Source organism: Paraburkholderia sp. JPY419 (genome assembly GCF_050435705.1).
GTDB lineage: Bacteria > Pseudomonadota > Gammaproteobacteria > Burkholderiales > Burkholderiaceae > Paraburkholderia > Paraburkholderia youngii.
In genome coordinates this window covers 1,209,281-1,322,170 of the sequence record NZ_JBNDKV010000004.1, presented here as the reverse complement: position 1 = coordinate 1,322,170, position 112,890 = coordinate 1,209,281, and the positions used below count along the sequence as shown (strand labels likewise).

At 64.3% G+C, this 112,890-nt stretch carries 107 protein-coding genes and 3 pseudogenes (2 of these 110 only partly in view); 58 read left to right on the top strand and 52 right to left on the bottom strand.

Annotated features, from left to right (window positions below; all coding sequences use genetic code 11):
• On the bottom strand, positions 1-454 hold the beginning of the coding sequence (locus tag QFZ91_RS34560; protein ID WP_176120700.1) for an L-lactate MFS transporter. The gene continues 950 nt to the left of window position 1, outside the view; 454 of the gene's 1,404 nt are visible here — the first part of the coding sequence; it begins with the start codon at positions 452-454; its stop codon lies beyond the left edge, outside the window.
• A 263-nt stretch (positions 455-717) separates the two neighbouring features.
• Positions 718-1,022 (bottom strand): annotated as a pseudogene (locus QFZ91_RS34555) (shikimate transporter); the annotation flags it as partial.
• A 167-nt stretch (positions 1,023-1,189) separates the two neighbouring features.
• On the opposite strand from QFZ91_RS34555, the gene QFZ91_RS34550 reads away from it, so the two are divergent.
• The 6 genes from QFZ91_RS34550 (at position 1,190) to QFZ91_RS34525 (ending at position 7,278) form a co-directional block, all read left to right on the top strand.
• Entirely contained in the window at positions 1,190-1,408 is a 219-nt protein-coding gene (locus QFZ91_RS34550; RefSeq protein WP_429569969.1) for a hypothetical protein, read from the top strand.
• Entirely contained in the window at positions 1,386-2,105 is a 720-nt protein-coding gene (locus QFZ91_RS34545) for a GntR family transcriptional regulator (protein ID WP_013091210.1), read from the top strand. Before QFZ91_RS34550 ends, QFZ91_RS34545 begins: the two co-directional genes overlap by 23 nt.
• A gap of 412 nt (positions 2,106-2,517) precedes the next feature.
• Positions 2,518-4,281, top strand: a complete 1,764-nt coding sequence (locus QFZ91_RS34540) for a thiamine pyrophosphate-binding protein (RefSeq protein ID WP_429569968.1) — start codon at positions 2,518-2,520, stop codon at positions 4,279-4,281.
• Between the two features lie 24 nt (positions 4,282-4,305).
• Positions 4,306-5,553 (top strand): formyl-CoA transferase, encoded by a 1,248-nt coding sequence (frc, locus tag QFZ91_RS34535; RefSeq protein ID WP_429569967.1) that lies wholly within the window; start codon positions 4,306-4,308, stop codon positions 5,551-5,553.
• Between the two features lie 9 nt (positions 5,554-5,562).
• Positions 5,563-6,378: a fumarylacetoacetate hydrolase family protein gene (locus QFZ91_RS34530; protein WP_429569966.1), complete on the top strand. Its 816-nt coding sequence runs from the start codon at positions 5,563-5,565 to the stop codon at positions 6,376-6,378.
• A gap of 54 nt (positions 6,379-6,432) precedes the next feature.
• A complete protein-coding gene (locus QFZ91_RS34525; RefSeq protein WP_429569965.1) occupies positions 6,433-7,278 on the top strand; it encodes an NAD(P)(+) transhydrogenase (Re/Si-specific) subunit beta in 846 nt (281 codons plus the stop codon).
• Positions 7,279-7,368: 90 nt separating this feature from the next.
• Here QFZ91_RS34525 and QFZ91_RS34520 read toward each other — a convergent pair whose 3' ends face one another.
• Together QFZ91_RS34520 and QFZ91_RS34515 are read right to left on the bottom strand one after the other, a co-directional pair.
• Entirely contained in the window at positions 7,369-7,689 is a 321-nt protein-coding gene (locus QFZ91_RS34520; RefSeq protein WP_429569964.1) for a hypothetical protein, read from the bottom strand.
• Between the two features lie 96 nt (positions 7,690-7,785).
• Positions 7,786-8,733 (bottom strand): LysR family transcriptional regulator, encoded by a 948-nt coding sequence (locus QFZ91_RS34515; RefSeq protein ID WP_176384317.1) that lies wholly within the window; start codon positions 8,731-8,733, stop codon positions 7,786-7,788.
• Between the two features lie 375 nt (positions 8,734-9,108).
• Between QFZ91_RS34515 and oxlT the strand changes: the two genes are divergently transcribed.
• The 3 genes from oxlT (at position 9,109) to QFZ91_RS34500 (ending at position 13,023) form a co-directional block, all read left to right on the top strand.
• The gene (gene oxlT / locus QFZ91_RS34510; protein ID WP_176384315.1) at positions 9,109-10,458 is read left to right on the top strand and encodes an oxalate/formate MFS antiporter; all 1,350 of its coding nucleotides are present in this window, start codon (positions 9,109-9,111) and stop codon (positions 10,456-10,458) included.
• A gap of 31 nt (positions 10,459-10,489) precedes the next feature.
• A complete protein-coding gene (locus tag QFZ91_RS34505) occupies positions 10,490-11,479 on the top strand; it encodes a LysR family transcriptional regulator (protein WP_429569963.1) in 990 nt (329 codons plus the stop codon).
• 92 nt (positions 11,480-11,571) lie between these two features.
• Positions 11,572-13,023 (top strand): aldehyde dehydrogenase family protein, encoded by a 1,452-nt coding sequence (locus QFZ91_RS34500; RefSeq protein ID WP_429570947.1) that lies wholly within the window; start codon positions 11,572-11,574, stop codon positions 13,021-13,023.
• A 77-nt stretch (positions 13,024-13,100) separates the two neighbouring features.
• Here the strand turns inward: QFZ91_RS34500 and QFZ91_RS34495 are convergent, their stop codons facing one another.
• The 4 genes from QFZ91_RS34495 to QFZ91_RS34480 all read right to left on the bottom strand — a co-directional run bounded on the left by QFZ91_RS34495 (position 13,101) and on the right by QFZ91_RS34480 (position 16,364).
• Positions 13,101-14,078: a 2-dehydropantoate 2-reductase gene (locus QFZ91_RS34495; protein WP_176107661.1), complete on the bottom strand. Its 978-nt coding sequence runs from the start codon at positions 14,076-14,078 to the stop codon at positions 13,101-13,103.
• 156 nt (positions 14,079-14,234) lie between these two features.
• Positions 14,235-14,855, bottom strand: coding sequence for a LysE family translocator (locus tag QFZ91_RS34490; protein WP_429569962.1), 621 nt, complete (start codon positions 14,853-14,855; stop codon positions 14,235-14,237).
• 108 nt (positions 14,856-14,963) lie between these two features.
• The gene (locus QFZ91_RS34485) at positions 14,964-15,545 is read right to left on the bottom strand and encodes a hypothetical protein (protein ID WP_429569961.1); all 582 of its coding nucleotides are present in this window, start codon (positions 15,543-15,545) and stop codon (positions 14,964-14,966) included.
• A gap of 177 nt (positions 15,546-15,722) precedes the next feature.
• Positions 15,723-16,364, bottom strand: coding sequence for an IMPACT family protein (locus tag QFZ91_RS34480; RefSeq protein ID WP_429569960.1), 642 nt, complete (start codon positions 16,362-16,364; stop codon positions 15,723-15,725).
• A 114-nt stretch (positions 16,365-16,478) separates the two neighbouring features.
• Here QFZ91_RS34480 and QFZ91_RS34475 point away from each other — a divergent pair, with 114 nt between their 5' ends.
• Positions 16,479-17,105: a LysE family translocator gene (locus tag QFZ91_RS34475; protein ID WP_176384309.1), complete on the top strand. Its 627-nt coding sequence runs from the start codon at positions 16,479-16,481 to the stop codon at positions 17,103-17,105.
• 40 nt (positions 17,106-17,145) lie between these two features.
• A complete protein-coding gene (locus QFZ91_RS34470) occupies positions 17,146-17,775 on the top strand; it encodes a 2-hydroxychromene-2-carboxylate isomerase (RefSeq protein ID WP_429569959.1) in 630 nt (209 codons plus the stop codon).
• 16 nt (positions 17,776-17,791) lie between these two features.
• Here QFZ91_RS34470 and QFZ91_RS34465 read toward each other — a convergent pair whose 3' ends face one another.
• Positions 17,792-18,046 (bottom strand): DUF2866 domain-containing protein, encoded by a 255-nt coding sequence (locus QFZ91_RS34465; protein ID WP_013091226.1) that lies wholly within the window; start codon positions 18,044-18,046, stop codon positions 17,792-17,794.
• A 345-nt stretch (positions 18,047-18,391) separates the two neighbouring features.
• On the opposite strand from QFZ91_RS34465, the gene QFZ91_RS34460 reads away from it, so the two are divergent.
• A complete protein-coding gene (locus tag QFZ91_RS34460) occupies positions 18,392-19,507 on the top strand; it encodes a diguanylate cyclase (RefSeq protein WP_429569958.1) in 1,116 nt (371 codons plus the stop codon).
• Between the two features lie 40 nt (positions 19,508-19,547).
• Here the strand turns inward: QFZ91_RS34460 and QFZ91_RS34455 are convergent, their stop codons facing one another.
• Positions 19,548-21,287, bottom strand: a complete 1,740-nt coding sequence (locus QFZ91_RS34455) for a peptidoglycan D,D-transpeptidase FtsI family protein (protein ID WP_429569957.1) — start codon at positions 21,285-21,287, stop codon at positions 19,548-19,550.
• A 323-nt stretch (positions 21,288-21,610) separates the two neighbouring features.
• On the bottom strand, positions 21,611-23,152 hold the full coding sequence (locus QFZ91_RS34450) for a methyl-accepting chemotaxis protein (protein ID WP_429569956.1): 1,542 nt from the start codon (positions 23,150-23,152) through the stop codon (positions 21,611-21,613).
• Positions 23,153-23,703: 551 nt separating this feature from the next.
• On the opposite strand from QFZ91_RS34450, the gene aepX reads away from it, so the two are divergent.
• From aepX to QFZ91_RS34435, 3 genes are read left to right on the top strand one after another with little or no spacing between them, the layout of a single operon-like run.
• Positions 23,704-25,431: a phosphoenolpyruvate mutase gene (gene aepX, locus QFZ91_RS34445; RefSeq protein ID WP_429569955.1), complete on the top strand. Its 1,728-nt coding sequence runs from the start codon at positions 23,704-23,706 to the stop codon at positions 25,429-25,431.
• Entirely contained in the window at positions 25,428-26,615 is a 1,188-nt protein-coding gene (gene aepY, locus QFZ91_RS34440; RefSeq protein WP_429569954.1) for a phosphonopyruvate decarboxylase, read from the top strand. The genes aepX and aepY overlap by 4 nt, the downstream gene beginning before the upstream one ends.
• A gap of 23 nt (positions 26,616-26,638) precedes the next feature.
• On the top strand, positions 26,639-27,706 hold the full coding sequence (locus tag QFZ91_RS34435; RefSeq protein ID WP_429569953.1) for a 2-aminoethylphosphonate aminotransferase: 1,068 nt from the start codon (positions 26,639-26,641) through the stop codon (positions 27,704-27,706).
• Between the two features lie 23 nt (positions 27,707-27,729).
• On the opposite strand, the gene QFZ91_RS34430 is transcribed toward QFZ91_RS34435, so the two are convergent.
• The 12 genes from QFZ91_RS34430 to hyfB all read right to left on the bottom strand — a co-directional run bounded on the left by QFZ91_RS34430 (position 27,730) and on the right by hyfB (position 41,158).
• On the bottom strand, positions 27,730-27,882 hold the full coding sequence (locus tag QFZ91_RS34430; RefSeq protein ID WP_008921009.1) for a hypothetical protein: 153 nt from the start codon (positions 27,880-27,882) through the stop codon (positions 27,730-27,732).
• 128 nt (positions 27,883-28,010) lie between these two features.
• Positions 28,011-28,718 carry a PIG-L family deacetylase gene (locus QFZ91_RS34425; protein ID WP_176384288.1) on the bottom strand — a complete coding sequence of 236 codons (708 nt, stop codon included), beginning with the start codon at positions 28,716-28,718 and terminating at the stop codon, positions 28,011-28,013.
• A 367-nt stretch (positions 28,719-29,085) separates the two neighbouring features.
• Positions 29,086-29,673, bottom strand: a complete 588-nt coding sequence (locus tag QFZ91_RS34420; RefSeq protein WP_429569952.1) for a nucleotidyltransferase family protein — start codon at positions 29,671-29,673, stop codon at positions 29,086-29,088.
• 138 nt (positions 29,674-29,811) lie between these two features.
• A complete protein-coding gene (locus QFZ91_RS34415) occupies positions 29,812-32,025 on the bottom strand; it encodes a xanthine dehydrogenase family protein molybdopterin-binding subunit (protein ID WP_429569951.1) in 2,214 nt (737 codons plus the stop codon).
• Positions 32,022-33,023 (bottom strand): FAD binding domain-containing protein, encoded by a 1,002-nt coding sequence (locus QFZ91_RS34410; RefSeq protein ID WP_429569950.1) that lies wholly within the window; start codon positions 33,021-33,023, stop codon positions 32,022-32,024. Before QFZ91_RS34410 ends, QFZ91_RS34415 begins: the two co-directional genes overlap by 4 nt.
• Before the next feature lie 11 nt (positions 33,024-33,034).
• Positions 33,035-33,751: a (2Fe-2S)-binding protein gene (locus QFZ91_RS34405; RefSeq protein ID WP_429569949.1), complete on the bottom strand. Its 717-nt coding sequence runs from the start codon at positions 33,749-33,751 to the stop codon at positions 33,035-33,037.
• 265 nt (positions 33,752-34,016) lie between these two features.
• A complete protein-coding gene (locus QFZ91_RS34400) occupies positions 34,017-34,526 on the bottom strand; it encodes an NADH-quinone oxidoreductase subunit B family protein (protein ID WP_429569948.1) in 510 nt (169 codons plus the stop codon).
• Complete coding sequence (locus tag QFZ91_RS34395; RefSeq protein WP_429569947.1) at positions 34,526-36,088, bottom strand: NADH-quinone oxidoreductase subunit C; 1,563 nt, start codon at positions 36,086-36,088, stop codon at positions 34,526-34,528. The genes QFZ91_RS34400 and QFZ91_RS34395 overlap by 1 nt, the downstream gene beginning before the upstream one ends.
• Positions 36,089-36,091: 3 nt before the next feature.
• Positions 36,092-37,555: a hydrogenase 4 subunit F gene (locus tag QFZ91_RS34390; protein ID WP_429569946.1), complete on the bottom strand. Its 1,464-nt coding sequence runs from the start codon at positions 37,553-37,555 to the stop codon at positions 36,092-36,094.
• A complete protein-coding gene (locus tag QFZ91_RS34385) occupies positions 37,548-38,207 on the bottom strand; it encodes a formate hydrogenlyase (protein ID WP_176368387.1) in 660 nt (219 codons plus the stop codon). Before QFZ91_RS34385 ends, QFZ91_RS34390 begins: the two co-directional genes overlap by 8 nt.
• Positions 38,208-39,158 (bottom strand): respiratory chain complex I subunit 1 family protein, encoded by a 951-nt coding sequence (locus tag QFZ91_RS34380; RefSeq protein WP_429569945.1) that lies wholly within the window; start codon positions 39,156-39,158, stop codon positions 38,208-38,210.
• Positions 39,152-41,158 carry a hydrogenase 4 subunit B gene (gene hyfB / locus QFZ91_RS34375; RefSeq protein WP_429569944.1) on the bottom strand — a complete coding sequence of 669 codons (2,007 nt, stop codon included), beginning with the start codon at positions 41,156-41,158 and terminating at the stop codon, positions 39,152-39,154. The genes QFZ91_RS34380 and hyfB overlap by 7 nt, the downstream gene beginning before the upstream one ends.
• 197 nt (positions 41,159-41,355) lie before the next feature.
• Here hyfB and QFZ91_RS34370 point away from each other — a divergent pair.
• Positions 41,356-42,122 (top strand): annotated as a pseudogene (locus tag QFZ91_RS34370) (YoaK family protein).
• A gap of 108 nt (positions 42,123-42,230) precedes the next feature.
• On the top strand, positions 42,231-42,416 hold the full coding sequence (locus QFZ91_RS34365; protein ID WP_090809355.1) for a CopG family transcriptional regulator: 186 nt from the start codon (positions 42,231-42,233) through the stop codon (positions 42,414-42,416).
• Positions 42,417-42,441: 25 nt separating this feature from the next.
• Here the strand turns inward: QFZ91_RS34365 and QFZ91_RS34360 are convergent, their stop codons facing one another.
• Together QFZ91_RS34360 and QFZ91_RS34355 are read right to left on the bottom strand one after the other, a co-directional pair.
• Entirely contained in the window at positions 42,442-43,278 is an 837-nt protein-coding gene (locus tag QFZ91_RS34360; protein ID WP_429569943.1) for a spermidine synthase, read from the bottom strand.
• Between the two features lie 89 nt (positions 43,279-43,367).
• A complete protein-coding gene (locus QFZ91_RS34355) occupies positions 43,368-43,712 on the bottom strand; it encodes a zinc ribbon domain-containing protein YjdM (protein WP_368622018.1) in 345 nt (114 codons plus the stop codon).
• A 301-nt stretch (positions 43,713-44,013) separates the two neighbouring features.
• Between QFZ91_RS34355 and xth the strand changes: the two genes are divergently transcribed.
• Entirely contained in the window at positions 44,014-44,823 is an 810-nt protein-coding gene (gene xth, locus QFZ91_RS34350) for an exodeoxyribonuclease III (RefSeq protein WP_176120733.1), read from the top strand.
• A gap of 96 nt (positions 44,824-44,919) precedes the next feature.
• On the opposite strand, the pseudogene QFZ91_RS34345 reads toward xth, so the two are convergent.
• Together QFZ91_RS34345 and QFZ91_RS34340 are read right to left on the bottom strand one after the other, a co-directional pair.
• Positions 44,920-45,187 (bottom strand): annotated as a pseudogene (locus QFZ91_RS34345) (CsbD family protein).
• Between the two features lie 181 nt (positions 45,188-45,368).
• Positions 45,369-46,052: a Pr6Pr family membrane protein gene (locus QFZ91_RS34340; RefSeq protein WP_429569942.1), complete on the bottom strand. Its 684-nt coding sequence runs from the start codon at positions 46,050-46,052 to the stop codon at positions 45,369-45,371.
• 242 nt (positions 46,053-46,294) lie between these two features.
• Between QFZ91_RS34340 and QFZ91_RS34335 the strand changes: the two genes are divergently transcribed.
• The gene (locus QFZ91_RS34335; protein WP_429569941.1) at positions 46,295-47,707 is read left to right on the top strand and encodes a DUF2252 domain-containing protein; all 1,413 of its coding nucleotides are present in this window, start codon (positions 46,295-46,297) and stop codon (positions 47,705-47,707) included.
• Positions 47,708-47,742: 35 nt separating this feature from the next.
• Here QFZ91_RS34335 and QFZ91_RS34330 read toward each other — a convergent pair whose 3' ends face one another.
• Positions 47,743-48,576 carry a polysaccharide deacetylase family protein gene (locus tag QFZ91_RS34330; protein ID WP_429569940.1) on the bottom strand — a complete coding sequence of 278 codons (834 nt, stop codon included), beginning with the start codon at positions 48,574-48,576 and terminating at the stop codon, positions 47,743-47,745.
• A gap of 275 nt (positions 48,577-48,851) precedes the next feature.
• On the opposite strand from QFZ91_RS34330, the gene QFZ91_RS34325 reads away from it, so the two are divergent.
• The 7 genes from QFZ91_RS34325 (at position 48,852) to QFZ91_RS34295 (ending at position 54,491) form a co-directional block, all read left to right on the top strand.
• Positions 48,852-49,616, top strand: a complete 765-nt coding sequence (locus QFZ91_RS34325; protein ID WP_429569939.1) for an SDR family oxidoreductase — start codon at positions 48,852-48,854, stop codon at positions 49,614-49,616.
• A 93-nt stretch (positions 49,617-49,709) separates the two neighbouring features.
• Positions 49,710-49,985, top strand: a complete 276-nt coding sequence (locus QFZ91_RS34320) for an oxidoreductase-like domain-containing protein (RefSeq protein ID WP_429569938.1) — start codon at positions 49,710-49,712, stop codon at positions 49,983-49,985.
• A 28-nt stretch (positions 49,986-50,013) separates the two neighbouring features.
• The gene (locus QFZ91_RS34315) at positions 50,014-50,883 is read left to right on the top strand and encodes an NAD-dependent protein deacetylase (RefSeq protein ID WP_429569937.1); all 870 of its coding nucleotides are present in this window, start codon (positions 50,014-50,016) and stop codon (positions 50,881-50,883) included.
• 44 nt (positions 50,884-50,927) lie between these two features.
• A complete protein-coding gene (locus QFZ91_RS34310; protein ID WP_429569936.1) occupies positions 50,928-51,545 on the top strand; it encodes a pyridoxamine 5'-phosphate oxidase family protein in 618 nt (205 codons plus the stop codon).
• Positions 51,546-51,578: 33 nt separating this feature from the next.
• Positions 51,579-52,187 carry a DUF938 domain-containing protein gene (locus QFZ91_RS34305; protein WP_368596805.1) on the top strand — a complete coding sequence of 203 codons (609 nt, stop codon included), beginning with the start codon at positions 51,579-51,581 and terminating at the stop codon, positions 52,185-52,187.
• Positions 52,188-52,472: 285 nt separating this feature from the next.
• Entirely contained in the window at positions 52,473-53,882 is a 1,410-nt protein-coding gene (gene gndA / locus QFZ91_RS34300) for an NADP-dependent phosphogluconate dehydrogenase (protein WP_429569935.1), read from the top strand.
• A 273-nt stretch (positions 53,883-54,155) separates the two neighbouring features.
• On the top strand, positions 54,156-54,491 hold the full coding sequence (locus tag QFZ91_RS34295) for a DUF4148 domain-containing protein (RefSeq protein WP_429569934.1): 336 nt from the start codon (positions 54,156-54,158) through the stop codon (positions 54,489-54,491).
• A 155-nt stretch (positions 54,492-54,646) separates the two neighbouring features.
• Here the strand turns inward: QFZ91_RS34295 and QFZ91_RS34290 are convergent, their stop codons facing one another.
• Positions 54,647-54,967, bottom strand: a complete 321-nt coding sequence (locus QFZ91_RS34290) for a hypothetical protein (RefSeq protein WP_013091261.1) — start codon at positions 54,965-54,967, stop codon at positions 54,647-54,649.
• Between the two features lie 230 nt (positions 54,968-55,197).
• Here QFZ91_RS34290 and QFZ91_RS34285 point away from each other — a divergent pair, with 230 nt between their 5' ends.
• The 3 genes from QFZ91_RS34285 to ltaE all read left to right on the top strand — a co-directional run bounded on the left by QFZ91_RS34285 (position 55,198) and on the right by ltaE (position 57,688).
• Positions 55,198-55,509 (top strand): cupin domain-containing protein, encoded by a 312-nt coding sequence (locus QFZ91_RS34285; RefSeq protein WP_429569933.1) that lies wholly within the window; start codon positions 55,198-55,200, stop codon positions 55,507-55,509.
• A 164-nt stretch (positions 55,510-55,673) separates the two neighbouring features.
• Positions 55,674-56,477, top strand: a complete 804-nt coding sequence (locus QFZ91_RS34280; protein ID WP_429569932.1) for a peptidoglycan DD-metalloendopeptidase family protein — start codon at positions 55,674-55,676, stop codon at positions 56,475-56,477.
• A gap of 203 nt (positions 56,478-56,680) precedes the next feature.
• Positions 56,681-57,688, top strand: coding sequence for a low-specificity L-threonine aldolase (ltaE, locus tag QFZ91_RS34275; RefSeq protein WP_176120748.1), 1,008 nt, complete (start codon positions 56,681-56,683; stop codon positions 57,686-57,688).
• Between the two features lie 142 nt (positions 57,689-57,830).
• Here ltaE and QFZ91_RS34270 read toward each other — a convergent pair whose 3' ends face one another.
• Positions 57,831-59,201, bottom strand: coding sequence for an MFS transporter (locus tag QFZ91_RS34270; RefSeq protein WP_368589487.1), 1,371 nt, complete (start codon positions 59,199-59,201; stop codon positions 57,831-57,833).
• 669 nt (positions 59,202-59,870) lie between these two features.
• Between QFZ91_RS34270 and QFZ91_RS34265 the strand changes: the two genes are divergently transcribed.
• Complete coding sequence (locus tag QFZ91_RS34265) at positions 59,871-62,324, top strand: glycogen/starch/alpha-glucan phosphorylase (RefSeq protein ID WP_176107703.1); 2,454 nt, start codon at positions 59,871-59,873, stop codon at positions 62,322-62,324.
• A gap of 72 nt (positions 62,325-62,396) precedes the next feature.
• On the opposite strand, the gene QFZ91_RS34260 is transcribed toward QFZ91_RS34265, so the two are convergent.
• The 7 genes from QFZ91_RS34260 to QFZ91_RS34230 form a co-directional block, all read right to left on the bottom strand.
• Entirely contained in the window at positions 62,397-62,786 is a 390-nt protein-coding gene (locus tag QFZ91_RS34260) for a DUF6232 family protein (protein WP_368589323.1), read from the bottom strand.
• A gap of 609 nt (positions 62,787-63,395) precedes the next feature.
• Entirely contained in the window at positions 63,396-63,617 is a 222-nt protein-coding gene (locus QFZ91_RS34255) for a dodecin family protein (RefSeq protein ID WP_176120751.1), read from the bottom strand.
• Positions 63,618-63,753: 136 nt separating this feature from the next.
• Positions 63,754-64,521: an inositol monophosphatase family protein gene (locus QFZ91_RS34250; RefSeq protein ID WP_429569931.1), complete on the bottom strand. Its 768-nt coding sequence runs from the start codon at positions 64,519-64,521 to the stop codon at positions 63,754-63,756.
• A 172-nt stretch (positions 64,522-64,693) separates the two neighbouring features.
• The gene (locus QFZ91_RS34245; RefSeq protein WP_429569930.1) at positions 64,694-64,954 is read right to left on the bottom strand and encodes a hypothetical protein; all 261 of its coding nucleotides are present in this window, start codon (positions 64,952-64,954) and stop codon (positions 64,694-64,696) included.
• Positions 64,955-65,086: 132 nt separating this feature from the next.
• The gene (locus QFZ91_RS34240) at positions 65,087-65,959 is read right to left on the bottom strand and encodes a formate/nitrite transporter family protein (RefSeq protein WP_368715930.1); all 873 of its coding nucleotides are present in this window, start codon (positions 65,957-65,959) and stop codon (positions 65,087-65,089) included.
• Positions 65,960-66,102: 143 nt separating this feature from the next.
• Positions 66,103-66,612 carry a ferritin-like domain-containing protein gene (locus QFZ91_RS34235; RefSeq protein WP_429569929.1) on the bottom strand — a complete coding sequence of 170 codons (510 nt, stop codon included), beginning with the start codon at positions 66,610-66,612 and terminating at the stop codon, positions 66,103-66,105.
• 32 nt (positions 66,613-66,644) lie between these two features.
• Positions 66,645-67,529, bottom strand: coding sequence for a manganese catalase family protein (locus QFZ91_RS34230; RefSeq protein ID WP_152854153.1), 885 nt, complete (start codon positions 67,527-67,529; stop codon positions 66,645-66,647).
• A 556-nt stretch (positions 67,530-68,085) separates the two neighbouring features.
• Between QFZ91_RS34230 and gltS the strand changes: the two genes are divergently transcribed.
• The 9 genes from gltS to phaC all read left to right on the top strand — a co-directional run bounded on the left by gltS (position 68,086) and on the right by phaC (position 77,896).
• Complete coding sequence (gene gltS, locus QFZ91_RS34225) at positions 68,086-69,288, top strand: sodium/glutamate symporter (RefSeq protein WP_429569928.1); 1,203 nt, start codon at positions 68,086-68,088, stop codon at positions 69,286-69,288.
• Between the two features lie 15 nt (positions 69,289-69,303).
• Positions 69,304-70,164, top strand: coding sequence for a class I SAM-dependent methyltransferase (locus tag QFZ91_RS34220; RefSeq protein WP_429569927.1), 861 nt, complete (start codon positions 69,304-69,306; stop codon positions 70,162-70,164).
• Positions 70,165-70,247: 83 nt separating this feature from the next.
• Entirely contained in the window at positions 70,248-70,712 is a 465-nt protein-coding gene (locus QFZ91_RS34215; RefSeq protein ID WP_176384227.1) for a hypothetical protein, read from the top strand.
• A gap of 123 nt (positions 70,713-70,835) precedes the next feature.
• Entirely contained in the window at positions 70,836-71,840 is a 1,005-nt protein-coding gene (locus tag QFZ91_RS34210; RefSeq protein ID WP_176384226.1) for an AraC family transcriptional regulator, read from the top strand.
• A gap of 212 nt (positions 71,841-72,052) precedes the next feature.
• On the top strand, positions 72,053-73,855 hold the full coding sequence (locus QFZ91_RS34205) for an acyl-CoA dehydrogenase (protein ID WP_429569926.1): 1,803 nt from the start codon (positions 72,053-72,055) through the stop codon (positions 73,853-73,855).
• A gap of 69 nt (positions 73,856-73,924) precedes the next feature.
• A complete protein-coding gene (locus QFZ91_RS34200; protein WP_429569925.1) occupies positions 73,925-74,674 on the top strand; it encodes an electron transfer flavoprotein subunit beta/FixA family protein in 750 nt (249 codons plus the stop codon).
• Between the two features lie 22 nt (positions 74,675-74,696).
• On the top strand, positions 74,697-75,644 hold the full coding sequence (locus tag QFZ91_RS34195) for an electron transfer flavoprotein subunit alpha/FixB family protein (protein WP_429570946.1): 948 nt from the start codon (positions 74,697-74,699) through the stop codon (positions 75,642-75,644).
• A 24-nt stretch (positions 75,645-75,668) separates the two neighbouring features.
• Positions 75,669-76,139 carry a MaoC family dehydratase gene (locus QFZ91_RS34190; protein ID WP_176120759.1) on the top strand — a complete coding sequence of 157 codons (471 nt, stop codon included), beginning with the start codon at positions 75,669-75,671 and terminating at the stop codon, positions 76,137-76,139.
• A 14-nt stretch (positions 76,140-76,153) separates the two neighbouring features.
• Positions 76,154-77,896, top strand: a complete 1,743-nt coding sequence (gene phaC, locus QFZ91_RS34185) for a class I poly(R)-hydroxyalkanoic acid synthase (RefSeq protein ID WP_429569924.1) — start codon at positions 76,154-76,156, stop codon at positions 77,894-77,896.
• A gap of 73 nt (positions 77,897-77,969) precedes the next feature.
• Here phaC and QFZ91_RS34180 read toward each other — a convergent pair whose 3' ends face one another.
• Positions 77,970-78,971: an AraC family transcriptional regulator gene (locus tag QFZ91_RS34180; protein WP_176381080.1), complete on the bottom strand. Its 1,002-nt coding sequence runs from the start codon at positions 78,969-78,971 to the stop codon at positions 77,970-77,972.
• A 241-nt stretch (positions 78,972-79,212) separates the two neighbouring features.
• Between QFZ91_RS34180 and QFZ91_RS34175 the strand changes: the two genes are divergently transcribed.
• The 9 genes from QFZ91_RS34175 (at position 79,213) to QFZ91_RS34135 (ending at position 87,992) form a co-directional block, all read left to right on the top strand.
• Positions 79,213-80,268: a 3-keto-5-aminohexanoate cleavage protein gene (locus QFZ91_RS34175; RefSeq protein WP_429569923.1), complete on the top strand. Its 1,056-nt coding sequence runs from the start codon at positions 79,213-79,215 to the stop codon at positions 80,266-80,268.
• A 154-nt stretch (positions 80,269-80,422) separates the two neighbouring features.
• The gene (locus tag QFZ91_RS34170) at positions 80,423-81,745 is read left to right on the top strand and encodes an MFS transporter (protein WP_429494416.1); all 1,323 of its coding nucleotides are present in this window, start codon (positions 80,423-80,425) and stop codon (positions 81,743-81,745) included.
• A 106-nt stretch (positions 81,746-81,851) separates the two neighbouring features.
• Positions 81,852-82,832 carry a quinone oxidoreductase family protein gene (locus tag QFZ91_RS34165; protein ID WP_429569922.1) on the top strand — a complete coding sequence of 327 codons (981 nt, stop codon included), beginning with the start codon at positions 81,852-81,854 and terminating at the stop codon, positions 82,830-82,832.
• A gap of 10 nt (positions 82,833-82,842) precedes the next feature.
• Complete coding sequence (locus QFZ91_RS34160) at positions 82,843-83,691, top strand: TauD/TfdA dioxygenase family protein (RefSeq protein ID WP_429569921.1); 849 nt, start codon at positions 82,843-82,845, stop codon at positions 83,689-83,691.
• Between the two features lie 18 nt (positions 83,692-83,709).
• Positions 83,710-84,276, top strand: a complete 567-nt coding sequence (locus QFZ91_RS34155; protein WP_429569920.1) for an RBBP9/YdeN family alpha/beta hydrolase — start codon at positions 83,710-83,712, stop codon at positions 84,274-84,276.
• 32 nt (positions 84,277-84,308) lie between these two features.
• Positions 84,309-84,686, top strand: a complete 378-nt coding sequence (locus QFZ91_RS34150; protein ID WP_429570945.1) for a Rieske (2Fe-2S) protein — start codon at positions 84,309-84,311, stop codon at positions 84,684-84,686.
• Positions 84,674-86,299: a 3-(methylthio)propionyl-CoA ligase gene (locus QFZ91_RS34145; RefSeq protein WP_429569919.1), complete on the top strand. Its 1,626-nt coding sequence runs from the start codon at positions 84,674-84,676 to the stop codon at positions 86,297-86,299. Before QFZ91_RS34150 ends, QFZ91_RS34145 begins: the two co-directional genes overlap by 13 nt.
• Positions 86,300-86,438: 139 nt before the next feature.
• The gene (locus tag QFZ91_RS34140; protein WP_429569918.1) at positions 86,439-87,584 is read left to right on the top strand and encodes a porin; all 1,146 of its coding nucleotides are present in this window, start codon (positions 86,439-86,441) and stop codon (positions 87,582-87,584) included.
• A gap of 30 nt (positions 87,585-87,614) precedes the next feature.
• Entirely contained in the window at positions 87,615-87,992 is a 378-nt protein-coding gene (locus QFZ91_RS34135) for a BON domain-containing protein (RefSeq protein ID WP_429569917.1), read from the top strand.
• 52 nt (positions 87,993-88,044) lie between these two features.
• Here QFZ91_RS34135 and QFZ91_RS34130 read toward each other — a convergent pair whose 3' ends face one another.
• The gene (locus QFZ91_RS34130; protein WP_429569916.1) at positions 88,045-88,488 is read right to left on the bottom strand and encodes a VOC family protein; all 444 of its coding nucleotides are present in this window, start codon (positions 88,486-88,488) and stop codon (positions 88,045-88,047) included.
• 241 nt (positions 88,489-88,729) lie between these two features.
• Between QFZ91_RS34130 and QFZ91_RS34125 the strand changes: the two genes are divergently transcribed.
• The 4 genes from QFZ91_RS34125 to QFZ91_RS34110 all read left to right on the top strand — a co-directional run bounded on the left by QFZ91_RS34125 (position 88,730) and on the right by QFZ91_RS34110 (position 93,021).
• Positions 88,730-89,521, top strand: a complete 792-nt coding sequence (locus tag QFZ91_RS34125; RefSeq protein WP_429569915.1) for a DUF899 domain-containing protein — start codon at positions 88,730-88,732, stop codon at positions 89,519-89,521.
• Between the two features lie 142 nt (positions 89,522-89,663).
• Positions 89,664-90,518 (top strand): CPBP family intramembrane glutamic endopeptidase, encoded by an 855-nt coding sequence (locus QFZ91_RS34120; protein ID WP_429569914.1) that lies wholly within the window; start codon positions 89,664-89,666, stop codon positions 90,516-90,518.
• Positions 90,519-90,639: 121 nt separating this feature from the next.
• On the top strand, positions 90,640-91,065 hold the full coding sequence (locus QFZ91_RS34115; protein WP_429569913.1) for a DUF1801 domain-containing protein: 426 nt from the start codon (positions 90,640-90,642) through the stop codon (positions 91,063-91,065).
• 222 nt (positions 91,066-91,287) lie between these two features.
• Positions 91,288-93,021: an IlvD/Edd family dehydratase gene (locus tag QFZ91_RS34110; protein WP_429569912.1), complete on the top strand. Its 1,734-nt coding sequence runs from the start codon at positions 91,288-91,290 to the stop codon at positions 93,019-93,021.
• 88 nt (positions 93,022-93,109) lie between these two features.
• Here the strand turns inward: QFZ91_RS34110 and QFZ91_RS34105 are convergent, their stop codons facing one another.
• The 5 genes from QFZ91_RS34105 to QFZ91_RS34085 form a co-directional block, all read right to left on the bottom strand.
• Positions 93,110-94,162 carry a serine hydrolase domain-containing protein gene (locus tag QFZ91_RS34105; RefSeq protein WP_429569911.1) on the bottom strand — a complete coding sequence of 351 codons (1,053 nt, stop codon included), beginning with the start codon at positions 94,160-94,162 and terminating at the stop codon, positions 93,110-93,112.
• Positions 94,163-94,205: 43 nt separating this feature from the next.
• A complete protein-coding gene (locus tag QFZ91_RS34100) occupies positions 94,206-95,498 on the bottom strand; it encodes an MFS transporter (protein WP_429569910.1) in 1,293 nt (430 codons plus the stop codon).
• A gap of 271 nt (positions 95,499-95,769) precedes the next feature.
• A complete protein-coding gene (locus QFZ91_RS34095; protein ID WP_429570944.1) occupies positions 95,770-96,951 on the bottom strand; it encodes a porin in 1,182 nt (393 codons plus the stop codon).
• Positions 96,952-97,281: 330 nt separating this feature from the next.
• Positions 97,282-98,397, bottom strand: coding sequence for a succinylglutamate desuccinylase/aspartoacylase family protein (locus tag QFZ91_RS34090; RefSeq protein WP_429569909.1), 1,116 nt, complete (start codon positions 98,395-98,397; stop codon positions 97,282-97,284).
• Between the two features lie 266 nt (positions 98,398-98,663).
• Positions 98,664-99,446, bottom strand: a complete 783-nt coding sequence (locus QFZ91_RS34085) for an ABC transporter substrate-binding protein (RefSeq protein WP_176381064.1) — start codon at positions 99,444-99,446, stop codon at positions 98,664-98,666.
• Between the two features lie 652 nt (positions 99,447-100,098).
• Between QFZ91_RS34085 and QFZ91_RS34080 the strand changes: the two genes are divergently transcribed.
• Both QFZ91_RS34080 and QFZ91_RS34075 read left to right on the top strand, forming a co-directional pair.
• The gene (locus QFZ91_RS34080; RefSeq protein WP_429569908.1) at positions 100,099-101,328 is read left to right on the top strand and encodes an extracellular solute-binding protein; all 1,230 of its coding nucleotides are present in this window, start codon (positions 100,099-100,101) and stop codon (positions 101,326-101,328) included.
• Entirely contained in the window at positions 101,328-103,166 is a 1,839-nt protein-coding gene (locus QFZ91_RS34075; RefSeq protein WP_429569907.1) for a diguanylate cyclase domain-containing protein, read from the top strand. Before QFZ91_RS34080 ends, QFZ91_RS34075 begins: the two co-directional genes overlap by 1 nt.
• A 63-nt stretch (positions 103,167-103,229) precedes the next feature.
• Here the strand turns inward: QFZ91_RS34075 and QFZ91_RS34070 are convergent, their stop codons facing one another.
• The 7 genes from QFZ91_RS34070 to phnG are packed head-to-tail and all read right to left on the bottom strand — an operon-like array spanning position 103,230 to position 109,134.
• A complete protein-coding gene (locus QFZ91_RS34070) occupies positions 103,230-104,363 on the bottom strand; it encodes an alpha-D-ribose 1-methylphosphonate 5-triphosphate diphosphatase (protein ID WP_176124648.1) in 1,134 nt (377 codons plus the stop codon).
• A 36-nt stretch (positions 104,364-104,399) separates the two neighbouring features.
• On the bottom strand, positions 104,400-105,176 hold the full coding sequence (gene phnL / locus QFZ91_RS34065) for a phosphonate C-P lyase system protein PhnL (protein ID WP_429569906.1): 777 nt from the start codon (positions 105,174-105,176) through the stop codon (positions 104,400-104,402).
• Between the two features lie 8 nt (positions 105,177-105,184).
• Positions 105,185-105,955 carry a phosphonate C-P lyase system protein PhnK gene (gene phnK, locus QFZ91_RS34060; RefSeq protein ID WP_429569905.1) on the bottom strand — a complete coding sequence of 257 codons (771 nt, stop codon included), beginning with the start codon at positions 105,953-105,955 and terminating at the stop codon, positions 105,185-105,187.
• Positions 105,952-106,884, bottom strand: coding sequence for an alpha-D-ribose 1-methylphosphonate 5-phosphate C-P-lyase PhnJ (locus QFZ91_RS34055; RefSeq protein WP_429569904.1), 933 nt, complete (start codon positions 106,882-106,884; stop codon positions 105,952-105,954). Before QFZ91_RS34055 ends, phnK begins: the two co-directional genes overlap by 4 nt.
• Positions 106,881-108,017, bottom strand: coding sequence for a carbon-phosphorus lyase complex subunit PhnI (locus tag QFZ91_RS34050; protein WP_429569903.1), 1,137 nt, complete (start codon positions 108,015-108,017; stop codon positions 106,881-106,883). The genes QFZ91_RS34055 and QFZ91_RS34050 overlap by 4 nt, the downstream gene beginning before the upstream one ends.
• The gene (phnH, locus tag QFZ91_RS34045) at positions 108,017-108,628 is read right to left on the bottom strand and encodes a phosphonate C-P lyase system protein PhnH (protein ID WP_429569902.1); all 612 of its coding nucleotides are present in this window, start codon (positions 108,626-108,628) and stop codon (positions 108,017-108,019) included. Before phnH ends, QFZ91_RS34050 begins: the two co-directional genes overlap by 1 nt.
• Positions 108,628-109,134, bottom strand: a complete 507-nt coding sequence (phnG, locus tag QFZ91_RS34040) for a phosphonate C-P lyase system protein PhnG (RefSeq protein WP_429569901.1) — start codon at positions 109,132-109,134, stop codon at positions 108,628-108,630. Before phnG ends, phnH begins: the two co-directional genes overlap by 1 nt.
• Before the next feature lie 180 nt (positions 109,135-109,314).
• Here phnG and phnF point away from each other — a divergent pair, with 180 nt between their 5' ends.
• Genes phnF through phnN form a run of 3 tightly spaced genes read left to right on the top strand, consistent with a single transcriptional unit; the run spans position 109,315 to position 111,382 of the window.
• The gene (gene phnF, locus QFZ91_RS34035; RefSeq protein ID WP_176107743.1) at positions 109,315-110,073 is read left to right on the top strand and encodes a phosphonate metabolism transcriptional regulator PhnF; all 759 of its coding nucleotides are present in this window, start codon (positions 109,315-109,317) and stop codon (positions 110,071-110,073) included.
• Positions 110,070-110,834: a DUF1045 domain-containing protein gene (locus tag QFZ91_RS34030; RefSeq protein ID WP_429569900.1), complete on the top strand. Its 765-nt coding sequence runs from the start codon at positions 110,070-110,072 to the stop codon at positions 110,832-110,834. Before phnF ends, QFZ91_RS34030 begins: the two co-directional genes overlap by 4 nt.
• Complete coding sequence (gene phnN, locus QFZ91_RS34025) at positions 110,831-111,382, top strand: phosphonate metabolism protein/1,5-bisphosphokinase (PRPP-forming) PhnN (protein WP_429569899.1); 552 nt, start codon at positions 110,831-110,833, stop codon at positions 111,380-111,382. Before QFZ91_RS34030 ends, phnN begins: the two co-directional genes overlap by 4 nt.
• A 15-nt stretch (positions 111,383-111,397) precedes the next feature.
• Here the strand turns inward: phnN and QFZ91_RS34020 are convergent, their stop codons facing one another.
• A complete protein-coding gene (locus tag QFZ91_RS34020; protein WP_176381054.1) occupies positions 111,398-112,306 on the bottom strand; it encodes a LysR family transcriptional regulator in 909 nt (302 codons plus the stop codon).
• 111 nt (positions 112,307-112,417) lie between these two features.
• Between QFZ91_RS34020 and QFZ91_RS34015 the strand changes: the two genes are divergently transcribed.
• Positions 112,418-112,890: the 5' end (the start) of a M20 aminoacylase family protein gene (locus tag QFZ91_RS34015; protein ID WP_429569898.1), read on the top strand. The gene runs 718 nt beyond the window's last position; 473 of the gene's 1,191 nt are visible here — the first part of the coding sequence; it begins with the start codon at positions 112,418-112,420; its stop codon lies off the right edge, out of view.

Below are 112,890 nucleotides of genomic sequence, written 5' to 3'. Positions count from 1 at the left end.
GCGACACATAACCGAGCCCCAGCCCGATCCCGCCGATCACGCCGTAGCCGAGATACAGCAGCACGATCTGATGCAGGTACACGCCGAGCGCGGACACGAGGAAGCCGCCGCCGAAACAGCAAGCGGCCGTGAACATCGTGCGGCGCGGACCGACGTGTTCGAGCCACTTGCCGGCGAACGCCGCCGACAAACCGAGGAACACGATCGCAAGCGAAAAGATCCAGCCGAGCGCGGTCAGCGACCAGTCATCGGGCGCGGACTGCGTGATGCCGATCACCTTGGTCAGCGGTCCGTTGAAGACCGAGAACGCGTAGGCCTGACCGATGCACAGATGCACGGCAAGAGCGGCGGGAGGCACCATCCAGCGCGAGAAACCGGGCTGCGCGATGGTGGCCTGTTTCGAAAAGAATGGGGCTGAACCTTGTTGGCTGCCCGGCTCGCTGATGCTACTCATAAGTGGGTCTCCTTACAGTTGTTCTGTTTATCGGCGTTTCATGCAATTACCTGAGGCGGCGGAGTGTAACTTGCGCGGGCGGCCCCGTCATCGCTATATGTACTTTTATTTCATATGACCGGTCCAGCACACCCGAAAATCGTGCCTGGATCGACAATAGGACGTGGACGATGGCTTCGCAATATGAAGCGCGCGGACATAAGGTGTGATCCTGGTCAAATGCGACGACTCTTCACGCGATTCTGCAAATCGTGGGACGCGCCGAACGGGTCGCCCCGGCGCAGCAGCGCTTCGACGATCGGCAGGCGCACGCGGCGCTCGCCATGCTGGCCGACTTTCTCGACGAACTCCTGCGACTCCTCCATGCTCGAGCGGATCCACAACGCGATCAGCACCAGCACGACGCTGAACAGGAACGGCAGACGCCAGCCCAGCTGAGGAACGCGGCGTTGTCCATCGAGCGGCTGATCAGCGCGACGAGACCCGTCGACAGCACGAGCCCGACGCCGTAGCCGACCTGCACGCCGCTGCTGTAGAAGGCCTTCTTTTTCTCGGGGCAAGCGACAATGAGCCCATCGCGGGCAATGACGTGGGCGAGCCACGGAGCCCTATGGCGTGCTAACGTGAGGCATCTAAAAAACAACAGGTGTTGATATACTACATACCGAATATTGAAAAATGCGGCGTTGCAGCATATGATTGAGGAATCATCTTTCTCAATCTTCGGAGTTGCACGTGGAATTCGTACCTCTCGCGCTGTTCGCCGTCGCTGTCGTAGGGTTGGGCTGTGCCGCCACCGTTTTGCTGAGCGACTGGATTCCCGACTCGATCGGAGCGCGTGCATCGCAGCATGGCCGCTTCGTGGGGCTTGGCGAGCAGCGCGGCAAAGCGGCGGCGCCGAATCGCGCGCGTGTTCAAGCAGAGGCGATGAATGTCGTCAGAACTTCCAACTGAAACAGTGGCCACCCCGTTGACGCTGTCGTTGCAGCCCATCGGCGCGAGCGCGAGCTTGCGCGATCAGGCGTATGCGATGCTGCGTCAGGCGATCGCCGACGCGGATATCTACCAGAATCGCGAAGAAATCCGTCTCGACGAGCGCGTGCTCAGCGAATCGCTCGGCGTGAGCCGCACGCCGGTGCGCGAGGCGATGACACTGCTCGAGCAGGAGGGCTTTCTGCGCATGGTGCCGCGGCGCGGCATCTACATCGTGCGCAAGAGCAAGCGCGAAATCGTCGAGATGATCCAGATGTGGGCCGCGCTCGAAAGCATGGCCGCGCGCCTTGCCACGCTGCATGCGACCGACGAGGAAATCGGCCGCCTGCGTCATATGTTCGACAATTTCCGCGACACGACGCCGGCCGAGCATATCGCCGAGTATTCGGACGCGAACATCGCGTTTCACCAGGCGATCGTCGAGTTGTCGAAGTCGCAGATCATTCTCGACACGATCAAGAACATCTTCATCCACGTGCGCGCGATCCGGCGCATGACCATCTCGCAGAGCGACCGGGCCGCGCGCTCGATCGTCGATCATCTGCGCATCATCGAGGCGCTGGAGAAGCGCGATACGGAACTGGCCGAGCGGCTCACGCGTCAGCATTCGCTCGATCTCGCGGCGTTCGTCGAAGCAAATTGCGATTTTCTCGATTGATGGCGGCGTAAACGCCTGATTGCCTGCTGATGTCGAAAGCCCGCGGTGTGCAAGCACCGCGGGCTTTTTGCGTTCGCGCGCTTCGAGCGACAACCCCGCTGCGGGATAAACCGTGCTTGACGGTCTTAAAAATATGGTATGTGATATATCAACAACGACAGCCGCCATTCGCGACTCAGGGTTTTCCCTTGAAACAACCGCCGCAAAGCCTTGCAGATCCGCGCAAAGCTACGGCTGGCATGCTTGAGCAGCACGAACCTCGCGCCGTTTCTGTCTCGAAACTGGCTTGAACCAATGTGATATATCACATACGGTATCTTCGAAGCCGTGAGACGTCGGTGCAGCCGGACGTATATCGAGGCGGACGCGTCCGTCGATAACCGTTGCACATCCGATAGATGAGGAGATGACCATGTCTGCAGTTGTTTCATCCCTGAGTCCGGCCACGGCCACCACGACCGCCGACGACACGCTCAAGCAGAAGACCCGCGACGCGGGCATCGTGTCGGGCGGCCATCTGGTTGCGAAGGCGCTGAAAAACGAGGGGATCGACACGATCTTCACGCTGTGCGGCGGCCACATCATCGATATCTACGACGGCTGCGTCGACGAAGGCATCCGCATCATCGACGTGCGCCACGAGCAGGTCGCCGCGCACGCAGCCGACGGCTACGCGCGCCAGACCGGCAAGCTCGGCTGCGTGGTGACCACCGCCGGCCCCGGCTGCACGAACGCGGTGACCGGCATCGCCACCGCGTTCCGCTCGGAAAGCCCGATCCTGCACATCGGCGGGCAGGGCGCGCTGACCCAGCACAAGATGGGCTCGCTGCAGGACCTGCCGCACGTCGACATCATGGCGCCGATCACGAAGTTCGCCGCGAGCGTATCGAGCACCGAGCGCGTCGCCGACATGATCTCGATGGCCGCGCGCGAATGCTTCAACGGCGCGCCCGGTCCCGCCTACCTGGAAATTCCGCGCGACGTGCTCGACCGCGAAGTCGACGCGACGCGCGCGATCGTGCCGCGGCCGGGCCGCTATCGCGCGTCGACGAAATCGATCGGCGATCCGCGCGACATCGAAAAACTCGCCGATATCCTCGTCAACGCCGAACGCCCCGCGATCCTGTACGGTCAGCAGGTGTGGACCGCGCGCGGTCACGAGGAAGCGATCGCGCTGCTTCGCGGCGTCGAGATTCCCGGCTACTTCAACGGTGCGAGCCGCGGACTGCTGCCGCCCGGCGATCCGCATCACTTCGATCGCACGCGTTCGCAGGCGTTTGCGAATGCCGACGTGCTGATCGTGGTCGGCACGCCGTTCGATTTCCGCATGGGCTACGGCCGACGCATCAGCAAGGAATTGACGCTGGTGCAGATCGATATGGACTACCGAACCGTCGGCAAGAATCGCGATATCGATCTGGGCCTCGTCGGCGATCCGGGCGCGATTCTCGCTGCCGTGCTGCAAGCCGCGAGCGGTCGTATCAAGGACGACAGGCGTCAGGCGCGCCGCAAATGGATGGCGCAGTTGCGTGACGCCGAAGCGACCGCGACCGAAAAACTGCTGCCGCTGTTCCGCTCGAATCGCACGCCGATTCATCCATACCGCGTCGCGTACGAACTCAACGAATTCCTGTCCGACGACACCATCTATATCGGCGATGGCGGCGACGTGGTGACGATCTCCGCGCAAGCGGTGCGGCCGCGCCGACCGGGACAGTGGATGGACCCCGGCGCGCTCGGCTCGCTCGGCGTCGGCACCGGCTTCGCGCTCGCGGCCAAGCTCGCGCATCCGCACAAGGAAGTGCTCTGCTATTACGGCGACGGCTCGTTCGGCATGACCGCGTTCGACATGGAAACCGCGAATCGCTTCGGCGCGCCGTATCTCGCGGTGGTTGGCAACAACTCGGCGATGAACCAGATCCGCTACGGCCAGCTTGCCAAATATGGCGAGGAACGCGGCAACGTCGGCAATCTGCTCGGCGACGTGCCGTTCAGCAAATTCGCCGAAATGCTCGGCGGCTATGGCGAGGAAGTGCGCGATCCCGCGCAGATCGCGAGCGCGCTACAGCGTGCGCGCGAAGCGATTCATCGCACCGGCCGCTCGGCGGTGGTCAACATCTGGGTCGACCCGCGTGAATACGCACCGGGCACGAAGAACCAGACCATGTACAAATAACCTTCATCGTTCAGGAGATACGACATGGCCAAGGCACTCGACGGTGTGCGCGTCCTCGATTTCACGCATGTGCAATCGGGACCGACCTGCACGCAATTGCTCGCATGGTTCGGCGCGGACGTGATCAAGGTGGAACGGGCAGGCGCGGGCGACATCACGCGCGAGCAACTGCGTGATATTCCCGACGTGGATAGCCTGTACTTCACGATGCTCAATCACAACAAGCGCTCGGTCACGATCGACACCAAGCATCCGGAAGGCAAGCAGGTGCTCGAAGCGCTGATCCAGAAATGCGACGTACTGGTCGAAAACTTCGCACCGGGCGCACTCGACAGGATGGGCTTCACGTGGGAGCGGATTCAGGAATTGAATCCGCGCATGATCGTCGCATCGGTGAAGGGCTTCGGTCCCGGTCCTTACGAGGACTGCAAAGTCTATGAGAACGTCGCGCAATGCGCGGGCGGCGCGGCGTCGACCACCGGCTTCGACGACGGCCCGCCGGTCGTGACCGGCGCGCAGATCGGCGATAGCGGCACGGGGCTGCATCTCGCGCTCGGCATCGTCACCGCGCTCTATCAACGCACGCATACCGGACGCGGCCAGCGCGTGCTCGCCGCGATGCAGGACGGCGTGCTCAATCTGTGCCGCGTCAAACTGCGCGATCAGCAGCGGCTCGACCGCACCGGCGTGATGAAAGAGTATCCGCAATATCCGAACGGCACGTTCGGCGACGCGGTGCCGCGCGCGGGCAATGCGTCGGGCGGCGGCCAGCCGGGCTGGATTCTGAAGTGCAAGGGGTGGGAGACGGACCCCAACGCGTATATCTACTTCATCACGCAGGCGCCCGTGTGGGCGAAGATCTGCAACGTGATCGGCAAGGAAGAGTGGGCCACGGACCCCGACTACGCGACAGCGCCCGCGCGCCTGCCGCGACTGAAGGAGATCTTCGCCGAGATCGAACGCTGGACGATGACGAAGACCAAGTTCGAGGCGATGCAGATCCTGAACCAATACGACATTCCGTGCGGGCCGATCCTGTCGATGAAGGAAATTGCCGAGGAGCCGTCGCTGCGCAAAACCGGCACGATCGTCGAAGTCGATCATCCGCAGCGCGGCAAGTATCTGACCGTCGGCAATCCGATCAAGCTGTCCGACAGCCCGACCGACGTCAAACGCTCGCCGCTGCTTGGCGAACATACCGATGAAGTGATGGCCGAGCTTGGTTACTCGGCCGAGCAGATCATGGCGCTGCGCACGGCTGGCGCGATCTAGGAGCGAGGCATGCAGACGTGGATGCGGTTCATGTCGGGCGACGGCGGCATCGTATTCGGTCGTGTCGAAGGCGCCTACCTGCACGAGTACGAAAGTCTCGCGCAGCCGGTGCCGACCGGCGCGGTTCTGTCGCTGCGCGCACTGACGCCGCTGGCGCCGTGCGCGCCGGGCAAGATTGTCGCACTGTGGAATAACTATCACGCGCTCGCGGCGAAGCTCGACAAACCCGTGCCTACCCATCCGCTGTTTCTGATGAAGCCGGCGGCGTCGGTAATCGGCACGGGCGAGCCGATCCGCCGGCCGCGGCATTACGCGGGCAAGATCGTCTACGAGGGCGAGCTCGGTATCGTGATCGGCCAGCGTTGCCGCGATCTGGATGTGCAGCAGGCGGAGGCGGCGATTTTCGGCTTCACGCTCGTCAACGACGTCACCGCCGCCGATCTGCTCAACGAGAATCCGCATTTTCCGCAGTGGTGCCGCGCGAAAAGCTTCGATACGTTCTGTTGTCTGGGTCCGGCCATCGTCTCCGGTTTCGACTGGCGGGCCGCACGCCTGCTGACGACGCTCGACGGCGTCGAGCGTCAGAACTATCCGCTCGCCGATATGATCTTCTCGCCGGCCGAGCAGGTGAGTCTGATTTCACAGGATCTGACGCTCGAACCCGGCGACGTGATCGCGTGCGGCACTTCGGTGGGCGTGGGTTCGATCAAGGACGGTGCAACGGTGTCGATCACGATCGATGGGATCGGCACGCTGAGCAATACCTTGAGCGCGGCGCCGCGCGGCGAGCCACGGCGATTGGGCGATACCGCGAACGCCGGTTGACGAGGGCAGGGACCTCGGGCTCTTGCCTATTCATCGCATCACGGAGGATCACGCATGCCACAAGCCTGTGGGAGTGCCGTGTTGATGGACCTGTTGCTGCTGCTTGCGGTGGCCGTCGCGATGGCGTTGGTCGCCGGGCTGACGGTGGCAGTGATCGCGCTCACGCGACGACAGTTCGGCGGGCGTTCGGCGCATCGGCACACATGCGTGCGCGAACGAGATCCAACACACAGGGCCCGGATGCTTGCATTGCTCGGCAGCGGCATTGGTTCGGCGGTCGCGTCGATAGGCTTGATGGGTTACCTGCTGGACGCGGCGCGCGAGAACACCGAACGCATCGAACTATTTTCAGCCGTATTGATCGGCGCGCTGATCTTCGCGACCTGTGCGATCGCGTTCTGCAAAATGCGCGGTGTGTTGCAACGCGAGGCGGCCGCGCTGCCGGGCCATCACGTCGTCAATCTGTTTGCGCTGCTGTTATGCGGCTGGCTCGGTTACAGCTTCGTCACCGAACAGGCACAGCCATTCGGACTCGCGGCATTGCTCGCCACGGGCGCGCTGGCAATGGCGATGGGCGTGCATCTGATGCTGAGCCGCGAGTACTCGGCCGACCCCGCTCACGCGGCGCATCACGACGGTTGCGCACCGCGTATGCGTGCGGTCGCCGCGCGCAGCGAGGGCCTGGCGATCGGCAAGCCGGGCCTGCTCGCGAACATCGAGTGGCATGGTGGAGAAGAGCAGACGTGGGCGCTTCGCGATGTCGCGCCGGCGATGATGCGCTTGAGCGCCTGGGCAGATCGTCGGAATGCGCGTGACGGTAGACGAAGCAATGGGCGCCAGCGCGACGGTTCACGCAAATGTACGCACAAGCGGCCGGTTCATTTCACTACGCGCCGCTAATCGACGATGGATACGCCCCTGACAAACCTGATTGCCAATAGCGAAGACGGCGGGATGATGATCCCGCCGCCCGAGTATTGTTCAATGCTTCTAGTCACCAACCGCCGCGGCGAATTCGCTGTAGTACTGCGTCTTCCTGTGCAGAATGAGTTGCGCGAGAAAGTCGGCATCGTACGCGCGATGCAGATGGCTGTGATAGCGCTCGATATAAGCGGTGATTCGCGCCAACTCGCCATTGAACTCTTTCAGCATGTCGAGTGTCGCGCGGTCCCAGCGAAACCGCAGCCCGAGATCGCTGAACGCGGCATTGTAGGCGCTCAGATGCGCATCGTCGGGATGGTCCTGGTGATCCGCCGCCGCTGTGCGAGCGTTGCGCGTACTAATACGGGATTCAATCGGAGTGTGGTTCATGATCGGCCTCCTCGGCTCGCAAGTGAGAGAACTCGCTTGCAGCATAGAAGTCGCGATCGATTTGCAATAGTTAAAGTTTTATTGGCTTTCCATAGCTTAAGGCTTATGTACGCTCAGTTCCTTCACGCGCGTGATCTTTTCGATCAGATTGGCGCCTTCCTCCATCAGGAAGCGTTTGAAGGCGACGGCGACCGGCGGCAGACGTTTGTTCTTCCGATGCACGACGTACCAATTGAGCATGACCGGAAAGCTCTCGACGTCGAGCACGACCAGATGACCCAATTGCAATTCGAGGCTGATCGTATGGGCGGACAGAAACGCGATGCCCATTCCGGCAATGACCGCCTGCTTGATCGTCTCGGTGCTCTTGATCTCCATCGCAATCTTCAGATTGGACAGTCGGCCGGCAAAACCCTCTTCCATCGAATTCCATGTATCGGAGCCGCGTTCGCGCACGATGAACGCTTCGTTCGCGAGTTGACTGAAGCGGATATTGCGCTTGTGCGCAAGCGGATGAGTGGGCGCCGCCACGATCACATACGGATGCGGCGCGAACGGTTCATTGGTCGCTTCGGTTTCGTGCGGCGGACGCACCATCACCGCGAGGTCGGTCTGATTGGTCGCCAGTTGATGCAGCAGTTCTTCGCGGTTGTGCACCGCGAGATTCAGATCGACGCCCGAATAGCGACGCGTGAATTCGGCGAGAAGGCGCGGAAAGAAATAGTCGCCGGCGCTGATCACGGCGACATTCAGCTTGCCGCCGGAGACGCCCTTCAACTGGCTCATCGCTTCGTCGACTTCATGGAACTGCTGCATGATCGCGCGGCTGTAGTGGAGCATTTCGGTGCCGGCCGGCGTCAAATAGATCTTTTTGCCGAGTTGCTCGAACAGAGGCAGCCCCGCATGTTCTTCGAGTTGCCGGACCTGGGTGGAAACGGCAGGTTGGGTCAGATGCAATTCTTCCGCGGCGCGCGAAAAGCTCAGGTGGCGCGCCACCGTTTCAAAGACCTTCAGTTGCCGCAGCGTTGCATTGCGCATCGTCATGGTCGATGTATAAGGAAACGTGAATCGACATAATAACAAACTTTAATTATGAGTAATTCAGCAATGACCCTAGCATGAAACCTATAACAAGCCGAATAGCCACTGTTATACGCGGGTTAACGCATAGATATGTGGTGCGGCGGACTCAATAGCGGGGGATAAGCTGCAATGCTTACCGGCTGAAGCGTGGTTATGGTCGGAATAAAGCAAGAACTATCATCGAAAAGCGGGTTTCGGGGATTTGCGGAAAAGCATAAAAGCATCGACTTCGAGATTTCCCGAATAGAGAAGTTCTCGGGCCATAACGATAAGGCGGGACACATCCAGCGCGGCGCGTAAGCCGGCTGCACTAAATAAATAGTGGAGACAAGGCTCATGGACAATATCACCCAGCAATCGACGACCGGTATTTCATGGCGTAACCGATGGTCGCAATTGGTCATCGGCATGATATGCATGGCGCTGGTGGCGAATCTGCAATATGCGTGGACGTTATTCGTGGCTCCGATGCATGCGCGGCATAACTGGAGCGAGGCGTCGATCCAGCTCGCGTTCTCGATCTTCATTCTGACCGAGACGTGGCTCGTGCCGTTCGAGGGCTGGCTCGTCGATCGATTCGGGCCGCGCCCGGTGGTGGCAGGCGGCGCGCTATGCGCGGGTTTGTCGTGGATTCTCAATTCGTATGCAACGACGCTCGGCATGTTGTATTTCGCCGCGGTGATTGGCGGCATAGGCGCGGGCGGCGTGTACGGAACATGTGTCGGCAATGCGCTCAAATGGTTTCCCGACCGGCGCGGTCTCGCCGCGGGTTTGACGGCCGCGGGCTTTGGCGCGGGTGCGGCGCTGACGGTGATTCCGATCGCAAACATGATTACGCGCCGCGGCTATGAAGAGACGTTCCTGTTCTTCGGCATCGTGCAAGGCGTCAGCATTCTGCTGCTCGCGATGCTCCTGACACGGCCGATCTTGCGTCAGGCAGGGGTACGCAAGAGTCGCTTCGCGGTGTCGAAAGTCGATTTCACGTCGCGCCAGATGATCAAAACGCCAGTGTTCTGGGTGATCTACGCGTCCTTCGTCGCGGTCGCGGCGGGTGGTTTGATGGCGACCGCACAGATCGGCCCGATCGCGAAAGACTGGGGCATCGCGCGCATCCCGATGTCGGTCTTCGGCGCGACGTTGCCGCTGCTGACTCTCACGCTGTCGATCGACAATATCTTCAACGGCTTGACGCGTCCGCTGTGCGGCTTCATTTCCGACAAGATCGGCCGTGAAAACACGATGTTCGTGATCTTCATCGGCGAGGGGCTCGCGTTGCTCGGCATGATGCAGTTCGGCAGCAATCCGTATGCGTTCATGGTCTTTGCCGCGCTGATCTTCCTGTTCTGGGGCGAGATCTTCTCGATCTTCCCGGCGACGTGCGCGGATACGTTCGGCAGCAAGTATGCGGCCGCCAATGCAGGCACGTTGTACACCGCGAAGGGTACGGCCTCGTTGCTGGTGCCGATCGCGTCGGTACTCGCGGCGACGGGCGGCTGGAACCTCGTCTTCATCGTTTCGGCCGTCATCACGATCGCAGCGGGCATTTCCGCGAAGTTCATCCTCGAGCCGATGCGCACGCGCTGGATCGAATCGCACGATGAACCTCAGGGCGCGCTGGCCGTCGCGGGTCATGGCAATGGCAATGCGTCGAGAATGAGTCACTGGCCGGAACAGTCCGGCGAATAACCATGAGCGTCGCGCGCCCGGAACCGACGCCATGAATGTTTCGTTGCAGCAGCTCAAGGTATTCGTCGCGGTCGCGCGCGAGCGCAGTTTCACGCGCGCGGCGCGCGAGTTCGATCTGACGCAGTCGGCCATCAGCCGTTGTGTGCGTGAACTGGAAGACGCGGTTGAATTGAAGCTATTCGATCGCACGACACGCCATGTCGAACTGACGAATGCGGGTGCGAGTCTCGAGAGAAGAATCGGCCGGCTGCTCGACGAGATCGAATTGACGTTGCTCGAAGAGCGCGCTGCTTACGACGGACACACGGGCGTCGTGTTATTCGCGAGTAATCCGGTGTTGTCGTCGGGCTGGGTGCCGCGTGCTTTGGCGCAGTGCGCGTCGGTTTATCCCGAACTGGTCGTGTCGGTCAAGGATCTGCCTCAATGCAGCGTAGTGGCCAGTGTCGAGCAGGGTGAAGTGGATTTCGGCGCGGTCTGCGTGACCGCACCCGTCGATAGTCCTCTCTTACATGCTCAGGTACTTTTCACTACGCCACTGCATGCGGTGCTTCCATCCGTACATCCGCTAGCCCAGAACGACAGCATCGAATGGCACGCGTTGCGCGATTGTCCGCTGATCACGCTGAATGCGGATACCGGCGTGCGTGCCGCGCTCGAACCCGTACTCGCCGCGAACGAATTGAAGCGCCGGCCGATGCAGGAACTCGGACACGTCGCGGCGGTAGCGCGCATGGTCGAATTGGGACTGGGTGTCGGCGTATTGCCTGTGGATGCGCATTGGCCTTCGCCGGGTGCTTCGTTGGTGACTCGTCCGCTGGTTCCCGAAACGACATTGACGACGGTACTCGTGCACCGCAGAAACCGCTCGCTTCGTCCCAATGCGGCCGCTGCGTGGGCGCAGTTCGTCGCATCGACGACCGGTCATGCGCGGATCGCGGACGAAGGGCCTGCCGCAGCCGCTGCCGCAACGCAAAGCTTCAGCTGGCAGTCCGTGCGGCAAAGCCTGTTGCCGGAACCTTAGATAGGGGCCGACAGAAAAGCTCGCGCGATGCGCGGCATTCGATCGATGCGCCGCCAGTCAGCCACATAACGTCCTACTCAAGGAGCTTCATGATGGATATCCAGTCCGACCTCAGGCAACATGATCTGTTGATCGACGGCAAGCGCATGCCGCCAGGCACCGGCGAATATTCCGTCGATATCAACCCCGCGACCGAAGATCCGATCGCGCTGGTCGCGCAAGGCAGCGCCGCCGACGTCGATGCCGCGGTGCGCGCGGCGCGCGGCGCTTTGAAGGTATGGAACTCGATTCGCGCCGCCGAACGCGGTCGTATCCTGCAACGGCTCGCGGGCCTGATGCGCGAGAACATGGAAGAACTCACCGCGCTCGAAAGTCTCGACTGCGGCAAGCCGATTGCCGCGGTGATGCGTCAGGACGTGCCCGCCGCGATCGATACCGTCGAATACTACGCAGGCTGGTGCGACAAGATCAACGGCCAGGTGGTGCCGACGCGTCCCGATGCATTGACCTATACGCTGCGCGAACCGGTCGGCGTGGTCGCTGCAATCGTGCCATGGAATTTTCCGCTGATGATCGGCATGTGGAAGATCGCGCCCGCGCTCGCATGCGGTTGCACGCTGATCGTCAAGCCTGCCGAGATCACGCCGCTCACCGCGTTGCGCATCGGCGAGCTGGCGCTCGAAGCGGGCGTGCCGCCGGGCGTGCTCAATATCGTCACCGGCAAGGGTAGTGTGGTGGGCGACGCGCTGGTGTCGCATCCCGGTATCGACAAAGTCACGTTCACCGGTTCGCCTTCGGTCGGACGAGGCATCCTGCAGGGCGCGGCGGGCAACTTCAAACGCGTGACGCTGGAGCTCGGCGGCAAGTCGGCCAACGTGATCTTTGCCGACGCGAATCTGGACAATGCGGTGCGCGCCGCGGCGTCGGGCGTGTTTTTCAATACGGGGCAGGTGTGCTCCGCAGGGTCGCGGATACTCGCGCATCGTGACGTGTATGACGAAGTGGTCGAGCGTCTGGCTACGCGCGCGAAGTCGATCAAGGTAGGCGATCCGTCGCTGCGCGAAACGTCGATGGGACCGCTGATTTCAGCCGCGCAGATGAAAACCGTATTGAGCTATGTCGACACAGGTCGCTCGGAAGGCGCGTCGCTCGTGACGGGTGGCGCGCGCGTCGGCAATCGCGGCTTTTTCGTCGAGCCCACCGTGTTCGCGAATGTCGAGCACGAGATGCGCATTTCGCAGGAAGAAATCTTCGGGCCCGTGGCAAGCGTGATTCGGTTCGACGACGAAGCGGACGCGGTCCGCATCGCCAATGGCACATCGTATAGTCTCGCGGCCGGCGTATGGAGCGCTGACCTGAGCCGCGTGCATCGCGTGGCGCGCGACCTGAAGGCGGGCACGGTGTGGATCAATACTTACGGCTATACGGATGTGCGTTTGCCGTGGGGTGGTGCTGGCGATTCGGGCTTCGGTCGCGAGCACGGCGATGTCGCGATCGAGAATTTCACTGAACCGAAAGCGGTGTGGGTGGCGATCGATCAATAGCGGCGAATGTGAAAAAGGATCGGATGCATGGCATCCGATCCTTTCGGTCGTGGTGCAAGACGAAAAGGAGTATCTGGTCAATTACCCTGTAAAGCCATCTTCTCGCGCAATTTGATCAGTGCGAGTACGACGTCGATGGTGGGTGTCGGTTCGGCAACGAGTCGGCCCATTTCCTGCACGACGGTCAGCAAAGGATCGATTTCCATCGGCCTGCGGTTCTCGAGATCGACGAGCGTCGACGTCTTGTGCGCACCGACCGCGCCCGCGCCATCAATACGCCTTTCCACGTCCACACGAAAGTGCACGCCGAACTGTTCCGCGATTCGCTTCGCTTCGAGCATCATCGTGCGTGAAACCGCCCGCGTGCCCGGGTCGCTCGTGAGGACATCGAGCGTTGCATGCGTCAATGCGCTAATCGGGTTGAAGCACAGATTGCCCCACAGCTTGAGCCAGATCTCGTCGCGAATGTTGTCGCGAATCGGCGCTTCGAATCCGGCTGCCTGCATGATCTCGTGCAATTGCTGAATGCGCGGGGTGCGTTCGCCACTCGGTTCGCCGATCGGAAACTTCTTGCCGTACACGTGTTTGATTACCCCCGGTTCGACGATTTCCGCCGCCGGATAGAGTACGCAGCCAATCGCGCGCTCGGGGCCGAGCTTGGTCCACTGCGAACCGTCGGGGTCGACGCTTGCAAGCCGAGTACCGGCAAAGCGTCCGCCATGCTGATAGAAGTACCAATAGGGAATGCCGTTGACGCCGGTAACGATCGCCGTGTGCTTGCCGAGCAGTGGCTGCATCGAATCGACCACGCCGGGCAGCGAATGCGCCTTCAGCGTGACGATGACGACGTCCTGAACGCCGAGTTCGCTTGGGTCTGAAGTACAGCGCACCGGCGCGCTGAATGTTTCGCCATCCATGATGAGGCGCGCGCCGTGCTCACGCATGGCCGCCAGATGCGGGCCGCGCGCAATGAAGCTGACGTCCGCGCCGGCGCGCGCCAATTGCACGCCCATTAAACCGCCAATCGCTCCCGCTCCGAAGATGCAGATCTTCATGATGTCGCTCCGTGACGATGAAAAAGCCGTTCGCCCAATGCCGCATTGCATCACTTCGCGGCCGGTCACGGTTCGAGCATAAGGTGGAGCAACGAAAGCTGATAGTTAAAGTTTCTCCGCCGATGTATTAGCTATTCGTTATGAAAAGGCCTCACCTTAGGCACGCCGAACCAGCAGAAAACTCACGCCGATCGCCGCGAGAAAGCCGCCGCAGCACCGATTGAACCAGCGGCGGATCTTCGCGCGCATCAGCCACTTGCCGAGATACATACCGGCCCACGAATACAGGGCGATCGCGACCCATTCGAGTACCAGGAAGCTCGCGCCGAGCGCGGCGAATTGCGGCAGTATCGGTTGCGCGACGTCGACGAATTGCGGCAGAAACGCGGTAAAAACCAGAATTGCCTTCGGATTGCCGGCCGCGACGAAGAACTCGTGCCGCGCAATGCGCGTGAGCGCGGCTTCCTGGGGTTGCGATGTATCGATGGCGGGTGCGTCGCTGCGCCACAGCTGGACCGCGAGCCAGATCAGATAAGCGGCGCCCGCGAGTTTGATCGTCAGAAAGATCCACTCGGACGCATGCAGCACGACGGCGAGACCGGTCGCGGCGAGCGCCAGCATCATCGCGAAGGCGAGCAGCCGGCCGCTGCCGCCGACGAATGCCTTGATGAAGCCATGCCGTGCGGCGACGTTGATCGAAAGCAGGTTATTGGGCCCGGGTGCGAGGTTGATGACAAAGCAGGCGGGCAAGAAGAATAGCCAGGCGGTGAGGGACATGACGGCTGCATTCCGAACGGGAGATCACGATGCATCGCGCGGAGGATCGCGCGCGATGCGTTACCGCGATTGTAGCGAAACCGCGCCGCGCTTCCGCCGGCCGCGTGTTCAGTTCACCGCCTTGATAAAGCCAGGGTCGCCGATCAATGTATCGACGCTGAGCTTGACCGTGTCTTCGATCGCGATCGTGTTGCTGGTGAATTTCGGCGACTTCTGCTTCACGGTGCGCGTGGTCGTGTACATGACTCTCTTGGTCGCCGCATCGACGACCACGTAGTGCATCTTCAGCGTCCACAGCGCCGGCGAGCGCTTATCGTCCACCGTGAAGGCTTCGATGCTGCCGCTGAGCACGCGCTTGTTGTCGTCGATACGGAAACCGGCCACTCGCAGACTGTTCGCGACGCCATTGCGCACGACCAGGCTGACCTCGTCCTTCAAGACGAGCCCGGTCATCCCGGTGTTTTCGATGCGGTTCGGGGAGACATGACCGTCGCGCGCGGGCAGATACGCGAAGTCGCTTGCAGGGGCGACGCTGAGCGAGCCCGTGCCGTGGGTCTTCGGGTGCGTCGCGCTGGCGCTGCTGTTCAGGCCGAACCATGACCACGAGCACGCGGACAACAGCGTGGGCAGCAGGACGGCGCCGCAGCCCTTGAGCACGACGGATCTCAACGGCGAACGCGCAGCAGCCATGCGGGAGAAAGCGGCGGTCGAAGTCAGAGGAGTTGCCCTTTTAAGTGGAGTCAGCCCGGTGAAGAACAGCATGGTAGCAGCGAACCTTGCGTCTGGCTGGCCAGCCCGGCCATCATAACGGGCCGCAATAGCGATGGACATCGGGGCAACGCCCGGAGGGCGTTCGACCGCAGCCGCTCAGAAAAAGCCCGCCTTTCCCTGCGTGATATCGGTCAACGTTGCCTTGGCGCTGTCGAGCGCATTGGCGGGCACGCGCATCGTCATCTTCACCAGCATGCCGTAGGCGCTGTCCACCAGTGCATAGCCTTCGGCGTCCATCCAACGACGGACTTTGGCTTCGTCGGCATAACTGACTTCGACGCCCAGCGAAACCTGGGCAATCCTCTCGACGCGCGGCGCGTCGAGCAGCGCGGACGCGATCGCATCGGTGTACGCGCGCACCAGACCGCCCGCGCCGAGCTTCACACCGCCGTAATAGCGCACGACGGCCGCGAGCACGCCATCCAGATCGTGATGCCGCAGCACTTCGAGAATCGGCCGACCGGCGGTGCCGGACGGTTCGCCGTCGTCGGACATGCCGGATTGGCCGCCCGCGAGCAGCGCCCAGCACACATGCGTCGCGGCCGGATGTTCATCGCGCAGACGCTGCAATTCGGCCATCGCGGCATCGCGATCGGCGACCGGAAGCGCATACGCGATGAAGCGGCTCTTGCGAATCTCGAGTTCCGCGCTCAGCGGCGCGGGCAGGGTATAGGTGGGCAAGGCGCAAACGTCGGTGGATGAAAGAAAGCACGCGGTACGCGCCGCGATGTCCGACATGGTAACGGATCGTCCACGCGAGCGAGGCGCCGAGGGCAGGTTAGCGGGTTCGACTACAATGGTCCGCTGAACGCGCGCCCATCAGTTCGATGCTGCGCATCGCGAGGAGACGACATGCTTGACCTATCCACGTTGGGGACTTTCGTTGCCGTCGTGCTCGGGCTCTTTCTGATTCCTGGCCCGGCCGTGCTGCTGGTTTTGACGCGCACCATGCAAGGTGGACGCAAGGCCGGCATTCTGACCGGTCTCGGCATCGCAGCCGGCGATTTCGTGCACACGCTGGGCGCCGCGGTTGGCCTCTCCGCACTGCTGATGACGTCCGCGCTCGCGTTCAATGCGGTGAAATTCGTCGGTGCCGCGTATCTCGTCTATCTGGGCATTCGCGCGTTGCGCGAAAAGCAGGCGAGTGCGCATCTGCCGGTCGTCGCGCCGGTGTCGGGTTCGAAGGCGTTCTTGCAGGCGATTCCCGCCGAAGTGCTGAACCCGAAGACGGCGCTGTTTTTCCTCGCGTTTCTGCCGCAATTCGTACGGCCCGAGCATGGCTCGACGTTCCTGCAGTTCGCGACGCTCGGGCTGATTTTCGTTGCCATGAGCGCGCTTTACACGACGCTGATCGTCCTGACGATGCGGCCATTGGGCAAACTCGTGAAGCGTTTGACGTGGTTGACGCGCTGGCAGAACAAGCTCATCGGCGTACTGTTCATTTCGCTCGGCCTGCGCGTGGCGGTGCAAACACGCTGATGTCGATGCGCGACTGGCACGTGCGATTCAGGAGACCGCCATGAATGAAGGCTCAATCTCGACGGCGCGCGCGATCGAGTTCTGGTTCGACTTCGGCAGCAACTACAGCTATCTGAGCATGATGCGGGTCGAAGCGTTGGCGGCCGCGCGCAACGTGACGATCGTCTGGCGGCCGTTTCTGCTCGGCCCGGTATTTCGCCAGCTTGGGTTCGAGAACTCGCCCTTCGTATTGCAGAAAGAAAAAGGCGCATACGTGTGGAAAGACATGGAGCGTCAATGCAGCAAATACGGCCTTGCGCTCACGCGTCCCAGCACGTTTCCGCGCGCGGCGCTTCTTGCGATGCGCATCGCGCTGCTGGGTGCGAACGAGCCGTGGATCGGCGCCTGGTGCCGCCAGATCATGCAGTTGAATTTCGTCGGCGACCGCGACATCGGCTCGATCGACGTCGTCAGCGAAGCGCTCGACTCACTTGGCTTACCCGTGCAGAGCATGATCGACGCCGCGCAAAGCGACGCGAACAAGCTCCGTTTGCGCGAGCAGACCGAACGGGCCATCAGCAAGGGCATCTTCGGTGCGCCGACGTTTTTTGTCGGCGGCGAGATGTTCTGGGGAAATGACAGACTGGAGGACGCGTTGGACTACTGCGACACGATCGGGGCGCGCCAATGAACGTCGAACGGAGCGCTCAATCAGCCTGCTGACAGAAGCGCCGGCCCGGTACATGAGAGACCACGGCCTGGGCGATTTCGAGTGGAGTACTTTCGGCGGGAACGACGCGGCGGCTCGATTCGGGCTCGTGCTTCATCGTCCATTCGACGAGCCGGTATGAACGGCCCCAAGGCTGTTGCAGCGGATCGGAGACCTTGCAGGAATGAATCTGGCGAGTCCATTGATGGCCGGGCATCGCACGCAGGTGTTCGACTACCATCTCTTCAACCATGATTTACCTCCTTCTTCTTGTGCGCGGGACCATTCTCGGCCGCGTTTTCGGCACCCTTCAAGAAAAAACGCCGCCGATGTTCTGGCGGCTCAACAGGGGATGAAGTACATACTTGCAGCGAACAATTAAGCGAAACTTAAGAACCGCAATCATTACGCAAAACGGATCTCTCAGCGTGTAAGCGAGTGCAAGCGAATGCAAGCGAGCGTTGACAACGGTGGGCGCGCACGCCCGCATGCCGGCCGACGCGTCGCGAGCCTGCCCTCAAGACCCCGGCGGATCGGCCGTTATCAGTAGAGTTGGGGCGTCGACCCCGTTCGCCTTCAGGGCCGCCTTGCCGATATCGTGACGAAACCCGCCCAAACGCCGCTTTCCGAGCGCCTTCGCTCGCTCGTCGACACCGTGCAGCACAACGAGCGCACGTTGCGGCGCTTCCAGAACGTCGAGTTGCATTTGATCGGCGCGCAGGATTTCGCGTCGTTTCTCGATACCTTGTTCAGCCATCTGCCGCGCGAGTTCGCTCTCGCGAACGTGGTGCTGTGGCTCGACGACCGCGCGCCGATGCTGCTCGAACTGCTCGAGCCGGGCAACCTGCAAGCGCTCGGTCATGCGCAGCTGAAGACCTCGCGCGAGGGTGGTCTCATCGCGCGGTCTTTGTGCGAGGACGATCTGCCGTGGCTCGGCCGCCCTGGCGAGCTCGACGGCGACGCGCGCCGCGCGTTCTTCGGCGCCGTGCCGGCCCAGGTGCCGGCCAGCGCGATCGTGCTGCCGCTCGCCGCGGGCAGGAGCGTCAGCGGCTATCTATGCCTCGGCAGCGACGACCCCGCGCGCTTCGGCGCGGGCATGGCCACCGACATCCTGGAGCGCTTCGCGAGCATCGTCACCGCGAGTCTCGACAACGTCGCGCATCGCGAGCGGCTCAAGCAGCTCGGCATGACCGATGCGCTGACCGGCCTCGCAAATCGCCGCTATTTCGACGAGCGGCTGCGCGAGGAGTTGATGCGCGCGGTCCGTTATCGCGCGCCGGTCGCGTGTCTGTTCATCGATATCGACGGTTTCAAACGCATCAACGATAGCCACGGCCATCAGATCGGCGACCGCGCGCTCGCGGCGGTGGCGGCCTGCGTGCGACAGCAGGTGCGGCTTGGCGACACCGTCGCGCGCTATGGCGGCGAGGAGTTCGCCGCGCTGCTGCAAGGCGATCGCAGCGACGCGCTGACCGTCGCCGAGCGCGTGCGGCTGGCAGTCGAGAATCTCGACGTGCGCGACGAGCGCGGCGAGCGCATTGCGTTGTCGGTGTCGATCGGCGTGGCCGCGCGCGTGGTCGCGGGCAGCCCGGCCGACGCGATGTCGCTCGGTCAGGCGATGATGGACGAGGCCGATCGCGCGATGTATCAGGCCAAGCGCAACGGCCGCAATCGCATCGAGGCGCACGCCGATGCGCTCGATGAGCAGGGCTGATCGAGCGGCATTAAAACCGACAACAACGCTAACTGCGGGATCACACTCCGGCCGCATCCGGCGGCACCCCGAGCAGCTGCAATGCGCCGCCCATCACACCGCTGAACACCGGTCCGGCGACCGTACCGCCATAGAACGCCTTGCCGGCCGGGTCGTCGATCATCACGGCGACGATCAGGTGCGGATCGCTCATCGGCGCCATACCGACGAACAGCGCGCGATAGCGATTCGGCGCGTAGCCCGCGCCGATCTGCTTGCGCGCGGTGCCGGTCTTGCCGCCGACGCGATAACCCGCCACGCTCGCGGCGCGTCCGGTGCCGCCATCGCCCGTTGCCATTTCGAGCATGTTGCGGATCGCGCGCGCGGTGCCGGGCGTCGTGACCGGTTCGCCGCGAGCGGCGAACGGCGTCGGCTCGTCCGCATCGCGCGGCTCGCGCAGCAGGCTCACGCGCCGCAGCGTGCCGTCGCCGGCATAGGCGGTGTAGACCTGCGCGATCTGCAGCAGCGATACCGACAGCCCGTAGCCATACGCCATCGTCGCCTGCTCGATCGGGCGCCAGCGGCTATACGGCCGCAGCTTGCCGGCGGCCACGCCGGGGAAGGGCAGCTCGGGCTTCATGCCGAGCCCGTATTGCTGGTACTTGGTCCAGATCGTTTCGGCCGGCAGGTTCAGCGCGAGTTTCGCGAGCGCGATATTGCTCGACTTCTGCACCGCCTCGGCGACCGTCATCGCGCCGTGATTCGACGTGTCGTGAATCACGGCAGGGCCGATCCGATACCAGCTTGGCGCGGTATCGATGATGCTTTGCGGCCGCACCTTGCCTTCGTCGATCGATAGCGCGACGACGAGCGGCTTGATCGTCGAGCCCGGCTCGAACGTGTCGATCACCGCGCGGTTGCGCAGTTGCCGGCCGGACAGGTGCGTGCGGTCGTTCGGATCGAAGCTCGGGTAGTTGGCGAGCGCGAGGATCTCGCCGTTGCGCGCATCGAGCACGACCACGCTGCCCGCTTCGGCGCGGTGCTCCGCGATCGCGGCTTTGAGTTGCGTGTACGCGAGTTGCTGGATGCGCCGGTCGATCGTCAGCTGGATCGTCGCGCCGTTGCGCGCGGGCACGAGCGGCCGCGTCTCCGAGATCACGCGGCCGAGCCGGTCGCGAATCACCTCGCGCTGGCCCGGCACACCTTGCAGCTGCGCGTTGGCGGCCAGCTCGACGCCTTCCTGGCCGTTGTCCTCGATGTCGGTAAAGCCGACCACGTGCGCGGCCGACTCGCCCTCGGGATAAAAGCGTTTGGTGTCGGCGACCTGCGTGATGCCGACGAGCCCGAGTCGGGACAGATGCTCGGCGGTGTCGGCATCGAGCTGGCGCTTGAGCAGCACGAAGCTGCGCTCGCCGTTCAGACGCCTGCGCAGTTCCGCGGGCGGCAGATCGAGCAGCCTGGCGAGCGGCGCGAACGCGCTTTCGTCGACGAGCTTCGGCGTGGCCCAGATTTCGTACGTCGCGAGACTGACCGCGAGCATCGAACCATTGCGATCGACGATCCGGCCGCGCGTCGCGTCGAGTTCGAGCAGGCGCTGATAGCGCTTCTGCCCCTGGTCGACGTAGAAGTCCTGATTCACGACCTGCACCCAGAACGCACGGGCGGCGAGCGTCGCGAACGCGGCGAACACGAGCAGCACGATGAACTTCGAGCGCCACGCGGGCAGCCGCGCATCGAGCAGCGGGTTCTTCGCGGCTAACGCATAGGGATCGGGTGACGGAGGTTTTTTCTGGCGGATCATGGCGGCGGGCAGCGGACGTTACGTACCTTCGGTTGAACAGGGCCGCCAAAACCACGTGGCCTGGCGGCAAGGACTTTCGCTGGGCCGAGTGTAAATAAAACGTAATTAAAATGCGAGGAATGTGAAAGAAGAAGTGTTTGTCTTCGAGCAACCGCTAGCCGGGCCGAAGCTCAAAAACGAAAAGCCGCGCGGACTTGCAAAATCCGCGCGGCTGATTCGTTCGATTGATGCGTCGACTCCGACGCGGCGTGTTGATGAGGCGCTCCCTGCCTGTGGAGCGCCTTCTTTTTATGCGCGCCCGTCGCGGGCGCGGCGCAGAAGCGTCAAGCCGGCAACGCGAAACTCGCAATCGCGTCGCGCAACACGCCGACCTGGTCCTTCAGCGAATGCGCGGCGGCCGCGGCCTCTTCGACCAGTGCCGCGTTCTGCTGCGTGACCTGGTCCATCTCGCCGACCGCGCGATTGACCTGCTCGATGCCCGCGCTCTGCTCGCGCGACGCGTGGCTGATCTCTTCGAGAATTTCGTTGACGCGCCGCACCGACTGCACGATCTCGCCCATCGTCGCGCCCGCGTTGGCGACCAGCGACGCGCCCGTCTCGACGGTATCGGTCGAGGTTTCGATCAGCGCCTTGATCTCCTTGGCGGCCGTCGCCGAGCGCTGCGCGAGGCTGCGCACTTCGGCCGCGACCACCGCGAAGCCGCGGCCCTGTTCGCCGGCGCGGGCCGCCTCGACGGCCGCGTTCAGCGCGAGGATGTTGGTCTGGAACGCAATGCCGTCGATCACGCCGATGATGTCGCCGATCTGCCGCGAGCTTGCGGTAATCTCGCCCATCGTGCGCACCACGTCGTCGACGACGCGGCTGCCGCGCGTCGCGACGTTCGCGGCGTCGCTCGCGAGTTGCGCGGCCTGGCTCGCGCTGTCCGCGTTCTGCTTCACGTTGACCGTCATCTGATCCATGCTCGACGCGGTTTGCACGAGCGCCGCCGCCTGCTCCTCGGTGCGCTGCGACAGGTCGGTGTTGCCCGCGGCGATTTCGTTCGCGCCGACGTTGATGTTCTCGGTGCCCTGGCGCACGCGCGAGACCGTGTCGACGAGTCCCGCCTGCATCGTGCGCAGCGCATGCAGCAGGCTGCTGTTGTCGTGCGGCGCGATCGGCACCGGCGTCGCGAGATTGCCTTGCGCCATCAGCCGCGCATGCTTGACCGCCGCTTCGAGTTCGCCGCCGAGCGAGCGGCGGATGCTGCGCAGCACGATCAGCATCACGACCGTGGAGAGCGCGCCGAGTGCGACCGTGATCGCCAGCCAGCGCAGCAGGTTGCGGTAGAACGCGCTCTGCACGTCGTCCATATACATGCCGGTCACGAGGTACCAGTCCCATGGCGCAAAGTGCATCGAGTAGCTGGTCTTCGCAACGGGCTGTTCGCTGCCCGGTTTGGCCCACAGATAGTCGACGAAGCCGCCGCCGTCGTGATTGCCTGCGTTGACGATATCGACGAACAGATGATTGCCGGCCGGATCGGCGAACTGTGCGAGGTTCTTGCCGATCAGTTCGGGCTTGAACGGATGCATCAGCATGACCGGCTGAGAGTCGTTGATGGACAGGTAGCCGTCCTTGCCGTAGCGCATCGCGCCGAGCGTCGCGAGCGCCTGTTTTTTCGCGTCGTCCTCGGACAGCGCATGCTGCTGCGCGAGCACGTAGTAATGGGCGGTGACGTGGTTGGCCTCTTCGATCAGCGAGCGCAATTGCTCGCGTCGGTCCGAGATCATCGACGCGCGGTTCTGCCACGCGCCGAACGCGCCGATCAGGATCAGGCCAATCCACAGCACGGCGATCATCGACGTCAGTTTTCGGTTCAGAGTCATAGCGAGGGGAATGGGATTTCTGGCCTTAGGGTCTAGTGGTTCGCGGTCGGATGCCGCTCGCTGTGTTAACGGCGGGAAATCGAGTTGGTCGAGGCAGGGGAAACCCGCTGTTTTGCATCGCCATTCATCTGATTAATAAGCGGATTCTATTAACACTTTTAATGGCGCTCGTGCGCGCTCAATCTGAAAAAGACAATTGCGCAATATCCGGGAATCTGAATTAACCGGCGTTTTTTGGTAAAGCGAAGCGATTAGAAAATGCGCACGAAAATCGACATAAAACGGGCAGCACGAAGTGCCGGACAACCTGCCGAGCCAAATCCAGCAAGGTTCGCATCAACATTCCACAAAACGCCAATCCAATTGCAAAAATCCCATTAAATGACGGCGTATGCAAAAAACGACACATTTTTCCACTTAAGAGCAACCACGAAAAATCGCTGCGGCATTCCAAAAGATTCGCCATAAAAAATTCCGCTATAGTCGCCCTTTTTTGATTGCCAGCCGGGCATAGAAGAACGGCATCCGCCCGCCACCAGGAGTCCCGAAGAATGAATGCACGCGAACCCGCTTTCGTTTCCCAGTCCCGCAGTGCGCGCCTGCGCCAGATGCTCGTCAGCAGTGAACTCGAATTCATGATGGAGGCGCATAACGGCCTGTCCGCGCGCATCGTTCGCGAAGCCGGGTTCAAGGCGATCTGGGGCTCGGGTCTCGCGATCTCCGCGCAGTTCGGCGTGCGCGACAACAACGAGGCGAGCTGGACGCAGGTGGTCGATACGCTGGAATTCATGGCCGACGCGAGCGATCTGCCGATCCTGCTCGACGGCGACACCGGCTACGGCAACTTCAACAACGTGCGCCGCCTCGTGCGCAAGCTCGAACAGCGCGGCATCGCCGGCGTGTGCATCGAGGACAAACAGTTTCCGAAGACCAACAGCTTCATCAATGGCGAGGCGCAGCCGCTTGCCGATATCGACGAATTCTGCGGCAAGATCAAGGCCGGCAAGGACTCGCAGAACGACGAGCATTTCTCGATCGTCGCGCGCGTCGAGGCGCTGATCGCGGGCTGGGGCATGGACGAAGCGCTGCGCCGCGCGGAAGCGTATCGACGGGCCGGCGCCGATGCGATCCTGATTCATAGCAAGCTGTCGCGCCCCGACGAGATTCTCGAATTCGCGCGCGAATGGGCCGGCCGCGCGCCGCTCGTGATCGTGCCGACCAAGTACTACAGCACGCCGACCGAGGTGTTCCGCGAAGCGGGCATCAGCACCGTGATCTGGGCGAACCATCTGATCCGCGCGGCGACCTCGGCGATGCAGGCGGTCGCGAAGGAAATCCATGTGAGCGAGACGCTCGTCAACGTCGAGGACAGCATCGCGGCGGTCAACGAAATCTTCCGTTTGCAGAACGCCGACGAATATTCGGAGGCCGAAGACCGCTATCTGTCGGGCGGCCGCGCGGCCGGCTCGGCCGTCGTGCTCGCCGCGAGCCGCGGCAAGGGCCTTGAAGCGTTGACCGGGGAGCGTCCGAAGGTGATGCTGCCGATCGCCGGCAAACCGCTGCTGCGCTGGCTCGTCGACGCGTTCAAGAAGCAGGGCGTCAACGACATCACCGTGGTCGGCGGCTATCGCGCCGACGCGATCGATACCGCGGGCATTCGCCTCGTCGTCAACGAGCAGCACGCGCAGACCGGCGAGCTCGCGTCGCTCGCATGCGCACTCGATAAACTGAGCGGCGACACCGTCATTTCGTACGGCGACCTGCTGTTTCGCAGCTACATCCTGCGCGATCTGGTGGAAAGCGAGGCCGCCTTCAGCGTGGTCGTCGATTCGTCGCTGACCGATACGGAGAACGCGAGCGTGCGCGATTTCGCGTGGTGCTCGGCCGCCGACGATCGCGGTCTGTTCGGCAACAAGGTCGTGCTGCGGCATGTCGCGAGCGGGCGGGAGCAGTCGTCGGCGGCGAGCGCCGCGCAAGTGCCGCATGGCCGCTGGGTGGGGCTGCTGAACGTGCGCGGCGCGGGTTTTGAACGCCTGCAAGCGGTGATGCGCGAGTTGCGGACGCGCGACGATTTCGCGTCGCTCGACATGCCCGCGCTGCTGAACGCGCTGATCGAAGCGGGCGAGTCGATCGAGGTGCAATACGTGCACGGCCACTGGCGCGGCGTCAACGATCTCGACGATTTCCGCCGCGCGGGCGACTTCGCGCACGCGCAGGCTCCGTTCGCGACGGCCGTCGGCGGCGCAACGGCGAACGATGCACACGGAGGCGCGCAATGATCGAAGCAGCACAGTTCGTCGAGGCGGCGCGCGAGCGCGGTTTCGACTGGTATGCGGGCGTGCCGTGCTCGTATCTGACGCCGTTCATCAACTACGTGCTGCAGGACGAATCGCTGCACTACGTGTCGGCGGCCAACGAGGGCGACGCGGTCGCGTTGATCGCGGGCGTCACGCTCGGCGCGAAGAACGGCCGGCGTGGCATCACGATGATGCAGAACTCCGGGCTCGGCAATGCGGTCAGCCCGCTGACCTCGCTGACCTGGACTTTCCGCCTGCCGCAACTGCTGATCGTCACGTGGCGCGGCCAGCCGGGGGTTGCCGACGAGCCGCAACACGCGCTGATGGGCCCGATCACGCCGGCGATCCTCGACACAATGGAAATTCCGTGGGAGACGTTCCCGACCGAGGCCGCCGCGATCGGCCCGGCTCTCGATCGCGCGATCGCGCATATGGACGCCACCGGCCGTCCGTACGCGCTCGTGATGCAGAAGGGCAGCGTCGCACCGTATGAACTGAAGGACGGCGGCGCGCCCGCGCGGCGCACGCCGCTCGAGCCTCGTGCGCAGTTCCGCGCGCAGTTCCGCGCGCAGTTCGGCGATATCGCCGCGAACGAACTCGCAACGCGCCACGACGCGCTGCAAAAGGTCATCGCGCATACGCCGCTCGACTCGACGGTGGTGCTCGCGTCGACCGGTTTTTGCGGCCGCGAGCTCTATGCGATCGACGATCGCGCGAACCAGCTATACATGGTCGGCTCGATGGGCTGCGTGACGCCGTTCGCGCTCGGCCTCGCGCTCGCGCGCCCGGACCTGCGCGTGGTCGCGCTCGACGGCGACGGCGCCGCGCTGATGCGCATGGGCGTGTTCGCGACGCTCGGCGCGTACGGTCCGTCGAACCTCACGCACGTACTGCTCGATAACGGCGCGCACGATTCGACCGGCGGCCAGGCGACAGTGTCGCCGCAAGTGTCGTTCGCGGGTGTCGCGGCCGCGTGCGGTTACGCGTCGGCGGTCGAGAGCGACGATCCGGCAGTCATCGACGAACTGTTCGCCGCGCCGCCGCTCGACGGGCCGCGCTTCGCACGCCTGACGATCCGCCGCGGCACGCCCGACGGCCTGCCGCGCCCGACCATTACGCCGCCCGATGTGAAGACGCGCCTGATGCGCCACATCGGCGCGATCTGAACCCTATGCCAACAGGAGCGCGCATGCTGCTGCTCAATCCCGGCCCGGTGACGCTCACCGAACGTGTCCGCAACAGCCTGTTGCAGACGGACTTGTGCCATCGCGAGAGCGAATTTTTCGACCTGCAGGAAGAGGCGCGCACGCGTCTCGTCGACGTGTACGAGCTCGATCCGAACGAATGGCAGGCAGTGCTGATGACCGGTTCCGGCACGGCCGCCGTCGAGAGCATGACGGCCGCGCTGGTGCCGCAAAACGGCAAGCTGCTCGTCGTCGAAAACGGCGTGTATGGCGAGCGCATCGCGCAGATCGCCGCGCAATACGGCATCGCGCACGAAGCGCTGAAGCACGACTGGATGGCCGCGCCCGATCTCGCGAAGATCGCCGACCGGCTCGATGCCGACAGGTCGTTCACGCACGTCGCGGTGATTCATCACGAAACGACCACGGGCCGTCTGAACGACATCCTGGCGCTCGGCGCATTGTGCCGCGAGCGCGGCCTGCGTCTGCTGGTGGACGGTGTCAGCAGCTTCGGCGCCGAAGCGATCGATTTTGCGGACGCGAGCCTCGACGCGCTCGCGGCGACCGCCAACAAGTGCCTGCATGGCGTGCCGGGCGCGTCGTTCGTACTGGTGCGGCGCGCGGCGCTCGCACGCGCGGCGAGCCGCACGTACTACCTCGATCTCGCGCGGCTCGCGCGTTTGCAGGATCAGCGCAACACGCCGTTTACGCCGTCGGTGCACGCGTACTACGCGCTGGTCGAGGCGCTGCGTGAACTCGCCGACGAAGGCGGCTGGCGCGCGCGTCATGCGCGCTATGCGGCGCTTGCCGGGCAGGTGCGCGCGGGCCTGGCCGCGCGCGGCATCGGCAGCGTGTTGCCGGCTCGGGAGTCGTCGGTGGTGTTGCGCGCGTACCGCTTGCCCAACGGTATCGCGTATCCGCAACTGCACGACGCGTTGAAGGCGCGCGGCTTCGTGATCTATGCGGGGCAGGGCGGGCTGTCGGCGGAGCTGTTCCGCATCTCGACGATGGGCAACATTCACGCGGCCGATATCGACCGCCTGCTGCAGGGCTTCAGCGACTTGACAGGCTGACGCTGCGTCGAGCGCGGCTGCCTTTACACCGGGTCCTTGTCCGGCGGCCCGTCAGGCCGCTGCGGCTCCTCGACATGATGCCCCGGCGACGGCGGCACCAGCGGGTCGGCTTCCGGGTCGCGGTTCGGATCGGCGTTCGGGTCGGGAATCGGGCTGGTGTGCATGTCGTAGCTCATTGCGTCACCCTTGCGGTTGAAATGCGCGGGTCGGCGTGGGCGGTTGTTACCGTCGATGGGCGCCGCCGCGTCGGTTATCTGTCTTCAAGCGTAGGCGCTCGCCGCGCTTCCTGCTCGGTCCTTTTTTGCTATTTTCTCGCGCGTTTGCGGCCGACGCTGAGCTGCCAGTAGCGCTCGGTCGCGAACACGTCTTCGTAATTGCCGGGGCCGAACGCCCGCAACTGGCTCGCGTACGCATTGACCGCTTCGCGTTTCAGGTGCGCGCGGCGCTGCATGTCGATCGTGTGGCCCGCGCTCGGCGTTGCCGGCGTCGCGACGATGCCGCGCTGCGCGAGATCGGCGAGCCGCGCCTGCACCGCGCCCGGCGTGAGCCGGTGAATCGCTTCCTCGTAACCGAACCAGTCCAGATGCGTGAGGCGCGGCAGAATTTCGCAGCACGCTTCGAATACCCGCGCATGGTCCTCGTGATGCAGGCCGAGCGGCATCAGCAGCGTGTTGGCGGTCGTGCGGTAAATCGTTTCCTCCAGCGCCGCCGCCATCTGGCTGATCGACGGCGAGTCGGCGTACTGGCTGTCGCGAAACGGCATGCGCAGCGGAATCGCATCGAGCACTTCGAGCGCGCGGTTGTCTTCGACCGTGCGTTCGCGGACCGCTTCATGAGCGTTCGCGAAGCCCGCTTTCTGGTCCCACTCCGTATGCATGTCGTGTTCGGGCGGCGCGGCGAACACGGTGCAGACGGCGGCGTCGGGATGGGCGGCGAGCAAGGCGCCGCAACTGAACACGGCGTCGTCGAAATGGGGCGAGACGATGAAAAGGCGTGGAGTGGTTTCGCTCATGGGCTTGCGTCTGGGGGTTCGAGGCGGGGCGGATGAGGCGTCGAGGCCGTCGGTCGTCAAGGCGCCGCATGTGAAAAAACATGGCGTCACCTCAGCTTAGGCGCAATCGGCACGGCTTGCGCGCGAAACTTGCAGCGCGCAAATCGCGTGCCTGGAAGGCCGCGGATCGAGCGCTCAATCTGTCCATTCAGCGACGGTCGCGGCTTTTCGGCTCGTCGCGCGTCGCTGTCGTGGCCCTAGGAGCGCACGTGTTTGGTGTACTTCGCGAATTCTCCGAACACTGTCCGGCAGATCAGCAAAAGCAGTACGCAGTTGAGAACAAAACGCCTCAGCAGCCAGTCGCGGCCAGGCTGAGATTGGCCGCCTGCTAGAGCGTGCGCAAATCATCCGGCGTATCCACGTCGCGCAGAATGCCGGGATCGTCGACGTCGATGCGCATCAGCGCTCGTGACTTGAGCAGCGCCTTCGCGCCGGTGTCGCCGTCCAGCGCGAGCAGCGCGTCGCGGCACTCGCTGCCGAAGCCGACCGGATGGCCGCGCTGGCCGTCGTAGAACGGCGCGACGAGCGGCGCGCCGTTGTCGAGTGCGCGGGCTACCGCTTCGATCGTCGGAATTGCGATGCGCGGCATATCGGCGAGCGCGACGATCCAGCCTTCGGCGTCGTCGCTCGCTTCGATGCCGGCGGCGAGGCTCGCGCCCATGCCGCGCTCGGCGTTGGCCGCGAACACGACATCACAGCCGGCATCGTTCAGCACGCGGGCGAGCGCATCGGAGCCCGGCCGCACCACGGCGAGCACCCGCGTGACGACCTGCAGCAGCCGATGCGCGGCTTCATGCGCGACCAGGGTGCCGTCGGGCATGCGTGCGAGCAGTTTGTTGTGCAGCCCGCGCGGATCGAAGCGCGAGCCGGAACCGGCGGCGAGCAACACGCCAGTGGCGAGCGAGGCATAGGCCATCGGCGGATACCGGTAGAGAGGAGTGCCCCGATTGTGCGATGCAACGGGGCGGGAGGCAAGCGCGGCAGGACAAGTCCGATGCCAGCCGCGCGCCGCTCCGGCTTTCGCTGTTGCATCGTTTCCGTCGCTGCCGCCAGTTCAGGTCCGCACCACCTTGTCCAGCGTGATCGGCAGATCGCGCACCCGCACGCCGGTCGCGTTGTACACCGCGTTCGCGATCGCGGCCACCACGGCCGTGATGCCGATCTCGCCGATCCCGCGCACGCCGAGCGAGTTGATGTACGGATCGGGCCGGTCGATGAACGCAATGTCGATCGTGCCGATATCGGCGTTCACCGGCACGTGATACTCGGCGAGGTTCGCGTTGGTGAAGCGTCCGAAGCGCTCATCGAGCGTGCTTTCTTCCTGCATCGCCGCGCCGATGCCCCACACGATGCCGCCCATCATCTGGCTGCGCGCGGTCTTCTGATTCAGCACGCGGCCGACGTCGTACACCGCGACCACGCGCGGCACGCGGATCGTGCCCAACTCGGCATCGACGTGGACCTCGACGAACACCGCGCCGAACGAGTGAAACGAGTACTTCTGCTTCTCGTCGCCTGGCTTCACGGTGGCGGTCGCCTCGATCGGCTTGCCGCCCGCGCGCGCGATGATCGCCGCGGCCGGATCACGCTTGTCGGGTTGCGAGCGGCTCACGACCCAGCCGCTTGCGACGGTGACGTCGTCGAGCGGCAAGCCATGCACGGGCGAGGCCGCATCGGCGAGCGCCAGCGCGATCAGCTGGCTGCGCGCCTGACTCGCCGCGTCGCGCACCGCGGGCGACACGCTGGCCGCCGACTGCGAGCCCCCCGACACTGGCGCGCGCGGCAGCGACGAATCACCGAGCGCGAAGTGGATCTGCTCGGGCGTGAAGCCGAGCGCATCGGCGGCGACCTGGGTCATCACCGTGTAGGTGCCGGTGCCGATGTCCTGCGTGCCCGAGGCGACCACCGCGGTGCCGTCCGGCAGAATCTGCGCGAGCGCCGACGCCTCGCTGCGGTTGGCCGGATACGTCGCGGTCGCCATGCCCATGCCGATCAGCGTATTGCCGTTGCGCGTCGAACGTGGCGTGTGCGAGCGGCGCGACCAGCCGAACTTCTCGGCGCCGATCTGATAGCACTCGCGCAGCGACTTGCCCGACCACGGCTTGTGCTCCTGCGGATCGCTGTCCGCGTAGTTCTTCAGGCGCAGCGCGAGCGGGTCCATCTTCAGCGCGACCGCGAGTTCGTCCATCGCCGATTCGAGCGCGAACGAGCCGGTGGTCTCGCCCGGCGCGCGCATGAAGGTTGGCGTGCCAACATTGAGCTGCACGAGCCGGTGCGTCGTCACCTGGTTGGGGACCGCGTACAGCATGCGCGTGACCATGCAGCAGGTCTCGGTCCAGTCTTCGATCATCGACGTGTTCGAGATGCTGTCGTGGCGCATCGCGGTCAGCGTGCCGTCATGCCGCGCGGCGATCACGAAGTGCTGCTCGGTGCGTGGCCGCGCGCCGACCGGGCCGAACATCTGCGGCCGTTCGAGCGCGAGCCGCACGGGCCGCCCGGTTTGCCGCGCGGCCATCGCGCACAGCGACACGTGCGACCACGACGAGCCCTTGCAGCCGAAGCCGCCGCCGATCAGCGGCGAAATCACGCGCACGTCGGACACGGGGATCGCGAACGTCTTCGCGAGCACCTGCGCGGTGCCGCTCACGCCCTGGGTCGAGTCGTAGACCGTCAACTGCGGGCCGTCCCAGTGCGCCATCGTCGCGTGCGGCTCCATCGGGTTGTGATGCTCGATCGGCGTCGTGTAGGTGGCCTCGATATGCACGTCGCCGCTTTGCATGCCGTCTTCGAAGCTGCCGCGCTGCGTATCGGTCTGCCGGCCCTGCGGCTTGTCCGGCGCATGCGCGTGCGCTTTCGCCTGCTCGAAGTCGAGCGCCGCGGTGCCCGGCTGATAGACGATGCGCAGCTGGCGCGCGGCATCGGTCGCGTGTTCGAGCGTATCGGCGACGACCACCGCGACCGGCTCGTTGCTGTAGTGCACCTGATTGTCTTGCAGAAGCGACAGGTGCCGGCCGGCCGGAGGCGAGAACGCGGACTTGCCTCCGTTCGGCAGACGCGGCGCGTTCTGGTAGGTCATCACGAGCAGCACGCCGGGCACGGCCTCGGCGCGACTCGCATCGATCGACGAAATCGTGCCGGCCGGGATCGTGCTCGTCACGAGCACCCCATGCGCGAGGCGCGCCCCGGGGAATTCGGCTGCATAACGCGCGTCGCCGGTCACCTTCAGCAGACCGTCGACGCGATCGAGCGGTTGTCCGATCAGATTCATGCGACACCTCCCGCGTTGCCGGCGGCCTGGTTGACCGCGCGCACGATCGCGCGCTGCGCGAGCTGGACCTTGAAGGCATTGTCGTGACGCGGCTGCGCGCCGCTCAACGCGGCCGCGGCGGCGTTCTTCAGCGTGGCCTGGTCGAGCGGCTGGCCGCTCAGCATGTGTTCGGCCACGTTCGCGCGCCACGGTTTGTGCGCGACGCCGCCGAGCGCGATGCGCGCGCTCTGCACGCGCTCGCCGTCCATCTGCAACGCGGCCGCGACCGATACGAGCGCGAATGCATAGCTCGCGCGGTCACGCACCTTCAGATAGTGCGAATGCGCGCTGAACAGCGGCGGCGGCAGATCGACCGCGGTGATCAGCTCGCCGGGCTGCAACGTGGTATCGACGTCGGGCCGGTCGCCCGGCAGCCGATGGAAGTCGGCGAACGCGATCGTGCGCTCGCCGCCGGGGCCGCTCACGCGCACCAGCGCATCGAGCGCGGCCAGCGCGACGCTCATGTCCGACGGATTGACCGCGATGCATTGCGGGCTCGCGCCGAGGATCGCGTGCGCGCGGTTATGGCCGTCGAGCGCCGCGCAGCCGCTGCCGGGGATGCGCTTGTTGCAATGCGTAAAAGCGGTGTCGTAGAAGTAGCCGCAGCGGGTGCGTTGCAGCAGATTGCCGCCGACCGTCGCCATGTTGCGCAACTGCGGCGACGCGCCCGCGAGCAGCGCTTGCGACAGCAGCGGGTACTGCTCGCGCACCAGCGCGTGATTGGCCGCGTCGCTATTGCGCACCAGCGCGCCGATGCGCAGGCCGCCGCCGGGCAGCGTCGTCACCGAGTCGAGGCCGCCGATGTGCGTGATATCGATGAGCCGCACCGGCCGCGCGACGCCGCCCTTCATCAGATCGAGCAGATTCGTGCCGCCGCCGATGAACACCGCGCCGGGCTGTTGCGCGGCGCGTACCGCGCTGGCGACGTCGCTGGCGCGTTCGTAGGAGATCGCATCCATGTCGGTCTCCGTCAGGCGTGTTCGTGCGCGGCGCGCACCGCGGCGACGATGTTCACGTACGCGCCGCAGCGGCAGATGTTGCCGCTCATGCGTTCGCGGATTTCGTCGTCGGTGAGCGCGGCGGGACGCGCGCGCACGTCGCCGGTCACGGTGCTCGCCGTGCCGCTGCGGAATTCGCCGAGCAGGGCGGTCGCCGAGCACAACTGCCCGGGCGTACAGTAGCCGCACTGGAACGCATCGTGTTCGATGAACGCGGCCTGCACAGGACTCAATGTGCCGTTGCTCGCGAGTCCTTCGACGGTCGTGATGTTCTCGCCTTCATGCATGACCGCGAGCGTTAGGCACGAGTTGATGCGGCGGCCGTCGGCGAGCACCGTGCAGGCGCCGCATTGACCACGGTCGCAGCCTTTCTTCGTGCCCATCAGACCGGCGTATTCGCGCAACGCGTCGAGCAGCGTCACGCGCGGTTCGAGCTGTAGCGCGTATGCGCGGCCGTTGACGGTCAATGTAACAGGGCGCGGCGGCACCACGGGGTTGCTTTGCGGCGCGGGTGCGGCGGGTGCCTGCGCTTGCGCGCGCAGATGCGGCGCCGCGCCGATCGTCGCGGCGGCCGCCGCCGATTGCAGGAAGCGGCGGCGCGACGGTTGGGAAGGTGTGGTGGTTTGCTCGGCGGCCGACTCTGAAGCGGGGGTTTCCCCGCAATGCTGACATTCTGTAGGCGTGGTCATGACGATCTGTTGACTCCATTGAAAGGTCAATGCAGGCTGACGACGCGTCGATGTCCAACGCATCGCGTTGACACAAACCATTGAGCAGCAATTTAAGTGCCGTTGCAGGTGCAGCTACAACGGTATTAAAGACTCGCTGCAAACGCAAAGCCGATCCGCGCAATAAAGGCAGGCCAATATGCGCAATGATCAGGATGGAGCCCGTGTGGAGTCGTGCAAAACGGCCAAAGTTGCAGGTTTTGCACTGGGTAAAACGACCTGCGGTTCAACGCGCCCGGCAGGCTGTGAGGATGCCTCGCAGCAAATCGATCGGCGGCGGCGGACATCCGGGGATCGTCACGTCCACCGGCAAGATCGACGAAACCGGGCCGCACACCGCGTAACTATTGGCATAAATGCCGCCCGTGCATGCGCACTCGCCGGCGGCAACGACGAGTTTCGGAGCGGGGGTCGCGTCGTACGCGGCGAGCAGGGCCGCGCGCATATTCAGCGTCACCGGCCCGGTCACGAGCAGCAGGTCCGCATGCCGCGGACTCGCGACGAATTTGATGCCAAACCCTTCGATGTTGTAGTACGGGTTGTTCAGCGCGTGAATCTCCAGCTCGCAACCGTTGCATGAACCCGCATCGATCTGCCGGATGCACAGCGCCCGCCCGAGCAGATCGAGTATGTCCCCGCGAATGCGTCGCTCCTCGTGAAGCCATGCGTCTTCCGCCGCCGGCGCGGGTTCGTCGGGGAAATCGGTGCGCGCGAATTGCCGGATCAGTTGCCACATCAGAGATCGTGCCCCGCGTAGTTCAGGTTGAACGACTTGTTGATCAGCGGGAAATCGGGAACGATGTTGCCGATGATTGCGTGCTCGAGCGCCGGCCAGTTCTGCCATGACGGATCGTGGCAATGGCATCGGCCGATGACGTCGCCCGGGGCGAGATCGAGGGCGACGAATACGTCCCCTCGCCAGCCTTCCACCCAGCCTACGCCTTGCGCGTGCGCCGTTGCAGGCGTCATGGCGACGACCGCGGGACCGTCATCGGGAAGATTGGTCAGCAGCCTGCGGATCAGGCGCAGGGATTCATCGATTTCGGCGAAGCGCACGGCGACGCGTGCGGCAACGTCGCCGCGCGCATCGCTGACCGCATTGACCGCCATGTCGTCATACGGAGCAGCGCGCAAGTTCGCGCGAACGTCGAAGGTTCGGCCGCTGGCTCGGGCGGCCATGCCACGCACGCCGAAATGCTCGACGACAGCGGGCGTCAATCGTCCCGTGCCGAGGAACCGATCCTGCAGCCCGGACTGGTCTTCGTAGACTTTGCGCATCACGTGAACCTCGCGTTCGATGCGTTCGCATTGCTCGGTCAGCACCGCCGCGTCGTCGGGGCGAACATCGACCGATACACCGCCCGGCACGATCCGATCCATCAGGTACCGATGTCCGAATAGGCGGGCGTTCGTGCGTATCCAGTCCTCCTTGAGCCGCGAGAATTGCGCGAGTGCGAAGGCGAACCCGGCGTCGTTCCCGAGCGCGCCGAGGTCACCGAGGTGGTTGGCCACGCGTTCGCGTTCGAGCAGAAGCGCACGCAGATACAGTGCGCGCTTCGACAGTTGCGTGCCGCTGGCTTGCTCGAGCGCCATGCAAAAGGCCCACGAGAACGCGACGGTCGAGTCGCCCGCAATTCTCGCGGCAACCCGATGACCGTGCGATGCGGGAGTACGTTCAAACAGACGCTCGACGCCGCGGTGCGCATAGCCGAGACGTTCTTCGAGGCGCAGCACCTTCTCGCCGACGACTGAAAAGCGGAAATGCCCCGGCTCGATGGTGCCGGCATGAATCGGCCCGACAGCGATCTCGTGTACGCCATCGCCCGCAACCCGCACGAACGGGTAGTCCGGCTCGCTCGATTCGAAGGCTTCGACACCGGTCGCCTGCCTTTGCAGCGGGAAATAATCATCGGGCCAGTTGCCGTGATTGAGCCACGCGCGCGTGTCCTGGGCGCCACGCGCGCGCAGGCCGATCAGATCGAAGATCGCTCGTTGCATGCGAGTCGCGCACGGGAAAACGGTGGCGAGATCGGGATAGTCTCCACCGGCATTCTGCTGACGCCCGATCGGCAGGTGCACCCACGCTATGCCGTCATCGCATTCGTACGCGGCGTTCACCGAGAAACCGTCTGCGACTGCTTCGCTGCCCCACATTGCAACGAGGCGCCGCTGCTCCGCTCGCGCGGTGCGCGCAAGCTCGAGCCACGCTGATTCATCGGCGCGCACCACTGCTGCTGGAATCTGGCCCGCACGATGTGTGAGGCGGGTGGCGGCAAGTTGCATCGATTCGAGTCGCATCCGTTACCCCGCCAACATCGTTGCGGCCTGGCGATACCATGTTGCCAGATACGGTGGCACATAGAGCCCAAGCATCAGCCCCAAGCCGAGATGCACGAATACCGGCAGCGGTGCGGGGCGATGCTCGAGCGGCTTGGCCGTCGTCGTTTCGCCGAACACCATTCGCTGCACGCGCGCGAAGATCGCCGCGAACGCAACGGCGAGGCCCAGCAGCAACAGCGGCGCTGTCCACGGTAGCGTGTTCATCGCCGTCGTCAGGATCAGGAATTCGCTTGCAAACACGCCGAACGGCGGCAGTCCGAGAATCGCGAGCGCGCCGAGCATCATGCCCCAGCCGACCGTCGGGCTGACCTGCAGCAGCCCGCGAATGCCATCGATCGCCTGGGTACCCGCCTTTTGCGTCGCGTGGCCGACCGCAAAGAAGATCGCCGACTTGACGAGGGAATGGACGGTCATATGCAGCAGACCGGCGAACGTCGCGACCGGGCCGCCGAGGCCGAACGCGAACGTCACCAGTCCCATGTGCTCGATCGACGAATACGAAAACAGCCGCTTGACGTCCTTCTGCCGAAACAGCGAGAACGACGCGATCAGCACCGAGACGAGCCCGAACCCGACCAGCAATCGTCCCGGCAGGCCATTGCCGAGCGCGCCGTCCGCCAGCACCTTGCAGCGCAGCACCGCGTACAGCGCGACGTTCAGCAGCAGCCCGGACAGCACCGCTGAGATCGGTGTCGGGCCTTCGGCATGCGCGTCCGGCAGCCAGTGGTGCATCGGCACGAGTCCGACCTTCGTGCCGTAGCCGACCAGCAGGAACACGAAGGCGATCGACACGATGGACGGGTCCAGGTGCGTCTTGGCGGCTGCAAGGCTCGTCCACAGCAGCGCATCGCCGTCGCTCAGTTGCCGGCTCGCGGCGAGGTACAGCAGGATCGTGCCGAACAAGGCCTGCGCGATGCCGACACCGCACAGGATGAAGTACTTCCAGGCGGCCTCGAGGCTCGCGGCGGTCCGATACACGCTGACGAGCAGCACGGTCGCAAGCGTGGCGCCCTCCATCGCGACCCATAGCACGCCGAGGTTATTGGTCAGCAGCGCGAGCAGCATCGCGAACATGAACAACTGGTACATGCTGTGATAGAGGCGCATCCGCGTCGCCGTCATCCGTCCTCGCGCCTCTTCGATCTGCATGTACGGCCGCGAGAACAGCGACGTCGTCCAGCCGACGAATGCAGTCAGCGCGACGAGGTACACGTTCAGGGGATCGACGAAGAATGCACGATCGAACGCGAACGACGGTCCGCGTTCGACGGTGCGCGCGGCGAGCACCAGCGTCGCCGCGAACGTCACGAAGCTGAAGCCGGCGTTCAGGTTGCGCGCGACAGGAGCGGGGCGCACGCCCGCGAGACATGCGGCCGCCACGAGCGGAATGCCGAGCACGGCGAGCACGACGTGGGCGTTATTCATCTTTGAGTTTCTCGAGGTGATGGATGTCCAGGCTGTCGAACTGCTCGCGAATCTGGAACATGAAGACGCCCAAAATCAGAATCCCGACCAGCACGTCGAGTCCGATGCCGAGTTCCACGATCATCGGCATGCCGTTGGTCGCGGCCGTGGCGGCAAAGAACAGCCCGTTTTCCATCGACAGGAAGCCAATCACCTGGGGGACCGCCTTCGCGCGCGTGATCATCGCCATGAACGACAACAGCACGCACGCAAGCGCGATCCCGAGCGTGCCGCGCGCGGCCGACGTCGCGAGCTGGCTGATCGGCGACGCGACGTTGAACGCGATGATCACGAGCACGATGCCGATCAGCAGCGTGGTCGGAATGTTGATCAGCGGTTCGACGTCGGCCTGAATGTCGAGCCTGCGCACGAGCCGATACAGAATCCACGGAATCACGCCGACCTTCAGCACGAGCGTCAGTCCGGCGGACACGTACAGATGCGCATCATCCGTCACGAAACCGAGGATCAGGATTGCCAGCACCAGCGCCACACCCTGCAACGTATAGAGATGGATCAGCGACAGGATGCGGCGCTGGCTCAGCATCGCGAACGACAGCATCAGCAGCACGGCCGCGAGGAAATTGATCAGTTGCGTCGCGTAGGCGTGCATTCAGGCTCCCAGCAGCAGATGGACGAGCATGCCGATCACGGCGAGCAGGAAGGCGGTCGCAAGGAACTCCGGGACCCGGAAAATCCGCATCTTCGCGTTGGCGGTCTCGACCACCGCCAGCGCGGCGCCGCCCACTATCAGCTTGACGAACAGTGCCGGCACCGCGAACAGCAGCGCAAGCGGATCACCCGCCGCGGCGATCCCCCACGGCATGAACAGCGCAATACCGATGCACGAGTAGGCGAACAGTTTGAGGCTGGCCGCCCATTCCATCAGCGCGAGATGCCGCCCCGAATATTCGAGGATCAGCGCCTCGTGGATCATCGTCAGCTCGAGGTGGGTGGTCGGGTTGTCGACGGGCAGCCGCGCATTCTCGGCGAGCGACACCAGCGTGAACGCGATGCCGGCGAATGCCAGGCTCGGGTAGATGGTCAGCTCGCTGTGGCCGAGCGTCGCGACGATGCTCGTGAGCAGGGTCGACTGCGTGATCAGCGAGGCCGACAGCAGCACCATCAGCAGGGCCGGTTCCGCGAGGAAACCGACCAGCATCTCGCGGCGCGCGCCGAGCGTGCCGAATGCCGTGCCGACATCCATTGCCGCTAGCGACAGCGCGACGCGCGCGAACGCGAACAGGCCGACGAGCGCGATCGCATCCGCGGCGGGAGACAGCGGCAATTCGGTCGACAGCGTCGGCACGACTGCGCAGGCGAGCGTCATCGCGGCCCACACGACATAGGGCGCGCCACGGAACACCGGACTCGCGCCACGAGCGACGACCGACTCCTTGTTGAACAGCTTGTGGAGCATCCGGTACGGCTGCCAGATGCTGGGTGCGCGCCGGTTCTGCAGCCACGCGCGGCACTGGTTGACCCAGCCCGTGAGCAGTGGCGCCGCGGCAAGCGCCACGATGATCTCGAGGCTTTGCGACAGCACGCCGGATACAGTCACCATCGTCTCACCAGCATCAGCAGGAGGATCAGCACGGCGAAGCTGTAGGTCAGGTACACGGCGATCCGGCCCGGCTGCAGCCGACCCGCCCATTCCGCCGCGCGTTGCGTGAGTGCCGCGATACGCTCGTACAGAATCGACCACGTGCGGTCGGCGACCGAGACCCGGTAGGCCGGCTGCGCGTCGAATGGCGACGGCAATTGCCGCTCGATGCGCAGCAGCGGCGCGAAAATCTCGCGGATCGGTTGCCCGAAGCCTTCCGCCGTGTCCTGCATCCGCGCGGTCGTGAACGGGAAGCCGCAACTCCACGGCGCGGCCCGTCGCAGCCGACCGTGATAGAAGCGCCGCACCAGCACCCACGCAAGGCCGCAGCAGGCGACGAAAAACAGCATGAACACGACGGGCATGTAGCTCGCCCGCGCGGTCGATACCGGCACGAAGATCAGCCAGCCATGATTCTGCGCGCCGATTCCGGCGCCGACGAGCACGCGCGTGACCCGGTCCAGCACCTTGACGAACTGCGTGGGCATCAGCCCGAGCAGCACACCGGCCACCGCGAACCAGCAGAACGCGAGCCGTTCCCATCTGTTCGCGTCGTGTGCGCGACTCAGTTTCGCTTCTCTCGGCTGCCCGAGGAAGACGATGCCGAAGAACTTGACCATCGTGTAACCGGCCAGCGCTGCCGTCATCGCGACGAGCGCGGCCGCGATCGGCACCGTCATCGCCAGCACGGAATTCTGCAGACCGGGCGTGAACAGAAAGCTTTGCAGCAGCAGCCACTCCGCCACGAAGCCGCTCATCGGAGGCAAGCCAGCGCTGGCCGCGACGCCCGTGAGCACGGCCCAGGCGGTCCACGGCATGACACGGATCAGACCGCCGAGCTTGCCGAGATTGCGCTCCCCGGTGGCATGCAGCACGGCCCCGGTGCCGAGGAACAGCAGGCTCTTGAAGGCTGCATGCGCGACGATCTGGTAGAGCATCGCGGTCAGCGCAAGCGCGGACAGCTCCGTCATCCCGTACGCGCGAAACAGCACCGCGAGCCCGAGCGCGACGATCATCAGGCCGACGTTGTCGATCGACGAATACGCGAGCAGACGCTTCATGTCGACCTGGATCGTACTGAACACCACGCCGAGCAGCGCGGTGCCGATGCCCAGCACGAGCAGCAGCGCGCCCCACCAGGCGATCTGCACGTGCAGCAGGTCGAACACGGTGCGCATCAGGCCATACAGACCGAGCTTCAGCACGAACCCGCTGAGCAGCGCCGATACGGGGGATGGCGCCGCGGGATGGGCGTCCGGCAGCCACACGTGCAACGGGAACACGCCCGCCTTGGCGCCGAATCCGACCAGCGCGAACAGGAAGGCGAGCGAGGCCCAGAACGCGTCGGGCGACTGCGCGCGCAGGTTGGCAAACGTGTAGTCGCCGGTGCGCGCCTGCAGGATGCCGAAGCAAAGCAGCAGCGCGAGCGCGCCGACGTGGGAGATCAGGAAGTACAGGTAACCCGCGCGGCGGATCTCGCCGAGCCGATGATTGGTCATCACGAGGAACGTCGCGGACAGCGTCAGCGTTTCCCAGGCGACCATGAACACATAGGCGTCGTCGGCAATCAGCACGAGCGCGATGCTCGCGATGCAAACGTGATACTCGAAGCAGATGAGTCCTGGCGCCGACCCTTCGCCCTTGCGGAAATAACCGGCGGAAAAGGCGCCGATCCCCGCGCTGACGACACCCAGCACGAACAGGAAATAGCCCGATAGCGCATCGACGCGCAGATGAAACGGCAACTCGGGCAGGCCGATGGGCAGCACCGCGGTGGTCGGTTCGGTGAAGATGGCGGCGAGTCCCGCCGCACCCAGCAGCAGCCCTCCGAGCGCGCCGAGCGGAAACAGCCCGTGAGCGACGAATCGCGTGCGATGCAGAACTCCGAGACCCAGCGTGCCAATCGCGAGCCAGGCGGCTGCGACCAGCAGGACGAAATGGACGACCGGGAAAGGTGCCATCCGGAATGTCTCCAGTACGCTCGGTTTGGACGAGGAGCATGGAATGAGCTCCGGCTTGCCGGCCTCACTCGAATCGCATTATGACATCAGAAACCAATCTGGATAACAGGATATGATAATGTCATTATCATGTGAACCACATATTCGCCACGTCTTTGCCACGTCTTTGCCGTTGCTCCGAGCGATTGAGTGATCCTATGCCTGCGCAGTACTTTCGAAGCCTGACGGGAAAACACCGCAGCACGAGCGCGAACCGTCAGCTCGGGTTTTCTCTTGCCTTCGTCGCCGGCGCACCAATGCGGGCGGCTTTCTCGCGGTCAGGCAATACACGTCGCACATGAGCGGCATCGTGTCCGCGATCGCGGACCAGGCGGCGCTCGGCGACCTCCGGCTCGTGCTGGCTGGCATCGGTTCGCTGGCGTCGTTTCTGATCGGAGCGGGGTGCTCGGCCGTGCTCGTCAACTGGGGGCGCCGCCGCGGCCTGCAAAGCCAGTACGTGCTGCCGTTGGTGGTCGAGGCCGCGCTGCTGCTGCTGTTCGGTCTGCTCGGCAGCCACCTCGCGCTACGCGAAGCGTTCTTCGTCCCCCTGACCGTAATCCTGCTGTGCTTCATCATGGGGCTGCAGAATGCGATGATCACCAAGCTGTCGGGTGCGGAGATCCGGACCACACACATGACCGGCATCGTCACGGACCTCGGTATCGAGTTGGGTAAGCTTTTTTACTGGAATCGGTCGGCGCTCGTCGACGACGAGCACGCGGTCATCGCAAACCGCGCGAAGCTGAGGATCCACGGCACGATGCTCGCGTCGTTTTTCGTGGGCGGCCTGATCGGCGCAATCGGTTTCAAGCATGTGGGCTACGTGTCGACCGTGCCGCTCGCTGGCGCACTCGTCACGCTGGCGATCGTGCCGGTCGTCGATGATCTGTTGACCTGTCTCAGCCGGTTCGAGCGCAGGCACTGAGCTCACACGAGGACGGAAGAATGCTGGCGTGAAATGCCGGTTCTGATCGTGCCGCCGAAAGCAAATGCATTATAATTTGGTTAGCATATTTGCCGACTCGTCCTCGCAATGGAAACGAAAACCGCACGCCTGACCGTCCTGATCGACCCCGCCAAGAAAGAGGCATTCGAAATGCTCTGCTCGGCGCAGGATCTGACGCCGTCACAAGTCGTCCGCCAACTGATTCGCGAGTATCTCGAGCGTCACGGCGTGACCTACAAGACCAAGAGCCCGCTAGCCAAGCGCGGAAAGTAACGTCCGGGCTGACGCCTCGCGCCGGTCAACCGCCGATTTCCCAGTGCCCCTGTCCTTGCTCACGCCAGATCAGCCGCTTCGGATCGAGGCGCTCTCCTTCTTTCAGGCGGCGCGCAGTGACGGATAGTTTGAGTTCGTCTGCAAAGGCAAACGAGAGGGCACGCTCGAATAGCACTTGTCTGGGCGGCAAACGATGCCCGCTTTTCCAGGCAAACGCGACGAAGTTGCTGTCGTCGCCGCACCGAACGAGCGCATAGCAAACGCCAAATGCGGATCTCAGCCACTCGAGGTGCTGCGGTATGGCCGGATCATCGTCCGTGAAGTTGATGACGAGGACGCCCGTCGCGGTCAGTCGTTCGCGACAGGCGGCGAAGAATGCGAGGTTCGCACAGCGGCTCGCGATCCCTTCCGCGACGAACGCATCGAGCAGGATCACGTCCGTGCGGATGTCATCCTGAATCAGGTAGTCCGCGCCATCGGCGCAAACCACCTCGAACCGCGCGTCGTCCGCCGGAATCCTGAATACGTCACGCAGCGCGATCACCTCGGGGCTGATCTCGACCGCTTCGATCGCGACCTCGGGCAGATGCCGATAGCAGTATTTCGCCAGCGAACCCCCACCTAGTCCGATCATGCAGATGTGCGTGGGGGCGGGCTGCAGCAACAGAAATCCCATCATCGCGCGGGTATAGCCGAGCGTGAGCTTCTCCGGGTTGCTGAGCGACATGAAGCTCTGAGTGGAGAAGTGATCGAAGTGTAGCGACACCGCGTGCTGCGTCTCCAGCACGAACGGTTGCCCATCACTGATTGGCGTGGACAGGAATTTGACGAACGCGTCGTACGAGGTTCGATCCTCAGCCATTCTCGGTATGCTCGGGTAGCCAACCAGTCGATTGAATCATGCACTGCGAACCGCGCTTCGGAGCGGGGCCGCCAACGGCGAACGGCCCGTCAGACCTTCTTCAGAAAGCAGGCCTTGAGCATGAAGCTGCCGGCGTCGGTCTTGCAGTCGATTTCGTGATCGCCGCCGACGATCCGGATGCTCTTCACCTTGGTGCCCATCTTCAGCGTGATCGACGAACCCTTGACGCGCAAATCCTTGATCAGCACGACCGAATCCCCGTCGGCCAGCACGTTGCCGTTCGCATCCTTGACGACGCTACCGGCGGGTTCATCGTTCGCATCGGCGCCAGCGTTTGCCGACCATTCGTGACCGCAGTCCGCACACACGTACAGCGTGCCGTCAGGGTAGGTGTTTTCCATCGCGCATTGCGGGCAGGCGGGGGCAGCGTTCATTGCAGCGTCCATTGAAACGACTTGAAGACAGTCAGTAAAAAACAGGCGGGCAACCCGCCTCGCCAGAGTCGGCATCGTGCCGGCGGCTCACGGGCGCGCGAAATTATAATGCAATACACATTATCTTACCTTCCGATTAGCATCTGCTCTCGGCGCCATTCATCAGACTCGCGGGTAGCTTCGCTGCGGATGTCGACAGCTTCGAGCTGGATGGAAAGTTGCGGGTGATAAATTTGGAACGGGCCAACCGGGCCAAAATGGGGTCGGTGCTCGCGGTGCCACAGGCGACGGAGGGACGATCATGGCGAAGCTGCGCATTGCGACGTTCAACATCAATGGAATCCGCTCGCGCCAGGCGGCGCTTTTTCAATGGCTCGAGCGCGAGGCGCCGGACGTCGTGTGTCTGCAGGAACTGAAGGCGGTGGATAGCGCGTTCCCCGTCGACGCCTTGCGCGAAGCCGGTTATGGCGCCGTCTGGCAAGGCCAGAGCGCATGGAATGGCGTGGCGATTCTGGCCAAAGGCGAAGCGCCGCTCGAACGGCGGCGCGGTCTGCCCGGTTTCGAAGACGACACGCATAGCCGCTACATCGAGGCCGCGGTCGGCGGCGTGCTGATCGTGTGTCTGTACCTGCCGAACGGCAATCCGCAGCCGGGCCCCAAGTTCGACTACAAGCTCGCGTGGTTCGATCATCTGATCGCGCATGCGGCGCAGCTCTACAAGAGCGGCCACCCGGTCGTGATCGCCGGCGACTTCAACGTCGTGCCGACCGACGAAGACATCTACAACCCGCGCTCGTGGCTAAAGGATGCGCTGTTGCAGCCGGAGAGCCGCGAGCGCTATCGAAAGCTGCTCGCGCAAGGCTGGACCGATGCGCTGCGCACGCATTTCGGCGACGAACGTGTGTACACGTTCTGGGATTATTTCCGCCGTCATTGGGACACGAATTCGGGGTTGCGCATCGATCATCTGCTGCTGAGCGCCGATCTCGCGCCGCGTCTGCGAGACGCGGGCGTCGACCGCTGGGTGCGCGGCGAACCTCATGCGAGCGATCATGCGCCCGCGTGGATCGAACTGGAGATGGGCGCCGGCCGCAAGAAGAAGAGCGGCTAGTAAAGCAGCGGGCGAACCGCTTGCCGCGGATCGCCCGCTTTGGTGCGACTGCTTCGCACTGGCGTTCGGCGCCTACGATCCGGCGCCGCGCCTGCATCAGTCGTAGTCGCGACCGCCGCGCGACCACAGCGCGCCCATCACGAACCCGGCGAGTGCGACGACGGCCAGCGTCGTGAACGGGCTTTCGGCCGTCGTGTCGCGCAAGAGGCTCGTCGTGTTCGCGCATAACTGCTGCGCCTTGCCGCTCAATTCGCGCGCCTTGCCCGCCACCTGCGCGCTGGTGTCGCCGACTGCGTCGCCGACCGCGCTTTGCACCTTAACCGGCGACTTCCTTTACCGCGCCTGCCGCTGAATTCGTGTCCATATGCATCGCTCCTGTTGTCATATTTACGTGCGGGCGCGCTGCAATTGCAACGCGCCCGCACAAGGCCGCCGCGCAAGCCGCGCCGGTGCGGCGTCAGCCTGCGTCAGTGACGAAAGGGGTGCAAGAAATGCGCCCGGCAACGCGGCGCAACCCGTCCGGCCAGATGGAATGTGCTGGAACATCATCGTCGGCGCCTGGAATTGATGCCGACGAACACGGCCAGCAGCATTAGAAAACCGCCGAACAGCAGCGCGGAATTGACCAGCACCTGGCGCAGCCCGAGCGATTCGACGTCGATGAACGGATACGGATAGAAATCCGACAGGCTGCCGCGCCAGAACGTGATGCCGAGATAGGCGAGCGGATAGACGAGCAATAGCAGGCAGTGACGCAAGCGCAGATGGAAGCGCGGCACGAACAGCACCCAGTAGAGCGCGGCGAGCAATGGCAGCGCGCTGTGCAGCGACTCATTGAGCATGCGCCGGTAGGGCGACAGCGGCCACAGTCCGCGCAACAGCACGTTGTACGCGATGCCGACGAACACCATGTACGCGACCACCGCGGTCACGACGGTCGGCTGCCGGAAAAAGCGCACGAGCGGCGAGCGCTGCTTCCACAGCGCAACGCAGGTGAAGCAGAAGGCGCTGGCGAGCACCGTTAGATTGGTGAGGTAGCTGCTCATGCGCGCGAGCGCGTCGAACACGGTGAGACCGCGCGCGAGCGTGCGATCGATGGTCAGGTCGGCTTGCGCGAGGATCGCCATCCACGCGATCAGCGCAATCACCGCCGCCAACGTCAGCGACGACACACTGGGCGTATGCAGCGGCAGCTCGGGCTCGCGCTGCGGAACGAGGGTAGGGCGCATGCGCTCGATTCTACGCGCGGTGCGCGCTCGCTCGCATGTGCTTTCTCGCGCATGCGAGCCGGCGGTTGCGAAAATACTACGGGGTACTACGCAGGTCGGATTGCTGACGACGAACGCGCTTAACCGTGTTGTGTTCCGACCCGTTATGATCGCGACTGCCGCCTCGCTATTAACGGCGCCACGCGCGGCAAGCAGTCTCTATCGTCGCCGGTCGAAGAATCGCAAAGAAGCGGAGAGAAAGCATGAGAGCCAGCACCATTGCCGAACGGGAAGCGCGCGGCCGCGCCGCACGCGAGCATTCGAAACGCTCGAGCCATCGGGCGGTCGGCGAGTTGCACCGGGATCCGATCGAACTGCTGAAACGAAGCAGCGCGGAGCGCGTCGAGAATCTGGTGCCGCTGCGCTATGGGCGCATGGCAGCCTCGCCGCTTGCGTTTCATCGCGGCAGTGCGATTCTGCAAGCGCACGATCTGAGCAAGGTGCACGACAGCGGTCTTAGCCTGCCGATCTGCGGCGACGGCCATCTGATGAATTTCGGCGGCTTCGCGACACCCGAGCGGCAACTGGTCTTCGACCTGAACGATTTCGATGAAGTCTCGATCGGCCCGTTCGAATGGGACCTGAAGCGCCTGTGCGCGAGCCTCGTCGTGGCCGCGCGGCAGATGCGCCTGAGCCGCGGCACCGCCGAGAGTCTCGTGATGACCGCGGTCGGCTCGTATCGCGATCGCGTCGCGCAATACGCGCAGTTCGGCGCGCTCGATCTGTGGTACGACCGCATCACGTTCGACCGCATGGCCGAGATCGCACTGACGCCCGAGCGCCGGCGCGCGGTGCGGCGTGCCATGGAAAAGGCCGCGAGCCGCACGCATGAAAGCCTGCTGCAAAAAATGGCGTCGTTCGACGGCAATCGTTGGACCCTCCACGACGCGCCGCCCGCGCTGTTTCATGTGCTCGGTGCGAACACACTGTTTACGGCCGAGGAAACCGAAACCTACCGGACCGGCAACATCGAAAAGATGATCGAGCTGGTGTGGGACGAGTACCGCAAGTCGATGTCGCACGATAGGCGCGATCTGCTCGATCAGTTCACGAGGCACGACGTCGTGTTCAAGGTGGCTGGCGTCGGCAGCGTCGGCGCGCGTTGTCTGGTCGTGCTGCTCGTCGATCACATGGGCGAGCCGTTGTTCCTGCAGTTGAAGGAGGCGCGGCCATCGGTGATCGCGCAGTTCTACAAGTCGCCGACGGTCAAGCATCAGGGCGAGCGCGTCGTGCAAGGTCAGCGGCTGCTGCAAACCGCGAGCGACGTGTTCCTCGGCTGGGGGACGGGGCCGCACGGGCGGCAGTTCTATTTCCGCCAACTGCGCGACATGAAGCTGTCCGCGAATATCGAGCTGTTCGACAGCGATCTGCTCGACGGCTACGCGCGGCTATGCGGCTGGATCATGGCGCGCGCGCATGCGAAGGCGAGCGGGCAGGCGATCGAGATCAGCGCGTACATCGGCCGCGGCGATCAGTTCGCCGAAGCGCTGAGCGGCTACGCGAGTGCCTACGCGGATCAGGTCGAGCGCGACTACGAGGTGTTCATCAAAGCGTGTCGCGCCGGCAAGCTCGAAGCGCGTACCGATGAGGAGATGGCGGCGGATTTTCGCGTGTAGCGCTGTTCGCGCCGAGTGTCACTTCACGCGTGTCGTCACGCATCGACGCGCGCTTCGCGCAGCGTGACGAACCGCAGATGCCGCTCGCGCGCTGCTTCGATCACGCTCGGCAGCACCGCGAGAATCAGCGGCTGGCCTTCGATGGTCAGCGCGGCGTTGCCATCGTGCAGCAACAGGATGTCGCGCGCGGCGAGGCCATCGAGCAGCCGCCGCGCGACCACGTGCGGGTTGCGCTCGCGCGTATCGTAGCCGCGCCGTGTCCACGCGGCGAGACGCAGATCGAGCTTGCGCAGCACCGGCTCCAGAAAGAGGTTGCGCAGTCCGGCGGGCGCACGGAAGAACATCGGCCGCGCGCCGCTGACGGATTCGAGCGTGCGTTGCGCGGCGGCGATCTCGCGCGTCAACCCGTGCGGAAACGTGACCGAAAACGTATGCACGTGCACCTGCGAATGATTTTCGAGTGCATGTCCACGCGCGACGATCTCGCGCGCGAGTTGCGGATAGCGCTCGACCTTCGAGCCGATGCAGAAGAACGTCGCCCGCACGTCGAACGCGTCGAGCAGATCGAGCACTTTCGGCGTGACGACGGGATCGGGGCCGTCGTCGATGGTCAGCGCGATCGCATCCGCGTTGCGCGGGCTAGCGGGCAGTCGGGTCCAGTTCGGTCCGAGCAGCGTCGTGCGCGGCAACAGTCCGGTGATCGTAAACAGCGCGTGATTCGCGATGATCGAGGCGAGCCACCATGGCCACGCGGCTGGTGCAACAGCCACGCCGATCAGCACGATCACGTGCCAGCCGATCGTGCCGTTCAGCAGTGCGGAGTTGCGGCTACGCGGCCAGCGGCGCGGCGGGTTCGGGCATTCATTCATCGAAACGTGCTTCCAGTACGCCTTCGTCCGTCCAGGGAAGGCTGTGACTCTTGCGCGCGATGCGCAACCGCGAACGATACCACTGTTGCGCGCGTCGACGTGCCGCGCTCGGTGGCCACGTACCCGGCGAAAGCGCGCTGAAAGACTCCCGCGCTTTGCGATCGCCGATTCGCTGTTGTATGGTGCGGAACGAAAAGCGGCGCGCGTGTCGATGGCGATCGGACCGATTGCCGGAAAACGCGCGCGTCGCGACCCAATACGACAGGAGATGCGCGATGTGGCAAACAGGAAACGGCAAAGTGGCGCTGGTGACAGGCGCGGGCAGCGGCATCGGCCGCGCGTGCGCGCTGACGCTTGCGAAGCACGGCTATAGCGTGGTCCTCGCCGGACGCCGCCAGGCCGCGCTCGATGCGGTCGCGCAGGAAGCGCAAGCGCAGCACGGCGAAGCGCTCGCGATGTCGTGCGACGTGACCGACGCCGACAGCGTCGCCGCGCTATTCGACACGATCCGCGCGCGCTTCGGCCGGCTCGACGTGCTGTTCAACAACGCGGGACGCAACGGCTCGCCCGTCGATCTCGACGAAGTGAGCATCGACGAATGGCGCTCGATCGTCGACACCAACCTGAACGGCGTATTCCTGTGCACGCGCGCGGCGTTCGGGCTGATGAAGACGCAAAACCCGCGCGGTGGCCGCATCATCAACAACGGCTCGATTTCCGCGCACGCGCCGCGTCCGAACAGCGCCGCCTACACGGCGACCAAACACGCGATCACCGGGCTCACGAAAGCGGTGTCGCTCGACGGCCGCAAATACGACATCGTGTGCGGGCAGATCGACATCGGCAACGCGGGAACCGAGATGGCCGCGCGGATGGCGCGCGGCGTGCCGCAAGCGAACGGCGAGATCGCGGTCGAGCCGCTGATGGACGTGCAGCATGTCGCCGACGCGGTGCTGCATATGGCGAGCCTGCCGCTGTCGGCGAACGTGCAGTTCATGACGATCATGGCGAGCAAGATGCCGTTCGTCGGGCGCGGCTGAGCGGCGCGCAGCACCGTCTCGCAAGCGGGAGCGGCGCGCGCGGGTTCAACTTATACTGGGCGCTCCGCCGTCTCTCCAGGCAAACCAAGCGCCGTGCCACGCGCCAAACCCAGCGACGACCCGCCGCCGCCGCCGCCCGTGCGGCCCGATCTCGACGACTGCTGTCACAGCGGCTGCACGCAGTGCGTGTTCGATCTCTACGACGAAGCACTGGAGCGCTACGAGATCGCGCTGGCTGCGTGGCAGAAGCGGCAGGCGCAGAAAGCGCGGCCAGCGCGGCGGCTGGACACGCAAGGCGCGAAGTCGAAGCCGCAGGCGGACGCGCGTCGCTCGATAGCCCGGCGCGGCAAACCGAACCCACACCGCTGATGCGCGCAAGCAACTCCACGTCCCCGTCATGACCGACCTTCAGCTCACGCCGACCGAATCCCTCGCCGACCCGCACACGCTCGATGATCTGCATCGCTTCGTGCAGCGTCATCCGCGCCTGTTCGTGCTGACCGGCGCCGGCATCAGCACCGACTCCGGCATTCCCGGCTATCGCGACGACAACGGCGCATGGAAGCGCTCGCCGCCGATCACGCTGCAGGAGTTCCTCGGCACGCTGGCGATGCGTCAGCGCTACTGGGCGCGCAGCATGGTCGGCTGGCCGCTGGTCGCGCGCGCGCAACCGAATGCCGCGCATGTCGCGCTTGCGCGGCTCGAAGCGGTGGGTCACGTGCCGACGCTGGTCACGCAGAACGTCGACGGCTTGCATCAGCGCGCGGGCAGCCGCGACGTGATCGAGCTGCATGGCGGCATCGACGGCGTCAGTTGTCTCGACTGCGGCATGCAGCATTCGCGCGCGGCGATCCAGCAGACGCTCGAAGCCGATAACCCCGCACTGCTCGACGTCACGGCCGAAGCCGCCGCCGATGGCGACGCGCATCTCGAGTGGCACGATCTCGGCGGTTTTCGCGTGCCGGCATGCTCGAACTGCGGCGGGCTGCTGAAGCCGTCGGTGGTGTTCTTCGGCGAGAACGTGCCGAAGGCGCGGGTCGTTGCGGCGTCGCATGCGCTCGATGCGGCCGACGCGGTGCTGGTGGCCGGCTCGTCGCTGATGGTGTATTCCGGCTACCGCTTCTGCGTGTGGGCGCAGCGCCAGGGCAAGCCGATCGCGGCGATCAATCTTGGCCGCACCCGCGCCGATCCGCTGTTGTCTCTGAAGATGGCCGCGCCGTGCGGCGACACCTTGAGCGCGCTCGCCGGGTTGCTGGCGGGCGATTGAAAAGAGTACGTTGCGCGAATCACAATTAAACCCGAGGAAACTGCATGCTGACGACGATCGAACAACTCGAAGCCCTCTACGCACAGCCAGCCGAGCGCTCGCTGCGCAAAGAGATCCCCTATGTCAACGACGACTATCGCGCGTTCATCGCGGCCGCGCCGTTCGCGGTGCTCGCGACGAGCGGCCCCGCCGGTCTCGACTGCTCGCCGCGCGGCGATGCGCCGGGCTTCGTGCGGGTCGTCGACGCACGCACGCTCGCGCTGCCGGACCGCCCCGGCAACAACCGGCTCGACAGCTTGCGCAACGTCATCGCCGATCCGCGTGTCGCGCTGCTGTTCGTGATCCCCGGTGTCGGCGAGACCTTGCGCGTGAACGGCCGCGGCCGAATCTCGAACGACGCGGCGCTGCTGGACAGTTTCGCCGTCGACGGTAAACTGCCGCGCACCGTGCTGCTGATCGACGTCGAGGCCGTGTACTTTCATTGCTCGAAGGCGATCGTGCGCTCGGGGCTGTGGGACCCGGCGCGGCATATCGAGCGCTCGCAACTGCCGAGCACGGGCGAGATCCTGCAACACATCTTCGCCGCGAACGATGGCGAAAAATTCGACGCGGCCGCCTACGATCGCGAGCTTCCCGAACGCGTGCGCGCCACGCTGTACTAACGTAAATCGCAAAACCGAAACGCAAGGCCGACCATGACCGATGCCCGGCAACATTCGCCATCCGCCGAACGCAATCGCGAACCGATCCTCGCCGTGCTGCGCGATGCGCTGCCGGCGCGCGGCCGCGTGCTCGAAATCGCGAGCGGCACTGGTGAGCACGCGATCTGGTTCGCCGGCGCGCTGCCCGGTCTCGACTGGCAGCCGAGCGACGCAGACGAAGAAGCACGCGAGTCGATTGCCGCGTGGACCGCGCACGCGGGGCTCGCGAACGTGCGCGCGCCGCTCGCGCTCGACGTGCATCAGCCGGACTGGGGCGTCGATGCGCTCGACGCGGTGGTCTGCATCAACATGATCCACATCTCGCCGTGGAGCGCCGCGCAGGCACTCATCGACGGCGCGGGGCGGCGGCTCGTCGACGGCGGCGTGCTCTATCTATATGGTCCTTACCGGCGCGGCGGCGCGCATACGGCACCGAGCAACGAAGCGTTCGAGCAGTGGCTGAAGAGTCGCAATCCCGAATGGGGCGTGCGCGATATGGAAGCGGTCGTTGCGCTCGGCGACGCGGCGGGGCTCACGTGCGAACGGGTGGTCGCGATGCCCGCGAACAACTTCAGTCTGGTGTTCAGGAAGCGGGCAGGGTAGCGGGAAGATCGACGGGTCGTGCATTCGTTCGTGTCGTCCGCCAAACCTCAGTCCGATTCCAGGCCGAACCCTCCGCGCAAGCGCCGACGCGCGCACAATAGCTGTCTACCCGGCGTTACGCGCAAGTTGGAGCACGGCAGGAGCACCGCAGCAGCACGAGCAACCGGCGTGCTTGCCCGCCATCAAGCGGCAGGCGCGCATTTCTTTTATCCTTTCACCCTCGACGCCGCGCCGGTGTTTTTGCAGCGCGGCGCCACGACATTCATTGGACTCTGGAGAATTCAAATGAGCAAACAGGCAATCGGCGTGGTGGGGCTGGCGGTGATGGGCCGCAATCTGGCGCTCAACATCGAGAGCCGCGGCCACGCGGTGTCGGTCTACAACCGTAGCCGCGCGAAAACCGACGAACTCATCGCCGAATTTCCGGACCGCAAACTGGTGCCGGCTTTCACGCTGGAAGAATTCGTCGACTCGCTTGAAAAGCCGCGCCGCATTCTGATGATGGTCAAGGCCGGCGAGCCGACCGACGCAACCATTGCCTCGCTCAAGCCGCTGCTCGAAAAAGGCGACATCCTGATCGATGGCGGCAACACACCCTTCACCGACACGATCCGCCGCAACCAGGAACTCGCGAAGGCCGGTCTGCATTTCATCGGCACCGGCGTGTCGGGCGGCGAGGAAGGCGCGCTGAAAGGCCCGTCGATCATGCCGGGCGGCCAGCGCGACGGGTACGACCTCGTCGCGCCGATCCTCACCGAGATCGCCGCGAAGGCGCCGGACGGCGAGCCCTGCGTCGCGTACATGGGACCGGACGGCGCGGGCCACTTCGTGAAGATGGTGCACAACGGCATCGAGTACGGCGACATGCAGCTGATCGCCGAGAGTTATGCGGTGTTGAAGCAGGTCGTCGGCTTGTCGAACGAGGAACTCGGCAAGGTCTATACCGAGTGGAACCAGGGCGAGCTCGACAGCTATCTGATCGAAATCACCTCGAAGATCTTCAGCAAGAAGGACGACGAAACGGGCAAGGACCTCGTCGACGTGATCCTCGACCGTGCCGCGCAGAAGGGCACTGGCAAGTGGACCAGCCAGAACGCGCTCGACCTCGGCGCACCGCTGCCGCTGATCACCGAGGCGGTGTTCGCGCGCGTGCTGTCGTCGCTGAAGACGCAGCGCGTGGCCGCGAGCAAGGTGCTCGAAGGGCCGCGGGCCAAGCCGCTCGAAGGCGCGAAGGAGGCGTTCATCGAATCGGTGCGCCGCGCGCTGTACTTCAGCAAGGTGATCTCGTACGCGCAGGGCTTCGCGCAGTTGCGCGCAGCGTCGGAAGAGTACAAGTGGGATCTCGACTACGGCACGATCGCGAAGATCTTCCGCGCGGGCTGCATCATCCGCGCGCGCTTCCTGCAGAAAATCACCGACGCCTACACGAAGGACAAGGCGCTCGCGAACCTGCTGCTCGATCCGTACTTCCGCGACATCGCGAAGAACTACCAGGCGGCGCTGCGCGAAGTCGTGGTGGCCGCGGTCAATGCGGGCGTGCCGGTACCGGCGTTCGCGTCGGCGATCGCGTATTTCGACGCTTACCGCTCGGAGCGTCTGCCCGCGAACCTCGTGCAGGCGCAGCGCGACTTCTTCGGCGCGCATACGTTCGAACGCATCGATAAGCCAGGCAGCTTCCACGCACAGTGGAGCTAAGCGGTTGAAAAAACGGCCCGGCGCGCGATGGTGACAGCGCGCCGGGCCATTGTTCTGTTTGGATCGCCAAGCAGGCGCCGCATTATTGCCAAATATATCGAGGGTTGGCTGTAAACCTAAGCAAATGCGAAATGATTATTGCGCTGGTAGAAATGGAGTTTCGCCGGTTTAAGGGTTTACCCTAGATCGTGACGCCTCTAAACTTGTTTTCAATCGCTGAGGGAAAAGCAGAAACCCCGAAGCGCACCACAACAAGTCCTTTGGAGGTCAATCATGAAGACCCTGATTTCCGCAGTTGCAATCGCCGCCGCCCTAGTTGTTCCGGCCGCTTCGTTCGCTCAAGCCAGCCAGCCGGTGACGCGCGCTCAGGTTCGCGCTCAACTGATCCAACTCGAACAGGTCGGCTACAACCCGTCCGCCAACGACGTCAACTACCCGGCCGACATCCAGGCAGCGCAAGCACGCGTCGATGCGCAGCGCGGCACGGCCGTCGCAGCCAACCGCGCGGACACCAGCGGCTACGGCGCTCCGGCTGCCGGCACGTCGCAAGCAGGCCACGCCGTCGTTCCGGCGAAGGCCAACCGTAACTCGGTGTACTTCGGCAGCTGATCGCAGTAGAAGTGTGCAGGTGTAGTGGGTAGTCGTAGTCCGTTGTAGACGCCGCTTCGTGGAATAGCGCGAGCGCGGCGGGCAAGAAAAAACGCCATCCAGTTCGATCGGATGGCGTTTTGTCGTTTACGGCGCCGTGCTGCGGCGGGTTGGCGTCAATGCAGGGTTCGCTGCCGCCGGCCGATGTCATCGAACAGCGCGCGGCTCGGCTCCAGCGCGAGAAGCCACGATTCGTCGTAGCCGCTCAGGTTGTCGAGCGCCTCGCGCAGACGCTCGATCGCCACCGCGGGCAACTCGACGCTCGCCTCGACCCCGCTCGACAGCCTCGCGACGCTCGCCAGTTGCACGAGCGCATCGGCGGCCTCGGCGACGTCGGCGGCGAAAATCAGGTGGGTGTTCAGCAGCTCGACGAGGCCGGCAGACGCCGCCACATCGTCGACGTTGAGTTGCACGGCCAGAAAGGTGGCTTTGTTCATCCTCGATTCCTCCCAGAATCCCAACGTTGTCGTGAACTGCTCCGCGCGGCTTGACTGAGTATAGGCGATGGCCGATTGCCCGCAACAATCGGACGAATCGGCCGTGGCGGCTTGCCCGCCGAGACGCGCGGGCCATGCGACCTATAATAGGGCCAGCCGCGCAAGCGCCGTCGCCGTGGGCGGACGGCGCCGCCCGCGGGGTTTGCGCGCTTGCCAATTGCTCATCGACCATGAAGATCATCCGCAGCAAAAGCTTTACCGCGCCGCGTGCCTGGGGTGCGCTCGACATCGCGAACATGAACGGCATCACCACGCGTCTGCATTGGACCGACCGGCCGTACAAGTGGCACGTGAACGACGGCGAGGAAGTGTTCGCCGTGCTCGACGGGCGCGTCGAGATGCGCTATCGCGAAGACGGCGTCGAACGTTCGACGGTGCTCGAAACCGGCGACGTGTTCTACGCGACGGTCGGCACCGAGCATGTTGCGCATCCGGTCGGCGCGGCACGGGTGCTGGTCGTCGAAACGCAAGGAAGCGTCTGAAGAACACCGCAGTTTGACGGCACGCGCCAGCGCGGCGCGCGCGTGGGGCTCGCGCATAATATCCACGCGGCAACAGGCAGCCGCGACCTTACGCAAGCGTGGCGGCACGGCAATTGCAGCGGCGTCGATTGAATCGGAACGAGACACACGTCGAGGAAAATCAGATGACACAACAATGGCAACCGACGGCCATCCGCCTGCTGATCGCGGCGGCGCTCGGCGTGGCGATCGCCGGCTGCACGACGATGCCGTGGGAAAGCACGCCGTTCTACAACAACGCGCCGTCGAGCGCGACCAGTCTCGCGACCGTCCCGGTGCCCGCCGGCTTCTACCGCGTCAATCCGGGCGACACGCTGGCCGGCATCGCCTCGGCATATGGACGCAAGCCGCAGGAAATCGCGGCCTGGAACGGCTTGCCGGTTAACGCGGCGGTCGCGCCCGGTCAGGTGCTGCGCGTTTCTCCGCCGATGGCCTCGGGCAGCGTGGTCACGCCGCCCGTTGCAGTGACGCCGGCTGCGCCGGCCGCGCCGGGCGCGACGGCGAACGTGCCGCCGGGCGCCGTCCCCGGTGCGCCAGCCCCCGCGGCCGGGCCCCAGCAGGGCGTGCTGCAATGGCCGTTGCGCGGGCCGATCCTTCGCGCGTTCGCGCCGGGCAAATACAACGGCATCGTGATCGGCGGGCAACCCGGCGATCCGGTCAAGGCCGCGGCGACCGGCCGCGTGGTCTACGCGGGCACCGGCATCGAAGCCTACGGCCCGCTCATCATCATCAAGCACAACGACTCGCTGATCACCGCGTATGGCCAGAACAGCCAATTGCTCGTCAAGGAAGGCGACGCGGTCGCGCAAGGGCAGACGATCGGCGAGGTCGGGGTCGATAGCCGCGGTGCCGCGTCGATCCAGTTCGAAGTGCGCCAGAACGGCCAGCCGGTCGATCCGCTGCAGTGGCTGCCCAAGCCGGGCGGCTGAGCGGCCGCGTCGCGTCTATTGATTCAGTGTCTATCGACTCCTCGCAGTCGGATCGGCGCGCCTTGCGGGGACGCGCCGATTTTCAGCGTCGCCTGAATTGAATACACTGTATGGCTCGTTTGCCGGCGCGTACGCGTTCCTCCCGGAGTGCACGCGCGGCCGGCTGCCGTAGGTTGTCATCCATGGACGCACAGGGACACACAATGATCGATTTGCGCAGCGATACCGTTACCCGCCCGACTCCGCCGATGCTCGCGGCGATGTCGGCGGCCGAAGTCGGCGACGACGTCTGGGGCGACGACCCCACCGTACTGCGTCTGCAGGCCACGCTGGCCGAGCGCACCGGCAAAGAAGCGGGGCTGTTCTTCCCGAGCGGCACGCAAAGCAACCTCGCCGCGTTGATGGCGCACTGCGCGCGCGGCGACGAATACATCGTCGGCCAGCTTGCGCACACCTACAAATACGAGGGCGGTGGCGCGGCCGTGCTCGGCAGCATCCAGCCGCAGCCGCTCGAAAACGCCGCCGACGGCTCGATCCCGCTCGACAAGATCGCCGCCGCGATCAAGCCGATCGACGATCACTTCGCGCGCACGCGGCTCGTCGCGCTGGAAAATACGATCGGCGGCAAGGTGCTGCCGGCTCAGTACGTCGCCGACGCGACGCAGCTCGCGCGCGAGCGCGGCCTCGCGACCCACCTCGACGGCGCGCGCGTGTTCAACGCGGCGGTCGCGTCGGGCAAGCCGGTCGCGGCGCTCGCCGAGCCGTTCGATTCGGTGTCGATCTGCTTTTCGAAGGGACTGGGCGCGCCGGTCGGCTCGGTGCTGGTCGGCAGCCGCGCGCTGATCGACGTCGCGCATCGCTGGCGCAAGGTGCTCGGCGGCGGCATGCGCCAGGCTGGGGTGCTCGCGGCCGCCTGCCTGTATGCGCTCGATCACAACGTCGAGCGTCTTGCCGACGATCACGCGAACGCCGCGCATCTGGCGGCGGGGCTGGAGACCATCGAGCAGGTGAAGGTGCAGTCGCTTGCAACGAACATGGTGTTCGCGCAGTTTCCGCAGCAGCATTGCGCGCCGCTCGAGGCATGGCTCAAGGAGCGCGGCATCCTCACGCAGATGCTGTATGCCTCGCGCTTCGTCACGCACATGGATGTGTCGCGCGACGATATCGACACGTTCATTGACGCGGTGAAGGGGTATTTCGCGGCACGTTGATCGCGCTGCATTGGTCGGAAGCGAGGCGGCTCGCGTAGTTGCCGCCTCGTCTTCCCGCACCGGCTTCAACTCATGCGCGGTTCGTTCGAGCCGCGCTTCCTGCAAGCTTTATCCTCGTCTCGCGTGCCGTCCGGCGCACATCTCACTTGACCGCCGCCTTCGCCTGCACGCCCGCGCGATGCGATGGCGCGAAGAGCCGCAAGCCGCTCGCGAGGCTCGCCGCGCCGGCAAAGAATGCGCCGAGGCCGAGCGCGAGCGTCGGCCCATGCTGGCGTCCGGCGATGCCGAAGCACAGCGCGACCAGCGCGGCACCGGTCGCCTGGCCGATTAGCCGCGCGGTCGCGACGATGCCGCTGGCGCCGCCGCTGCGCTCCGGCGGCGCGCTCGCCATCAGCGCCTTCAGGTTCGGCGACTGGAAAAAGCCGAAGCCCGCGCCGCAGATCGCCATGCGGATGCCGATGTCGAGCACGTGCGGATGGGCGGGCAGCATCGCCAGCGAGGCCATCCCCGCCGACAGCACCGCGAGCCCGACCGCGCCGAGCAGCCCCGGCGGATAGCGGTCCGACAGGCCGCCCGCGAGCGGCGCGGCAAGCGCGACCACGACGGGCCACGGCGTCATCAGGAAGCCGGTTTCGACCTGGCTGCGCAGCAGCACGTCCTCGAAATAGAACGGCAGCGACACGAATGCGAGGCTCTGCGCGGCGAACGAGCAGACGGCCGTCACCGCCGACAGCGCGAACACCGGCCGCTTGAACAGATCGACGGGCAGCATCGGCGCGGAGTGACCCGCCTCGCGGCGAATCAGCAGCAGCCCGAACACGACGGCGACCGCCGCGGCGCTGAGCACGATCTGCATCGACGCGCGTTGCGCCGCCTCGCCGAGCGCGAAGATCAGCGCGGCGAACGTGACCACGTTGAGCAGCGCCGCCAGCGGATCGAACTGATGCCGGCCCTGCGCGGTATGCGGCAGCGCCGGCATCGCAAAGCTCAGCGCGAGGACGCCGAGCGGCACGTTGACCGCGAATAGCCACGGCCACGTTGCGACCGACAGAATCAGCGACGCCACCGTCGGCCCGACCGCGAACGACACGCCGACGATCAGCGCATTGGTGCCGAGCCCGCGACCGAGCCGATGCGGCGGGTACAGATAGCGGATCAGCGCGGTGTTGACGCTCATGATCGCGCTGGCGCCCAGGCCCTGCACGATCCGCGCGGCGGCGAGCAGCGGCAGCGTCGGCGCCAGAGCGCAGCCGAGCGAACTCAGCGTGAACAGCGCGATGCCGCCGATATAGATACGCCGATGCCCGACGATATCGCCGAGCGCGGCGAGCGGCAGCAGCGTCGCGACCATCGCGAGCTGATACGCGTTGATGATCCAGACCGACGCGGCCGGCGCCGCGTGCAGGTCGCCGGCGATCGCGGGCAGCGCGGTGTTGGCGATCGCGGTATCGAGCGTGGCGAGCGCGACGGCGAGCATGATCGCGGCCATCGCGCGGCGATTGGCGGCCGACATCTGGCCGTCGGCGGGGAGAGCCGGCGTGGAGACGCCGACGGTAGAGCTGAGCTTATCGGACAAGGCGTGCTCGTCGGGTTGGGCATGCCAGCGTCGGCCGCTTCCAGAGAGGCGACGCGCGCACGGCGGTTTTGTTGTGGGCGAGGTCGCGCGCTGTCCGGACCACGGCGGATGAGCGTGGCGGCTGGTGCGACGCAACGTCGCGATTGTTGCAGAGACGGCACGATCGTGCAGGGAGGCGGGCAGGCGGGCGAAGAAGAGGCGCTGGGATCTGACAGTAACGCAACTAACCGTCAACCCCGCCCGACATCTCCAAATCGGCCAAGGCCCCACATCGAATCCCATACGCATACGCTCGAACCGTCCGGCAGAACGGGCGGCCCGATGCGATCACACAATCAGGGAATTCGCGGCTTCATCCGCCCGTCATGCATCGAAAAAATAATCGATGTGCGGCTTTGCACTGCGTCCGTGCATCGGCCGCGCGCCATTGCGCGGCAACTGGCGGGTTCACCGGGCACGGCATATGCGTGATCGTCCGCTCGCGCAGCGATGTGCGAGATCCCCAAAATGTCCTACTCTGTTTTTTAACCGTTCCGACAGGTACGCGCCTCCCGTCCGTCTTCCGTGCGGTTCGCGTCTGCCATGTCGAACTTCCCGGAGGCTTCGATGACGACCGTCGATCTGGAATTCGACCAGCTCCACAGTACCGTCGACGCGCTACGGCGCTCAATTTCGAATCGCATGATGTACGGCGTGGGCAAGGACGCCATCACCGCTCACCCGCACGATTGGCTGCATGCGGCCGCGCTGGCCGTGCGCGACCGGCTCGTCGCGCGCTGGATGAAGACCACGCGCCTGCAATACGAGCAGGACGTGAAACGGGTCTACTACCTGTCGATGGAGTTTCTGATCGGCAGGACCTTTACCAACGCGCTGCTCGCGCTCGGCATTCACGATCAGATGAAGGAGGCGCTCGCGAGCCTCGGCGTCGACATGGACGCGCTGATCGATATCGAACCCGACGCCGCGCTCGGCAACGGCGGCCTCGGCCGGCTCGCCGCGTGCTTTCTCGACTCGATGGCGACGCTCGGCATTCCGGGTTTCGGCTACGGCATCCGTTACCAGTACGGCATGTTCCGTCAGGAAATCGTCAACGGCGAGCAGGTCGAGGCGCCCGACTATTGGCTGCGCGCCGGTAACCCCTGGGAATTTCCGCGGCCCGAAATCAAGTACATGGTGCACTTCGGCGGCCGTACCGTGCAGCGCGGCGAGAAGACCGAATGGATCGACACCGAGCACGTGAACGCGACCGCGTACGACACCGTGATCCCCGGCTACGCGACCGACGCGACCAACACGCTGCGCCTGTGGTCCGCGCGCGCGACCGAGGAGCTCGACCTCGGCGCGTTCAATCGCGGCGACTACCGCAACGCGGTCGACACCAAGAACATGTCGGAGAACGTGTCGCGGCTGCTCTATCCGGACGACTCGACGCCTGCCGGCCGCGAGTTGCGGCTGCGCCAGGAGTACTTCTTCGTCTCGGCGACGATGCAGGATCTGATCCGCCGCTATCAGCGCACGCACAGCACGTTCGGACGCTTCTCGGAGAAGGTCGCGGTGCATCTGAACGACACGCACCCGGTGCTCGCGATTCCCGAGCTGATGCGCCTGCTCGTCGACGTGCATAACCTGCCGTGGGACAAGGCGTGGAAACACGTGACGCAGATCTTCTCGTACACGAATCACACGCTGATGCCCGAGGCGCTCGAAACATGGGATGTCGAAATGCTGTCGCGCCTGCTGCCGCGCCATCTCGAGATCATCTTCGAAATCAATGCGCAGTTTCTGAAGCATGTCAGCGAACAGTCGGGTCACGACGTCGATATGATCCGCCGCATTTCGCTCGTCGACGAATACGGGCAGCGGCGCGTGCGCATGGCCTATCTGGCGATCGTCGCGAGCCACAAGGTCAACGGCGTGTCGAAGCTGCATTCGCAGCTGATGACGCGCGACATCTTCTCCGACTTCGCGCGCCTCTATCCCGACCGCTTCACCAACGTGACCAACGGCATCACGCCGCGCCGCTGGCTCGCGCAGGCGAGTCCGTCGCTGTCGTCGCTGATCGACGCGCGCATCGGCACACATTGGCGCAGCAATCTGTTCGAGCTCGAGCAGCTGCGCAATCTGCGCAAGGACGACGAGTTCGTCGACGCGTTCCGTGAGGCCAAACGACAGGCCAAGCTGCGGCTCGTGCACCGGCTCGCGCAGCACACCAAGCTGCACTTCGATCCGAACGCGCTGTTCGATCTGCAGGTCAAGCGCATTCACGAATACAAGCGCCAGTTGCTCAACGTGCTGCACGTGATCGTGCGCTACAACGAGATTCGCGCGAATCCGGAGCGCGACTGGGTGCCGCGCGTCGTGCTGTTCGCGGGCAAGGCCGCGTCCGCGTACCGGATGGCCAAGACGATCATCAAGCTGATCGGCGACGTCAGCGAGAAGGTCAATCACGATCCGCTGATCGGCAACAGGCTGAAGGTCGTGTTCGTGCCGAACTACGGCGTGAGCGTGGCCGAGCTGATCATTCCGGCGGCCGATCTGTCGGAGCAGATCTCGATGGCCGGCACCGAGGCGTCGGGCACCGGCAACATGAAGCTCGCGCTCAATGGCGCATTGACGATCGGCACGATGGACGGCGCGAACATCGAAATCTGCGACGCGGTGGGGCGCGAGAACATCTTCATCTTCGGCCACAGCGCCGACGAGGTGGACGATCTGCGCGCAAGCGGCTATCGGCCGCGGCGGATTTACGAGGAAAACGAAGCATTACGCACCGCGCTCGATCAGATTCGCACGGGATTCTTCTCGCCGGACGATCCGCTGCGCTTCTCCGATATCTTTCACACGCTCGTCGATTGGGGCGATCACTACATGGTGCTCGCCGATTTCGATGCGTTCGCGAAGGCGCAGAACGCAGTGGATGCGCGTTTCGTCAACAAGCACGCGTGGGCCGAAAGCGCGATCGAGAACGTCGCGGGGATGGGGCTGTTCTCGTCGGATCGCACGATCGGCGAGTATGCGCGCAATATCTGGCGCGTGAATCCGCTCAGTCTGGACTGAGCCGGAGAAGCCGTGCGGGGCTGGCGTCGATCAGTCGCGCACGGCTCTTTCATGTTCGATCGACGCGCCGCGTCATGTCTTCGGCGCGGCGGCCGCGGCCTTCGCCCAATGCACGGCCTCGCCGACGCGTTCGACGAACTCGCGATCCGTGCTCATCAGCGCCTCGCGCTCACCGTCGGCAGTCTTGACCATCAACCGATGCGTGACGTCCTGACTCGCCCAGGTCAGCCAGCCGACCACGACCAGCATCGCCCCGGATACGAGTCCCGAAGCCGAATGCAGCACACCGCCGACGATCGCGCCGATCAGCCCCGCCGCCGAGATCACGAGCGGCACGACCTTGTTCTTCTGCACGGTCACGACCCGCACGTCGACGATATCGCGCAGCGGGAAGACCTGACCCGCGGCCGAGAGGGCGTTGCGCGTGACCGACACGCCGCGATCGTTGAATGGGATTTCCATCGTTTCAATGCAAGGGTAGTGAAGCGCGCAGCGTAGCAGACTTCGTTCAAATTTCTAAAGTTAGGGAGTTTTTCGTTCTCTCTCAGGCCCGTGCTGCAAGGGGTGATTTTGGGGACAAAAAAACGAGTTAGGCGATTTTCTGATTAAAAACCCGGTTTGGAGAGAGGGCGACGAGAGAATATGCGTTGAAATGATCTACGGCGTCGATGCGCGGCGCTCGGTAATGACAGAATTCAATCTGAGCGTCTTTATTTGAGAGGCTCCGGCCTGAAGGCGTTAGCCGGGAATCGCGAGCGGGAATGCTCCACGCTAGCGATTAGCAATCCGGAGTCGCGGGCACTGCAGGAGAGGAAGGTCAAATGATTGCGGCCATGTCGTTCATCGCTGGATTGCTCGCCGTCTTTATTGTCTGCTATGTGCATTATGAGATCCCCAGATTTACAAAGGGCGGGTTAACCGTGTCTTGGCCAATCTTGCGGTGTTTGGCGTGGGCTGCAGTTTCGGCTTCATTTGTGCGCGGTTTTTTAGCAGCCCGGCGCGCCACGTTCGAGTTAGTCACGTCTTGCGATCATTTCGTTGAACAACAGCAACAGGATCTTTGCCGAGCTCTCAAGTCTCGTACTTGAACGACACGGATACGCGGGTCCGATATTCAACCACCTTGCCGTTGTCGATCTTCATGTCGAGCTTACAGACTTCGGCGATTCGCAAATCACGAAGCGAGTTAGCAGCAGTTTCTACAGCATTTTTCGCAGCCTCCTCCCAAGAAGTCGGACTCGTGCCGACAATTTCTGTAACCTTGTAGACGCTGGACTGTGTGCTTGCGGCCATGATCTCTCTCCAGGATGGAATGGGCGATTTTTACGTGGCGCATCCGGCGTGCCTGTCTCGCTAATCCGTGTGCAGGTGTCCGACGTGGACACCTTGCATCTGACCTGATATCCGTTGAGTAGCGCCGGTGACGCGATTACGGTGTTCCGAGGACTCTAAGCGCCTCGGTGTGCAACCCGGGAGTCGCAGCCGCGACGACCGTACCATCGAAACGTTCAGTGATTGGATGACCCGACCAAGTAGTAACGATGCCACCCGCGCCCCGAACGACAGGCACTAGCGCCATCACATCGTAAATTTCCAGGTCTGCTTCCACAACGAGGTCAATGTAACCCGAGGCTAACAAGGCGTAACCGTAACAGTCGGTTCCGAACCGGGAGATTGCGACAGAACCCGACAGCGTTGAAAAGGCCCGTGACGCTTCACCGATAAATATCTGTGGGTCGGTTGTGCAGAGTCGGGCATCGCGCAATCGCGTGCATGAACTGACTTTGCACGGAGTGCCATTGAGAACGGTGCTATTCCCGTAGCCTATCCAGCGCTCACGCAGTGCTGGGACTTCAATCAGGCCGTAGGCAGGAAGTCGACTTTCGAGTACCGCGACGAGCGTCCCGAACAGCGGAAGACCCGATACGAAGCTCTTCGTGCCGTCGATGGGGTCGATCACCCAAGTTGTTCCGTCCCCAGTCTCGCCGCCTTCCTCTTCGCCCACAAGGTGGTGTGATGGATGCCGCGACAAGATGAGTTCACGAAGCCGTCGTTCTATCTCGCGGTCCGCGATTGTGACGGGAGTCGCGTCGGACTTCGTTGTAACGTCGAACCCCGTTCTGAAGTGCTTCAACGCGAGGATTCGCGCTTCGTCGCCGAGCGAGTCCAGAAACCTGCAGGTATCCGTTGGTGTCATGTTGCTACCTCCTGATGCCGTCAGTGGTTCCGCACCGTTGCAACCCGCTGTACCGGTCCGGCGGGCAAGTCCTGAGTGTCCCCTCGTGGCGCCGACCCTGCCACGGGAAAGCGGAACGTTGCCTGTCGCACAAACGGTCCCACTCACGAAGGAGCTGTGCCTCGCCTTGTCGTCACTGCTTCATCTCGCCGGTCGCGTTAGAGCCGGACGCGCCTTGGGGCGACATGCCACTTTCGCGTTTTTGCATCAATGTGCCACTCGCCGGCTTGCTGGTACCGGCGTCCGCAGCACGGCTCATGCTCTGCCCAGCGGTACCCGGCTGGGCGCTGTGAGCATCCGGCTTCGGCTGCACGCTGCCGGTATTGGTTTGCGCAAATGCGTAAACGCTGGCAATCAATGCAATTACGCTCACTCCTGCCGCTATCAGCTTCATGACGATCTCCAGTTTGGGAAGCGCTCCGGGAACTACGTACCCATCCGCGTAGCACGGCTCGTGCCGTCAAGGAGCCTCGTTGGGGGGCCTGTATCCTGTCGGCTCGTCGTGATGCGCCGCGCGTGGCCGAGATCAGCCGTCGCGGCCTGTCATCTCGGGTGCGATCGACGCATGGTTCAGCAGCCCGACGAGCGCGACGCCACCGACCACGTTACCTAGCAGCGTCGGCGCGAAAAATCGCAGCAGATAGTCCTGCACGGCGGCATGGCTGCGCAGCACCGCGTACGCCGCTTCCACTGAGCCAGCAATCACGTGCGCCAGATCACACACTGCAACAACATACGTGAGGACCGCGACGATCAGCACGGCGGCGGATCTCGCGCTCGGCAGCAGCCAGACCATCAGCGCGATCAGCCAGCCCGCGAGAACCGCCTTCATGGTCGTGGAAGCAAAGGTCGAGCCGTACGGGGCTTGCGACAACTGATCGAGAACCGGCGCAAGCTTCTGCCCGAACGACGTCGGCATCGTAAGGATTCCGGCGAAGATCCATGTTCCGGCCAGATTCGCGGCCAGTACGATCACCCATAGCCGCAGCGCGATAGCGGCAACCGGCAGACTGCGCCTCGTCAGGACCGGCAGCAGCACGGTCAACGTGCTTTCGGTGAATAGTTGCTGGCGCCCGAGCACGACGATGATGAAGCCGACGCAATAGCCTGCGGCGCCAGTCAGCGAGATGCCGCCGTGACCGGAAGACGACGTCTTGCTTTCGAGCACCGCCTGAGTTAGAAACGAAAAACCCATTGATAGCCCGGCCGCCAACGCGGACCACAGCAACGCGAGCGGCTTTCGGCCAAGCGCCGTCTCGCCTTCCTCCCGGATGATCTCGTGAATCACCAGCGCGCGAGGTGAACTGTGCGCGGAAGCCTGGTCGCGCTCCTCGTCATCGAGATGGGGCGACGCATGTCCTGCCGGGTGATCGTCGTTTGTTCGGGGCTGGCTTGCCATTCGCAATGCTCCAGGTTGTTTGTCGCGATCGCTTTGCCGATAACGCTGACGGCGAAGCCACTCCGCTGTCCGATGAGGATCGCGTCGCAAAGGCCAAAGTGCTTACTTGGCGACGCGATTCCGCGTCTCGAATCCCATGTGTGTCACCTTTTCGCCTCGTCGCGGTCCGCAGCAGAGCGGCCAAGGAATTGCGTGACCGTCTCCGGCAGGTGCTCAAGCAGCCACTTCGCCATTTCGACTTCCTGCGGCAGAATCTGCTCGCAAACCTGACGGGTCTCGATGTCGCCCGCGGCGTTGGCTGCCGCGATTAGCGTCGTGTAGGCGGCAATTTCGACATGTTCGAATACGTACCCGGCCATGCCGCCTTTGATCACTTCATCGCTGACCGCCATGCCGCCAGCCCCCTGCATGAAAGCCGACATGCGCGCCGTCAGATCCTTCATGCCCGAAGGGCTCGAACCGAGCCGGTCAAGGCACGACTCGAGCAGCTTCTGCTGCGAGAGCGTTTCCTCGATATGCCTGTCGATGCGTTCCCTGAGCAGCGGATAGTGGTCGAGGCGCTTCGACTGCGCCTTCAACATTGTTTCCGCCTGCTTTTCCATCGCGTAGGCGTCGCGCAGCCAGTCGACGACATGTTCCTGTGGTGTAGTCATGTCATGTTCTCCAAAGAAGTTTTCGCGGTTTATCACGCGGTGTCGTCGGTAGGCGCAACTTCGCTACCTAACTCAGCACCGGTCGTCGGATCGCTCGACGGGTCGGAGCGCAGACGCGTGGCCATCGCAGTCACGGCGGTTTCCTGTTGCGCTTCGAGTCCCACCGACGCACTGCCGTCGCCGCCATCCACCGCCGGTTCACCGGTCCGTATCGTGAGACCGGTGCCGCTGTTCCACGGTGTGTTGATCACCGCTCCGTCGTGCGACATCTTGTAGTAGACGCTCGCGAATTCCTGTCTCGGCGGCAGCTTGCCCGGCGGGAAACTCGGCGTGATCGCATACAGCGCCTTCTCGAACGACTTCTGATGCGCGACTTCGCGGGTCATCAGAAAGCCCAGCGCCTCGCGCACGCCGGCATCGTCGGTCACGTTGATCAGCCGTTCATAGATGATCTTCGCGCGCGCTTCGGCGGCGATGTTCGAGCGCAGGTCCGCGGTCGGCTCGCCAATCGTGTCGATGTACGCGGCACTCCACGGGACGCCGCCGGAGTTCGTCAGCGGCGGTCCGCCGCCATATAGCACCTGGGTAAGGTGACTGTCGTTGCCCGCGCCGTTGAGCTTGCGATACAGCTCGGCTTGCTGTTCGACCGCTTCGGCGAGTTCCCCCTTCGCGCCGCGATTCAACATCGCGACGATCGAGCCGATGATCTCGAGATGGCTCAGCTCTTCGGTGGCGATGTCGAACAGCATGTCCTTGCGCCCGGGGTCTTCTTCCGCAACGGCCTGCGTGAAGTAGCGCATTGCGGCGGCCAATTCGCCTTGCGGCCCGCCGAACTGCTCCAGCATCAGATTCGCGAGCCCGGGATTGGTCGTGCCGACGCGAACCGTGTATTGCAGCCGTTTGTTGTGCATGAACATCGTGACCTCCATTGGAGTTGGCACTTGGGTCTTCCATCCGCCGTGCCACGCATGCGGAGCGCCGTCGCGGCTGGACGGCGCGAATCCGTCTGCGCATGCCGCGTTCCTGCCCGCCTGACACGAGTTGCCAGGGCTTGCCCAAAGCAGGCGGGAAGCGTTGCAACAGGCTAGAGGTCTGCAGACCAACGTTGCGCGCACGAGCGAGCAGGCGCCTGCAGGAGGCGGTTCGTGAAGAGGACCATCTCATTGCGGGATTGCCGACCGCGTCTGTGCGTAGGGGGTTTACTCGTAGTGCCGATCGGCACTTATGCCATGCACGCAGCCGGCGGAGCCCTGTATGCGGGTGTTCTGGAGGTTTTGCCACGCTCGGTTCCCGGTGCCAAAACCCACTCTCAGACCTCGCCGGATCCGGGAGCGTCGATAGCGCGGATAGAGGTTCGGTTCATTTCTCCGTTGTGGCGCGACGTCATCGGCCGACTGCATTGCGTCAAGGAAAATCATACTTGGCCTGGACGGATTGGCTAAGATGTCGCAGGTTCGCGCTCGGAGGCCATTCATGACTGTCGGCGTATATGCCACGCTGGTCGCGACGTCGCTCGTGCTGCTGCTCGGCGAAAAGCTCGTGCAATGGATCGGCGTGCTCCGAACCTATTCGATTCCGGCGCCGGTGGCAGGCGGGCTCATCGTCGCGATCTGCGTGCTGATCACACGCATCACCATCCACGTGCAGGTCAGGTTCGATTCGACGCTGCAGGCGCCGCTGATGCTCGCGTTCTTCTCGACGATCGGCCTGAATGCGCATCTGTCGAATCTGAAGGCGGGCGGGCCGGTGTTGATCCGCTTTCTCGCGCTGGTCAGCGGGCTGCTGATCCTGCAGAACGTGATCGGCATCCTGCTAGCGTTCGCGCTCGGCGTCGATCCGCTGCTCGGCATTCTCGGCGGCTCCGTCACGATGTCGGGCGGGCACGGCACCGGCGCCGCGTGGAGCCAGGTCTTCACCGAACGTCACGGGCTGGAGTCGGCGACCGAAATCGCGATCGGCTGTGCGACCTTTGGACTCGTGATGGGCGGCGTGCTCGGCGGTCCGGTCGCACGTGTGCTGATGCGGCGGATCAGTGCCGACGAATTGCTGCGCGTCCAGCAGCTAGCGGACGAAACGCTGGTCTTCGAAGAACCGAAGGCGGAGCAGGCCACCACGCCCGCCGCGATCATCACGACGCTCGCGCTGATCTCGATCTGCCTCGCGGGCGGCGAAGTGTTTGCCGACTGGATCGCGGACACCGTGTTCGAATTGCCGACCTTCGTCTGCACGCTGTTCATCGGCGTGATCCTGAACAACGTGCTCGCGCTCATGCGTGTGCGGATCGACCAGCACGCGGTCGCGCTGGTCGGAAACGTCGCGCTCGCGCTCTTTCTCGCGATGGCGCTGATGCGCCTCGACCTATGGGAGCTTGCCGCGCTCGCGTTGCCGATCATCTCGATCCTCGCGGCGCAGACGCTGCTGATGGCGCTCTATGCGATCTTCATCACGTTTCCCGCGATGGGCCGCAACTACGACGCGGTCGTGTTGTGCGCGGCGCAATGCGGGCTCGGACTTGGCGCGACGCCGACCGCGATCGCGAACATGCAGGCGATCACGAACCGCTTCGGCCATTCCCATATCGCGTTCCTGATCGTGCCGATGACGGGCGCGTTTTTCATGGACATCGTCAACGCGATCGTGATCAAACTGTTTCTCACGCTGCCGTTTTTCCATTGAGCCCAGGCGAATACCATGAGCAACCAACCACACATCGCACCCGACAGCACCGCCGCGCGCGTCGCGCTATGGCGTGCGCTGCACGTGCAGGCCGACGCGCCGCCGCACGTGCTCGAAGACGAAGTCGGCTTGCGATTGCTGGCTCCCGCCGAGGATTGGCGCAGCCGCGGCGACATGGACCCGCGGTTCACGCGGCCGTTTCGTGCGTCGATCGTCGCGCGCGCACGCTTTATCGAGGATCTGGTCGTCGAGCAGGCCGGCCGCGGTGTCGATCAATACGTGATCCTGGGCGCCGGTCTCGACAGCTTCGCGCAACGCCGGCCCGACATCGCGTCGCGGCTCACCGTGTTCGAAGTCGATCCGCCGGGACCGCAAACGTGGAAGCGTGAGCGGCTCAGCGAATTGGGTTACGGCCTGCCGGACTGGCTGCGTTTCGTGCCCGTCGACTTCGAAGCGGGCGATAGCTGGCGGCAGCGTCTCGTCGCCGAAGGCTTCGACGAAAGCAGGCCGGCCGTCGTCGTGTCGACCGGTGTCAGCATGTATCTGACCACAGAGGCGAATGCGGCGACGCTGCGCGAAGTGGCCGGGCTCGCGCGCGGCTCGACGTTCGCGATGACGTTCCTGTTGCCGCTGGAGATGGCGGACCCGGACGTGCGCCCGGGACTCGAAATGGCGGAGAAGGGCGCGCGTGCGAGCGGTACACCGTTCATCAGCTTCTTCATGCCGCAGCGGATGATCGCCATGGCGCGTGAAGCGGGCTTTGACGACGCGCGGCATGTGTCCGCGGCGGATCTGACGCAGCGCTACTTCGCGGCTCGCACGGATGGACTGCGCCCGCCGGCCAATGCGGAGGAACTGCTGGTGGCGAATACTTAGCGGCCGTTGCGGTGGGTTGAATGCGCGATCGCGGTCCTCACGCGGCTATAATCGCGCTCGAACATGGCCTTCGAAGTCTACTCATGAAAAAGATCGCAGCCTTCGCACTCGTCGCATGCGCACTCGCCGCCTGCTCGTCGTCCCCGGAAAAGCAGGCGCAGCGCGCCCAGCAGGAAATCCTTCATAGCGAGCCGAACCTCCGCGCCGCGCAACGCGACGCGGTGATCGACTGCACGCCGTCGAATTGCGATGCCGCGTGGGCGGCGACGAAACGCTATATCGAGCAGCATTCCGACACGCACGTGATCCGCGCGGACGCGGTCGCGATCGATACCGACGTGCCCGACGATTCGGGCAAGGCCGCTTTTTCAGCGACCCGCGCGAACAAGAGCACGGGCGGCGCGACGTTGTCGCTGTTTGCGCAGTGCCGCGGCATGTACGGGCCCGACAGCGCGAAGGGCGACGACTATGACGAGTGCGCCGAGAAGATCCTGAAGACTCAGAACGGCTACGTGCCGTATCTGCGCTCGCACGCATCGGCGCAATAGGCGAGCCGCTACCGGAAAGCGCGGAGCCGCCAACCCGGCACTCGCGCAGCGATTCGCCGAACCCTCGCCACGATGCGGCGGGAGGCGCTATGCTGATGCGTCTTCGCCTCGCGGAACCCCGTCATGCAAGCTCCTGGCGCCACCGTACCGATTTCGCTCGTCAATGGGTTCCTCGGCAGCGTCGGGACGCGGCCGGATATCGTCGACCGGCACCTGTCCGGCGCGAACATCCCGCGCGCGCTGCTGGACCAGCCTGGCGCGCGCGTCACCGAGGAACAGTTCTCGACGCTCTACCGCTCGCTCGCGATCGAACTCGACGATGAGATGCCCGGCATTTTCTCGCGCCCGCTGCGCAGCGGCGCGCTCAAGTTTCTGTGTCTGAGCCTGCTGGATGCGCCGAATCTCGAAACCGCGATGCATCGGTTCGGCCAGTTCTTCCATCTAGTGCTCGACGACTTCCGTTTCGAGTCGCGCCGCGGCGACCTCGTTGCGACGCTGGCCTTGCATCCGGGAAGCACGGGAGCGCAACCGAGCATGCTGGGCCAGGAGCTGATGCTGAAGCTCGCGCATGGGATCGCGTCCTGGCTGATCGGCCAGCGCATTGCGTTGCTCCAGGTGCAGTTCGCCTTTCCTCGTCCTGCTCACGCGCTCGAGTATCTCTATCTGTTTCCCGGACCGGCGAAGTTCGACTGCAATCAGACCTCGATGCAGTTCAGCAGCAGCTATTTCGATCTGCCCGTGCGCCAGCGCAAGGCGAATCTGCGCAGGTTTCTCGCTCGTGCGCCGGAAGACTGGATCTTCGTGTCGTTCAACGAGCAGCTGTTCAGCCATCGCGTGCGGGAACATCTCGCGTCCCGGCTGCCCGACGTCCCGTCCATCGAAGAGGCGGCGGAAGGCCTGCACTGTTCGGTCAGAACGCTGTGCCGTCATCTTGCCGCCGAGGGCACGGCGTTCCAGGTGCTCAAGGACGAACTGCGCCGCGACATCGCGATCCAGCGCCTGACCGGCACGCACGAGCCCATCGCCATCATCGCCGGCGACGTCGGCTTCGGCGACCCCACCGCATTCCACCGAGCGTTCCGCCACTGGACCGGCAGCACCCCGGCGGCCTATCGCCGGGGTGGCTGATCTCGTCACATCAAAGCGTCGATAACCCCTGCCGATGCACTTCCCACGGGGCGCTTACTTCCTCCGACGTGGCCAGAGATGTCAATAGATCGTCCGGTTTGGACAACCGGGCAGGGCCTGTCCGACGCTACGATTCAGCCATACGTTACCCCGGCCGCATCGGTGCCAGACGGGTGACTTTCCCTACGGACTATCTGATCGGAAGAATGGTAATGAGCTACGTCGCGCCTCTCAAAGACATGCTGTTTGCAATCACGGAACTGGCCGGAATCGACCAACTGGCGCGCTTGCCCGGCTGCGAGGACGCGAGCGCCGATACGGCTCGCGCGGTGCTCGAAGAGGCCGCGCGCCTGCACGAAGGCGTGCTCGCGCCGCTGAACGTGGACGGCGACCGCAACCCGAGCACGTGGAAGGACGGCGCGGTGAGCGCCACGGCCGGTTTCAGGGGCGCGTTTCGTCAATTCACCGAAGGCGGCTGGCAGGGTTTGCAACATCCGTCTGAATACGGCGGTCAGGACTTGCCCAAGCTGCTGTCGACGCCCTGCATCGAAATGCTCAACGCCGCCAACCTGTCGCTGGGGCTGTGCCCGCTCTTGACCGACGGCGCCATCGAAGCGCTGCTGACGGCGGGTAGCGAAGAACTAAAGCAGCGCTACGTGCCGAAGATGATTTCCGGCGAGTGGACCGGCACGATGAACCTGACCGAACCGCAGGCGGGCTCCGACCTGTCGCTGGTGCGCACCCGCGCCGAGCCGCAGGGCGACGGCTCGTACCGGATCTTCGGCACGAAGATTTTCATCACATGGGGCGAGCACGATATGACGGAAAACATCGTGCATCTGGTGCTCGCACGTACGCCGAACGCACCGGAAGGTGTGAAAGGCATTTCGCTGTTCGTCGTGCCGAAGTTCCTCGTCAACGAAGACGGCTCGCTCGGCGAGCGCAACGACGTGCATTGCGTGTCGATCGAACACAAGCTCGGCATCAAGGCGAGCCCGACGGCAGTGCTGCAGTTCGGCGATCATGGCGGCGCGATCGGGCAGCTTGTCGGCGAGGAGAACCGCGGTCTGGAGTACATGTTCATCATGATGAATGCCGCGCGCTTCGCGGTGGGCGTGCAGGGCGTGGCGATCTCGGATCGCGCGTACCAGCAGGCCGTCGCGTATGCGAAGGAGCGCGTGCAGAGCCGTCCGGTGGATGGCTCCGCGAAGCAGTCGGTCGCGATCATCCAGCATCCTGACGTGCGCCGCATGCTGTCGACGATGCGCGCACTGACCGAAGGCGCACGCGCGCTGGCCTATGTGTCGGCGTCGCACTGCGATCTCGCGCATCGTCATCCGGACGGCGCGACGCGTGCGAATCATCAGGCGATCTACGAATACCTGGTGCCGATCGTGAAGGGCTGGAGCACGGAGATGTCGCTGGAGGTGACGAGTCTCGGCGTGCAGGTGCATGGCGGCATGGGCTTCATCGAGGAAACCGGCGCCGCGCAGTACTACCGTGACGCGCGCATTCTGCCGATCTACGAAGGCACGACGGCGATCCAGGCGAATGACCTCGTCGGCCGCAAGACCATGCGCGACAACGGCGAGGTGGCCGGGATGCTGCTCGCGCAGATCGACGCGACCCTGGACGCGGTGCAAGAGCACCCCTCGTATGGTTCGAACGCGGCTTTCCAGGCGATGCACCGTCATCTGTCCGCCGGCCGCGTCGCGTTGCACAGCGCGGTGCGTTACGTGATCGAGAACGTCAAGAGCGATCCGAATGCGGTGTTCGCGGGCAGTGTCTCTTATCTGCTGCTTGCGGGCGTCGTGCTCGCGGGTTGGCAAGTCGCCCGCTCGCTGGTGCTCGCTGCCGACAAGCGCGATGAAGACCCGGGCTTCTACGACGCGAAGATCGCGACCGCGCACACCTACGCGACGCAGATATTGCCCCGTGCGATCGCGCTCGAAGCGACGATCCGCGGCGCTCGCGACGGCGAAGGCGCGCTGGCGCTGCGCGAAGACCAGTTCTGATCGATCAACGGACGTAATGTCATTCAAAACGATAGGGCCCGGCCCTATCGGTGTGTGAAGGAGAGTGTTGTGAGAGTTCTCGTGGCAGTCAAGCGAGTGGTCGACTACAACGTGAAGGTCCGCGCGAAATCGGACGGCACGGGCGTCGACATCGCCAACGTGAAAATGTCGATGAATCCGTTCGACGAAATCGCGGTTGAAGAAGCCGTGCGTCTGAAGGAAGCGGGCGTCGCGACCGAAGTGATCGCCGTGTCGGCCGGTGTGACGCAGTCGCAGGAAACGCTGCGCACCGCGCTCGCAATCGGCGCAGATCGCGCGATCCTGATCGAATCGAACGAAGACTTGCAGCCGCTCGCAGTCGCGAAGCTGCTCAAGGCGCTGGTCGACAAGGAGCAGCCTTCGCTCGTCATTCTGGGCAAGCAGGCGATCGACGACGACTCCAACCAGACCGGCCAGATGCTCGCCGCGCTGGCGAACCTGCCGCAGGCGACGTTCGCGTCGAAAGTGGTCGTGGCGGATGGCAAGGCGACGGTGTCGCGTGAAGTGGATGGCGGCGCGGAAACGCTGTCGCTGACGCTGCCGGCCGTGATCACGACCGATCTGCGCCTGAACGAGCCGCGCTACGTGACGCTGCCGAACATCATGAAGGCCAAGAAAAAGCCCCTGGAAACGGTGAAGCCCGAAGACCTCGGCGTCGATGTCACGCCGCGTCTGAAGACGCTGAAGGTCGCCGAGCCTCCGAAGCGCTCCGCCGGTGTGAAGGTGCCGGACGTGAAGACGCTGGTCGAGAAGCTGAAGACCGAAGCCAAGGTGCTGTGAGGAGACGCAAGAAATGACGAATCTGGTTAACCTGGTAGTAGCAGAACACGATAACGCGTCGATCAAGACCGCGACGCTGAACACGATCGCCGCGGCACAGAAGATCGGCGGTGAGATTCACGTGCTGGTCGCGGGTCACAATGCGCAAGCCGCGGCCGATGCCGCGGCGAAGATCGCCGGCGTCGCCAAGGTACTGCTCGCCGACGCGCCGCAACTCGAAGCGGGTCTCGCGGAAAACGTCGAAGCGACGGTGCTGACGCTTGTGCAAGATGCGGCCAGGAACTACACGCACATCCTCGCGCCGGCTACCGCGTACGGCAAGAATATCGCGCCGCGTATCGCCGCAAAGCTCGACGTCGCGCAGATCAGCGACATCACCGCTGTGGACAGCGCCGACACGTTCGAGCGTCCTATTTATGCGGGCAACGCGATCGCAACGGTTCAGTCTCAAGACCCGATCAAGGTCATCACCGTGCGCTCGACCGGTTTCGACGCCGTCGCAGCCGAAGGCGGCAGCGCAGCGGTCGAAAAGATCGAAGCCGCAGCCGACGCAGGCATCTCGCAATTCGTGAGCCGCGAAGTGACGAAGCTCGATCGTCCGGAACTGACGAGCGCGAAGATCATCGTGTCCGGTGGCCGGGGTCTGGGCAATGGCGAGAACTACACGAAGGTGCTCGAGCCGCTGGCCGACAAGCTCGGCGCGGCGCTGGGCGCATCGCGCGCAGCCGTCGACGCGGGCTTCGTGCCGAACGACTATCAGGTCGGCCAGACCGGCAAGATCGTCGCACCGCAACTGTATGTCGCGGTCGGCATCTCGGGTGCGATCCAGCATCTGGCCGGCATGAAGGACTCGAAGGTCATCGTCGCGATCAACAAGGACGAAGAAGCGCCGATCTTCAGCGTTGCGGATTACGGCCTCGTCGGCGATCTGTTCACCATCGTGCCGGAACTCGAGCAGGCGCTCGGCTAACCGCCCCCAGCAAGCGGAATAATCATGAACGAGCTTAACGGATACGATTTCGAAGACCTGCAACCGGGTATGAGTGCCCGGTTCGCCAAGACCATCACGGAGGCGGACATTCTCTTCTTCGCGAGCGCATCGGGAGACATGAACGCGGTTCACATCAACGAGCAGTTTGCGCAAACCACACCCTTCAAGGGGCGCATCGCTCACGGCATGCTGACTGCCAGCATCATCTCCGCGGCGCTCGCGGGGCAACTGCCCGGCCCGGGCACGATCTACCTCGGTCAGAACCTGCGCTTCAAGGCGCCGGTCCGGCCCGGCGACACCGTGCAGGCCGAAGTGACCGTCAAGGAACTGATTCACGACAAGCGCCGCGTGGTGCTGTCCACCGTTTGCACGGTCGGCGGCAAGGTGGTGGTCGAAGGCGACGCCACGGTGATGCCGACAAGCTGCCGCGACCGTGTCGTCGAGGACGCGGCTTGCGCCGTCAGCGACGCATGATAGCGAGCCCCGCCATGAGAATGCCATTCAGCATGCCACAAGAGTTTTCTACGGGCTGGGTCAAGGCCGGCTTCGATTTCTGGCGGTTTTCGCCGCTCAAGGATGAATTCGATGCGTCGGTGCATGACACCGACGGCTCGGACTTCGATTTCGACGGGCCGTTCGCGCGAGGCTCCGTGACCCACACGAGCGCCCACTACCTGCAACAGCAGGCTCAACTGTGGAGCGATGCCGTCGCCGGATTGATCGGCGGGCGCACGGAATTGAAGGCGGTCGCCGAGCCCGAGCCGGGAGACCGGCGCTTTCACGCCGACGACTGGTCCAGCAACGGCTGGTACAGCCTTCTGAAACAGAGCTATCTGATCAACGCCAGGACGCTCGCGGACTTCGTCGAGGCAAGCGCGCTCGACGAAAAGGGCAAGCACAAGCTGCGCTTTTTCATGCGCCAGTTCATCGACTTCGCCAGCCCCGCGAATTTCCTCGCGACGAATCCCGAGGTCCTCCGGGACGCAGTGGAATCGGGCGGCTCGAGCCTGCTGTCGGGCGTCACGCTTCTGCTCGACGATCTGGGCAGCGGCTCGATTTCGATCACCGACCGAAGCGCGTTCGAAGTGGGCCGTAGCGTCGCCACGTCCAGTGGTGCGGTGGTTTACGAAAACGATCTGTTTCAGCTGATCCAGTACGATCCGCTGACTTCGAAAGTCGCCGCGCGGCCGCTCGTGATCGTTCCGCCGTGCATCAACAAGTTCTACATTCTGGATCTGCAGCCCGAGAATTCGTTTGTGCGCTTCGCCTGCGAGCAGGGCCTGACGGTGTTCGTCGTGTCGTGGCGCAACCCGCAGCAGGACATGGCGCAGACCACGTGGGACGCCTACCTCGAGGACGGCGTGATGCAGGCGCTCAAGGTGGCGCGTGAGATTAGCCGGGCCGACCAGGTCAATGCATTGGGCTGGTGCGTGGGCGGCACGATGCTGTCGTCGGCGCTGGCGGTCATGCGTGCGAACGGCGACGACTCGGTGGCGAGCCTGACACTGTTGACGGCACTGCTCGACTTCACCGATCCGGGCGATCTCGGCGTGTTCATCGACGAGCAGGGCGTGGCGATGCGCGAGCATACGATCGGCCGCGGCGGCCTTTATCCGGGCCGCGAACTCGGCTTCGTATTTCAGGCGCTGCGTGCCAACGATCTGATCTGGCCGTACGTCGTGAACAACTACCTGAAGGGCAAAACCCCAGCCGCGTTCGATCTGCTGTACTGGAACGCGGACACGACCAATCTGCCCGGTCCGATGTACAGCTTCTATCTGCGCAACATGTACCTCGAAAACAGTCTGCGCGTGCCGAACAAACTGACGTTCTGCAACACGCCGGTGGATCTCGGCAACGTCGATATCCCAAGCTATCTGATGGCGGCCGAGGAAGATCACATCGTGCCGTGGCGATCCGCCTATCAGTCGACGCAGCTACTGGGTGGTCGAACCGAGTTCGTGCTCGGGGCGAGCGGCCATATCGCGGGTGTGATCAATCCGGCGTCGAAGAACAAGCGCAGCTACCGGACCAACGACACCTGCAACGAGAACGCCGACGAGTGGCTCGCGACGTCGGTTCAGCAGCGCGGCAGCTGGTGGAATCACTGGATCGAATGGGTCAAGCAGCATTCCGGAGAGCAGGTCGAAGCGCGCACCAAGCTCGGCAATAGGAAGTACAAGGCTATCGAGAGCGCACCGGGCCGCTACGTGAAGCTTCGCGCCGCATGAGCGGACGGTGATAGCGTGTGCCGCAACGACGGAGTGTGATGTTCAGTGCATCGCACTCCGTTTTTTTTTGTCGTCACTTCGCATGGCTCGCGCGCCAGTCGCGCGGCGTCATGTGGAAGCGCGACACGAACCAGTTCGTGAACGATCCCTGTTGCGCGTAGCCGAGCAGCGCCGAGACCCGTCCGATCGGGTAGGTGGGATTGCTCATGTAGCGCACCGCGAGTTCGCCGCGAACTTCCTCGACCTGATCCGAAAAGCTGGTACCGGCCGAACTCAGCTGCCGTTGCATGGTGCGCACGCTCAGATGCAAATAACGTGCAACCAGCTCGGCGTTCGCCTGCTCGAGCGGCAGCAGCAGGTAGATCGCCTTGCGCACTTCCAGCGCGGCCGATTCCGCTGCGCTCGCGTTCTTGGGCGAGGCGAGGCTTTCCGCATAGCGCACGAGTTCAGGATCGGCCAGCGGATTCGGGTAGTCGAGATCGGCGCTCGCGCAGACGAAGCCGTTGAAGTCGCTGCCGAACTGCAGCGGACAACCGAAGAAGCGCCGATGAAACGTCAGGTCCGCGGGTGCGGCGTGTGTGAAATGGACCTCTCGCGGTTTCCAGAACTTGCCGAGCAGAGCGCTGGAGTGCCGCGCGAGGACGCCGAGTGCCAGTTCGATCGCCTGCTTCGTTGGGGTACCCGGTTCGACGACGAGTTCCTCCCGAATGGTGACCGTTTTATCCGCGTCCTCGACGTATACCGCCAGCGCTTCGTTGAGCAGGTGACGGTATTCGGCCGCGGCCAGCAACACTTCGCGCAGCGTCCGCTTGTGCGCGAGCAGGACATTGATTACGCCGCTGCCGAAGGTCTGCCGCGTTTCCGCCATTTGCAGCGCGACGGTCGGGCACGACGCCTTCTCGGCCGTCATTTCGAGCAGCCGGCAACAGGCGGTGGCCGATACGCGATCGTCGGGATTCGCGAGCGCGCCGGCATCGATGCCGGCCTGTTTCGCGAGTTCGACCGGGTTCAGTCCAAGCCGTCGCGCCACCTCGAAATAGCCGCTCATGGCTACCGACGTCACCATCGTTTCCATCGTAGTTTCTCCGGACGATTCAACCGCTGAGTCTTTTTCTAGTCATTAAACGCTTGCTTCGCGCAATTATTGGTGTTAACGCGCAGTGGCACGAATCGCTAAAAGGATGGCGTCCAATCATAAAAGTGTAGCGCTTGATTCCCGTATCGTGTGCACATGTCGTTCGATGTGTTCCAGCGAATCTTCATGCGACCTCGCGATAGCGGAACACCGTCACTCACAACTGGATGGAGGCAATCAAATGCAATTTCTCGACGATTCGCTGCACCCTGAGAATCAGGACAAGGTAGTCATCACCACTGCGCCGTACGGCCCGGAATGGATGCCCGCGGACTTCCCGGAAGACATCCCCGTGACGATGGACCAGCAGATCCAGAAGGCCGTCGATTGCTACAACGCCGGCGCCACGGTACTGCACCTGCACGTGCGCGAACTGGACGGCAAGGGCTCGAAACGGCTGTCGAAGTTCAATGAACTGATCGCGGGTGTGCGTACCGCTGTGCCCGACATGATCATTCAGGTCGGCGGCTCGATCTCGTTCGCGCCGGAAGACGACGGACAGGCCGCGAAGTGGCTGTCCGACGATACGCGCCATATGCTGGCCGAGCTCGATCCGAAGCCCGATCAGGTGACGGTCGCGATCAATACCACGCAGATGAACATCATGGAGTTGCTCTATCCCGAGTATCTGGCGGGCACCTCGCTTTCCCACCCCGCGTTCATGGCCGCCTACAGCGAAATGACGGTTCCGGCCGGTCCCGCATGGGTCGAGGAGCATCTGCGCCGCCTGCAGGCTTCGGGCATCCAGCCGCACTTTCAGCTCACCGGCATTCACGCGCTCGAAACGCTCGAGCGCCTCGTGCGCAAGGGCGTCTACAAGGGCCCGCTGAACCTGACGTGGATCGGCATCGGTGGCGGCTTCGACGGCCCGAATCCGTTCAACTTCTTCAACTTCGTGCATCGCGCGCCGGATGGCTGCACGCTCACCGCCGAGTCGCTGCTGAAGAACGTGCTGCCGTTCAACATGATGGCGATGTCGATGGGCCTGCATCCGCGCTGCGGCATCGAGGACACGATCATCGATCAGCACGGTAAGCGCTTCACGTCGGTGCAGCAGATCGAGCAGTGCGTGCGCGTCGCGCGCGAACTGGGCCGCGAAATCGCCACTGGTAAAGAAGCCCGCGAGATCTATCGTATTGGTGTGCAGTACGAGACGGTCGAAGAAACGCTCAGCGCCAACGGGATGGCGCCGAACCGCCAGGCCGGCGTCAAGAACCTGCCGCTTCGCGCGGCGTGAATGCCGGAAGTCCGGGCCGACGCGTTGGCCGAGGCCGGGCTTCATGGGTAACGCTCCGGCTGCATCGCGGGAGCAGATAGCTGAATCCATAACAGGTCGTCGGCCCAGCCGGGCAAGGCGGCCGCCACGGAGTCAGCGTGGAAGGAGACTAAACATGCTCGTTCAGCATGCAGCGCCCACGACGGGCGAAGTTTCGGCAGCTCAGACGGATGTGCGCGCTTATGCGTGGGTGGTGTTTGCGTTGACGGTCGGATTGCTGCTTTCCGACTATATGTCGCGGCAGGTGTTGAATGCCGTGTTTCCGCCGCTCAAAGCGGCATGGAATTTGTCCGATGCGCAGCTGGGTTCGCTCAGCAGCGTGGTCGCGCTGATGGTCGGTGTGCTCACGTTCCCGCTGTCGGTGCTGGCCGACCGCTGGGGCCGCGTGAAGAGCATCGTGCTGATGGCGGCGATGTGGAGTCTCGCGACGGTGGGCTGCGCGATCTCGGCCAACTATGGGCAGTTGCTGCTGGCGCGTGCCTTCGTCGGGATCGGCGAAGCGGCTTATGGCAGCGTCGGTATCGCAGTTGTCCTGAGCATCTTCCCGGTGCGGCTGCGCTCCACGCTGACCGGCACCTTCATGGCGGGCGGCGCATTCGGCTCGGTGCTGGGCATGGCGCTCGGCGGCGCGGTGGCGGCTCACCTCGGCTGGCGCTCGGCATTCGGCGCGATGGCCGCGATGGGGATCGTGCTGGTCGTGATCTACCGCCTCGTCGTCACCGAAAAGCGTCTTGCGCCGCTGCAGCCGGCGAGCGTGACGAAGCAGACGCAAACGCGCGGCATGCGCATGAGCCTGCGCGAGCTGATGAAGGGCTTGTTTTCGACGAAGTCCGTGGTGTGCGCCTATGTGGGCAGCGGTCTGCATCTGATGGTTCCCGCCGCTGTATGGGCGTGGATGCCGAGCTTCCTGAATCGCTACTACGGCATGGCCACCGGCAAGGCTGCGATGTGCGCGGCGGTGTTCGTGCTGGTGACCGGGGTGGGCATGGTGGTGTGCGGAAACCTCGCAGACCGGCTCAGCAAGAACGTGCGGCAACGCAAGTGGAGTGCCGCGATCGCCTACTGCCTCGCCTGTTTCGTCCTGCTCGCGATCGGCTTCCACATGACGGCGGGGCCGTGGCAACTCGTCGTGATCGGCGTCGGCATGTTCTTCTGCGCCGGTGCGAGCGGCCCGTCGGGTGCGATGGTGGCGAACCTGACGCCGCCGACCATTCACGCCTCGGCGTTTGCGACGCTGACGCTCGCGAACAACCTGCTGGGCCTCGCGCCGGCGGCTGTTCTGACGGGAATCATCGCCGACCGGATCGGTCTGCTGGGCGCGTTGCAACTGGTGCCGTTCGCACCGCTCGTTGCAGCCGCCGCATTCATGATCGGCAAACGGAACTACTCTGGCGATCTCGATCGGCTCAACACGCTGCGCGAGCAAGCCGCACGCTGACATCGGACGGTGCCGCGCGGACGGCGCGGACAACAGAACCTGTAATGCGCGTCGGGCGCAACGAACTCTGCGAAGTGCAGATCAAGTAAAGAATTGGAGAGTCAACATGGCAAAGGCAGTGCGCTTTCATGAAACCGGTGGTCCCGAGGTCCTGCGCTACGAGGACGTCGAAGTGGGCAACCCGGGTCCCGGTCAGGTTCGCCTGCGCCATCAGGCCGTGGGACTCAATTTCGCCGATACCTACTTTCGCAGCGGCCTGTATCCGGTGCCGCTGCCCGCGGGAATGGGCGTGGAGGCCGCGGGCGTGGTCGAGGCCGTGGGCCCCGACGTCACGAACGTCGCAGTGGGTGATCGTGTGACCTATACGGGCTTCATCAACACGCTCGGCGCGTACAGCACGGAACGCCTGATTCCGGCCGCGCCGCTGATCCGGCTGCCCGATGCGATCGACTGCGAAACGGCTGCCGGCATGACCATGCGCGGCCTGACCGCCGCGTACCTGATGCGCCGCATTCACGCCTTCAAAGTGGGCGACACGATCCTTCTGCATGCCGCCGCCGGCGGTGTCGGCCTGATCGTTTCGCAGTGGGCGAAGCTGCTGGGTCTCACCGTGATCGGCACGGTTTCGAGCGAGGCCAAGGGCGAGGTGGCCCGTGCACACGGCTGCGATCACATCATCAACTACAGCTACGAAGACGTCGCGAAGCGCGTACGCGAACTGACCGATGGCGTCGGCGTGAATGTCGTGTTCGACAGCGTCGGCAAGGACACCTTCGAGGCTTCGCTCGACTCGCTGAAGCGTCGCGGTCTGCTGGTTTGCGTCGGCACGGCCTCCGGCCCGATCCCGCCGTTCAATCCGCAGTTGCTGGCAATGAAAGGCTCGCTGTATCTGACCCGCCCGGCTCTGGCTGACTACATCGCCGATCCGGCCGAGAAGGACGAGCTTGCCCGGGACATCTTCGAGCTCGTCGCCTCGGGCCGCATCAAGATCGAGTTGAATCAGCGCTATGCGCTCGAGGACGCGGCGCAAGCGCATCGTGATCTGGAATCGCGCAAGACGACGGGTTCGTCGGTCTTCGTTATCTAAGGAGCGAGCCATGCGTGTCGAACAACTGACGTGCTCGATCGGCGCCGAGCTGAGCGGGGTGAATCTTGCCCACGCCATCTACGACGATGGCCTGTTTGCCCAGATCCGCGCCGCGCTGCTGAAGCATCGGGTGCTGTTCCTGCGCGATCAGGACATCACGCGCGCCGAACACGTGGCGTTCGCGCGCCGCTTCGGCGAACTGGAAGACCATCCGGTCGCGGGCAGCGATCCGGAAAATCCGGGCCTCGTGCGTATCTACAAGACCCCGGACCAGCCCAACGACCGTTACGAAAACGCTTGGCATGCCGATGCCACGTGGCGCGAAAAGCCGCAGTTCGGTGCCGTGCTGCGCTGTGTCGAGTGTCCGCCCGTCGGCGGCGACACGATGTGGGCGAACATGGTCCTCGCCTACGAAAATCTGCCGGCGTACGTGAAGGCGCAGATCGCGGACCTGCGCGCGCGCCACAGCATCGAGGCGAGCTTCGGTGCGGCGATGCCGATCGAAAAGCGTCTGGCGCTGAAGGCGCAGTTTCCGGACGCGGAGCATCCGGTCGTGCGCACGCATCCGGAAACGGAAGAGAAGGTGCTGTTCGTGAGCGCTTTCACGAGCCATTTCACGAACTTTCATACGCCGGAGCGGGTGCGCTTCGGTCAGGACGCGAATCCCGGCGCGGGCGATCTGCTGCGCTATCTGATCAGCCAGGCGTACATCCCCGAGTACCAGGTGCGCTGGCGCTGGCAGAAGAACAGCATCGCGATCTGGGACAACCGCAGCACGCAGCACTATGCGGTGATGGACTACCCGCCGTGTCATCGCAAGATGGAACGCGCCGGCATCATCGGCGACAAGCCGTACTGAACCAGCAAGTAGCTTCCCATGAATTACGAATTCAAACCGACCATTCTGATGGTCCCGGGTTTGCGCGACCACGTCGCCGAGCATTGGCAAACCCTGTTGCAGCAACGGCTGCCGAAAGCGCTGTCGGTGCCGCCGCTCGAACACGACAAGCTCAGTTGCGCGGCACGGGTTGCGGCGCTCGATGCCGCGCTCGCGAGAATCGACGGTCCGGTCATTCTGGTCGCGCATAGCGCGGGCGTGATGATCACCGTGCATTGGGCGGCGCAGCACAAGCGCGAAATTCACGGCGCGCTGCTCGCGGCGCCCGCGGACCTCGAGACGCCGATGCCGGCGGGCTATCCGGAGCTGGATACGCTCGCGCAGAACGGCTGGCTGCCGATTCCGCGCAAGCGTCTGCCGTTCCCGAGCATCGTCGGCGCGAGCCGCAACGATCCGCTCGCACGGTTCGAGCGGGTGAAGGACATGGCGCAGGACTGGGGCAGCCGCCTCGTCGATCTCGGCGAAGTCGGGCACCTCAATCCCGCTTCGGGCTTTGGCGAATGGCCGATGGCGGAGACATTGATTCGCCGCCTGGTGCTGATGTGACGCGGCTAGCGTCGGATCAGCAGGAGCCTGAAATGTCGCGTCGGATCGTGGTGGGGGTCGCCGGCGAACTCGCGCCGGGCCAGCGCAAGCTGGCCTTCATCGATGGCCGCAGCATCGTGCTGTTCAACATCGCAGGCACGCTTCACGCCATCGACAACACCTGTCCGCACAACGGGGCCGCACTTTCGGGCGGTCAGCTGGAAGGTTGCATGTTGCGCTGTCCGGCGCACGGTCTGCGCTTCGACGTGCGCACGGGCTGCATGGCGGGAACGGGCGGATTGAGTGTGACGACCTTCCCGGTCGAAATAATGAATTCAAAGGTGGTGGTGAGTCTCGACGAGCCGAATGCGACGCCCTCGCATGAGCGAGACGCCACAACCCATCAGGAGACGGAAAGATGCAAGGCTTGATGATGCAGCAGTCGCTGCTGGTGTCGGCGCTGCTCACGCACGCGGAGCGCCATCACGGCGAACAGGAAATCGTGTCGCGACGCGTGGAAGGAGACGTCCATCGTTATTCATATCGGCACCTCGCGCAGCGCGCGCGCCGCATGGCCAACGCACTGGCAACGCTCGGCGTCGGCCAGGGCGAGCGCGTCGCGACGCTCGCGTGGAACGGCTATCGCCACATGGAGCTGTATTTCGCGGTATCGGGCTCCGGGTCCGTGCTGCATACGCTGAACCCGCGACTGCACGTCGACCAGCTCGAATACATCATCGAGCATGCGCAAGATCGTGTGGTGTTCTTCGACCTGACGTTTCTGCCGCTGATCGAGAGCGTCGCGCCCCGGGTGAAGAGCCCGAAGGTATTCGTGGCGTTGACCGATCGCGCGCACATGCCGAAAGCGAACGAGCTGGACGGCATGCTGATGTGCTACGAAGATCTGCTGGAGCTGCACGACGACGTCTTCGAATGGCCGCTGCTCGACGAAAACAGCGCGTCGTCGCTGTGCTACACGTCGGGCACCACCGGCAATCCGAAGGGCGTGCTGTACAGCCATCGCTCTACCGTGCTGCACACCTACGCGGCGGCGTTGCCCGATGCGCTGAACTGTTCCGCGCGCGACGTGATTCTGCCGGTCGTACCGATGTTCCATGTGAACGCGTGGGGACTGCCCTACATCGCCTGCATGGTCGGCGCGAAGCTGGTGTTTCCGGGGCCCGCGCTCGACGGCAAGTCGCTCTATGAACTGATCGAGACGGAACGCGTGACGCTGTCGGCCGGCGTGCCGACCGTGTGGCAGGGACTGCTCACGCATGTCGATGCGATGGGCGGCACCTTCTCGTCGATGCGGCGCACGGTAATCGGCGGCGCGCCGTGTCCGACCGCGATGACCGAGGCGTTCCAGAAGCGCCATCGGGTCGAGGTGCTGCACGCGTGGGGCATGACCGAATTGAGCCCGATCGGCACGGTCTGCAGCTTCAAGGCGCATCAGCAGTCGCTGCCGATGGACGAGCAATACCGGGTGCAGGCGAAGCAGGGACGTGCGCTGTTCGGCATCGACATGCGGATCGTCGGCTCGCACGGCGATGAATTGCCGTGGGACGGCGAGAGCGCTGGCGATCTGCAGGTACGCGGCCACTGGGTCACGCAACAGTACTTCGGCGCCGACGTCGAGTCGCCGCTGTGTGACGACTGGTTTCCGACTGGCGACATCGCGACGATCGACCGTCACGGCTTCATGGAGATCACCGATCGCAGCAAGGACGTGATCAAGTCGGGCGGCGAATGGATCAGTTCGGCGGCCATCGAAAACGTCGCGTATCTGCATCCGGAAGTCTCGACGGCAGTGTGTATCGCCGCGCGGCATCCGAAGTGGGACGAACGGCCGCTGCTGCTGGTCGTGAAAAAGCCGGGCAGCGAGCTGGCCGGCGACGAACTGCTGTCCTTTTTCAACGGCCGGGTCGCGCGCTGGTGGACCCCCGATGCCGTGGTGTTCGTCGACACGGTGCCTATCGGCGCAACTGGCAAGGTGCTGAAGAACCAGTTACGCGATCAATACGGGAATTACTACTTGCCCTGACGCACGGCTTGCGCAGCGACGCGGTTCGATTCACGCAACAACGCGGCCGGTCACGCCCGGGCGCACACAAAATCACCAATCATTTGAAGCGACCGCAGCATGGGCTTTTGCGCCACCGCCGGTACGCGAAGGAGACGCAATGAAGTTGAAGTCAAGCAGCGCAATCGTGTTGGCCATTTTCGCCACCGCAGCTCATGCGCAGTCGTCAGTGACGCTCTATGGCGTGATCGATACGGGTTTCCTGTATCAGAGCACTTCGGCGGCCACCTTCCTGCCGCACGCGCCGAACACGGGCAAGATTTATCAGCTGAAGGACGGCGGTATCTATGCGAGCTTCTGGGGTTTGAAAGGCAGCGAAGACATCGGCGGCGGCTACAAGGTCAATTTCAAGCTGCAGGGCGTATTCAACTCCACGAACGGCAAGTTCGGCCTGTCCGATACGCCGGGCACCACCGCGATCTTCAACCAGTTCGCGACGATCGGCGTGTCCGGACCCTTCGGTACCTTCGACGCCGGCCGGCAGATCATTCCGATGATCTACGCGATGGCGGAAACCGACGTGCGCGGCGCGCAGTATTTCGGCAGTATTCTGACCGCGTGGCTGGGCATCAACCAGGCGGCCGGCTGGCCGGGTACGAGCACGAACGCGCCGATCGGCGCGCTGTACGACAGCAACGCGCTCGTCTATAACTCGCCGAAATTCCACGGCGCGTCACTTGCGCTCGAGTACGCACCGGGCGGCGTCGCCGGTCATTTCCAGGGCGGCACGCGCGAGTCGGCCGTGGCCAGGTATTCGAACTATGGTTTGAATCTGTCCGCGGTGTATTACAACGGCCACGATACCAACCCGTTCCCGATCACGTACCCGGCGGCACCCGCCATTCCTGCGACCGGACTGGCGAACAACCGTTTCTACTATTTCGGTGCGATGTACACGATCGCCGGATTTTCGGTGTCGGCCTCGTATGGCGCCGGCAAGAACCCGGCGCATAGCAACACCGCGGACTTCGAAATGATTTCGGGGGGCCTTGGCTACCAGTTCAATCCGCGTTTCAAGGTCACGTCCGGGTACTACTACCTGAAAGACAAGAACAACTCGGCGAACCATTCGAGCGAATTCGCGGTGGGCGCGGAATACAACCTGTCCCAGCGCACCAAGGCTTACGCGCAGGTGGGTTATGTGGCCAACAAGGGGACCATGAACCAGACCATCATCTATGGCGCCCCGGTTGCGCCTGGCGTGTCCACGACGGCGGCCATGGTCGGCATCCGCCATACCTTCTGAGTACGTCACCTATAACAACTGGAGTATTCGATGAAAAGCATTCAGGCACGCGCGCTGGCGATTGCCGCATTGATTCTGGCCGCGTCGAGCAGCGCATGGTCGCAGTCGGGTCAGACGGCCAGCGCAGCTTCGGGCGCGCCCGCGATGTCAGGTAGCGCGGCCGCTCCCGCCAGCCCGAGGCAAGCGAATCGCGCGCTGCGTCGGCAGGTGTATGCCGCGATCGGCAAGCACAAGGAGATCAGCGCCGGCAATATCAGCGTCATCGCAAAAGGCGGCGCGGTGACGCTGAGCGGCACAGTCACCGACGCTTCCCAGATCAATCAGGTCGCGGAGATCGCGAAGGGCGTTCCGGGGGTGACTTCGGTGACCAACAAGCTTACCGTGCAAAAGCCGTTTGGAGGGATGTAAAAGAGCTCACGCATCGGGGGATCAAGCGCGAGGAGCCCACTGTCACAACCCACTAGTTGTCGAACAGCGCCGTGTAACGGCGCTGCATGTCTTCAGGCGTGAGCGCTTCGATCTGCGCGCCGAGCTGCCATTCGTGGCCGAACGGATCGCGCACGGTCGCCGAGCGCTCGCCATAAAAATGATCGGTTAGCGGGAGGACCACGGTTGCGCCCGCTTTGACCGCTTGTGCGAATAGCTGGTCGACGTCGTCGCAGTGGATATGCAGCAGCACACCCGGCCGGCTGTCGCCGCGCGGGCCGAGCATGTCGTGCTCGGGATATTCGTCGGACAGCATCACGATCGCGGGACCGATCTTCACTTCGGCATGACCGATGCGGCCGCCTGGCTCGGTCAGGCGAAACTGCTCGACGCCGCCGAATGCCTGTGCGTAGAACTCAATCGCCTGCGCAGCATTGCGCACGCGCAGATAGGGGTAGACCTCATGGATCGCGCTCATCGTCACCTCCAGGTGGTGGGCGAATGATTGATGGGACGTCATGGTCGTTGCGGCAGATTACATTAGAAGTAGACAGCCGGGTTTGGCCCTCCGTGAATCCGGAATCGCGTCACATTTGTCACTCCCATCACTCGATGACCGGCGGCGTAAACTGAACCTTCATCAACAGCGAGCGATGCAAGGCGAACGAATCGCCTTCCGACCCGAACGCACACGACATCGCTCTAACCCGGAGGTTGCGATGACGACGAACAAGTCACCTGAGAAGAGTGGGAAAGATGGACAGCCTGCGATGAAGACACCGCCGGTCGTGTCGCGGCAAGAGTGGGAGGCCGCGCGCGAGCAGTTGCTCGTCAAGGAAAAAGCCTTGACACGTGCCCGCGACGCGCTGGCCGCCGAGCGGCGTCGGATGCCATGGCTTGCCGTGGAAAAAGCGTATGCGTTCGACGGGCCGCAAGGCAGAGTGAACCTGCTCGATCTCTTCGAAGGCCGCCGTCAGCTGGTCATCTATCGCGCCTTTTTCGAGCCCGGCGTGCACGGATGGCCAGAGCACGCGTGCATTGGCTGTTCGCTGGGGGCCGATCAGGTCTCCCACCTTGCGCATTTGCACGCTCGCGACACGACCCTCGTGTACGCGTCCCGCGCACCGCAAGCCGATATCGCGCGGCTGAAGGCCCGGATGGGCTGGGAGATGATTCCCTGGTACACGATCACCGACAGCTTCGACGCCGACTTCGGCGTGGACGAATGGCACGGTCACAACGCGTTCATCCGGGACGGCGAGCGTGTGTTCCGAACGTACTTCATTAACGGGCGTGGCGACGAGGCGATGGGCACGGTCTGGAGCTACCTCGACATGACGGCGCTCGGGCGGCAGGAGACGTGGGAGGATTCGCCGGAGGGCTACCCACAGAGCCGGCCGTACAAGTGGTGGAACTGGCACGACACTTACGTCCCCGGCGCGGCTCCCGATCCGAAGTGGGTCGAGGTGTCGGATGCGGGCGAGGCCGCATTTCGGAAGCACGACGAGTAGCGCCTGACGAATCGTCACTCGGAGAAACGGCGTTCGCCAACGTACGGGACGGCCGTTCTCGCGGTCCAGCGGTATTTGAATGCTAGAGTCACGCTCGCACGCAAAGACAGCAATCACTGCAAGCCTGAGCTCGAACCTATCTATGTTCGCACTACCGTGGATCGCGATTTTCCTCGCCGCGCCGGCGACGTGGGCCAGCACGTTTCGCTGGCTGGGCGTCGGCCTGCTCGTGATCGGATACGTCACGGCGTTGGCGACCGGGCAGCTCGGCCCTTTCGCGAGCGTCGCCATTGCGCTGCTCGGCGTGGCCGCGTACGCGGTGTCGCCGGCTCGCCAGCGTTACGTTGGATACGCTGGTCATCTGCTGTTCGTCGCGCTCGCGATCGGGCTCAGCCTGCATTGGCTACCCGGCTTTCATAACCCACGCGTGATCGGCCCCGTGCATCTCACGCCGGATGCCGTGCCCTTCACGATGTACCTCAATTTCGACAAGCCGCTGATCGGCTTCTGGCTGCTGCTCGCCTTGCCGTGGATTCGGCCGCCCCACGCGCTGCGCACGTGGTTAGTCGCCGGCGTCGCCGGTTGGCTGATCACGGTCGCGGCCTGCATGGCCGTTGCGTTGTCGCTGGGGATCGTCGGATGGGCGCCGAAGCGGCCCGCCGACAGCGTGCTGTGGTTGGTGAACAATCTCTTTCTCGTCACGCTGACCGAAGAGGCGTTGTTTCGCGGCTATCTGCAAGGCGGTCTGACGCGACTGTTCGCGCGCTGGAAAAGGGCGGACCTGCTCGCGCTATGCGTGGCGGCCGCGCTGTTCGGCCTCGCACATGGCGCGGGCGGATGGCAGTGGATCGTGCTCGGAAGTGTGGCGGGCATCGGCTATGGGCTTGCGTATCGCTTCGGCGGATTATCTGCGGCGGTGCTCGCACATTTCGGGCTGAACGTGGTCCACTTTTTCTTCTTCACGTATCCGATGCTGCAGCCCGCGAGCAAACTGTGAAACGACGTGGATCGGCCGTGCGCTGGCCGCGAATCCAGGCGAAGATTAGCAATGACTGGATCGTTGCCGCATCCTGACGGTTCAACCACTTCGTTTTTCCGTTTGCGAGGACCACACTCCGATGAACGCATCCGAACGTATCGACGAACTGATCGCAGGACTCACCGACTGGCGCGGCGCGACCTTCGCTCGCATCCGTCAATGCGTGCTGGCGGCGGACCCGGCGATCGTCGAGGAATTCAAGTGGATGGGTAGTCCGGTCTGGTCGCGCGACGGCATGATCGCGGTCGCCAACGCGCACAAGGGTAAGGTCAAGCTGACCTTCGCGCATGGGGCGGGCCTGGACGACCCGCACGGTTTGTTCAACGCGGGCCTCGAAGGCAACGCGCGGCGCGCGATCGACTTCTTCGAGCGCGACGAGGTCGACGAGCGCGCACTTAAAGCGCTGATCCGCGCCGCGATCGACTATAACCAGAGTCATCTGAAGAAGAACATGCGCGGCGCACTACTGAAAGCCCGCCGTAAGCCGACGCCCGGCGACGCCTGAAGCCGGCACGGTCTGCTCGCCGGCCGCGCCGCCAGGGGCCGGCGGCTTGATACCAGAACTGATATCGATATCGCCAAAAATATAATTGGAAAGATATCAACCCGCTCCGTACACTTCACCATCCCTGGACATTGAGCGGCAAGCCTTGCGCCGTGGCGCCGGGTGGGCCGCTTCAGTCAAATATGCCGGTGAGGGTCCCGGCGCATGCATCAAGGACCTAGCATGTCGGAAAAAAAGCGGAAATTGCGCTCGGCCGAATGGTTCGGCACGGCTGACAAGAACGGCTTCATGTATCGAAGCTGGATGAAGAATCAGGGCATCCCGGATCATGAGTTCGACGGGCGCCCTGTGATCGGTATTTGCAACACGTGGTCCGAGCTGACACCGTGCAACGCGCACTTTCGCAAGCTCGCCGAGCATGTGAAGCGCGGCATCTACGAAGCGGGCGGCTTCCCGGTCGAGTTCCCGGTGTTTTCGAACGGCGAATCGAATCTGCGTCCGACCGCGATGCTCACGCGCAATCTCGCGGCGATGGACGTCGAGGAAGCGATCCGCGGCAATCCGATCGACGCGGTGGTGCTGCTGACCGGCTGCGACAAGACGACCCCCGCGCTCCTGATGGGCGCGGCGAGCTGCGACGTGCCGGCGATCGTCGTGACCGGCGGCCCGATGCTGAACGGCAAGCTCGACGGCAAGAACATCGGCTCGGGCACTGCGGTGTGGCAGCTGCACGAATCGCTGAAGGCCGGCGAGATCGATCTGCACCAGTTTCTGTCGGCCGAGGCGGGCATGTCGCGCTCGGCGGGCACCTGCAACACGATGGGCACCGCGTCGACGATGGCCTGCATGGCCGAGGCGCTCGGCACGTCGCTGCCGCACAACGCGGCGATTCCCGCGGTCGATTCGCGCCGCTACGTGCTCGCGCAGATGTCGGGCATCCGCATCGTCGAGATGGCGCTCGAAGACCTGAAGCTGTCGAAGATCCTCACGCGCGAGGCGTTCACCAACGCGATTCGCGTCAATGCGGCAATCGGCGGCTCGACCAATGCGGTGATTCATCTGAAGGCGATCGCGGGGCGCATCGGTGTCGATCTCGAACTCGACGACTGGGTGCGCATCGGCCGCGACACGCCGACGATCGTCGATCTGATGCCGTCGGGCCGTTTCCTGATGGAAGAGTTTTATTACGCGGGCGGTCTGCCGGCCGTGCTGCGCCGGCTCGGCGAAGCGAACCTGCTGCCGCATCCGGAGGCGTTGACGGTCAACGGCAAGACGCTGTGGGACAACGTGAAGGATGCGCCCAACACCAACGACGAAGTGATCCGTCCGCTCGACAAGCCGCTCGTCGCCGATGGCGGCATTCGCGTGCTGCGCGGCAATCTCGCGCCGCGCGGCGCGGTGCTGAAGCCGTCGGCGGCGACGCCCGAGTTGCTCAAGCATCGCGGACGCGCGGTCGTGTTCGAGAACTTCGAGCACTACAAGTCGCGCATCGTCGACGAAACGCTCGAGGTCGATGCGAACTCGGTGCTGGTGATGAAGAACTGCGGGCCGAAGGGTTATCCGGGCATGGCTGAAGTCGGCAACATGGGCCTGCCGCCGAAGCTGCTGAAGCAGGGCGTGAAGGACATGGTGCGGATTTCCGATGCGCGCATGAGCGGCACCGCGTACGGTACCGTGGTGCTGCACGTGACGCCGGAAGCGGCGGCCGGCGGCCCGCTCGCCGCGGTGCAGGACGGCGACTGGATCGAGCTCGACTGTGACGCGGGCACGCTGCACCTCGATATCAGCGACGCGGAGCTCGAGCGCCGTCTCGCGAAGCATGTGCCGCCCGAGCCGCCGGAAGGTGGCGGCTACCGGCGCCTGTATATCGATCACGTGTTGCAGGCCGATGAGGGCTGCGACCTCGACTTCCTCGTTGGGTGTCGAGGCTCCGCGGTGCCGCGGCATTCGCACTGACGCGCCGTTGCAACGATAAGGGCTCGACCCATGACCATGCGGGCGATGCATTCGTGCATCGCCCGAATTTTTTTTTGATTGGTGGCTATCAGCCGAGGTTATCGACCGCGTCGAGCACAAGCCCGAAGAACTCGTTCGCCGCGGCCGGGTTCAGCCAGCGCACGACCACCGTCATGCGCCGCTCCGGTTCGACCCACGTGAACGAACTTCCCGCGCCGATGCCGAAATAGCTCGATTCCGGCACGTTCGGGAACACCTTGCGCCCGGTGTTGAGCCACACGAGGTAGCCATAGAACGGCGCGATCGCGCACGGCGTACGCATGCGCGCGATCCATTCTGACGACAGCACGCGCTGGCCGTTCGCGACGCCGTCATCGAGCAGCAGCTGCGCGACCTTCAATTGATCGTTCGCGCTCACCGACATGCCGCCGCCCCAGTGCGTGCCGCCCGGCACCGGCTGCATGCGTCGCCCGTCGATTTCGACCCACGCGTCGTCGTAGCCGACCCATTGCCAGTTTTCGCTCGCACCAGTTGGCCGCATGATCGCTTCGCGAAACACCTCGGGCAGCGGCTGACGGAACAGATGCAGCAGTGCGAGCGAGAACTGGTTGATGCGGACGTCGTTGTATTCCCAGTAGCTGCCCGGCCGTTGCAGCGGACGCGGGTCGCCTTTTTTGCCATCGGGCGGCGCGGCGAAATTGACCGCGCGGTAGTGATCCGCCTGATCCGACAAACCGAAGTACGTGCCGCGCCATTCGCTGGTTTGCTGCAGCAGATGCGCCCAGCTGATCGGCGCGTTGTGTTCGTCGTCGAAGCCGATGTTGGGCACGCGCACGCGCACCGGCTCATCGACGTCGGGCAACAGGCCGCGATCGTGCGCGACGCCGGCGAGCAGCGCGAGGTACATCTTTGCGACGCTGAAGGTCAGATCCGCGCGATCCGGCTCGCCCCAGCTCGTCAGCACGCGGCCGTCGACGGCGATCGCACCCGATACCGGCCCGCGATCATGCACGGGACCGAGCAGCTTGTTCCACGGCGGCGGGTCGTTCACGTGCACACCCCACGCGCCACCCACGTGGCGGTCCCAAAGCGATTCATGATCCACCGCGAACTGCACGGCTTGTTGCAAACGGTCTTGCATGGAAAAGGTCCTGTCGGTTCGACGAAGCCCGCGAGGCAGAGGCTCAGCGTGCGTGCAGTCGCACGCGTGCCCACATCACGGTGAAAAGGCTGAGCACGGCCGCGAGCATCAGATAGAGGCCGGGTGCGAGGTTATTGCCGGTTGCCGCGATCAGCGAGGCGACCGCGAGCGGCGTGAAGCCGCCGAACACGGTGGTGCCGATGTTGTAGCCGAACGCCATGCCGGTCGTTCGCGTGCGGGTCGGGAACAGCTCGGACATCATGGCCGGAATCGGCGCGAAGTAGGTCGCCTTCAGCATCGCGACCCACGTGACCGCGGCCAGCAACGAGCCGAGCGACGGATGCGCGTTCATCAGCATGAAGGCCGGATAGACGGTCGCGAAGAACAGCGCACCGGCGCAGAGCATGATGCGCACGCGGCCCACCTTGTCGGACAGATGGCCGACGATCGGCGTGAGCACCATCATGATCAAACCGGCCGCGAGCGTCGCGATGAAGCCCGACGACGGCGCGAGCCCGAGTTGCCGCGCCGCATAGGTCGGCATGTAGAGCAGCATGTAGTTGGCCGTGGTGGTCAGCACGAGCGCGCCGATCGACACGAGCACCTGTTCCTTTTGCGTCGCGAGCAGTTCGCGCACCGGCGCGGCGGATTTCTCCGCGCGCTCGAATTCCGGCGTTTCGTCGATGCGGCGGCGAATGTACAGCCCGACCGGACCGATCAGCAGGCCGAACAGGAATGGAATGCGCCAGCCCCAGCCTTCGAGTTGCGCGGTACTCAGCGTGCTTGTCAACACCGCGCCGAACAGCGACGCGAGCAGCGTGCTCGCGCCCTGGCTCGAGAACTGCCAGCTCGCCATGAAGCCCTTGCGCTCGGGCGCATGTTCGATCAGAAACGCGGTCGAGCTGCCGAACTCGCCGCCCGCCGAGAATCCCTGCAAGAGCCGCGACGCGAATACGCCGATCGGCGCGAGCACGCCGATCGCCGCATACGACGGCATCAGCGCGATCATGCCGGTGCCGAGCGTCATCATTGCAATCGATAGCGTCAGGGATGCCTTGCGGCCTTTGCGGTCGCTGAACGAGCCGAGTGCGAGCGCGCCGATCGGTCGCGCGAGATACGACAGCGCGAAGGTGCCGAGCGTGAGCAGCAGTGACACAGTGCGGTCGTGCACCGGAAAAAACGTACGCGACAGCACGGCCGCGAAGTAGCCGTACACGACCAGATCGTAGAACTCCAGCGCGTTGCCGATCGAGGTCGCGAGAATCAGCCGCGATACGCTCGAGCGCGAGGTGTGCCGCGCGAGCGCGTCGGCGGTGGTGGCGGAGTCCATGCTCATGTCGAAGTCCTCGGGCGGCATTGGGAGGTGCGCCGGCAGGGTCGCGTGAGCGGCGCGGGCGCGGGATCGAAGCGTGTGACTCGATGTTGGGGTGGCCGATATTTATAGACAATTACAATATTTGGCAGATATCGTTGCCGAAACGGCAAAGCGGAATCATGATGACCTGGATCGACAACACCGCGCTGCAAAAGAAAAAGCGCCCCGTAGGGCGCTTTCCATCGATCCAGCCAGCAAGGAACACGAGTGTTCCCCACCGCGAACCGTCTGCTTAGAACTTGTGACGCATACCGACGCGGAACGCGAGCTGGTTGTCGGCGCCGACGCCCGACGTGTTGAAGTAGCTCGTGCTCGAACCGATCTGTGCCTGCAGGTCGCCAGTTGCGGCGTTGTGGCCCGATGCGATCTGATAGATGCCCAGCACGTAGACGTCCGTGCGCTTCGACAGCGCGTAGTCGCCGCTCAGGTTAACCTGGTTCCAGTGACCGACGTTCGCGCCGCTCAGGTGCATGTACGTGTAGCCCGCGCCTGCCGTGATAGCCGGCGTGACCGCGTACTTCGCGCCCGCTTCGTAGGCTGCGAACGTGGTCGAGCCGCCCGAGATCGGTGCGAGGCGCGTGTTCGTGTACAGGGCCCACAGCGTCGCCGGACCGAATGCGTAGCGGCCGCCAACGCCGAACGAGCGCAGATCCTGGATCTGGCCGGTGCCGAGCGTCGGGAAGCTCACGTTAGCCAGTGAAGTCGAGAAGGCCGGCGATGCCTGGCCCGGGTAACGGATGTCCGTGTACGCTGCGCCGATACCGAACGGGCCGTTCGCATAGTTCGCGCCGAAGCTGTATGCGCGCGACGAACCCGCAACCGGTGCAGCCGACGTGCCCGTACCCGGCGTGCCGGCAAAGCCGCCTGCCGTGTTCGAGAAGCCGTACATCGCGCCGAAGGTCAGGCCCGAGAAGTTCGCGCTGCTGAACTTGACCGAGTTGTTGATACGGCTCGAGGTGAGCTGGTCGACGTCGTTGATGTGGTAAGCGTAGTTGCCCGCGACGGTCAGGCCGCCGGTCGAGTAGTTCGAGCCGAGGTAGTCGGTCGAGAACGAGTACTGGCGGCCGAACGTCAGCGAGCCGATGTCCTTCTGCGACACACCGACATAGGCCTGGCGACCGAACATCGCGCCGCCCTGGCCGGCGGTGCCGTTACCGCTGTTGAAGCCGTTTTCCAATACGAACAGCGCCTTCAGGCCGTTGCCGAGGTCTTCCGTGCCACGCAGACCCCAACGGCTGCCTTGCGCGACGCCGTCGTCGTACTTCGTCAGGCTGCTATGGCCGGTGGACGTTTTCGAGTTGTTCACGTAGCTGATACCCGCATCGATCAGGCCGTACAGCGTGACGCTGCTTTGTGCGTGAGCGGCGGAGGCGAAGACGGCAAGCGTAGCGGCGGTCAGGATTTTCTTGTTCAACATACTTCTCCGAGTTAGCGAATTTTGGCGATCGCGACGCGCTGCTCTGCGGCAACGTCGCGCGATGGCCGGCAATTTAAGGGAACGCTGAGTAAGGTATGTGACAGGAAAAAATTTTTTCCACGGTGTCGTGTCGGCGCGACACTTTGCGGGGGCACCGGGGGCGGGGTGTGTCGGTGGCGGGGCGGGTCGATCGACCCTGGAGCGAAGCGGGGCGTGTGGCAGCGGATCGCCCGCCAGGCGGCGGGCGATCGGTTACTTCGGCTGCTGCATGAAAATTCAGTTACATGGCCGGCTGCGAGGGCATCGCCAGTCGCAGCGGCGTTGGCGTCAGTTGCTCAGCAAAGAGCCGCTGCGGAACGGCGTCGCGCCGGCGATGCGCGCGAACTCGAGGCCGGCCGTCGCGAAACGCGCCAGATGCCGCGCGTACAGCAGGCCGGCCACGGTGTTCTTGATCGTGACGACGTGGTCCGTCAACGGATCGACGATGTCGGCGATTTCCTGGCCCACGTCCACCCACGTGCCGACCTCGCAGCGATACACGAGCACGCCGCTGATCGGCGCGACGAGCGGCTCGGCGCCCGCGAGCGGCGTCGCCGCGAATTCGAGCGGCGGCAGCGGCGCCGGTTCGCCGTCGACCACGCCGCGCAGGGTCAGATACTCGATGATCGCCTGCGCGTCTTTTTCCGCGTATTCGTACGACACGTCGCGCTGGCCGCGCAGTTCGATCGTGACCGAGATGCCGCCGTTCGGGATCGGGAAGCGCTCGCCGAAACGGCCGCGCAGATCCGACCAGCAGAAGCTGTGGATCTCGTCGAACGGATTGCCGACCGAGTTCAGCGCGAGCAGCGACGCCTTCGCATCGATGTAGCGCGCTAGCGGTTCGACTTCGGGCCACAAGTCCGGATTGGTATACAGGTGCATCGCGGCTTCCCAGTCGCAATGCAGGTCGAGCACGACGTCGGCGTCGTACGAGAGTTTTTGCAGCGCGAGGCGTTGCGAGCCGAGTTCGGTGGTCGGCTTCTGCGCGTCGAGCGCTTCGCGCATCGCCGCGCGAATGGCGGCGCGGTTCTCATCGATGTCGCCGGTCAGACGCGACTCGATGGTCGGCAGCACGAGTTCCGCGAGGTCGTAGAAGTTGCGGTTGAAGTTCTGCGCGCTGCCGGTTTCGAAGCGCCCGAGCATCTGGCCGAGCAGATGCTGGTTCAGGCCGATCGGATTCGGCACCGGCACCACTACGACTTCGCCGCGCAGCTTGCCCGCGGCCTCGAGCGCGGCCAGCTTGCGGCGCAGCGACCACGACACCAGCATGCCGGGCAGCTCGTCCGCGTGCAGCGACGACTGGATATAGATTTTCTGTCCGCCGCCGGGACCATAGTGGAAACTCGTCAGTTCACGGGCGGTGCCAAGCGACGGGGCAATCAGCGGATGGGTCTGGGTTTGCATGGTTTTGACTTCGCGGCCCGTTCGTAGCGGCCGCGCTAGGTTGTTGATTGCAAGGGGAAAGGTGCGCGCCGGCTGCGCGCGAGGTCCGCGTGCGCGGACTGCGGCCACCTGTCTCCCGGCGACCGCGCGTTGCACGATCTTAGCCGATATGCCCCACGGTGTGGCTTCATGTGGCTGGATGTGGAGCCGCAAAACAAAACGGGCTCCGCATCGCGGAGCCCGTTTCGGACAAGCTGCCGGCGCACCGTGCGGCGCGCGTCGGCGATTTAGCTGCCGTACACGTCGAAGTCGAAGTACTTCTTCTCGATCTTCTTGTAGGTGCCGTCCTTGATCATGTCGGCGATCGCCTTGTCGACCTTCGCCTTCAGATCGGTGTCTTCCTTGCGCATGCCGATGCCGGCGCCGCTACCAAGGATCTTCGGATCGTTGAGGTCCTGGCCGACGAACGCGAAGCCCTTGCCGCGCGGCGTCTTCAGGAAGCCCTGGTCAGCCTGCACTGCGTCCTGCAGCGCTGCGTCCAGACGGCCCGAGATCAGGTCGGCGTAGACCTGGTCCTGGTTCTGATACGGCACGACTTTCGCGCCCGCCGGTTCCCAGTACGTCTTCGCGTAGGTTTCCTGGATCGTGCCCTGTTCGACGCCCACCGTCTTGCCCTTCAGCGATTCAGCGGTCGGCAGGATGCCCGAGCCCTGCTTCGCGACGAGGCGCGTCGGTGTGTTGAACAGCTTCGACGAGAAGGCGATCTGTTCGGCGCGTTGCGGCGTCATCGACATCGACGACAGCACGCCGTCGAACTTCTTCGCCTTCAGTGCCGGGATCATGCCGTCGAAGTCGTTTTCCACCCACACGCACTTCGCACCGACGCGCTTGCAGATTTCGTTGCCGAGGTCGATATCGAAGCCAACGAGCTTGCCGTCTGCGCCTTTCGACTCGAACGGGGGATAGCTGGCATCAACGCCAAAACGGATCGTCGACCAATCTTTAGCGTGTGCGCCAATGGAGACGGTGGCAATCAAGGCAACCGTCAAAGCCGCTAGCAGTTTTTTCACTATTTTTACTCCTCGGTGTAGTTCAATTTCGCCCTCGACGGTTGTGCCGCCTCGGGACGCCCGGCGCGACTCGCAAACGGGCTTCTGGTCAGGATGCAAGCCGGGGTGGCCTGCAACGCGCGCCAAGCTTATCAGTTCAAAAATATTGGGAAGCTAGTAAAACACCGGATGGCGCAGGAGGAGGCCCTCTGGAGCGACGCGTGCACCCAAGCCGATGTGACCGGATCGTACACTGTTGGTGGTGTTTGCGTAACACGGGTGTAATGCACGAGGGGTAATACGGTGAGCCGGCGAGCGTGATCGACCGGAATATGCGGAGGCATTCTTTGCGAATTCGCCGAAAAGCGGTTCGAAACGCGGGTTTGAAACGTGGATATCGTTAAAGCTCGTGGCCGAATTTGCCGTTATTTAACAGCGGCCTCGAGACCATTGGCTTACACGGTATTACCAGCGCCGATATTTTTGCGCAGCCGTTTGGAACCTGTGCGAAAACCACGGCTTTTGGCGCTATCATCGATGCTCCATGCGTAGGACGCCGACCGCCCGCGCAGGCGCGGATCGCACCGAAGCAAATCGTCGGACAGCCGTCAAGATTCAAATGCCGCGCATTTGCGCTAGACCAAAAGACCTTTCTGCTCAACGGTGTTTATTCATGCGCACGATGTCGTTCATGGCGGATCAAACAGGCTGTTGTAAACAGACTTTCAAGCGACAAATCGCGAGCGTCGGCGCGCGGGTTCGCGCGGCATTATTGCAGCGCCGTTTTTTTATCGGCTTTTTGTCGAGAATTACATCGGGATTTATATCCATTGGCGTATCGGGATTTCGGTGCGACGTTTTGCCCCGCGCGTTGAGCGTTCTGACAGGCGCACTGCTGTGCGCGAGTTTCGCCGTGGCCACGCCAGCCGCGGCTGCCGACAAGGTGCTGCACGTACTCGCATGGCCCGGCTACGCGGACCCGGATGTCGTCAAGGCGTTCGAAGCGCGCTACGGCGCGAAGGTCGAGGTTACGCTGGTCGATTCCGACGAGGCGCTGTGGGCGCAGATGCATAGCAAGGGCGAGCCGCCTTTCGACGTACTCGCCGCCAACACAGCCGAAATTCGCCGTTATGCGCAGGCTAATCTGCTTGCGCCGCTCGATCTCGCGAGTCTGCCCAATACGAAGAAGCAATTGCCGCGTTTCCAGGCGCTCGGCTCGATCGGCGGCCTGACGTCGGCGGGCAAGGTCTACGCGATTCCGTTCACCTATTCGTCGATGGGCCTCATCTACGATCGCAAGCAGATTCCGGTGGCGCCGCATTCGATGCTCGAACTGTGGAACCCGCGCTATCGTGGCAAGGTGCTCGACTTCAATAGCGCGCAGCACAACTTCTCGTTCACCGCGCTCGCGCTCGGCTATCCGCATCCGTTTCAACTCGACCCCGCGCAGATGCGCACGATCGCGCACAAGCTCGTCGAGCTGCGCCGCAATCTGCTGACCTACTACACGCTGCCCGAGGAGGCGACCGCGTTCTTCATCCAGCACAAGGTCGCACTGATGTTCGGCAATTACGGCACGCAGCAGGTGCAGTTGCTGCGGCGCGCGGGCGCCGACGTCGGCTATGTGATTCCGGACGAAGGCGCGCTCGCGTGGCTCGACTGCTGGTCGATGACGCGCGCGGCGAGCGACCAGCCGCTCGCGCTCGCGTGGATCAACTACATGCTCGAGCCGAGCGTGAGCGCGCTGCTGACACAGCGCCAGGGGCTCGCGAATACGCTGACCGAGCCGGCCGAAGGCAACCCCAACGCGCACATCGTCTGGATCGGTCCGGTCGAGGATATCGACCGCCGCGAGCAATTGTGGACGCGCATCGTGTCGGGCGACCGTTCGGAGCGCTTCTGATGCTGCATCGCGGCCTGACCTTCAAGCTGTCCGTGCTGCTCGCGTGCATCGGCGTGCTGGCGTCGGGCGCGACCGGCTATTACGCGTATCGCGCGAATCGCACGATGCTGGTCAACGAAGCGGAGCGCAGCCTGCAGACTTCGACGGAGCTGCTCGGCCAGCGCATCGCCGTATCGATCGACGACGTCGCCGCAGACGCGCTGGTGCTGGCGACGATGCCGTCATCGGTGAGCGTCACGCAGACCGACGACGGCATCGGTCCGAACCTCGGCCGCGAGCGGCTCGCGCAGGTGTATTCGAGCTTCATGCTGCACCACCCGGAGTATCTGCAGGTGCGGCTGATCACGCGGCAGCATCACGGGCTCGAGCTGATCCGTTTCGATCGCGACAGCGACGGCCTCGTGCGTGTACAGGGTGACGATCTGCAGGAAAAAGCTCAGTTTCCCTACGTATTCGAAACGCTCGCGTTTTCACCCGGACGCATCTACACCTCGCCGATTTCGATCAATCACGAATACGGCACGCATGCGGCGCAAGGCAGGCCGACGCTGCGTCTCGGCACGCCGATCGCGGATGCGCGCGGCACGGTGGTCGGCGTCGTCGTGCTCGACGTCGATCTGGCCGGCATGCTGCGGCGTTTGCAGAGCGATCTGCCGAGCGACTACCAGGTCTATCTGGCGAACGAGTGGGGCGACTTCCTGGTTCATCCCGACGCGTCGAAGACCTTCGGTTTCGACCGCGGCCGGCGCGTGCTGATGCAGGACAGCTTCCCGGTCACGAAGCAGCTGTTCGAGCAGCGGCGCAGCGAAGTGCTCGTCAACGGTCTCGCGCGGCCCTATGAGGCGCACGGGCGGGTGCTCGCGTTCGTGCGGCGGCCGTTCGGCGATTCGGAAGGCAATCGCTTCATCGTGCTCGGTCTCGCGAAGCCGCTCGAGGACGTGTTGAGCGGCGCGAATCAGCTCGGCACGCGGATCATTCGCATGGTGCTGGTGTTCAGCGCTTTGTCGGTACTGCTGGCAATTCTGTTCGCGCGAGCGCTGACCAAGCCGCTTCATCAGCTCGCGCATGCGGCGACGCATCTGTTCGCCGAGCACGCGATGCACACCTTGCCGCTCAAACGCACCGACGAAATCGGCGTGCTCGCGCGCTGCTTCGAGCGTTTGCGCCGTGAAATCCGCGCGCAGATGGATGCGCTGCACAGCAAGCAGAGCGAGCTCGTGCATCTGGCCTCGCACGACGTGCTGACCGGCTTGCCGAACCGCATGCTGTTCATGCAGAAGCTCGAGAACGCGATCGAGGAGGCAAGCTTCCGCCGCGAAGGCCTCGCGGTGCTGTTCGTCGATCTCGACCGCTTCAAGCAGATCAACGATCAGTTCGGTCACTCCGTTGGCGACAAGGTGCTGGTCGCGGTCGCGCGCCGTCTGAAGGAGGTACTGTGCGCCGGGGACGTGGTCGCGCGGCTCGGCGGCGACGAATTCATCGTGCTGATCGAAGGGCAGCGCGCGGCCGAGGTCACGCCCGAAATCGCCGAGCGCATCATGGATGCGCTGAACGAAACGCTGAGCGTCGACGGCAATAGCATGACGGTCGGCGCGAGCATCGGCATCAGCGAGTTTCCGCACGACAGCGGCAATGCCGAGGAACTGCTGCTGAACGCCGATGCGGCGATGTATGCGGCGAAATCGGGTGGCCGCTGCGCGTATCTGCGCTATCAGGATCTGCTCGCCATGCGGCTCCACGAACAGGCCGAGCAGGCGCGGCTTGCCCACGCGCAGCTCGCCCAGGCGCACGCCGCGCGCGATGCGACCGAGGGGCGCGAGGAGGAGCCTACCGCGTGACGCGGTGTTGTCCGCGCCGTTGAGCTGTCGACCTGAGACGCAGACGCGCCTTCAGTTCGCCACTCAAACGATCCGCACCCCGCCGCGATAAGTCGCGCGCGGCACTGGCAGCTTGTCGAGCATCGTCACGCGCACGAGATCCGCGCGCAAGCCCGGCTCGATCGCGCCGCGGTCCGTGAGACCGGCGGTGCGCGCCGGTTCGGCCGAGACCGTTGCCATCGCGCGCGGCAGCGACCAGCCCGCTTTTTCGACCAGATCGAACACCGCGGTCAGCAAGCTCGACGGCACGTAATCCGACGACAGAATATCGAGCAGATCCGCGCGCGCGAGTTCGAGCGCCGACACGTTGCCCGAATGCGAGCCGCCGCGCACGATGTTCGGCGCGCCCATGATCGTTGCGATGCCGTGCTCGCGCGCGGCTTGCGCGGCGATGCGCGTGGTCGGGAATTCGGCCAGCACGATGCCCTCGGCCTTCGCCTGTTCGACGTGCTCGATCAGCGTGTCGTCGTGGCTCGCGACCGGAATGCCGAGCCGCCGGCACCGCGCGACGATCTCGCGGCGATGCTCATCCGCGTAACGCTCCTGTTCGACCGCGAGTTCGGCGAGCGTGCTCGCGACACGCTCGTCGCTCATCTTGCCGTTGCGCTCCTGGAAGCGGCGCCATTGCTCGCGATCGTGCCATTGGCGCTGTCCCGGCGTATGGTCCATCACCGACGCGAGCCGCAACAGCGGATGCGCGCACAGCGAATCGAATACCTCGAGCACGTCGGCGGTCGCGATCTCGCAGCGCAGATGCAGAAAGTGCTCGGCGCGCAGCAGCCGACGCGTGGACAGCCGCAGCAGCGATTCGGCGCATTGCGTTTGCACGTGGCGGTTACGCAGCCCAACGCTCGAGCGCGAGCCGATCGCGAGCGCGTCGAATACCGTCGTGATGCCGGCCGCGGCGACCTGCGCGTCGTGGATCACGAAAGCCGCGTCGGTATTCCATTCGACGCCGGGACGCGGCACGAGGTGCTTCTCGAGATTGTCCGTATGCAGTTCGATCAGACCGGGCAGCAGATAATCGCCGTCCCAGTCTTCGGCGTTGCGCGCCGAACTCGCGCCGCGTTCGACGTCGCGAATCACGCCGTCTTCCACGCGCACGGTGCCAATGAATTCTTCGTCTCGCGTCACGATGCGAGCGTTGCTGATCAACATCGACTTGCTCCGTAGTCAGTCGGGACTGGTGTCAATTTAATGCCGCAGCGGCGGCCGCAGTTCCAGGCGGCGCGTCGCGACCTTGTTGCGAGTCTCTTCGTCGTGAAAGATACCAACGATCGCCGCGTCGCGCTCGCGCGCCTCGACGATCAGATCGGCTACAACGTCGCGGTTTTCGGCATCGAGCGAAGCGGTCGGTTCGTCGAGCAGCAACAGCGGATGTTCGGCGATCAAACCTCGCGCGATGTTCACGCGCTGCTGCTCGCCACCCGAAAACGTCGCGGGCGCGAGCGACCACAGACGTTCCGGCACGTTGAGCCGCGCGAGCAATTCAGCGGCGCGCGCGTTTGCTTCGGGTTCTGCGACGCCGTGCAGCATGAGCGGCTCGGCGACGAGCGCGAGCGTCGGCACGCGCGGAATCACGCGCAAAAACTGGCTCACATAGCCGACCACGCTACGTCGCAGACGCAGCACGTCACGCGGTTCGGCACCGGTGATCGTGACGGGCCTGCCCTGATCGCTGGTGTCGCGAATCGCGATCGAGCCGGTGCTCGCCAGATAGTTGCCGTACAGACAGCGCAGCAGTGTGCTTTTGCCCGCGCCCGACGGCCCGACCAGCACCACGCATTCACCGCGCTCGACTTCGAGCGATACGTTCGCGAGCGCGTCGATTCGCACACCGCCCTGGCCGTGCAGCGTGAAAGTCTTGCCGATGCCGGTGGCGCGCAGCATCAGCGCCGCGTTGTCGGCGAAAGCGCGCTCGCCGTGACGTGCCGCGCTGCCCGCGTCAATTACTACCTCAGTGGATTGCATTGTGAGCCTCAAACCGGCAGAACCGAGGAAACCAGCGTTTGCGTATAAGGGTGCTGCGGATCGTCGAGCACCTGATCGGTTAGACCCGCTTCGACGACTTCGCCTGCCTGCATCACCATCAGCCTATGTGCGAGCAGACGCGCGACGCCGATATCGTGCGTGACGATCAGCACCGACAGATGCAGCGTCGAGGTCAGCGTGCGCAGCAGATCGAGCAGACGCGCCTGCACGGACACGTCGAGACCGGCGGTCGGTTCGTCCATGAACACCAGACGCGGACCGGTGACGAGATTGCGCGCAATCTGCAGACGTTGCTGCATACCGCCCGAAAAGGCGGCGGGGAATTCGTCGATGCGCGCTGGGTCGAGTTCGACACGCTCCATCCATTGCGTGGCCGTGCGGCGAATCTCGCCGTAGTGTCGCGCGCCGACAGCCATCAATGGCTCGCCGATGTTGGCGCCGGCCGATACGCCGCTGCGCAGGCCGTCGCGCGGATTCTGCTGCACGAAGCCCCATTCGGTGCGCATCAGCAGACGGCGGCGCGGCTCCGACAGCGCGCGCAGGTCGAGCAGGTCGCCGTGCGACGCGGCGTAGTGCAGCGAGCCGCTATCGGCCTCGGCCTTCAGCGCCAGCGTATTGACCAGCGTGGTCTTGCCCGAACCCGATTCGCCGACGATGCACAGTACCTCGCCCGGATACAGATCGAAGCTCACGTTGCGGCAACCGTTGCGGCCGCCGTATTGTTTGGTCAGCGCGCGGGCGCTCAGAAGCGGCGTCATGCGGAGTCTCCTTCGCGCGTGGCGTGGGGCAGTGGTGCTTGCGGTTCGATCTCTCCGTCGCCGCGCCGCTCGTGACAGTAGTCGCTATCCGAGCACACGAACATGCGCGTGCCGGCGTCGTCGACGATCATCTCGTCGAGAAAGCTTTCCTTCGATCCGCACAACGCGCACGCGTGCTGCCACTTCTGCACCTCGAACGGATGATCGTCGAAGTCGAGGCTGCGCACCGGCGTATAAGGCGGAATCGCGTGAATCCGGCGCTCGCGCCCCGCGCCGAACAGTTGCAGCGCGGCGTTCATATGCATCTTCGGATTGTCGAACTTCGGGATCGGCGACGGCGATGTCAGATAGCGATGATTGACGATCACCGGGTAGTCGTACGTGGTTGCGATGCTGCCGTGGTGCACGATGTCCTCGTACAGCTTCACGCTGATCAGCCCGTAATCGGCGAGCGCATGCAGCTTCTTGCATTCGGCGACGCGCGGTTCGAGCCGGAACAGCGGCTCGGGCATCGGCACCTGATAGACGAGGATCTGGCGTTCGGTTAGCGGCGTTTCCGGAATCCGGTGCCGCGTCTGGATGATCGTCGCCTCGCTGGTGTGCCGGGTGGTCGCCACACCCGTGATGCGCGCGAAGAAGCGGCGAATGTTGACGGCGTTGGTGGTTTCGTCGGAACCCTGATCGATGACCTTCAGCGTGTCCGTCTTGCCGATGATCGCGGCGGTAACCTGGATGCCGCCGGTGCCCCAGCCATACGGCAGAGGCATTTCTCGTGATGCGAACGGCACCTGGTAGCCCGGCACGGCGACTGCCTTCAGCAACGCGCGGCGCAGCATGCGTTTGGTCTGCTCGTCGAGATACGCGAAGTTGTAGCCGTGCGCGGCGCTGTCGTATGAGGTGTTTGCAACAGCGGTGTCGGGCGCGTTCATGCTGCTTGCTCCTTGTCGGTGGCGTGGCCTGATTCATCGTTGCCGTGATGCTGCGCGCGCAAGCGCCGCACCAGTTCCAGCTCCGCCTGGAAGTCGACGTAATGCGGCAGCTTCAGGTGCTGCACGAAGCCCGACGCCTCGACGTTATCGCTGTGCGACAGCATGAATTCGATGTCCTGCGTCGGCGACGAGAGCGTCTCGCCGAGTTCTTCGGCGCGCAGCGCGCGATCGACCAGCGCCATCGCCATCGCCTTGCGCTCCGAGTGGCCGAACGCGAGCCCGTAGCCCTGCGTGAAGGTGGGCGGCACCGCGCTGCTGCCAGCGAACTGGTTGATCATCTGGCATTCGGTGACGTCGATATCGCCGATGTCGACCGCTTCGCCGAGTTCGTCGAGGTCCATTTCGACCGCGATCGTGCCGAAACGGATCTCGCCCGCGAACGGATGCGAGTGCGCGTAGCCGCGTTGTGTCGCATAGCCCATCGCGAGCAGAAAGCCTTCGTCGCCGCGCGCGAGGTTCTGCAGACGCGTCGCGCGGCTCGCTGGAAACGCGAGCGGTTCGCGCGACAGATCGCCGGGTTCCGGGCCATCCGGTGTCGGGCGCTCCTGTTCGATCAGGCCTTCCTTGTCGAGCAGCGACACGACGCGCGGCATCGCTTCCGACGCGGGCGGTTCCTGCGAAACCGGCGCATTGCCTTGCGTCACGTGCTGCCGCGCGTCGTCGCCATCGGCGAGCAACGCGAAATCGAGCAGGCGCTGCGTGTAGTCGTAGGTCGCGCCGAGCAACTGGCCACCGGGCAAGTCCTTGAAGGTCGCCGAGATACGCCGCTCGACCCGCATCGATTCGGTATCGATGGCGCGCGTATAGCCGAAGCGCGGCAACGTGGTGCGATATGCGCGCAGCAGGAAGATCGCTTCGACCAGATCGCCGGCTGCCTGCTTGATTGCGAGCGCGGCAAGCTCCTCGTCGTAGACCGAGCCTTCGGTCATCACGCGCGCGACCGCGAGCCGCAACTGCTCGCGAATCTGCGCGACGCTCAGTTCGGCGATCTGCGTATCGCCGCGGCGCGCTTTGTCGAGCAGGCGCCACGACGCTTCGATAGCGCGTTCTCCACCTTTGACGGCAACGTACATCAGTTCACCTTCGCTTCAGTTGTGCGCGGCAGGCCGATCACGCGCGGGCCGCAAACCAGATAACAGTCGATGCCGCACGGAAACAGCGGTGCGAGCATCGCGCGCTCTTGCCAGAACCGTGGTGGAAGACCAACCGGCGAAATCGTTTGGCTCTCCAGAATGCCGGGGCCACTCAGCGTGACCGGTGCGCCGCCCGTCAGCGCGTCGACGCGGATCAGCAGCGTGGCCGATTGCTCGGGCGACTCGGCGCTGCCGGGTGCGAAGCTTTCGAGCGACGGCAACGCGTCGGCGTCGTGCAGATAGACGAATGCCGCGTCGCCGGGCGCATGGACGAGCGGCGCGCCGGTGTGAAAACGCAACGCCGACGCGAGCGCGGTATCAGGCTGCGCGAGCCAAACCGGTGTCGCGTAGTCGCAGAGCGTCAGCAGCGCAGCGAATGCGGCGGGTTCGACCGGCGTGTTGCGCAACTCGGGCAGCACGTCACGAATCACCCCGATCGTGCCGGGGCGCGACAACGCGTCGAGCAGCGTGCGAAACACGGCCTGGGTAGCGTGGACCGGGTCCGCGAAACCCGGCGTCAGCGTGGACAACGCAATCGGTGAATGTTCCATCAGTCGCCTCGCACCATCGTGAAGAATTCGACGCGCGTCGCCGCGGCGTCCTGCTGCTGTTGTGCGCGCCGTGCCTTCTGTTGGGCGGCGAACGGCTCGATCAATTGACGATGCAGGCTGTCGTGATGCTCGGGCATCTGTAGCAAAGCGTCGGCGAGCGCCGCAAGTTCGGCGCGACGGCGGTCACGTCCCAGATGACAGGCGACGCCGACGGTGGCCTCGGCGTCGCCGCTGGCATGCAGACGCAGCGTGGCGCGCGTGACCGTTGCTTCGCCGAGATTGAAAGGATCGCCGCTGCCGCCGATGCGCCCGCGCACCATCGCGAGGCCGATTTCAGGGGGGCGCAGCCAGTCATAGGCGGGGATAGGTTGATCTTGCAACGCGCGCTGCAGCGAGGCTTCGAGGTCGGCGCGCGGCGTGCGGGCCAGCACGGCCATCCAGGCGCGCCGCGCCGTCGAAGACACGGCGGGCAACGGCGCAGAGGGCGGAACGGAACTCGGGCTCATCGGATTTCCTGTCGATCCAGCGAGTGGACATTGGAGCATCTATTCATCTAAACGTCTAGACGTTTACAGGCATAGTTGTCTGGACTGTGGTGCGCGGCGTACGTTTCATATTTCCATCACGGCTTGCGCACTACAATGCACGTCATGGCGATCATTTGAACCGAAGGGAATGACAGCACCATGACATCGAACGACAGCGCGGCGCCGGCCACGATGCTCGAACGCGGCGCGGGCGTGGCCGTCTGGAGACAGATCGAACAGATTCTCGCCGCCGAGATCGCGGCAAGCGGGTTTGGGGAAGAAGGGCGGTTGCCGAGCGAGGGTGAGCTGGCGAAGCGCTTCGACGTCAACCGTCACACGGTGCGTCGCGCGATGCTCGGCCTCGCAGCGCTCGGCCTCGTCAGCGTGGAGCAGGGGCGCGGCACCTTCGTGCAGCCCGGCGCGATCGACTATTCGATCGGCCGCCGTACGCGTTTCACCGAGAACCTGCGTCAACAACATCACTCGCCAGGCGGCACGATGCTGTCGGGCGCGCGCGTGAAAGCCGAGCCCAGCGTCGCGAAGGCGTTGGGTCTGCGCGCGGGCGCGGCGGTCTATCGGATCGAATCGCTGAACGAGTCCGACGGCGTGCCGCTTACGTTCGCGCGCAGCTGGTATCCGGCCGCGCGTTTTCCGGAGCTGCCGGAGGTCGTGCAACGCCTCGGCGGCACGACGAAGGCGCTGGCCGAATTCGGCGTGGACGATTATCTGCGCAAGTGGAGCCGCATCGGCAGCGTGCTGCCCGAGCCGGAGGTCGCGCGGCGGCTCAACATCAACCGTCAACAGCCGGTGCTGTGGGTCGAGAACGTCGACGTCGATTTGCAAGGCACGCCGGTCAAATACGGCTTCACGCATTTTGCGGCCGACCGCGTGCAACTGCTCGTGGAGCATGACCTGTGAGCGGCCCCGCATGGAGTGCCGAAGCGCGCTTTGCGCTGTACTACGCGCCGTCATGTGAATCGGCGTGGTGGCAGGCCGGCTCGGCATGGCTCGGCCGCGATGCGCAAAGCGGCGAGCGCCACGCGCAGCCGCAGCCGCCTGGCCTGGCGCGCCCGCTCGCCGCGTTGACCGACTCGCCGCGCCGCTATGGCTGGCATGGCACGCTGGTCGCCCCGTTCCGGCTCGGCGCCGGTGTCACGCAGCACGACGTGCTTGCGGCTGCGCGGGCGTGGGCGCTAGGGCGGCAGCGGTTCGCGTTGCCGGTGGAAGCGGCCACGCTGGGCGACTTCGTCGCATTGCGACCGGCCGATGCAGATGGCGAGACGCGCATTCGCGAGCTTGCGTCGAACGCGCTGGAGTCGCTAGACGGGCTGCGCGCGCGGCCGTCTGCGGCCGATCTCGAGCGCCGGCTCGCCGCACCGCTCACCGAACGCCAACGTGCGTTGCTGCTGCAATGGGGCTATCCGTACGTGTTAGACGAGTTCCGTTTTCATATGACGCTGTCCAGTTCGCTCGCCGATGCCGACGAGCGCGCGACGCTGCTCGCATGGTGGCGTGAGCGCACGCCCGCGCTGGGGCCGCTCGCGGTCGATCAGGCCGCGTTGTTCGTCGAGCCGGCGCCGGGCGAGCCGTTCGTGCTGTGGCAGCCACTGCCGTTCAGCGACGGCGCGAGACACGGCGGTCGCAAGGACGAGCAGCAAGACGAGCTGAGCAGCCAATGAACGGGCGTTTGGTCTATGTGATGGGGCCGTCTGGCGCGGGCAAGGATTCGCTGCTGCAATTCGCGCGCACGCGGCTCGCCGGCGAGCCGGTCGTGTTCGCGCATCGTTACATCACGCGGCCGAGTGGCAATGGGGAAGTGCATGTCGCACTGAGCGTCGAGGAGTTCGCCGCGCGCTCGGTGCTGGGCCTGTTCGCGCTCGAATGGTCGAGCCATTCGCTGCGCTATGGCATCGGCATCGAACTCGATGCGTGGCTCGCGCGTGGCTGCACGGTGGTCGTTAATGGCTCGCGGCAGTACCTGCAGCATGCGCTCGCGCGCTATCCACGCGCGGAAGTGGTGCACGTGAGCGCCGCGCCGCATATTCTGGAAGCGCGGCTCGACGCGCGGGCGCGCGAATCGTCGGAGCAGGTCGCGGCGCGGCTCGCGCGGCGCGCGCCGTTTGCGTTGCCGGCCGGCGTGCGCTGCACGACGATCGACAACTCCGGCACGCTCGAAGAAGCGGGGCACGCGTTGATCACGGTGCTCAAGGAGCAGGTGAGCGCGTAACGAAGTCACGCGGCCTTATTGCACGGCCCCCATTCGCTCCCGCGTGACCTGCCGCAAACACGCGACGAACTGCTGTACGGCCGGCGTCGGCAGCAGATCGCGTCGCGAGATGATGCTCAGATCGTAGTTCGGCAGCGCGTCTTCGATCTGCGCGACGCGAATGCCGAGCGGCGCGACCCGCTGCGCGAGCGGCCGCGTGAAGCAACTGATCACGTCGGTCTGCGATACGAGCCCGAGCGTCACCGCAAACGACGACGGCGCGCGCAGCAGCCGCTTCGGCAGCGGCAGGCCATGCGCGCTGAACATCGCCATCATCACGCTGTGCGGGAAGTGATCGGCGCCGACCGTGACGATCCACTCGGCGTCGAGCAGCTCGGACAGACGCGTGACGTTCGCGAGCGGATGCCCCGCGCGCATCGTGACGACGAACTGCGTCGAGTACAGCGGCACCTGCACCAGATCGTTATCCAATGCCTGAACGTGATGGATCGCCGCGAGATCGAGTGTGCCGTTGCGCAGACGCGCGAGCGCATCGGGCACCGTCACTTCCTCCAGATGCAGACTCACGAGCGGCATCTTCTCGCGAAAGCTCGACACCGCATGCGGCAGCACCGTCAGCGCGAGCGATGGCATCGTGCCGACGCCGACCTTGCCGGCCAGTTCTCCTTTCACCTGCTCGACGGCCTCGACGGTGCGGCGCATGTCGCCCAGCAACTGCTCGGCGCGTGGCAACAGCGCAAGCCCGCACGCGGTCAGCTCGATGCCGCGCACGCTGCGCACCATCAGCTCCGCATTGAGCGCGCTTTCCAGCTCGCGAATCGTATGCGTGACGGCGGGCTGCGTGACGCCGAGCTCGCGCGCGGCGGCGCGCAGGCTGCGGTGATGCGCAGCGGCGACGAAGGCCTGCAACTGCTGCAGTTTCATCAGGGTAACCCCGTATATAAGAGCTGTTAATCAGGGTGAAAAAAATAGCATCTTATTCGAACGAAACGGCATGGATATAGTGCGAGGCTACTCACTGGAGCGATGCAAACGATGAACCAGACCCCGCGTTTGACCGAAGTGTCCGATCTGGAACCCGCCGCCGCGAGCCTGCGCGAGATTCGCCATCACATTCACCACCATCCTGAACTCGCGTACGAGGAAGTGCGGACCGCGGCGCTCGTCGCGGAAAAACTCGAACAGTGGGGCTGGCAGGTCACACGCGGGGTCGGCAAGACCGGCGTGGTCGGCACGATGAAGGTAGGCGACGGCAAGCGCAGCATCGGCATTCGCGCGGACATGGACGCGCTGCCGATCATCGAACAGACCGGCCTGCCGTACGCGAGCGGAACCCACGGCAAGATGCACGCGTGCGGCCACGATGGTCACACGACGATCCTGCTCGGCGCCGCGCAACGTCTCGCGGCCACGCGTAATTTCTCGGGCACCGTGCATCTGTACTTCCAGCCGGCCGAGGAAAGCGGCATCGACAGCGGCGCCTTGAAGATGATCAACGACGGCCTGTT

Excerpts from the sequence above, each read along its gene's own strand:
- QFZ91_RS34055 (WP_429569904.1), bottom strand. The coding sequence starts at position 106,884 with ATGAACGCGCCCGACACCGCTGTTGCAAACACCTCATACGACAGCGCC.
- QFZ91_RS34215 (WP_176384227.1), top strand. The coding sequence starts at position 70,248 with ATGAAAAAGATCGCAGCCTTCGCACTCGTCGCATGCGCACTCGCCGCC.
- phaC (WP_429569924.1), top strand. The coding sequence starts at position 76,154 with ATGAGAATGCCATTCAGCATGCCACAAGAGTTTTCTACGGGCTGGGTC.
- QFZ91_RS34105 (WP_429569911.1), bottom strand. The coding sequence starts at position 94,162 with ATGCAAGACCGTTTGCAACAAGCCGTGCAGTTCGCGGTGGATCATGAA.
- QFZ91_RS34120 (WP_429569914.1), top strand. The coding sequence starts at position 89,664 with ATGTTCGCACTACCGTGGATCGCGATTTTCCTCGCCGCGCCGGCGACG.
- QFZ91_RS34415 (WP_429569951.1), bottom strand. The coding sequence starts at position 32,025 with ATGAATCTGATCGGACAACCGCTCGATCGCGTCGACGGTCTGCTGAAG.
- QFZ91_RS34360 (WP_429569943.1), bottom strand. The coding sequence starts at position 43,278 with ATGGCTGAGGATCGAACCTCGTACGACGCGTTCGTCAAATTCCTGTCC.
- QFZ91_RS34110 (WP_429569912.1), top strand. The coding sequence starts at position 91,288 with ATGTCGGAAAAAAAGCGGAAATTGCGCTCGGCCGAATGGTTCGGCACG.
- QFZ91_RS34340 (WP_429569942.1), bottom strand. The coding sequence starts at position 46,052 with ATGCGCCCTACCCTCGTTCCGCAGCGCGAGCCCGAGCTGCCGCTGCAT.
- QFZ91_RS34465 (WP_013091226.1), bottom strand. The coding sequence starts at position 18,046 with ATGGTTGAAGAGATGGTAGTCGAACACCTGCGTGCGATGCCCGGCCAT.
- QFZ91_RS34395 (WP_429569947.1), bottom strand. The coding sequence starts at position 36,088 with ATGCGACTCGAATCGATGCAACTTGCCGCCACCCGCCTCACACATCGT.
- aepX (WP_429569955.1), top strand. The coding sequence starts at position 23,704 with ATGAATGCACGCGAACCCGCTTTCGTTTCCCAGTCCCGCAGTGCGCGC.
- QFZ91_RS34530 (WP_429569966.1), top strand. The coding sequence starts at position 5,563 with ATGCAGACGTGGATGCGGTTCATGTCGGGCGACGGCGGCATCGTATTC.
- QFZ91_RS34355 (WP_368622018.1), bottom strand. The coding sequence starts at position 43,712 with ATGAACGCTGCCCCCGCCTGCCCGCAATGCGCGATGGAAAACACCTAC.
- QFZ91_RS34020 (WP_176381054.1), bottom strand. The coding sequence starts at position 112,306 with ATGAAACTGCAGCAGTTGCAGGCCTTCGTCGCCGCTGCGCATCACCGC.
- QFZ91_RS34235 (WP_429569929.1), bottom strand. The coding sequence starts at position 66,612 with ATGACTACACCACAGGAACATGTCGTCGACTGGCTGCGCGACGCCTAC.
- QFZ91_RS34315 (WP_429569937.1), top strand. The coding sequence starts at position 50,014 with ATGACCGACCTTCAGCTCACGCCGACCGAATCCCTCGCCGACCCGCAC.
- QFZ91_RS34165 (WP_429569922.1), top strand. The coding sequence starts at position 81,852 with ATGGCAAAGGCAGTGCGCTTTCATGAAACCGGTGGTCCCGAGGTCCTG.
- QFZ91_RS34525 (WP_429569965.1), top strand. The coding sequence starts at position 6,433 with ATGCCACAAGCCTGTGGGAGTGCCGTGTTGATGGACCTGTTGCTGCTG.
- hyfB (WP_429569944.1), bottom strand. The coding sequence starts at position 41,158 with ATGGCACCTTTCCCGGTCGTCCATTTCGTCCTGCTGGTCGCAGCCGCC.
- QFZ91_RS34145 (WP_429569919.1), top strand. The coding sequence starts at position 84,674 with ATGCAAGGCTTGATGATGCAGCAGTCGCTGCTGGTGTCGGCGCTGCTC.
- QFZ91_RS34520 (WP_429569964.1), bottom strand. The coding sequence starts at position 7,689 with ATGAACCACACTCCGATTGAATCCCGTATTAGTACGCGCAACGCTCGC.
- QFZ91_RS34190 (WP_176120759.1), top strand. The coding sequence starts at position 75,669 with ATGAACGAGCTTAACGGATACGATTTCGAAGACCTGCAACCGGGTATG.
- QFZ91_RS34155 (WP_429569920.1), top strand. The coding sequence starts at position 83,710 with ATGAATTACGAATTCAAACCGACCATTCTGATGGTCCCGGGTTTGCGC.
- phnF (WP_176107743.1), top strand. The coding sequence starts at position 109,315 with ATGACATCGAACGACAGCGCGGCGCCGGCCACGATGCTCGAACGCGGC.
- phnN (WP_429569899.1), top strand. The coding sequence starts at position 110,831 with ATGAACGGGCGTTTGGTCTATGTGATGGGGCCGTCTGGCGCGGGCAAG.
- QFZ91_RS34295 (WP_429569934.1), top strand. The coding sequence starts at position 54,156 with ATGAAGACCCTGATTTCCGCAGTTGCAATCGCCGCCGCCCTAGTTGTT.
- QFZ91_RS34080 (WP_429569908.1), top strand. The coding sequence starts at position 100,099 with ATGCGCACGATGTCGTTCATGGCGGATCAAACAGGCTGTTGTAAACAG.
- QFZ91_RS34170 (WP_429494416.1), top strand. The coding sequence starts at position 80,423 with ATGCTCGTTCAGCATGCAGCGCCCACGACGGGCGAAGTTTCGGCAGCT.
- QFZ91_RS34130 (WP_429569916.1), bottom strand. The coding sequence starts at position 88,488 with ATGAGCGCGATCCATGAGGTCTACCCCTATCTGCGCGTGCGCAATGCT.
- QFZ91_RS34150 (WP_429570945.1), top strand. The coding sequence starts at position 84,309 with ATGTCGCGTCGGATCGTGGTGGGGGTCGCCGGCGAACTCGCGCCGGGC.
- QFZ91_RS34490 (WP_429569962.1), bottom strand. The coding sequence starts at position 14,855 with ATGTCCCTCACCGCCTGGCTATTCTTCTTGCCCGCCTGCTTTGTCATC.
- phnK (WP_429569905.1), bottom strand. The coding sequence starts at position 105,955 with ATGACGCCGCTTCTGAGCGCCCGCGCGCTGACCAAACAATACGGCGGC.
- QFZ91_RS34280 (WP_429569932.1), top strand. The coding sequence starts at position 55,674 with ATGACACAACAATGGCAACCGACGGCCATCCGCCTGCTGATCGCGGCG.
- QFZ91_RS34255 (WP_176120751.1), bottom strand. The coding sequence starts at position 63,617 with ATGGCCGCAAGCACACAGTCCAGCGTCTACAAGGTTACAGAAATTGTC.
- gltS (WP_429569928.1), top strand. The coding sequence starts at position 68,086 with ATGACTGTCGGCGTATATGCCACGCTGGTCGCGACGTCGCTCGTGCTG.
- QFZ91_RS34290 (WP_013091261.1), bottom strand. The coding sequence starts at position 54,967 with ATGAACAAAGCCACCTTTCTGGCCGTGCAACTCAACGTCGACGATGTG.
- QFZ91_RS34380 (WP_429569945.1), bottom strand. The coding sequence starts at position 39,158 with ATGGTGACTGTATCCGGCGTGCTGTCGCAAAGCCTCGAGATCATCGTG.
- QFZ91_RS34330 (WP_429569940.1), bottom strand. The coding sequence starts at position 48,576 with ATGAATGAATGCCCGAACCCGCCGCGCCGCTGGCCGCGTAGCCGCAAC.
- QFZ91_RS34160 (WP_429569921.1), top strand. The coding sequence starts at position 82,843 with ATGCGTGTCGAACAACTGACGTGCTCGATCGGCGCCGAGCTGAGCGGG.
- QFZ91_RS34500 (WP_429570947.1), top strand. The coding sequence starts at position 11,572 with ATGGATATCCAGTCCGACCTCAGGCAACATGATCTGTTGATCGACGGC.
- QFZ91_RS34250 (WP_429569931.1), bottom strand. The coding sequence starts at position 64,521 with ATGACACCAACGGATACCTGCAGGTTTCTGGACTCGCTCGGCGACGAA.
- QFZ91_RS34245 (WP_429569930.1), bottom strand. The coding sequence starts at position 64,954 with ATGAAGCTGATAGCGGCAGGAGTGAGCGTAATTGCATTGATTGCCAGC.
- QFZ91_RS34240 (WP_368715930.1), bottom strand. The coding sequence starts at position 65,959 with ATGGCAAGCCAGCCCCGAACAAACGACGATCACCCGGCAGGACATGCG.
- QFZ91_RS34425 (WP_176384288.1), bottom strand. The coding sequence starts at position 28,718 with ATGAGCGAAACCACTCCACGCCTTTTCATCGTCTCGCCCCATTTCGAC.
- phnL (WP_429569906.1), bottom strand. The coding sequence starts at position 105,176 with ATGCAATCCACTGAGGTAGTAATTGACGCGGGCAGCGCGGCACGTCAC.
- QFZ91_RS34435 (WP_429569953.1), top strand. The coding sequence starts at position 26,639 with ATGCTGCTGCTCAATCCCGGCCCGGTGACGCTCACCGAACGTGTCCGC.
- QFZ91_RS34405 (WP_429569949.1), bottom strand. The coding sequence starts at position 33,751 with ATGACCACGCCTACAGAATGTCAGCATTGCGGGGAAACCCCCGCTTCA.
- QFZ91_RS34480 (WP_429569960.1), bottom strand. The coding sequence starts at position 16,364 with ATGTCGGACATCGCGGCGCGTACCGCGTGCTTTCTTTCATCCACCGAC.
- QFZ91_RS34070 (WP_176124648.1), bottom strand. The coding sequence starts at position 104,363 with ATGTTGATCAGCAACGCTCGCATCGTGACGCGAGACGAAGAATTCATT.
- QFZ91_RS34135 (WP_429569917.1), top strand. The coding sequence starts at position 87,615 with ATGAAAAGCATTCAGGCACGCGCGCTGGCGATTGCCGCATTGATTCTG.
- QFZ91_RS34210 (WP_176384226.1), top strand. The coding sequence starts at position 70,836 with ATGCAAGCTCCTGGCGCCACCGTACCGATTTCGCTCGTCAATGGGTTC.
- QFZ91_RS34505 (WP_429569963.1), top strand. The coding sequence starts at position 10,490 with ATGAATGTTTCGTTGCAGCAGCTCAAGGTATTCGTCGCGGTCGCGCGC.
- QFZ91_RS34470 (WP_429569959.1), top strand. The coding sequence starts at position 17,146 with ATGAATGAAGGCTCAATCTCGACGGCGCGCGCGATCGAGTTCTGGTTC.
- QFZ91_RS34140 (WP_429569918.1), top strand. The coding sequence starts at position 86,439 with ATGAAGTTGAAGTCAAGCAGCGCAATCGTGTTGGCCATTTTCGCCACC.
- frc (WP_429569967.1), top strand. The coding sequence starts at position 4,306 with ATGGCCAAGGCACTCGACGGTGTGCGCGTCCTCGATTTCACGCATGTG.
- QFZ91_RS34365 (WP_090809355.1), top strand. The coding sequence starts at position 42,231 with ATGGAAACGAAAACCGCACGCCTGACCGTCCTGATCGACCCCGCCAAG.
- QFZ91_RS34265 (WP_176107703.1), top strand. The coding sequence starts at position 59,871 with ATGACGACCGTCGATCTGGAATTCGACCAGCTCCACAGTACCGTCGAC.
- QFZ91_RS34540 (WP_429569968.1), top strand. The coding sequence starts at position 2,518 with ATGTCTGCAGTTGTTTCATCCCTGAGTCCGGCCACGGCCACCACGACC.
- QFZ91_RS34285 (WP_429569933.1), top strand. The coding sequence starts at position 55,198 with ATGAAGATCATCCGCAGCAAAAGCTTTACCGCGCCGCGTGCCTGGGGT.
- QFZ91_RS34410 (WP_429569950.1), bottom strand. The coding sequence starts at position 33,023 with ATGGATGCGATCTCCTACGAACGCGCCAGCGACGTCGCCAGCGCGGTA.
- oxlT (WP_176384315.1), top strand. The coding sequence starts at position 9,109 with ATGGACAATATCACCCAGCAATCGACGACCGGTATTTCATGGCGTAAC.
- QFZ91_RS34310 (WP_429569936.1), top strand. The coding sequence starts at position 50,928 with ATGCTGACGACGATCGAACAACTCGAAGCCCTCTACGCACAGCCAGCC.
- QFZ91_RS34220 (WP_429569927.1), top strand. The coding sequence starts at position 69,304 with ATGAGCAACCAACCACACATCGCACCCGACAGCACCGCCGCGCGCGTC.
- QFZ91_RS34305 (WP_368596805.1), top strand. The coding sequence starts at position 51,579 with ATGACCGATGCCCGGCAACATTCGCCATCCGCCGAACGCAATCGCGAA.
- QFZ91_RS34420 (WP_429569952.1), bottom strand. The coding sequence starts at position 29,673 with ATGGCCTATGCCTCGCTCGCCACTGGCGTGTTGCTCGCCGCCGGTTCC.
- QFZ91_RS34050 (WP_429569903.1), bottom strand. The coding sequence starts at position 108,017 with ATGTACGTTGCCGTCAAAGGTGGAGAACGCGCTATCGAAGCGTCGTGG.
- QFZ91_RS34400 (WP_429569948.1), bottom strand. The coding sequence starts at position 34,526 with ATGTGGCAACTGATCCGGCAATTCGCGCGCACCGATTTCCCCGACGAA.
- xth (WP_176120733.1), top strand. The coding sequence starts at position 44,014 with ATGGCGAAGCTGCGCATTGCGACGTTCAACATCAATGGAATCCGCTCG.
- QFZ91_RS34485 (WP_429569961.1), bottom strand. The coding sequence starts at position 15,545 with ATGGCTGCTGCGCGTTCGCCGTTGAGATCCGTCGTGCTCAAGGGCTGC.
- QFZ91_RS34115 (WP_429569913.1), top strand. The coding sequence starts at position 90,640 with ATGAACGCATCCGAACGTATCGACGAACTGATCGCAGGACTCACCGAC.
- phnH (WP_429569902.1), bottom strand. The coding sequence starts at position 108,628 with ATGGAACATTCACCGATTGCGTTGTCCACGCTGACGCCGGGTTTCGCG.
- QFZ91_RS34515 (WP_176384317.1), bottom strand. The coding sequence starts at position 8,733 with ATGACGATGCGCAATGCAACGCTGCGGCAACTGAAGGTCTTTGAAACG.
- ltaE (WP_176120748.1), top strand. The coding sequence starts at position 56,681 with ATGATCGATTTGCGCAGCGATACCGTTACCCGCCCGACTCCGCCGATG.
- phnG (WP_429569901.1), bottom strand. The coding sequence starts at position 109,134 with ATGAGCCCGAGTTCCGTTCCGCCCTCTGCGCCGTTGCCCGCCGTGTCT.
- QFZ91_RS34545 (WP_013091210.1), top strand. The coding sequence starts at position 1,386 with ATGTCGTCAGAACTTCCAACTGAAACAGTGGCCACCCCGTTGACGCTG.
- QFZ91_RS34335 (WP_429569941.1), top strand. The coding sequence starts at position 46,295 with ATGAGAGCCAGCACCATTGCCGAACGGGAAGCGCGCGGCCGCGCCGCA.
- QFZ91_RS34495 (WP_176107661.1), bottom strand. The coding sequence starts at position 14,078 with ATGAAGATCTGCATCTTCGGAGCGGGAGCGATTGGCGGTTTAATGGGC.
- QFZ91_RS34100 (WP_429569910.1), bottom strand. The coding sequence starts at position 95,498 with ATGAGCATGGACTCCGCCACCACCGCCGACGCGCTCGCGCGGCACACC.
- QFZ91_RS34475 (WP_176384309.1), top strand. The coding sequence starts at position 16,479 with ATGCTTGACCTATCCACGTTGGGGACTTTCGTTGCCGTCGTGCTCGGG.
- QFZ91_RS34260 (WP_368589323.1), bottom strand. The coding sequence starts at position 62,786 with ATGGAAATCCCATTCAACGATCGCGGCGTGTCGGTCACGCGCAACGCC.
- QFZ91_RS34175 (WP_429569923.1), top strand. The coding sequence starts at position 79,213 with ATGCAATTTCTCGACGATTCGCTGCACCCTGAGAATCAGGACAAGGTA.
- QFZ91_RS34090 (WP_429569909.1), bottom strand. The coding sequence starts at position 98,397 with ATGCAAACCCAGACCCATCCGCTGATTGCCCCGTCGCTTGGCACCGCC.
- QFZ91_RS34455 (WP_429569957.1), bottom strand. The coding sequence starts at position 21,287 with ATGATCCGCCAGAAAAAACCTCCGTCACCCGATCCCTATGCGTTAGCC.
- QFZ91_RS34230 (WP_152854153.1), bottom strand. The coding sequence starts at position 67,529 with ATGTTCATGCACAACAAACGGCTGCAATACACGGTTCGCGTCGGCACG.
- aepY (WP_429569954.1), top strand. The coding sequence starts at position 25,428 with ATGATCGAAGCAGCACAGTTCGTCGAGGCGGCGCGCGAGCGCGGTTTC.
- QFZ91_RS34075 (WP_429569907.1), top strand. The coding sequence starts at position 101,328 with ATGCTGCATCGCGGCCTGACCTTCAAGCTGTCCGTGCTGCTCGCGTGC.
- QFZ91_RS34325 (WP_429569939.1), top strand. The coding sequence starts at position 48,852 with ATGTGGCAAACAGGAAACGGCAAAGTGGCGCTGGTGACAGGCGCGGGC.
- gndA (WP_429569935.1), top strand. The coding sequence starts at position 52,473 with ATGAGCAAACAGGCAATCGGCGTGGTGGGGCTGGCGGTGATGGGCCGC.
- QFZ91_RS34205 (WP_429569926.1), top strand. The coding sequence starts at position 72,053 with ATGAGCTACGTCGCGCCTCTCAAAGACATGCTGTTTGCAATCACGGAA.
- QFZ91_RS34450 (WP_429569956.1), bottom strand. The coding sequence starts at position 23,152 with ATGACTCTGAACCGAAAACTGACGTCGATGATCGCCGTGCTGTGGATT.
- QFZ91_RS34390 (WP_429569946.1), bottom strand. The coding sequence starts at position 37,555 with ATGAATAACGCCCACGTCGTGCTCGCCGTGCTCGGCATTCCGCTCGTG.
- QFZ91_RS34180 (WP_176381080.1), bottom strand. The coding sequence starts at position 78,971 with ATGGAAACGATGGTGACGTCGGTAGCCATGAGCGGCTATTTCGAGGTG.
- QFZ91_RS34385 (WP_176368387.1), bottom strand. The coding sequence starts at position 38,207 with ATGCACGCCTACGCGACGCAACTGATCAATTTCCTCGCGGCCGTGCTG.
- QFZ91_RS34270 (WP_368589487.1), bottom strand. The coding sequence starts at position 59,201 with ATGTCGGCCGCCAATCGCCGCGCGATGGCCGCGATCATGCTCGCCGTC.
- QFZ91_RS34430 (WP_008921009.1), bottom strand. The coding sequence starts at position 27,882 with ATGAGCTACGACATGCACACCAGCCCGATTCCCGACCCGAACGCCGAT.
- QFZ91_RS34125 (WP_429569915.1), top strand. The coding sequence starts at position 88,730 with ATGACGACGAACAAGTCACCTGAGAAGAGTGGGAAAGATGGACAGCCT.